This is a genomic window from Sorangium sp. So ce131 (genome assembly GCF_051519095.1).
Lineage (GTDB): Bacteria > Myxococcota_A > Polyangia > Polyangiales > Polyangiaceae > Sorangium.
Genome location: NZ_CP150455.1, coordinates 11,953,874 through 12,069,216 on the forward strand (window position 1 = coordinate 11,953,874; position 115,343 = coordinate 12,069,216).

General features: G+C 71.4%; 75 protein-coding genes and 1 pseudogene (2 of these 76 running past the window's edge). 43 read left to right on the top strand and 33 right to left on the bottom strand.

The genetic code is table 11. The features are described from left to right. The 3 genes from WMF43_RS43415 to WMF43_RS43425 all read left to right on the top strand — a co-directional run. Positions 1-588 carry the 3' portion of a DUF5682 family protein gene (locus WMF43_RS43415; RefSeq protein ID WP_437674087.1) on the top strand. It extends 1,884 nt beyond the left edge of the window, so the window shows 588 of its 2,472 coding nt (coding positions 1,885-2,472); the start codon falls outside the window, past its left edge; the stop codon is at positions 586-588. 723 nt (positions 589-1,311) lie between these two features. Next, positions 1,312-2,844 carry a hypothetical protein gene (locus WMF43_RS43420; protein ID WP_437674089.1) on the top strand — a complete coding sequence of 511 codons (1,533 nt, stop codon included), beginning with the start codon at positions 1,312-1,314 and terminating at the stop codon, positions 2,842-2,844. Positions 2,845-3,244: 400 nt separating this feature from the next. Further along, positions 3,245-4,486 (top strand): VWA domain-containing protein, encoded by a 1,242-nt coding sequence (locus WMF43_RS43425; RefSeq protein WP_437674090.1) that lies wholly within the window; start codon positions 3,245-3,247, stop codon positions 4,484-4,486. Positions 4,487-5,376: 890 nt separating this feature from the next. Here the strand turns inward: WMF43_RS43425 and WMF43_RS43430 are convergent. The 5 genes from WMF43_RS43430 to WMF43_RS43450 form a co-directional block, all read right to left on the bottom strand. Next, positions 5,377-7,566, bottom strand: coding sequence for an ATP-binding protein (locus tag WMF43_RS43430; protein WP_437674092.1), 2,190 nt, complete (start codon positions 7,564-7,566; stop codon positions 5,377-5,379). A 16-nt stretch (positions 7,567-7,582) separates the two neighbouring features. Continuing rightward, the gene (locus tag WMF43_RS43435) at positions 7,583-11,923 is read right to left on the bottom strand and encodes a HAMP domain-containing protein (RefSeq protein ID WP_437674094.1); all 4,341 of its coding nucleotides are present in this window, start codon (positions 11,921-11,923) and stop codon (positions 7,583-7,585) included. A 124-nt stretch (positions 11,924-12,047) separates the two neighbouring features. Then, a complete protein-coding gene (locus WMF43_RS43440) occupies positions 12,048-12,488 on the bottom strand; it encodes a response regulator (RefSeq protein ID WP_437674096.1) in 441 nt (146 codons plus the stop codon). Positions 12,489-12,490: 2 nt separating this feature from the next. Then, positions 12,491-14,023, bottom strand: a complete 1,533-nt coding sequence (locus tag WMF43_RS43445) for an ATP-binding protein (RefSeq protein ID WP_437674098.1) — start codon at positions 14,021-14,023, stop codon at positions 12,491-12,493. A 282-nt stretch (positions 14,024-14,305) separates the two neighbouring features. Then, the gene (locus WMF43_RS43450; RefSeq protein ID WP_437674100.1) at positions 14,306-14,761 is read right to left on the bottom strand and encodes a winged helix-turn-helix transcriptional regulator; all 456 of its coding nucleotides are present in this window, start codon (positions 14,759-14,761) and stop codon (positions 14,306-14,308) included. Positions 14,762-14,898: 137 nt separating this feature from the next. Here WMF43_RS43450 and WMF43_RS43455 point away from each other — a divergent pair, with 137 nt between their 5' ends. Continuing rightward, positions 14,899-16,017, top strand: coding sequence for an alkene reductase (locus WMF43_RS43455; protein WP_437674102.1), 1,119 nt, complete (start codon positions 14,899-14,901; stop codon positions 16,015-16,017). A 241-nt stretch (positions 16,018-16,258) separates the two neighbouring features. Next, complete coding sequence (locus tag WMF43_RS43460; RefSeq protein ID WP_437674104.1) at positions 16,259-19,327, top strand: HEAT repeat domain-containing protein; 3,069 nt, start codon at positions 16,259-16,261, stop codon at positions 19,325-19,327. Between the two features lie 37 nt (positions 19,328-19,364). Here the strand turns inward: WMF43_RS43460 and WMF43_RS43465 are convergent, their stop codons facing one another. Then, positions 19,365-19,934 (bottom strand): hypothetical protein, encoded by a 570-nt coding sequence (locus WMF43_RS43465; protein ID WP_437674106.1) that lies wholly within the window; start codon positions 19,932-19,934, stop codon positions 19,365-19,367. Between the two features lie 1,209 nt (positions 19,935-21,143). Here WMF43_RS43465 and WMF43_RS43470 point away from each other — a divergent pair. Continuing rightward, a complete protein-coding gene (locus WMF43_RS43470) occupies positions 21,144-21,671 on the top strand; it encodes a hypothetical protein (protein ID WP_437674108.1) in 528 nt (175 codons plus the stop codon). Between the two features lie 23 nt (positions 21,672-21,694). Here the strand turns inward: WMF43_RS43470 and WMF43_RS43475 are convergent, their stop codons facing one another. The 10 genes from WMF43_RS43475 to WMF43_RS43520 form a co-directional block, all read right to left on the bottom strand. Next, positions 21,695-22,102 carry a hypothetical protein gene (locus WMF43_RS43475; RefSeq protein WP_437674109.1) on the bottom strand — a complete coding sequence of 136 codons (408 nt, stop codon included), beginning with the start codon at positions 22,100-22,102 and terminating at the stop codon, positions 21,695-21,697. 140 nt (positions 22,103-22,242) lie between these two features. After that, positions 22,243-22,665: a response regulator gene (locus WMF43_RS43480; RefSeq protein ID WP_104985739.1), complete on the bottom strand. Its 423-nt coding sequence runs from the start codon at positions 22,663-22,665 to the stop codon at positions 22,243-22,245. Positions 22,666-22,965: 300 nt separating this feature from the next. After that, positions 22,966-25,851 (bottom strand): PAS domain S-box protein, encoded by a 2,886-nt coding sequence (locus WMF43_RS43485; protein WP_437674111.1) that lies wholly within the window; start codon positions 25,849-25,851, stop codon positions 22,966-22,968. A 95-nt stretch (positions 25,852-25,946) separates the two neighbouring features. Further along, positions 25,947-26,618 (bottom strand): hypothetical protein, encoded by a 672-nt coding sequence (locus WMF43_RS43490; protein WP_437674113.1) that lies wholly within the window; start codon positions 26,616-26,618, stop codon positions 25,947-25,949. Then, positions 26,569-27,252, bottom strand: coding sequence for a ParA family partition ATPase (gene parA / locus WMF43_RS43495; protein WP_437674115.1), 684 nt, complete (start codon positions 27,250-27,252; stop codon positions 26,569-26,571). Before parA ends, WMF43_RS43490 begins: the two co-directional genes overlap by 50 nt. A gap of 292 nt (positions 27,253-27,544) precedes the next feature. Beyond that, positions 27,545-29,746 (bottom strand): hypothetical protein, encoded by a 2,202-nt coding sequence (locus WMF43_RS43500; protein WP_437674117.1) that lies wholly within the window; start codon positions 29,744-29,746, stop codon positions 27,545-27,547. 679 nt (positions 29,747-30,425) lie between these two features. Then, positions 30,426-30,959 carry a hypothetical protein gene (locus WMF43_RS43505; protein ID WP_437674119.1) on the bottom strand — a complete coding sequence of 178 codons (534 nt, stop codon included), beginning with the start codon at positions 30,957-30,959 and terminating at the stop codon, positions 30,426-30,428. A gap of 17 nt (positions 30,960-30,976) precedes the next feature. Then, positions 30,977-31,564, bottom strand: a complete 588-nt coding sequence (locus WMF43_RS43510; RefSeq protein ID WP_437674120.1) for an SMI1/KNR4 family protein — start codon at positions 31,562-31,564, stop codon at positions 30,977-30,979. Positions 31,565-31,574: 10 nt separating this feature from the next. Beyond that, a complete protein-coding gene (locus WMF43_RS43515) occupies positions 31,575-35,207 on the bottom strand; it encodes an RHS repeat domain-containing protein (RefSeq protein WP_437674122.1) in 3,633 nt (1,210 codons plus the stop codon). Continuing rightward, a complete protein-coding gene (locus WMF43_RS43520) occupies positions 35,180-38,131 on the bottom strand; it encodes an FG-GAP-like repeat-containing protein (RefSeq protein ID WP_437674124.1) in 2,952 nt (983 codons plus the stop codon). The genes WMF43_RS43515 and WMF43_RS43520 overlap by 28 nt, the downstream gene beginning before the upstream one ends. On the opposite strand from WMF43_RS43520, the gene WMF43_RS43525 reads away from it, so the two are divergent. The 5 genes from WMF43_RS43525 to WMF43_RS43545 all read left to right on the top strand — a co-directional run bounded on the left by WMF43_RS43525 (position 38,103) and on the right by WMF43_RS43545 (position 46,637). Then, positions 38,103-38,393, top strand: coding sequence for a hypothetical protein (locus tag WMF43_RS43525; RefSeq protein ID WP_437674126.1), 291 nt, complete (start codon positions 38,103-38,105; stop codon positions 38,391-38,393). The two genes, WMF43_RS43520 and WMF43_RS43525, sit on opposite strands and share 29 nt — an antisense overlap. Positions 38,394-38,927: 534 nt before the next feature. Beyond that, complete coding sequence (locus WMF43_RS43530; RefSeq protein ID WP_437674128.1) at positions 38,928-43,010, top strand: hypothetical protein; 4,083 nt, start codon at positions 38,928-38,930, stop codon at positions 43,008-43,010. Positions 43,011-43,060: 50 nt separating this feature from the next. Next, the gene (locus tag WMF43_RS43535) at positions 43,061-44,194 is read left to right on the top strand and encodes a UDP-N-acetylmuramate dehydrogenase (RefSeq protein ID WP_437674130.1); all 1,134 of its coding nucleotides are present in this window, start codon (positions 43,061-43,063) and stop codon (positions 44,192-44,194) included. Between the two features lie 126 nt (positions 44,195-44,320). After that, on the top strand, positions 44,321-45,409 hold the full coding sequence (gene pheA, locus WMF43_RS43540) for a prephenate dehydratase (RefSeq protein WP_437674132.1): 1,089 nt from the start codon (positions 44,321-44,323) through the stop codon (positions 45,407-45,409). A gap of 409 nt (positions 45,410-45,818) precedes the next feature. Next, positions 45,819-46,637 (top strand): formylglycine-generating enzyme family protein, encoded by an 819-nt coding sequence (locus WMF43_RS43545; RefSeq protein ID WP_437674134.1) that lies wholly within the window; start codon positions 45,819-45,821, stop codon positions 46,635-46,637. A 61-nt stretch (positions 46,638-46,698) separates the two neighbouring features. Here the strand turns inward: WMF43_RS43545 and WMF43_RS43550 are convergent, their stop codons facing one another. Next, on the bottom strand, positions 46,699-47,958 hold the full coding sequence (locus WMF43_RS43550) for a cellulose binding domain-containing protein (protein ID WP_437674136.1): 1,260 nt from the start codon (positions 47,956-47,958) through the stop codon (positions 46,699-46,701). Between the two features lie 819 nt (positions 47,959-48,777). On the opposite strand from WMF43_RS43550, the gene WMF43_RS43555 reads away from it, so the two are divergent. Then, positions 48,778-49,662 (top strand): LysR family transcriptional regulator, encoded by an 885-nt coding sequence (locus WMF43_RS43555; RefSeq protein WP_437674138.1) that lies wholly within the window; start codon positions 48,778-48,780, stop codon positions 49,660-49,662. Between the two features lie 4 nt (positions 49,663-49,666). Here WMF43_RS43555 and WMF43_RS43560 read toward each other — a convergent pair whose 3' ends face one another. After that, on the bottom strand, positions 49,667-50,674 hold the full coding sequence (locus tag WMF43_RS43560) for a ketopantoate reductase family protein (protein ID WP_437674140.1): 1,008 nt from the start codon (positions 50,672-50,674) through the stop codon (positions 49,667-49,669). Here WMF43_RS43560 and WMF43_RS43565 point away from each other — a divergent pair. The 4 genes from WMF43_RS43565 to WMF43_RS43580 all read left to right on the top strand — a co-directional run bounded on the left by WMF43_RS43565 (position 50,658) and on the right by WMF43_RS43580 (position 55,643). Then, positions 50,658-51,350, top strand: coding sequence for a tannase/feruloyl esterase family alpha/beta hydrolase (locus WMF43_RS43565; RefSeq protein ID WP_437674142.1), 693 nt, complete (start codon positions 50,658-50,660; stop codon positions 51,348-51,350). The two genes, WMF43_RS43560 and WMF43_RS43565, sit on opposite strands and share 17 nt — an antisense overlap. 30 nt (positions 51,351-51,380) lie before the next feature. After that, positions 51,381-51,773 (top strand): hypothetical protein, encoded by a 393-nt coding sequence (locus WMF43_RS43570; RefSeq protein WP_437674143.1) that lies wholly within the window; start codon positions 51,381-51,383, stop codon positions 51,771-51,773. Positions 51,774-51,793: 20 nt separating this feature from the next. Then, positions 51,794-54,574, top strand: coding sequence for a hypothetical protein (locus tag WMF43_RS43575; RefSeq protein WP_437674145.1), 2,781 nt, complete (start codon positions 51,794-51,796; stop codon positions 54,572-54,574). Between the two features lie 214 nt (positions 54,575-54,788). Beyond that, entirely contained in the window at positions 54,789-55,643 is an 855-nt protein-coding gene (locus WMF43_RS43580; RefSeq protein WP_437684275.1) for a hypothetical protein, read from the top strand. A 477-nt stretch (positions 55,644-56,120) separates the two neighbouring features. Here the strand turns inward: WMF43_RS43580 and WMF43_RS43585 are convergent. The 5 genes and pseudogenes from WMF43_RS43585 to WMF43_RS43605 all read right to left on the bottom strand — a co-directional run. Next, a pseudogene (locus WMF43_RS43585) lies at positions 56,121-56,720 on the bottom strand (RNA polymerase sigma factor); the annotation flags it as partial. 419 nt (positions 56,721-57,139) lie between these two features. Beyond that, positions 57,140-57,775: a hypothetical protein gene (locus WMF43_RS43590; RefSeq protein WP_437674147.1), complete on the bottom strand. Its 636-nt coding sequence runs from the start codon at positions 57,773-57,775 to the stop codon at positions 57,140-57,142. Positions 57,776-58,280: 505 nt separating this feature from the next. Next, positions 58,281-59,852, bottom strand: coding sequence for a right-handed parallel beta-helix repeat-containing protein (locus tag WMF43_RS43595; protein WP_437674148.1), 1,572 nt, complete (start codon positions 59,850-59,852; stop codon positions 58,281-58,283). A 290-nt stretch (positions 59,853-60,142) separates the two neighbouring features. Beyond that, entirely contained in the window at positions 60,143-60,928 is a 786-nt protein-coding gene (locus WMF43_RS43600) for a peptidylprolyl isomerase (protein WP_437674150.1), read from the bottom strand. Between the two features lie 110 nt (positions 60,929-61,038). Continuing rightward, positions 61,039-61,530 carry a UPF0262 family protein gene (locus WMF43_RS43605; protein ID WP_437674151.1) on the bottom strand — a complete coding sequence of 164 codons (492 nt, stop codon included), beginning with the start codon at positions 61,528-61,530 and terminating at the stop codon, positions 61,039-61,041. Between the two features lie 267 nt (positions 61,531-61,797). On the opposite strand from WMF43_RS43605, the gene WMF43_RS43610 reads away from it, so the two are divergent. After that, positions 61,798-62,562: a hypothetical protein gene (locus WMF43_RS43610; RefSeq protein WP_437674153.1), complete on the top strand. Its 765-nt coding sequence runs from the start codon at positions 61,798-61,800 to the stop codon at positions 62,560-62,562. After that, on the top strand, positions 62,478-63,797 hold the full coding sequence (locus tag WMF43_RS43615; protein WP_437684207.1) for a serine hydrolase domain-containing protein: 1,320 nt from the start codon (positions 62,478-62,480) through the stop codon (positions 63,795-63,797). Before WMF43_RS43610 ends, WMF43_RS43615 begins: the two co-directional genes overlap by 85 nt. A gap of 129 nt (positions 63,798-63,926) precedes the next feature. On the opposite strand, the gene WMF43_RS43620 is transcribed toward WMF43_RS43615, so the two are convergent. Continuing rightward, complete coding sequence (locus WMF43_RS43620) at positions 63,927-65,042, bottom strand: STAS domain-containing protein (protein WP_437674155.1); 1,116 nt, start codon at positions 65,040-65,042, stop codon at positions 63,927-63,929. A 378-nt stretch (positions 65,043-65,420) separates the two neighbouring features. Beyond that, a complete protein-coding gene (locus WMF43_RS43625) occupies positions 65,421-66,935 on the bottom strand; it encodes a cellulose binding domain-containing protein (RefSeq protein WP_437674157.1) in 1,515 nt (504 codons plus the stop codon). A 528-nt stretch (positions 66,936-67,463) separates the two neighbouring features. Here WMF43_RS43625 and WMF43_RS43630 point away from each other — a divergent pair. From WMF43_RS43630 to WMF43_RS43665, 8 genes are all read left to right on the top strand, one after another. Then, complete coding sequence (locus WMF43_RS43630; protein WP_437674159.1) at positions 67,464-68,144, top strand: class I SAM-dependent methyltransferase; 681 nt, start codon at positions 67,464-67,466, stop codon at positions 68,142-68,144. 53 nt (positions 68,145-68,197) lie between these two features. Then, the gene (locus WMF43_RS43635) at positions 68,198-70,444 is read left to right on the top strand and encodes a glycosyltransferase (RefSeq protein ID WP_437674161.1); all 2,247 of its coding nucleotides are present in this window, start codon (positions 68,198-68,200) and stop codon (positions 70,442-70,444) included. A 13-nt stretch (positions 70,445-70,457) separates the two neighbouring features. Beyond that, complete coding sequence (locus tag WMF43_RS43640) at positions 70,458-71,864, top strand: DUF362 domain-containing protein (RefSeq protein ID WP_437674163.1); 1,407 nt, start codon at positions 70,458-70,460, stop codon at positions 71,862-71,864. 204 nt (positions 71,865-72,068) lie between these two features. Beyond that, positions 72,069-72,557, top strand: a complete 489-nt coding sequence (locus tag WMF43_RS43645) for a hypothetical protein (protein ID WP_437674165.1) — start codon at positions 72,069-72,071, stop codon at positions 72,555-72,557. Between the two features lie 217 nt (positions 72,558-72,774). After that, the gene (locus WMF43_RS43650) at positions 72,775-75,057 is read left to right on the top strand and encodes a hypothetical protein (protein ID WP_437674167.1); all 2,283 of its coding nucleotides are present in this window, start codon (positions 72,775-72,777) and stop codon (positions 75,055-75,057) included. Between the two features lie 154 nt (positions 75,058-75,211). Next, positions 75,212-77,437, top strand: a complete 2,226-nt coding sequence (locus tag WMF43_RS43655; RefSeq protein WP_437674169.1) for a hypothetical protein — start codon at positions 75,212-75,214, stop codon at positions 77,435-77,437. 34 nt (positions 77,438-77,471) lie between these two features. After that, positions 77,472-78,782 (top strand): hypothetical protein, encoded by a 1,311-nt coding sequence (locus WMF43_RS43660; protein ID WP_437674170.1) that lies wholly within the window; start codon positions 77,472-77,474, stop codon positions 78,780-78,782. 132 nt (positions 78,783-78,914) lie between these two features. Then, positions 78,915-80,228 (top strand): hypothetical protein, encoded by a 1,314-nt coding sequence (locus WMF43_RS43665; protein WP_437674172.1) that lies wholly within the window; start codon positions 78,915-78,917, stop codon positions 80,226-80,228. A 114-nt stretch (positions 80,229-80,342) separates the two neighbouring features. Here the strand turns inward: WMF43_RS43665 and WMF43_RS43670 are convergent, their stop codons facing one another. Continuing rightward, a complete protein-coding gene (locus WMF43_RS43670; RefSeq protein ID WP_437674174.1) occupies positions 80,343-81,182 on the bottom strand; it encodes a hypothetical protein in 840 nt (279 codons plus the stop codon). A gap of 414 nt (positions 81,183-81,596) precedes the next feature. Here WMF43_RS43670 and WMF43_RS43675 point away from each other — a divergent pair, with 414 nt between their 5' ends. The 3 genes from WMF43_RS43675 to WMF43_RS43685 are packed head-to-tail and all read left to right on the top strand — an operon-like array spanning position 81,597 to position 86,208. Continuing rightward, positions 81,597-82,436, top strand: coding sequence for a hypothetical protein (locus WMF43_RS43675; protein WP_437674176.1), 840 nt, complete (start codon positions 81,597-81,599; stop codon positions 82,434-82,436). Continuing rightward, complete coding sequence (locus WMF43_RS43680) at positions 82,433-83,233, top strand: hypothetical protein (protein WP_437674178.1); 801 nt, start codon at positions 82,433-82,435, stop codon at positions 83,231-83,233. The genes WMF43_RS43675 and WMF43_RS43680 overlap by 4 nt, the downstream gene beginning before the upstream one ends. An 11-nt stretch (positions 83,234-83,244) precedes the next feature. Next, the gene (locus tag WMF43_RS43685) at positions 83,245-86,208 is read left to right on the top strand and encodes a KGGVGR-motif variant AAA ATPase (RefSeq protein WP_437674180.1); all 2,964 of its coding nucleotides are present in this window, start codon (positions 83,245-83,247) and stop codon (positions 86,206-86,208) included. A 156-nt stretch (positions 86,209-86,364) separates the two neighbouring features. On the opposite strand, the gene WMF43_RS43690 is transcribed toward WMF43_RS43685, so the two are convergent. Together WMF43_RS43690 and WMF43_RS43695 are read right to left on the bottom strand one after the other, a co-directional pair. Further along, on the bottom strand, positions 86,365-87,768 hold the full coding sequence (locus WMF43_RS43690; protein ID WP_437674181.1) for a sigma-54-dependent transcriptional regulator: 1,404 nt from the start codon (positions 87,766-87,768) through the stop codon (positions 86,365-86,367). 159 nt (positions 87,769-87,927) lie between these two features. Continuing rightward, complete coding sequence (locus WMF43_RS43695) at positions 87,928-89,517, bottom strand: ATP-binding protein (protein ID WP_437674183.1); 1,590 nt, start codon at positions 89,515-89,517, stop codon at positions 87,928-87,930. A gap of 243 nt (positions 89,518-89,760) precedes the next feature. Here WMF43_RS43695 and WMF43_RS43700 point away from each other — a divergent pair, with 243 nt between their 5' ends. Continuing rightward, positions 89,761-90,171, top strand: coding sequence for a hypothetical protein (locus WMF43_RS43700; protein WP_437674185.1), 411 nt, complete (start codon positions 89,761-89,763; stop codon positions 90,169-90,171). Positions 90,172-90,176: 5 nt separating this feature from the next. Beyond that, entirely contained in the window at positions 90,177-90,593 is a 417-nt protein-coding gene (locus WMF43_RS43705) for a thiol-disulfide oxidoreductase DCC family protein (protein WP_437674187.1), read from the top strand. An 88-nt stretch (positions 90,594-90,681) separates the two neighbouring features. On the opposite strand, the gene WMF43_RS43710 is transcribed toward WMF43_RS43705, so the two are convergent. Beyond that, entirely contained in the window at positions 90,682-91,500 is an 819-nt protein-coding gene (locus tag WMF43_RS43710; protein WP_437674188.1) for a hypothetical protein, read from the bottom strand. Positions 91,501-92,006: 506 nt separating this feature from the next. Between WMF43_RS43710 and WMF43_RS43715 the strand changes: the two genes are divergently transcribed. From WMF43_RS43715 to WMF43_RS43725, 3 genes are all read left to right on the top strand, one after another. Next, on the top strand, positions 92,007-93,452 hold the full coding sequence (locus WMF43_RS43715) for a sigma 54-interacting transcriptional regulator (RefSeq protein WP_437674190.1): 1,446 nt from the start codon (positions 92,007-92,009) through the stop codon (positions 93,450-93,452). A gap of 202 nt (positions 93,453-93,654) precedes the next feature. Further along, positions 93,655-96,009, top strand: a complete 2,355-nt coding sequence (locus tag WMF43_RS43720; protein ID WP_437674192.1) for a protein kinase domain-containing protein — start codon at positions 93,655-93,657, stop codon at positions 96,007-96,009. Positions 96,010-96,180: 171 nt separating this feature from the next. Further along, a complete protein-coding gene (locus WMF43_RS43725; protein WP_437674194.1) occupies positions 96,181-96,741 on the top strand; it encodes a hypothetical protein in 561 nt (186 codons plus the stop codon). Positions 96,742-97,064: 323 nt separating this feature from the next. Here WMF43_RS43725 and WMF43_RS43730 read toward each other — a convergent pair whose 3' ends face one another. Together WMF43_RS43730 and metG are read right to left on the bottom strand one after the other, a co-directional pair. Further along, entirely contained in the window at positions 97,065-99,494 is a 2,430-nt protein-coding gene (locus WMF43_RS43730) for an AAA family ATPase (RefSeq protein WP_437674196.1), read from the bottom strand. An 813-nt stretch (positions 99,495-100,307) separates the two neighbouring features. Next, positions 100,308-102,416: a methionine--tRNA ligase gene (gene metG, locus WMF43_RS43735; RefSeq protein ID WP_437674198.1), complete on the bottom strand. Its 2,109-nt coding sequence runs from the start codon at positions 102,414-102,416 to the stop codon at positions 100,308-100,310. 213 nt (positions 102,417-102,629) lie between these two features. On the opposite strand from metG, the gene WMF43_RS43740 reads away from it, so the two are divergent. The 3 genes from WMF43_RS43740 to WMF43_RS43750 all read left to right on the top strand — a co-directional run bounded on the left by WMF43_RS43740 (position 102,630) and on the right by WMF43_RS43750 (position 105,738). After that, positions 102,630-103,325 carry a Dps family protein gene (locus WMF43_RS43740; protein ID WP_437674200.1) on the top strand — a complete coding sequence of 232 codons (696 nt, stop codon included), beginning with the start codon at positions 102,630-102,632 and terminating at the stop codon, positions 103,323-103,325. Positions 103,326-103,417: 92 nt separating this feature from the next. Continuing rightward, entirely contained in the window at positions 103,418-104,704 is a 1,287-nt protein-coding gene (locus WMF43_RS43745; RefSeq protein ID WP_437674202.1) for a phytoene desaturase family protein, read from the top strand. A 20-nt stretch (positions 104,705-104,724) separates the two neighbouring features. Beyond that, the gene (locus WMF43_RS43750) at positions 104,725-105,738 is read left to right on the top strand and encodes a sigma-70 family RNA polymerase sigma factor (RefSeq protein ID WP_437674204.1); all 1,014 of its coding nucleotides are present in this window, start codon (positions 104,725-104,727) and stop codon (positions 105,736-105,738) included. Positions 105,739-106,104: 366 nt separating this feature from the next. Here WMF43_RS43750 and WMF43_RS43755 read toward each other — a convergent pair whose 3' ends face one another. After that, positions 106,105-106,428, bottom strand: coding sequence for a polyhydroxyalkanoic acid system family protein (locus tag WMF43_RS43755; RefSeq protein ID WP_437674206.1), 324 nt, complete (start codon positions 106,426-106,428; stop codon positions 106,105-106,107). A 286-nt stretch (positions 106,429-106,714) separates the two neighbouring features. On the opposite strand from WMF43_RS43755, the gene WMF43_RS43760 reads away from it, so the two are divergent. The 3 genes from WMF43_RS43760 (at position 106,715) to WMF43_RS43770 (ending at position 111,126) form a co-directional block, all read left to right on the top strand. Next, the gene (locus WMF43_RS43760) at positions 106,715-107,773 is read left to right on the top strand and encodes a hypothetical protein (protein WP_437674208.1); all 1,059 of its coding nucleotides are present in this window, start codon (positions 106,715-106,717) and stop codon (positions 107,771-107,773) included. Between the two features lie 181 nt (positions 107,774-107,954). After that, the gene (gene rseP / locus WMF43_RS43765; protein WP_437674209.1) at positions 107,955-109,625 is read left to right on the top strand and encodes an RIP metalloprotease RseP; all 1,671 of its coding nucleotides are present in this window, start codon (positions 107,955-107,957) and stop codon (positions 109,623-109,625) included. Further along, positions 109,618-111,126 carry an RsmB/NOP family class I SAM-dependent RNA methyltransferase gene (locus tag WMF43_RS43770; protein ID WP_437674211.1) on the top strand — a complete coding sequence of 503 codons (1,509 nt, stop codon included), beginning with the start codon at positions 109,618-109,620 and terminating at the stop codon, positions 111,124-111,126. Before rseP ends, WMF43_RS43770 begins: the two co-directional genes overlap by 8 nt. Before the next feature lie 104 nt (positions 111,127-111,230). Here WMF43_RS43770 and WMF43_RS43775 read toward each other — a convergent pair whose 3' ends face one another. Beyond that, complete coding sequence (locus WMF43_RS43775) at positions 111,231-112,805, bottom strand: AAA family ATPase (RefSeq protein ID WP_437674213.1); 1,575 nt, start codon at positions 112,803-112,805, stop codon at positions 111,231-111,233. A 366-nt stretch (positions 112,806-113,171) separates the two neighbouring features. Here WMF43_RS43775 and WMF43_RS43780 point away from each other — a divergent pair, with 366 nt between their 5' ends. The 3 genes from WMF43_RS43780 to WMF43_RS43790 all read left to right on the top strand — a co-directional run. After that, a complete protein-coding gene (locus WMF43_RS43780; RefSeq protein WP_437674214.1) occupies positions 113,172-114,575 on the top strand; it encodes a hypothetical protein in 1,404 nt (467 codons plus the stop codon). A gap of 89 nt (positions 114,576-114,664) precedes the next feature. Further along, positions 114,665-114,970 (top strand): hypothetical protein, encoded by a 306-nt coding sequence (locus WMF43_RS43785; protein WP_437674216.1) that lies wholly within the window; start codon positions 114,665-114,667, stop codon positions 114,968-114,970. Next, positions 114,967-115,343 carry the beginning of a hypothetical protein gene (locus WMF43_RS43790; RefSeq protein WP_437674218.1) on the top strand. It continues 892 nt past the right edge of the window, so 377 of the gene's 1,269 nt are visible here — the first part of the coding sequence; the start codon lies at positions 114,967-114,969; its stop codon lies beyond the right edge, outside the window. The genes WMF43_RS43785 and WMF43_RS43790 overlap by 4 nt, the downstream gene beginning before the upstream one ends.

Here is a 115,343-nt window from a genome sequence, read left to right on the forward strand (position 1 = left end):
CACGCAGGGTGCACGGGCAGCGACGAGGCGGTGGCGGGCGCCAAGGAGGCGCTGCGCACGCTGCACGACGTGGCGCTGTCGCAGCCGATCGTCGACCGGCAGGCATGGTACGACGCGGCGCGGGGGCTCGTGGACAGCGGGGCGGTGAACCCCACGGCGTCCGGCATGGCGTGCGGGCTGCTTTACCTGGCGCAGGAGATCGACGACGCCGAGGTCGCCAGGATCGTCGGCCTGCGGCTCGGGAGCGCGGTCCCGCCCGAGGCGGCGGCGTCGTTCCTGGCCGGCTTCTTCGAGGTGAACGCGCTCGTGCTCGTGAAGAGCCGCCCCGTGGTCGAGGCGCTCGACGCCTTCCTCGGGGGCATCGCGCCCGAGCGCTTCAAGGACACGCTGCCGATCCTCCGGCGGGCGTTCGCGGGGCTCGGGCCGACCGAGCGGCGGTACCTGCTCGAGAACGTGCTCGCGGCGCGCAAGCTCGGGGAGAAGGCCCGAGCGGCGCAGGCGGTGCTGCTGGAGAAGGACCGGGAGAAGCTGAAGGAGATGAGCGAGGACCTCTCGCAGGCGATGGACGACCTGGACGAGCTCTTGTGAGGGCGCTCGGGGACTGCCGATCTCGCCGCGTGTCCACCCCTCGTCGGGTGATTGAGGATCGCCCGCGTCGCCGCGTCCCAGCCGGGGTCGAGTCGCCCCGTGTCAACAACAGAAGCGCCATGGGTACGTTAAAAAGTATGAAGCTGCATCGTTAAGAATCCTTAAGTTGCAGCTCCGGATTCACGCCGTGTCCGAGCCATTGAGCCCGGCGTCTCGTGAATACCGTGATCCCGGGCGGTCTATCCATAAATGGATTTGACGCTGGGGGAAGACCTGATATCCATGCCGGGCACACCCCAAGTCGACACGCTTCGCTCCTGCGCTGCGGCGGTGTGACCGCCGCGCCTGACGCCAGCGGCTCTGTGCGACCTGGTGGCATGGGAGAGGCGATGTACTGATAACGCGACCGCCGGCCGACCCGGCCCCGACGTCCAGGCGACGAGCGACGTGCCTGTGATGGAGGGCGAAGGTCGGCCGGCCTCGCATCTCGACGCAGAGAGCTCGATCACCTCACACGTCTTCAAGGCGCCAGGCGCGCAGCCCAGGCGATCGGCGACGTGCGCCCGACGGCCGGGGCTCCCCCGGCCCGCTCGGCGCGTGCAGCGCCGGCGAGCGCGGCGGCCTCTCCGCGTACGGCGCACGGTACCGAGCAGAGAACAACGATAGCAGGGAGAGATCTACATGCCGTTTTCTTGGTCCAGGCTCTTGGGCCTATTCCCAGCTTTGGCGACCGCATTCATCACCTCGTGCGCCGAGCCCGAGCCGGGCAGCGACGCCGAGGACGTCGAGGCCGTGTCGAGCGGGCTCACCGCGCAGGATCGGCTCAACCTGTGCGCCCAGGATCCGCGCGTGATCGCCGGGCTCGTCTCCGCGCAGGTCTGCGCGGGCGCGGACATCTTCTTCCGCGAGACGTTCGAAGGCAACGGCCGCTCCTGCGGCACCTGCCACCCCGTCGCGAACAACTTCACGCTCGACGTCCCCTTCATCGACGCGCTCGCCGCGAGCAACCCGCTCGATCCGCTGTTCGTCGCCGACCTGGATCCCGCGCTCGCCGAGCTCGAGACGCCGGACCTGAGGGCGCTCGGGCTCATCCGCGAGAACGTGGACGGGTTCGAGGATCTCCCCAACAAGTTCGTGCTGCGCGGGGTCCCGCACACGTTGTCCATGTCGCTGACCATCGCGCCCGACCTGGCGGATGGCTCCACGAACCCGCCGGTGCATCGCACGGGCTGGTCGGGCGACGGCGCCCCCGGCAACGGCTCGCTCCGCGAGTTCCTCACCGGGGCGGTCACCCAGCACTACCCGACCGATCTCGGCCGCCAGCCGGGGGTGGCGTTCCGGCTCCCGACCGCGCAGGAGCTCGACCTCACCGAGGCCTTCCAGCTGAGCCTCGGCAGGACGAACGAGCTCAATCTCCAGCAGGTCAACCTCTCCGATCCGGAGGCGAACGACGGGCGGCTCGCGTTCATGGATCCAGCGCGGGGCCGTTGCAACGTCTGCCACTTCAACGGGGGCGCGAACCACCAGTCGACGGGGCACAACCGCAACTTCGACACGGGGACCCGGAAAGCCCCGGCGACCGGCAGCATCGGGGCGTTCGACGGAGGGTTCGGCGGGCAGAACCTGGCCACGCCCAACATCGACGTCGTGGACGCCGGGTTCCTCAACGGGTTCGGCGACGGCAAGTTCAACACGCCGCCCGTCATCGAGGCGGTGGACAACCCGCCTTTCTTCCACACCAACGCGTTCGGCCCCACGATCGAGGGGGCGGTCGCCTTCTACATCGGGCCGCAGTTCAGCGCGTCGCCGGCCGCGGCGGAGCTCACCGCGCAGTTCGGCACCCCGATCTCGTTCACGGGCGACGACATCAACAAGATGGGGCGGTTCCTCCGCGTGCTCAGCGCCGCCTTCAACCTCGACATCGCGAAGCAGCGCCTGCAGGCGGCGCAGACGCTGGTCAACCAGTTCCACAACACGAGGGCAGATATCCAGCTCGGGCTGATGGATCTGGCCAGGGTCGAGATCGACGACGCGCTGGAGGTCCTCGCCGTGGGTGCGGGCGCCACCCCGCTGCACTCCGTCGCGCAGACCCGCCTCCAGGAGGCGAAGAGCGAGATCGCGGCGGGCCTCGCGGCGACCACCTGGTCGCAGCGGCAGAGCCGGATCTCGACGGCCATCTCGCGGGTCCAGAACGCGCGAGACCAGTTCGGGTCCAACATAACTTTCCAGCTCGGTCAGGGTAACCTGATGTATTGACGCGGGTCGCCCAGCCCGCGGGTCACCCAACCTGGGTTGGTTCGCCCCAACCTGGGTCGGGCGGTCATCCAACCTGGGTTGCCCCAACCTGGGTCGCGGTACCCGGATCGCGGTTGCCCCAACCTGGGTCGCGGTACCCGGATCGCGGTTGCCCCAACCTGGGTCGCATTACCCGGATCGCGATTGCCCCAACTGGATCGCGTCGCCCGGATCGCGGTTGCCCCAACCCGGGTCGGCTCCCCAACCCGGGTCGGCTTCTCCCAACCCGGGTCGGCTCCCCCGCTCCCCCACCCCAACCCGGGTTGGCTCCCCCGCTCCCCCCAACCCCAACCCGGGTCGGCTCCCCCACCCGGCTCGCGGTTGCCAACCCGGGTTGGGTCGCCGATGATCACCCCCCGCCGTGAGCGCCCGCAAATCCCCTCCCCCGCCCTCGCCCCCCGCCCCGCCGGCCGCCTCCGGCGACCTCTCCGACGCCGACCGCGACGTCCTCCTGCGCTGGCGCCTCGCGCTCGGCCCCGAGGCCGAGCGCGTCGACCCGCGCCTCCAGCTCGGCGGCCTCGGCGGCGCCGCGCCCGCGCTCCACGTCGACCCGCGGCGGCTCGGCGACCTCGACCGGGCGCTCTCGTTCCTCTACGACGAGCGCGCCGGCAACCTGGGCGGCTCGCGCCCGTACGTCCCCGAGTGGCTCGCGGCCGTCCGCGAGTTCTTCAGCCATGACGTCGTCGCGCTCGTCCAGAAGGACGCCATCGAGCGGAAAGGCCTGACGCAGCTCCTCTTCGAGCCCGAGACGTTGCCCTTCCTCGAGAAGAACATCGAGCTCGTCGCCACCCTCATGAGCGCCAAAGGCCTCATCCCGGACGCCGCCCGGGAGGCCGCCCGGCAGATCGTGCGCGAGGTCGTCGAGGAGGTCCGGCGCGCGCTCGAGTCCGAGGTCCGCACCGCCGTCCTCGGCGCGCTCCGGCGCAACACGCAGAGCCCGCTGCGCGTCCTCAGGAACCTCGACTGGAAGCGCACCATCCGCAGGAACCTGAGAGGCTGGGACGCGGAGCGGCGCCGCCTCGTCCCGGACAAACTCTATTTCTGGGCCAACCAGACGCGGCGGCACGAGTGGGACGTGGCCATCCTCGTCGACCAGTCCGGGTCCATGGGTGAGAGCGTGGTCTACAGCTCCATCATGGCCGCCATCTTCGCCTCGCTCGACGTCCTCCGCACGAGGCTCCTCTTCTTCGACACCGAGGTCGTCGACGTGACTCCGATGCTCGTCGACCCGGTCGACGTGCTGTTCACCGCGCAGCTCGGCGGCGGCACGGACATCAACCGCGCCGTCGCCTACGCCCAGGCGAACTTCATCGAGCGCCCCGAGAAGACGCTGCTCATCCTGATCACCGACCTGTTCGAGGGCGGCAACGCCGAGGAGCTCGTCGCCAGGATGCGCCAGCTCGCCGACAGCAAGGTGCGCTCGGTCTGCCTGCTCGCGCTCTCGGACAGCGGCAAACCCTCGTACGACCACGAGATGGCCCAGCGGCTCACCGCCCTCGGGACCCCGTGCTTCGGCTGCACACCGAAGCTCCTCGTCAAGGTGGTGGAGCGGATCATGCGAGGACAGGACCTCGGCCCGCTGATCGAGGCCGAGGCGAAGTAAGCGAAACAAACGAAGAAGCGCCTGGCCCGCGCGCCCGAAGCGCGCCGTCCAGGCGCTCTCTCCAGCCGCGCGTCGCCCTCGACGCCGGCCGCGCGCTCCTCAGGCGCGCCGGCTGGCAGCGCGCTTCCGCGTCGTTGCGCCCCGGGCAGCGCCCGCCGAGCCCCGCCGGCGCGTCCCGGCCGGGCGAGGCGCGTCCGCACGGCGCGCGCGGTAGGCCTCTTCCAGCGAGGGCGACTTGACCAGGACGGGACCAGTGCTGCTCACGGAGCTGATCGAGGGGCCAACTAGGCTGATTGAAAGTTTCACTTGAACTACCGATTGTGGTGGCGGATCGATCACGTCGTGCAGCGGAGGACTCACCTATAAACTGTTTTGATCTTCCACGCATCGCTGCATGTGAAGGTCAGGAGCCCTGAAGCGCCCGTCCGGACGTGATAGTGTCCACCCGGGAGATCCCCTCGCGCCGCCCGCGAAGGCGGGCCTGACCGAGAAACACACAGGCACCACGGAGGCACGAAGGCACGGCTCTGGTTTGCTCGTGCCTTCGTGTCTCCGTGGTGGGTGGCGAGGGATGCCCCCGGAGGTCGCTCCGGGCGCTCTGCTACGGACAGGTTGCACGAGGTAGGCCAACCGATGAGCCCAGGCGGCCATCGCCGTTTTCCCGGGGTGTTTGCCGCGCACCTTTCACGGTTGAAACGCCCGGTTGCAACCGTGGCGCAACGCTGCGGCCTTCCGCGCTTCGCGCTGTGCACGCTGTCGCCACCCCGGCGCGCCGCCCGCGACGGCCTCGCCCGTGAAATCCCCGCCCGCCACGGCCTCGCCCGCGAAATTCCCGCCCGCGAAGGCCCCGCTCGCGAGGCCCCGCCCGCGGCGGCGCCCTCACCGGCAGCTCAGCCCGCGGGGCCGGTCACGGAGGGCTCCGGGCGTTCGCCTACGGGCCCGGACGGGTCGGCGTCCCGGGACGGGAGCGGCAGCGCCACCTGGAACCTCGACCCCACGCCCGGCGCGCTCTCGACCTGGATCGACCCGCCGTGGGCCTTGAGGATCTGATCCACGATGTACAGGCCCACACCCAGCCCCCCGTACGAGCTGGTCGGCGCCGCCCGCTCGAAGCGCCCGAAGATCCGGCCGATGAACTCCTTCTCGATCCCGATGCCCTGATCCATCACCTGGAGCACCGCCGACTCCCCGTCGACCGCGACCCGCAGCTGGATCGGCTTGCCGCGCCCGTACTTGATGGCGTTCACGAGCAGGTTGGTGACCACCTGATCGAGCCGCAGGCGGTCCCACCGGCCGACCGCCGTCGCCGGAAGATCGAGCTCGAGCGCGCAACCCGCCCGCTCCACCTCGGACGCGAGGCGGACCGCCACCTCGCGCGCCACGTCGCACAGGTCCACGTCCTCGAGGCTGAGCTCGAGCTGCCCGTTGTTGATGCGCGTCACGTCGAGCAGCGTGTCGATGAGCCGCGTGAGCCGCTCGATCTGCCCCTCTGCCTGCGACAGCTTCGCGAGCACCTGCGCGGCCGGCAGCTCGCCGCCCGATCGGGCGATCGTGCGAGAGAGCCCCTGGATCTGCAAGACCAGCGCGCTCAGCGGCGTCCTGAGCTCGTGCGACGCGACAGAGACGAAATCCTCGCGGATCTGGACGGCCTCCCGCATCATCCGCAGGAGGCGCGCGTTCTCGAGGCAGAGCGCCGCGCGCTGCGCGAGGTCCACGGCGACCGCGAAATCCGGCGGATCGAAGCGCTCGCCCGGCTCCACCCAGACCAGGCTGAGCGCGCCGAGCACGTCCCCGCGCGTGACGAGCGGCACGCAGAGGTAGCTGCTCGCGCCGAGCTCCTGGACGGCCGCCCCGTCGCCGACGTCGAGCGCCTGCGCGACGTCCCGGGGCGCGCACTCGACCCGCAGATCGGGGCGCCCGCTCGCCAGCACGGCGCCGATGCCGCCCGCCTCCGCGACGAGATCCCGCGGGATGCGCTGCTCCATGGACCGCGCCGCCTCGCGGGAACGGTGCGCGACCGCGGTCCTGCGCAGCGCGCCCTCCTTGCGCAGATCGAGGACACACCAGGTGCAGATGCGGTCCGCGGCGAGGCGCGTCAGGGCGGCGGCGACGCTGTCCTCGTCGAGCGACGCCGAGAACGAGCTCGACGCCTCGGCGAGCAGCTCCGACCGGCGCACCGCCGCCTCGGCCTCGGCGCGGGCGGCGCGCTCCCGGGTCAGGAGGTGAATCCGCTCCTGCTCATGGCGCTTGGTGTCGTCGATGTCGGTGAAGCTGCCGAGCCAGCCGACCACGCGCTTCCACACGTCCCGCTCCGGGACCGCCTGGCAGAGGTGCCACCGGTAGACCCCGTGCACGGACCGGAGGCGACACTCGCCCTGAAAGGGATCGCCCGACTCGAGGCTGAGCCGCCACTTGCCCACGAACTGGGTCAGATCGTTCGGGTGCACCGCGGCCTGCCAGCCCCAGCCGCGCAGCGCCTCGAACGCGAGGCCCGTGTACTGGAGCCACCGCGAGCTCACGTAATCGACGCTGCCGTCGAGCTTCGCCGTGAAGACGCACTGCGGGATCGCGTCGGCGAGGTTCTGGTACCGCGCCTGCGCGGCGCGCCGGAGCTCCTCGACCTCGGCGTCGCGCCGGCGCTGCTCGGCCTTGCGGAGCAGCTCCGCCTGCTCCTTGATCTGCTCGCCGCGCCGGTGGAGCTCGGCGAAGACGGCGACCTTCGCCTGGACGACCTCCGGCTCCAGCGGCTTCAGCAGGTAGTCGACCCCGCCCACGGCGTACGCCCTGTAGATGGCCGAGACATCGTCCGCCGCCGCGGTCAGGAAGATGATCGGCGTGTGGCGCGACCGCTCCCGCTGCTTCACCAGCGAGGCGACCTCGAACCCGTCGATGTCGGGCAGCCGCACGTCGAGCAGGATCACCGCGAAGTCCTCGGACAGGATCCTGAGGAGCGCGTCTTTCCCGCTCGCCGCGGTCACGAGCCGGTAGCTCTCCTCGCCGAGGATCGCCGTGAGCGCCACCAGGTTCTCTGGCTGGTCGTCGACGAGGAGGATGCTCGTGGCCACGGGAGCGGAAGACACCGTCGGGCTCCGTCGCTCAGTCAGGCTGCAGCCAGTGCAGCATCACCGACATGAGGCGCGCGTCGTCCACCGGCTTGGCGACGAAGTCGCTCAGGCCGGCGTCCAGGCACTTCTGCCGATCTTCCGGCATCGCCTTGGCCGTCACCGCGATGATCGGCAGATCGCTGAAGCGCGGATCGGTCCGGATCTCGCGCGTCGCCTCGTACCCGTCGAGCTCCGGCATCATGATGTCCATCAGCACGATATCGACCGAATCGGTGTCGCGCAGGATCTCGATGCCGTGCCGCGCGTTCTCGGCCAGGAGCACCTGCGCCCCCCGCCGCTCGAGCAGGCTCGTGATGGCGAAGACGTTGCGCGCGTCGTCGTCGATGACGAGCACGGTCCGCCCCGCCAGCGCGACCGACGAGCCGCTCCCGTTCGCGAGCTGCGGCGCGATCGGCTCGGGCAGCTCGGGGCGCGGCGCCGCCTTCGGCGTCTTGAGCTCCGGCCGCTCCGCGGGCAGGTACAGCGTGAACTTGCTGCCGAGCCCCGGCGTGCTGTTCAGCGAGATCTCGCCGCCGAGCAGGCTGGCCAGCTCCCGGCTGATCGTCAGGCCGAGGCCCGTGCCGCCGTAGGTGCGGCTGGTCGAGGCGTCGGCCTGCTGGAACGCGTCGAAGATGAGCGTCTGCTTCTCCGGCGGGATGCCGATGCCGGTGTCCGTGACGGCGAACGCGAGGACGGTCTTCGCCTTGATCAGCGTGTCCCGCTTGAACACGAGCCCCCGGCTCGCCACCTCGATCTCGAGCGAGATCCGGCCGGACGACGTGAACTTGAACGCGTTCGACAGGAGGTTCTTCAGGATCTGCTGGAGCCGCTGCAGATCCGTCATGATCGTCGACGGGACGCCGGTCGCGACCCGGACCCAGAACTCGAGCTCCTTCTGCTCCGCGATCTGCCGGAAGCTCCGCTCGACGTACTCCGCCAGATCGGACAGCGACACCCGCTGGGTCTTCACGTCGATCTTGCCGGCCTCGATCTTGGAGAGGTCCAGGATCTCGTTGATCAGCTGGAGCAGGTCCTGCCCCGCCGCGGCGATCGTCTTCGCGTACTCGACCTGCTTCGGCGTGAGCGTGTGCTCCTCGTTGTCCGCGAGGATCCTGGCGAGGATGAGCAGGCTGTTCAGCGGCGTGCGCAGCTCGTGCGACATGTTCGCGAGGAACTCGGACTTGTACTTCGAGGTGCGCGACAGCTCCCGGGCTTTCTCCTCCAGCGACGCGCTGGCGCGGGCGATCTCCCGGTTCTTGATCTCGAGCTCGGACGCCTTCTCCTCCAGCTCCTGCGAGCGCGAGCCGAGCTCGGTGTTGGACCTCTGGAGCTCCTGGAGCAGCTCCTCCGTCCTCATGCTGGCGCCGATCATGTTGAACACGACGCCGATCGACTGGGTGAGCTGCTCGAGGAACGTGAGGTGGATGGGCGTGAAGTTCTGGAAGCTCGCCAGCTCGATCACCGCCTTGAGGCCGCCCTCGAAGAGCACCGGCAAGACGCAGATGTTGCGCGGCGGCGCCTCGCCGAGGCCCGAGCTCACCCGGATGTAGTCATCGGGCAGGTCGGTGACCACGATGCTCTTCTTCTCGAGGCCGCACTGCCCGACGAGCCCCTCGCCCAGCGCGAACCGGTTCGAGATGCCCTTTCGCTTCTGGAACGCGTAGCTCGACGTGAGCTTGAGCGTCGGGTGCTTGTCCTCCGACTCCAGCACATAGAAGGCCCCGTGCTGCGCCGACACGAGCGGCGTCACCTCGGACATGATGAGCCGCGAGAGCGCCTCGATGGTCCGCTGCCCGGCCATCATCCCCGAGAAGCGCGCCAGGTTCGTCTTCAGCCAGTCCTGCTCCTGGTTCGCCCGCGTCGTGTCGCGCAGGTTGGAGATCATCTGGTTGATGTTGTCCTTCAGCTGGAGGACCTCGCCCTGCGCCTCGACGGAGATGGCCCGCGTCAGGTCGCCCTTGGTCACGGCGGTCGCGACCTCCGCGATGGCGCGCACCTGCGTCGTCAGGTTGCCGGCGAGCTGGTTCACGTTGTCGGTCAGGTCCCTCCACGTGCCCGCGGCGCCGGGCACCTTGGCCTGGCCGCCCAGCTTGCCCTCGATGCCTACCTCGCGCGCCACCGTCGTGACCTGCTCGGCGAACACCCGGAGCGTGTAGGTCATGTCGTTGATCGTGTCCGCGAGCGACGCGATCTCGCCCTTGGCCTCCAGGGCCAGCTTCTGGCGCAGATCGCCGTTCGCGACCGCCGTCACGACCTTGGCGATGCCGCGCACCTGCGAGGTGAGGTTCGACGCCATCACGTTGACGTTCTCGGTCAGGTCCTTCCACGTGCCCGACACCCCGGGCACCTGCGCCTGGCCGCCGAGCTTGCCCTCGGTGCCTACCTCGCGCGCGACGCGCGTCACCTCCGCGGCGAAGGCGCGCAGCTGATCGACCATCTTGTTGATGGTGTCCTTCAGCTCGAGGATCTCCCCCTTCGCCTCGACCGTGATCTTCTGGGACAGGTCGCCGCTCGCGACCGCCTTCGTCACGAGGGCGATGTTCCGGACCTGGTTGGTCAGGTTGCCGGCGAGCTGGTTCACGTTGTCGGTCAGGTCCTTCCACGTGCCGGCGACCCCGGGCACCTGCGCCTGGCCGCCGAGCTTGCCGTCCGTGCCGACCTCGCGCGCGACGCGCGTCACCTCCGCGGCGAAGGCGCGCAGCTGATCGACCATCTTGTTGATGGTGTCCTTCAGCTCGAGGATCTCCCCCTTGGCCTCGACCGCGATCTTCTGGGACAGGTCGCCGCTCGCGACCGCCTTCGTGACGAGGGCGATGTTCCGGACCTGGTTCGTCAGGTTGCCGGCGAGGACATTCACATTGTCCGTGAGGTCCTTCCACGTGCCGCTGACGCCCCGCACCTCGGCCTGAGCGCCGAGCTTGCCTTCCGTGCCTACCTCGCGCGCGACGCGCGTCACCTCGGACGCGAACGCCCGCAGCTGCTCCACCATCTTGTTGATGGTGTCCTTCAGCTCGAGGATCTCGCCCCGGGCCTCGGCGGTGATCTTCTGCGACAGGTCCCCCTTCGCGACCGCCGTCGTGACCAGGGCGATGTTCCGGACCTGGTTGGTCAGGTTGCCGGCGAGCTGGTTCACGTTGTCGGTCAGGTCCTTCCACGTGCCGGCGACCCCGGGCACCTGCGCCTGGCCGCCGAGCTTGCCGTCCGTGCCGACCTCGCGCGCGACGCGCGTCACCTCCGCGGCGAACGTCCGCAGCTGCTCCACCATCTTGTTGATGGTGTTCTTCAGCTCGAGGATCTCCCCCTTCGCCTCGACCGTGATCTGCTTCGACAGGTCGCCGTTCGCGACCGCCGTCGTCACCACCGCGATGTTGCGGACCTGGTTCGTCAGGTTCCCGGCGAGGACGTTCACGTTGTCCGTGAGGTCCTTCCACGTGCCGCTGACGCCCCGCACCTCGGCCTGAGCGCCGAGCTTGCCCTCCGTGCCTACCTCGCGCGCGACGCGCGTCACCTCGGACGCGAACGCGCGCAGCTGCTCCACCATCTTGTTGATGGTGTTCTTCAGCTCGAGGATCTCCCCCTTCGCCTCGACCGTGATCTGCTTCGACAGGTCGCCGTTCGCGACCGCCGTCGTCACCACCGCGATGTTGCGGACCTGGTTGGTCAGGTTCCCGGCGAGGACGTTCACGTTGTCCGTGAGGTCCTTCCACGTGCCGCTGACGCCCCGCACCTCGGCCTGAGCGCCGAGCTTGCCCTCCGTGCCTACCTCGCGCGCGACGCGCGTCACCTCGGACGCGAACGCGCGCAGCTGCTCCACCATCTTGTTGATGGTGTTCTTCAGCTCGAGGATCTCCCCCTTCGCCTCGACCGTGATCTGCTTCGACAGGTCGCCGTTCGCGACCGCCGTCGTCACCACCGCGATGTTGCGGACCTGGTTCGTCAGGTTCCCGGCGAGGACGTTCACGTTGTCCGTGAGGTCCTTCCACGTGCCGCTGACGCCCTGCACCTCGGCCTGCGCGCCGAGCTTGCCCTCGGTGCCGACCTCGCGCGCCACGCGCGTGATCTCCGAGCCGACGGTCTGCAGCTGCTGGACGACGTCGTTCACCTCCTCGGCGATCTGACCGATCGTCCCGGGGACCTCGCCGATGCCGACGCGGGCGGAGAAGTTGCCGGCCTTCACCGCCTTCAGCACCTCCAGGATCGCCTGGAGCTGCATCTCCCGCACGTTCAGGTCGAGCCCGTCGGCGCCGCGCTTGCGGGGCGGCGCCTTCTTGGCCTTGCTCGCGCCGTTCCCGTTCTTGTCCTTCAGTGCCGCCGCGATGTTGTTCGGTTGCATCGATACCTTCCTGACGTGACGACGACGATAGCGCGCCCCGGAGACATTAGGGCGCGGTTCGGGAGACGTGGCCTCGAAGGCCCGCGGAGAGCGCGGCGCCGCGAGGCGCCGGTGAGCCGCCGTCTCAGGCCTTGCCGCGGCGCAACACCTCTTCGACTTGCCGCTGGAGGCGGGCGTGCTCCATGTCGCGCGCGCGGCGCTCCAGCGCTCGCCGCATACGGGAGCTCAGCTCGTCGGAACGAAATGGCTTGGATAAGTAATCGGAAGCACCGACCCGCAGGGCGCGCATCCCGGTCTCGACGGAGCCGAAGGCGGTGATGGCGATGACGGCGATGGACGGATCGTGCTGCTTTGCTCGCGCGATAAGCTCGATGCCGTCCATGCCCGGCATGCGGATGTCGGTGATCAGCAGCTCGAAATTCCCCGACGGGAGCAGCCGGAGGGCCGACATGGCGTCGGCGACATGCGTCGCGTGGTAACCGTGATCTGCCGCGATGTCAACGACGAACCGGCCGAGGTCGTCGTCGTCTTCGACAATCAGCACCTTCGGTGAGCTCGAACTCATCGTTACTGTCCTTCCTCCATCATCACCGGCTCCGTGCTCGCCGGCCTCGTGCTCGCCGGCGACCCCGAGGTGTCGGTGGGCAGGGTGATCCGGAAGCGCGCCCCGCCCGACGCCGAGGCGACGACCTCGACCGAGCCGCCCGCTTCCTGGACGATCCCCTGCACGATCGCGAGCCCGAGGCCGCTGCCGCCGCGCGTCGATTTCGTCGTGAAGAACGGCTCGAAGATCCGGCCCATGTCCTCGGCGCGCACCCCGGGCCCCGCGTCCTCGACGTCGAAGCACACCGCGCGAGCGCCCCCCGGGCCGTCGTGCTCGGGGAGGACACGCACAACGAGCTCGCCGCCGTCCTCCTGGGCCTCGATGGCGTTCAGGCAAAGATTGAACACCACCTGAAACAGACGATCGGAGTCGAGGGCGACGCGCGCCCATTCCGCGGTGTCGCCGGAGCACACCACGCTCGTCTCGATACCGCGCTTCCTGCACTCGGGGCCGACGAAGGCGATCACGTCCTCGACCACGCGCAGCAGATCGCTCTCGTTCGCCTGCGCCCGCGTCGGCCTGGCGAGGGAAACGAGGCGCGAGACGACGCGGGTGATCCGCTCCGACTGCCGGGCGATGGTCTCGAGCTCGGCGCGCAGGTGCTCCGGGCACCCGGGCGAGTCGGCCGCGCGGCGCGCGCGGCCCTGGATCACGTTCAGCGGCGAGCCGATCTCGTGGCCGAGCGAGGTCGCCACCTGCCCGGCGGCGGCGAGCGCCTGGGCCTGCTGCAGCCGGCGCTCCACGTCGAGGCGCGCCATCTCCTCCCGCTCGGCGCGCGCCCGCGCCTCCCGGAGCGACTGGGTCATCGTGTTGAACGCGATGGCCAGCCGGGAGAGCTCCTCCGCGCCCTTCTCGGGCACGGCGGCGTCGAGATCGCCGCTGGCCACGCGCTCGGCCCCGGCGAGCAGCGAGCGCGCCGGGAGCCCGACCGTGAAGCGCCCCACGAGCCAGGCCACGACCGCGCTGACCAGGAGCAGCACGACGCCGGTGACCGCGAGGCCTCGATTCAGGGACCTCTCCAGCAGCTCGATGTAGTGGCGGTCGCGCACCAGGACGGCGACCAGCTCTGGATTGGCGCTGCTCGGGTGGATGACGACGCTCCGGAACATCACCGACTGCCCACCCAGGCTGGACACCTCCTCGACGTCGGTCCCCTCGCGAAACGCCCGCGCGGCGACCTCGCCGAGGCGCGCGGCATCCGCCGCGACCGCCTCCGTGATGAAGACGGGCTCGCCCGCCCTGGTGAAGGCGGCGACACCCAGGATCCGGTCGGCGCGCGCGAAGTGCTCTGCCCGGCGCCGGACGAGCGCCATGTCGTTGCGCTGGAGCGCGCTCTCGACGAACGCCTGGAGCAGGGTGGCGTAGTTGCGGAGCTCCTCCGTGGCCTCCTGCCGCAGGATCTGCCGGCGGTGCGCCGACGAGAACGCGGCATACAGCGCAATGGCGATCGCGATCGGGAGGACGAGCGAGAGCCAGAACTGGTGAGCGAGCCTCATCCCGGAGGGTCGGCGCTGGTGTTCCATGGCCCTACGACGATCCACCGCGACATTCAGAAGAATACCGTCGCGTCAGCGCCCCGCGTCACCGGCAGATCCGAGCGCACGAAGCCCTCGGATTTCATCATCGTTGCCCCCCATCGGCAAGGAATTAAACGACCTCGGCAACAAGCATCCAGCACATCCAGCGATGCCATGACGCCAGGCGACAAAGCGAGCTCGGGTAATCCCCGATCGTGATCAGGAATGATCGTACGCTGTCGTGGCGACCGTCACGTTCGCCTACGTGGTCCGCGCCGGCGCGCGCTTCGCCGCGGGCTTCGGCGCCGTCGTCGCGCGCGCCGTCCTCTCCTTCCGATCCTGCTGCTCCTTCGGGGCCCGCCGCGCGGAGGTCCCCTTCGCGCCGCCGCGCGGCGACCTCGCGGCGGTCAGCAGCTCCCCCCATCGCGAGATCGCCGTCGCGACGTCGTGGAATCCTCGCCCGACGTCGGTCAGCTCGTACTCCACGCGCACCGGGGGCCCCGGCAAGACGCGCCGCACCAAGAGGCCGAGCGCCTCGAGCTCCTTCAGCCGGCTGGAGAGCATCCGGTCGCTGATGGCGTCGAGCCGCTCGCCGATCTCGCCGAAGCGCAGCGCGCCGCCCTCGAGCGTCGCGATGATGAGCCCGTTCCACGGCCGCGCGAGCACGTCCATGGCCGCCTGGAACTTCTCGCAGAGGTGCTCGCTGGAGTGCTTCATTCGTCGTCCCTCGGCGTCAGCATGACCAATTCACTACCAAAAAGGAAGCGCCTTGACAGAGGGAAGCGTGGACGCAAGATGCTTCCGAAACGAACGCTACTTCTGTTTTGAAAGCAACTTCACAAGGAGAATCGACCGTGAGCACCTCGTCCGACCTGCTCTTCAGCCCGTTCGCCCTCGGATCTCTCGCGCTGCCGAACCGCGTCGTGATGGCGCCGCTGACGCGCTGCCGCGCCGGCGAGGGCAACGTGCCGACCGAGCTGAACGCGCTGTATTACGAGCAGCGCGCCTCCGCCGGGTTCATCGTCAGCGAGGCGACGCAGGTGAGCCCGGAGGGCGTGGGGTACCTGCGCACGCCGGGGATCCACACGGACGAGCAGGTCGAGGGCTGGCGGCTCGTGACCGGCGCCATCCACCGGGCGGGCGGGCGGATCTTCCTGCAGCTCTGGCATGTCGGGCGGGCGTCGCACGTGTCGTTCCAGCCGGGCCGGCAGGCGCCGATCGCGCCGTCGGCGCTCGCCATCCGCAACGCCCACGCGCACACGCCCGAGGGGACGCAGCCGTACAGCACGCCGCGCGCCCTCGAGGCGCGCGAGATCCCGGGGATCGTGGGGCAGTTCGCCGAGGGGGCGCGCCGGGCGAAGGCGGCCGGGTTCGACGGCGTCGAGATCCACGGCGCGAACGGCTACCTCATCGATCAGTTCCTCCGCGACGGGGCGAACCGCCGGACGGACGCGTACGGCGGCTCGGTCCAGAACCGGTCGCGGTTCCTGCTCGAGGTCGTCGAGGCCGTGACCGGGGTCTTCGGCGCGGATCGCGTCGGGCTGCGGGTGTCGCCGACGAGCCCTTACAACGACATGAGCGACTCGAACCCGGTGGAGCTCTTCGGCCACGTGGCCGCCGAGGTCTCCGCGCGCAAGCTCGTGTACCTGCACGTCGTGGAGCCGCTCGCGGCCGGGGCGCAGGGCGCCGCGGCGCGGGTGACGCCGGCCCTGCGCGAGCGGTTCCGCGGCGCGCTCATCGCGAACGGCGGCTACACGCTCGAGGCCGCGGAGCAGGCGCTGCGGGCGGGCGCCGCGGACCTCGTCTCCTTCGGCGCGCCGTTCCTCGCCAACCCGGATCTGCCCGAGCGCCTCGCGCGGCGGGCGCCGCTCAACCCGCCGGACGTCGCGACGTTCTACTCCGAGGGGCCGCGCGGCTACACCGATTACCCGCGGCTCGGCGAGGCGCAGCGCGCCGCGCAGCTGTCGGCGTGAGATCGCCGTCCCCCTGAGCCGGGCGAGCCGGGAGCCGGATCGACGACGCGGCGACGCGACGGCGCCCGGCCGACGGCGGCGCCGGGCGGACAACGGCGGGGCAACGGCGGGGCAACGGCGGGGCAACGGCGGGGCGACGGGGTCCAGCAAAGCCGGGGTTTGGGCCCTCGCCCCGGGCTGCATGGTAGGCTCCTCGGCCGATGTCGACGGTCGTGGCCGGCAAGGATCAGGGCACCTCGGCGTGGGGTCCGGCGCGGTCGCCTGCGGGGGCGACGTGAGCGCGGCGGCGCCGGGCGAGGTGAAGCGCATCGGGGCCGGCGAGCTCCGGGCGTTCATCCAGGACGCCGGGGAGCTCAAGAAGGGCGCGCTGCTCTACGACGGCGGCAGTCTCCTCAACCTGGCGCGTTACGAGAACAAGCTGTTCTGCGAGGCGAAGGGCTCCGGGGCCGCGCCCTACAAGGTGACGCTCGTCTACAGCGACGCGCCGGCGCCCGGGTTCAAGGGGCGGTGCACCTGCCCGGCGCGGACCTTCAACACCGCGTTCTGCAAGCACGCGGCGGCGCTGCTCGTCGCCTGGGCGCGCGCGCCCGAGGCGTTCGTGGTGAGCGACGCGGCGCCGGCGGGCGCGCCGGGCGGCGAGGCCGCGCGCAGGAGCGTGAAGAAGGGGAGCGCGAGCCCGGCGGCCCTGATGAAGGCCGGCGTCGAGCAGGTCGGCACGCTCGTGCGCGAGCTCGCCGTGGCCGGCGTCGCCGCGGTCGGGGTCGACCGCGTGGAGCAGATGGAGAAGCTCGCCGAGGGGCTCCGGGAGAACCGCCTCCGGCGGCTCTCGGCCCGGACGCTCGACCTCGCCGCGCTGCTGCGCGGGCCGTCGGTTGGCGCTGCCGCAGCCGCGGGCGCTGCCGCGGCCGCGGGCGCGCGCCGCGGCGCGCTCCCGGCGGTCGCCTACGCGAACCTGCTGGCCGATCTCCTGCTCACCGCCCGCAAGCTCGAGAAGCACCTCGCGGGCGAGCCGCTCGACGACCGCCACGTCGAGGAGCTCGTCGGCAAGACGTGGAAGGCGTCCGACCGGAAGCCGGCCGAGGGCCTCACGCTGATCGAGTACGCCTTCTCCACGCGCACGACGAGCGACGACTTCGTCATCCGGGAGAGCCGCTTCGTCGACCTCGAGTCCGGCCGGCACTTCAGCGAGAAGCAGATCCTCCCCGCCTTCCTGGCGAAGCGGACCGAGCCGAAGCGGAGCTTCGCCGGCGAGGTGCTCGCCGGGGCGCGCGGCACGACCTACCCCGGCTACCCGCCGCTCCGCGTCGATTTCAGCGACCTCGGCGACAAGCGCCCGCTCGACGCCGCCGCGCTCGAGGCCGTGCTCGCGCGGGCGTTGCCCGACGTCGGCGCGGCGCTCGCGGCGCTCCAGGAGCACCGGAAGGACGTCTTCGCGCCCGACCTCCTGCCCGTGGCGGTGCGCATCGACACGCTCTTCGCGCGCGGCGCGCGGCTCTCGGCGGTCGACGACAAGGACCAGGCCGTCCACCTGCCCGACGACGCGGCGCTCGAGGAGCGGCTCGCCGGCGCGCTCCGCGAGGCGCGGCTGCGCGCCCTGCTCGGCGACGTCGGCATCGACGCCGCGCTGCCCACGTTGTGGCCGCTCGCCGCGATCGTCGAGGGCCCGCTCGGCCTCGAGCTGCGCCCCGTCATCGATCAGGGCGCCGCGGCGCGGGGCGCTCCGCTGGACGGCTCCGCGTGGAACGTCGCCGCGCGCGAGGCCGGCGCCTCGCCCGCGGCCATCGCGCTCGGCGAGGTGCGCGAGGAGCTCGCCGAGGCGCTCGCCACCGGCCTCACCGGCCTCGGCCCGCGCGCCACGGCCCCGCTCGCCGCGCGCCTGCGCGACCTCCGGCTCGAGAAGCAGGCCGCGCTGCTGGAGAGCCTGCCCGGGCGGCCCGAGCCGGCGGATCGGCTCGACGATTTCATCAAGCTCTACCAGGTGCTCGAGATGGCGCTCGTCCGGCTCGCCGGCGCGACGCAGATCGACCGCGCCGCGACCGAGCGCGCGCCGGCCTACGAGAGCGTCCTCGTGGCGCGGCCCGACGAGGCGCTCCCGCCCGAGGAGGTGACGCGGCGCCGCGCGGCGGGCGCGATGAGCCGCTACGTCGCCGCGGTCCACTACGCCCGCCATTACGAGGCGCTGCCCGCGAGCGAGCTCGTCGCCGACCTCTTCCCGATCTGGGCGGACGGCGCCGCGGCGCCGGTCCTGTCGCGGGTGTTCGCGCCGCTCGGCGCCGAGGCGGTCAGCGCCGCGGAGCGGGCGCTCACGGCGAAGGCGGGCCGGATGGCGAAGCTGACGGCGGTGCGGGTGCTGCAGGCCGTCGCCCAGCACCCCGGCGGCGCGGCCCGCGCCGAGGCGGCGGCGATGCTCGGCCGGGTCGCGGAGCACTCGAAGGACGCGGGCCTCCGGGCGCTGGCCCGGGACGCGCTCGAGGCCGCGGAGGCGGCCGGGTCGGGCGCGGCCGCGCCGGGCGGCGTGGCCGTGCCGGGCGGCGTGGCCGTGCCGGGCGGCGTGGCCGCGCCGGGCGGCGTCGACCCGCGCGCGCGCCGCGCCGCCCGGATGGAGCGCGTGCACGAGCTCGCGAAGGCGCTCGGCGCGGCGCCGACCAAGGAGGAGCGGCTCGAGGCGCTCAAGGCCCTGGCCGAGCTCGGCGACCTCGCCGCGCTCCCGGCGCTCCGCCGCGCCTACTACGCCGACGCCGCCCGCGGGGTGCGCGAGGAGGCCGCCCACGCGCTCGCCCAGCTCGGGGACGTCGAGATGGTCGAGCCGTTCGTGCGGACGCTGGCGGCGCGCGGCGAGGACGATCGCGAGGCGAAGATCGCCGCGTACGCGCTCGGCTACCTCGGCGACGTCCGCGGCCTGGGCGAGCTGCTCGCCGCGTACGCCGAGGGCTACAAGCCCGGCATCGTGGCGGACGCGATCCGCGCGTTCGGCCCGGTGGCGCTCGCGCCGCTCGTCGATCTCATCGAGGCCCGTCCCGAGCTCGCGAAGCGGGCGGCCGCGATCGACGCGCTGAAGAAGATGGAGGACACCGCGGTCGCCGCCTGCCTGCTCGAGCGGCTCGAGGCGCGGCGCGGCGACGCCGATTTCCCGGAGAAGTTCCCGGAGAAGGCGCAGCTCTACCTGAAGCTCGCGGACGTACACCCGCACAGCAAGCGCGAGGTCGCCGCCGCGATCGTCGCGGCGCTCCAGGGCGCGGAGGGCAAGGACGCGCAGGCGGCGCTCAAGGCGGCGCAGCGGGCGCTCGGCGTGGTCAAGCGCGGCAAGTAGCGGGGCCTGCCGGGCCGAGCGGCGGGCGCTCGCCCGGTCACCCGTCGGTGTCGATCTGCGCGGGGATCTCGGCGGACAGCTCCTCGTCCGTGTCGGTGTGGGTCGCGACGACGCGGAGCACGCCGCGCGCGTTCGGGATGCTCCCCGACCCGTCCGCGGTCCCGGAGTCCACGATGTTGATGAAGACGGGCGTGAGCGTCTCGGTCCATCCGGAGGCGCACGTGTTCACGGCGATCGTGTTCACCCCCTCGAGCACGGGCGCGCCCGGCGGCGCCTCGTCGGCGGCCGCCCGCTCGAACGCCACGCGGTAGCTCCACACGCCGGCGGTCGCGGCGTGGTGCCGGATCCCCACGGTCACGTGCTGGCCGCCCTGGAGCCCGTACTCCAGCGGGAGCGCGGTGTCCGCGGCGAGCGGCGTCGCGCCGCCCTCCGGATCGCTGAAGAACAGGGTGGCCTCGCCGTCCGCGGGCGGCGCGCCGTCGGCGCACGCGAAGGAAGGGGAAGGCGGGGGGCCGCCGGGATTATCGAGGACGCAGAAGCCGCCGGTCGAGAGCAGGCCGAGCAGCGCCGTGAGCGCGACGCCGGTCCGGAGGTTGGGGAGACGCATGCGTCCCTCTATTCAGCAGATCCGCGAGGGACGCAATCCGGAGGCGCTCGAGCTTCAGCCCGTAGAGACAAGATCGAGCGTGTTCCGACAGGCTCGCTCGAATCGTGGAACCGTTGCGTTCCTCTGAAGGGCTGCGCCGGTTCCCCGGCCGACGGGCGTCGTACCCACACAGCCCCCATCCGGTCGAGGTTCGAGGCGCTGCTCCCACGCCTGCTGCAATGGGTGGGAGGGCGTCACCGACTGCCCCGCGTCGGGTTCGCCCGCCGCGTTCTTGTCCGGCGTGCGAAGGCTGCAATTCTGGCCTTGGAGCACCAGAGTGTCGAGCCTCGTCGGGCCGCCCCGGCTGCGCGGGCGGACATGGTCGAAGTGAAACGTCGCGCCGTGTCCGGTAGGCGCGAGCCGGCAGTACTGGCAGCGGTCCTTGTTGCGCCCGAACACCTCGCTCCGCAACGAGCGGGGGATTGACGAGCGGCCCAAGGGTTGGTCGACCCTTGCGTGGCCATCGCGAGGATCTGCGCCATCTGAACCAGCGTCTCGATCTCGGTATGCTCGGTCTCGGAGGGCGTGCCGCGGTGTTGCGCTCCAGGAGCTGAAAGCCGATTGACCGACGAAGCCGCGCCCGAATAGAGTACGGCCTGGGGTCGCCATGAGAGGTTTCGCCGCGCTCGCCGTCCTCGTCCCGGCTGTCGTTGCCCTCGCCCTCAGGGCGCTGGGGCGCCGCGAGCAGCATGGCGTCCAAGACTCGAATGCGGCGCAGGGCGCAGGCGTTCGCCGCCGCGTGCCCGTGTCCATGTGGAAGCGCCGAACGGCGCCCCTCTCCGTCCTCGCTGCTCTTGTGCTGGCCTTGGTCGGGTGCGACGCCGAGCGAGAATGGTTCTCCTATCGAACCCGGAATAATCCCAGATGTCTCCACCATGAGGAGTGCTTCTCTATGGGCTGCACGCCCCCCGATGGAGTCCTATGTCTCTGGAACAAAAAAATCCAGTATGGAGTCTGCGTATGTCAGCGGCACGGGTTGAAGCCGTCGGATCTCGCGGATGCAGGTATAGTGGATGCAGGTCCACCCTGATCGGGGCCATCGTCGCGCTCTCTCTCCTCCCCGCGTGCAACCTGGGGGCAGAGTGCCCCGAGGGCCAGACGAGGTGGAAGTGTACCATCCAAGCGACCGCGTGTCATATGGTCTATGTCAACTACGTATGCGGAGGCGACATGCAAGCTGCGATCGTCGCGGCGAACAATGACGCGATATTCACGCTGAAGTTGCAAGATCATAACGTCGTGGGTACGACGTGCGAGGACACGGGCACGACGAGGGCTCCGCTTTCCTTCGAGCCGCCGAAATACAGGCCCCAGGGCATCCCGTCCTGCGATCTGACCGCGGCGGACGACGGTTGTATCGCATGCGCCAAGGCCTTCTGCTGCGAGCAGTATCAAGACTGTTCCGAGGACGCCAACTGCTCCTGCCTCGTCGGCTGCCTCTACCAGGGCAACCCGGTCGAGACCTGCACGAGCGCAGAGCACTGCGGCGCGCCTTCGTTCACCGCCGTCGCGACGGCGGACTGTCTCGGCCTGGCGTGTGGCGGTTGCTCGGTCGCCGAGTCCATGGGCGACTCCCTCTGTCCCGAGGCGCCGTCCGTCCCTTCCTGCGCGGGCTCTGCCCTGGGCGGCGAGACGTGCTCCACGCACGACGAATGCGTCTCGTGCTTCTGCGACCCGGTCACCCGGACCTGCGATTGATCGCGTCCCGCCGGGACGGCGGATTAGGAGGCGATGGGCGAGGCGGCGACGGAGAGGGCGGTCGTCGACAGCCGGGAGCACGCCGACGCGCTCCGCTCGCTCCACGCCTGGTACCGCGAGTGGGCCGAGGCGGCCCCGCCGTCGTCAAGCGGCGCGACATCCTGGTCCGGCTGGGCCTCGGCAGGCCCCCTTCCCTGGTGCTCGTCCGTTCGCTGCCGTCGCGCCATCGCCGCACGATCGCTGTCGGCCGGCGAGGCGTAGTGCCTGAGCTCGTGCGCCGTCCGGATCGCGCACAGCGCCGCGTCGATCGCCGCAGCGTCCGCACGCTCGCGCTCCATCGCGAGCGGGTGGAGCAGCACGACCCGGGGACGTGCGGCCAGGGCCAGGGCGCCGCGCGCCGCGCACCATGCCGTGAAGCTCCTCCACCGCACGGGTACAAACGTCACAGAGCGGCGGTCACCCGCACAGGAGACGGGCCCAAATCGGCGTTTTCGGCGCGCAAGCGCACTCCTGTGCGCTGAGCACCGAAAACGTCGAGGTGGGCCCGTATCCGAAGCGGGTGACCGTCGCTCTAAGGCAGCTCGACCAGACGCCAGTACTTGTTGAGCGCCGCCATGAGCTCAACGAAGCTCAGGAACGTGACCGGCTTGAGGAGATATCCGGCGACGTTCAGATTGAAAGCTCCCACCTTGTCGCGATCATCGTTCGATGTGGTCAATACCACGACCGACGTGGCCACGAGATCCGGATCGGCCCGCAGCTCGCGCAGGAACTCGATCCCGTTCATCTTTGGCATGTTCAGGTCGAGCAGGATGAGCCGGCGCTCCACCGGAATGACGCCGCTGCGCAGGAGCTCGAGCGCCTCTACCCCGTTCCCCGCCACCCAGAGAGGGTTCGAGATGTTGTTCCGCTTGAACGCCCTGCGGACGTTCATCACGTCGACCTCGTCGTCCTCGACGAGGAGGATGTTCAGGAGCTTCTCTTCTACGCTCATCGTTCCCTACTCTCCATTGGCGAAGAGGACGTGAACGTCAAGCTTCGCGCTGTGTCCGCTGCCGTCCCTGCCGCTGCAGGAGCGCGACCGCCGCGGAGGTCTTGCGGTCGCGCGTGCGCCAGGGCACGCACCGGCGCGCCCACACGGCGCACAGGGTCTCCCGGGGTGTCCCATTGTTCGAGCTTGGACCACCGGTCCGCGCGGTTCAACACCAATTCCAGCGACGAGGGCGGGCGCCGGGCGCCGAGGCTGTCCGCCTTCCGCCCACTCTGGCGCCGGGGCACTGCCGAGACCGGCGCGTCAGCGCTCGCTCGGGTCGCGCTTCGGCCAGGTGAAATGGAACGTCGCGCCCTCGCCGGGGGCCGATCGGACCCAGGCGCGGCCCCCGCGGCTCTCGACGATCTTCTTCACCACCGACAGGCCGATTCCCGTCCCCTCCACCTTATCGCGCGCCTGCAGCGTCAGGAAGAGATTCCAGATGCGATCGTGGTACTCCGGGGCGATCCCCGGGCCGTTGTCCTCGACGAAGAACTCGTGCAGCGCGCCCGCGTCGCGGTGGCCCACGCGCACGCGGGCGTCGCCGCGCTGCGCGTGCTTCAGCGCGTTGCTGATGAGGTTCAGGAACACCTGCTGGAGCGGGACCCGCTCGGTCCGCAGCACCGGCATGCCCGGCTCGACGTCGACCGTCGCGTCGGGCCCCGGCGCGATCAGCTCGAGCACGTCCGCGAGCACCTGGCCGACGTCGACCGGCGCCACCTCGTGGCGCACCCGCCCCGCGCGGCTGTAATCGAGGATCCCGTCGATCAGCGCCTCCATCCGGCGCACGCGGCCGCGCAAGAGGTTCATCTGCTCGCGCGACTCGCCCGCGAGCGCCTCGCCGAGGTCCTCCTCGATCCACTGCGACAGGTTCGCGATGCCGCGCAGCGGCGCCTTCAGGTCGTGGCTCGCCACGTACGCGAACTGATCGAGCTCCTTGTTGCTGCGCTCGAGCGCGGCGATCAGCCGCTCGCGCTCCGCCTCGGCGCGCTTCTGCTCGGTGATGTCGCGGAGCTCGATCACCGTGGCCACCGGGACGCCGCCGTCGAGGATGGGGCTCGCGGTGAACGCGACCTCGTAGAACGAGCCGTCCTTCCGGACGAAGACGTCCTCTCCCCGCGTCTGGCTCTTCTCCGGCAGCGCCCGGTCGATGGGGCACTCCTCGATGGGATAGGGGCTGCCGTCCGGCCGCGTGTGGTGCACGATCTCGTGCAGGGGCCGATCCGTCGCCTTCACCTCGTCGAAGGTGAAGCCGGTGATCGCCTGGGCCGCCGGGTTCATGAACGTGCAGCGCTGGCGCGCGTCCATCATGAGCAGGCCGAGCGTCGCGTTCTCGGTGATGGTGCGCATGAGCTCGTTCTGCACCCGGAGCGCCTCCTCGGCGCGCCGGATATCGCTCACGTCGACGTTGCAGCCGACCCACTCGCGGATCGTGCCGTCGTCGTCGACCAGGGGGACGCCGCGCGCGACGGTGTGGGCCCACGAGCCGTCGCGCCGGCGCAGCCGGTACTCCACGTGGTAGCGGCCCCGCGACGCGACCGCGCCCCGCCACGCCGCCTCGGCGCGGGGGACGTCGTCCGGGTGGACCGCGTCGAGCCACCCGTAGCCCTTCCACTCGTCGTAGCTCTGCCCGGTGAAGTCGCGCCACAAGGGCGAGTCTTCCACCACCTGGCCCTCGGCCGTCGTCTGCCAGACCACCACCGCGGTCGCCTCCACCATCGAGCGGAAGCGCTTCTCGGCGGCGAGGGCCTGCTCCCGCAGCCGCGCGTTCTCGATCGCCACGCTGGCGAGGTGCGCGAGCTGCACGAGGATCGCCTCGTCGTCGGCCGTGAACTCGCCCTCGTACCGGTCCGAGAGCTGGAGCAGCCCGAGGTTCCTGCCGTCGCGGCCGCTGAGCGGCACGGCGAGCCAGCCGCGCATCGGCGGGTGGCGGTCCCGCTCCTCGCCGAAGCCGCGCCACGCCGGGTGCGCCTCGAGCTCGGCCTGGGTCATGCGGAACGGCCGGTTCAACGCGCAGACCTGCGTGTAGATGCCGCGCCCGTCCGGGCTCCCCTCGTAGGTGCGGTAGGCGGCGTACTTGTCCGAGAGGCTCACCGCGTTGATCGCCTGCGCCCAGTTCTGGTCGTCGGTCATGCTGATGACGGCCTGGTGCGCCCCGATGAGCGCGCGCGCCCGCTCGGTGATCTCCGCGAGCGTCCGCTCGACCGACGGCGCCGAGTTCACGGCGAGCGACGCCTCGGCGAGGCCCTTGAGCAGCTCGCTGCGGCGCTGCTCCTCGCGCAGGGCGCGCACCCGGTCCGTCGCGTCGACGCCGACCACGACGCCGGCCACGATCTTCCCCGACACGTCGCGGATGGGCGCGGCGCTGTACTCGATCACGGCGCGCGTGCCGTCGCCGCGCAGCATCTCCACCGGCTCGGACTGGACGAGCTCGCCGCGGGCCACGGCGCGCGCGAGCGGCCACTCGTGCGGGGCGTAGGGGCGGCCGTCCGGGTGGAAGCCCTGGTACGCCGTGTACTCCTCGATGCTCGACGACGCGACGAAGGACTGCCGCAGCTGCTCGACCACCTGGGTGTTGCCCATCACGATCCGCCCCGAGGGCGCCTCCGCGATGAACACCGCGTGGGGCATCTGCCGGATGATCTGCTCCAGCTTGCGGCGCTCGTGCTCGAGCTCGTCCGCCAGCTGCTCGCTCCTGCGCCGCGCCAGCACCTGATCGGTCACCTCGACCGCGAAGAGCACGACGCTCTCGGGCCCGCCGGCCGCGGCCGGCATGGGCTGCAGCGTCACGTTGAAGTACCCCTCGGCGAGCCCGCCCTCGCCGCGATCAAGCAGGATCAGGAGCTCGCGCGCGGCGGCGGGCCGGCCCGACGCGTGGACCTGCTCGAGCAGCTGAAACACCTGCGATCCCGCGAGCTCCTGGGCGCAGTCGAGCAGGCGTTTGCCCACGACGGGCCGCTCGCCGAGCAGGCGGTGGGCGAGCCGGTTTGTGAAATCGATGACGAAATCGCGCCCGCGGAACATCGCGATCGCGGTGGGCGCTTCCAGGAAGACCGCGTGGAGGGCGCGGCCGGCCTCCGATGCGATCTGCGCTTCCTGATCGCTACGCCCCTGGGGGGTCGTCCCGCCGTGAGGAAAGTGCTGGGTCATCGCTGGTCCTGGCGCTCAGCGGCCGCTGCGGCGCTGACGTCCCGAGCACCATGGCGCAGCGAAACCCGACTTGGCAACCGGGCTCCGCGCGCCCGTCAGCTCGCCAGGGGCCGCTGTCGCCACAGCGCCATGAGCGCCCGGCCGACCTGGAATGCCCGGCGGATCCGCCCCTTCGGGCCCGCGTCTGCCGCGCGGAACGGCTCCGCGCGGAACGGCTCCGCGCGGTAGCTCGGGCCTGCGGGGCCCCCGTCGCGCGCGGCGCTCTCGACGCCCGCGGCCGGGGCCGCCGACACCGACGCCGGGCCGAGGCGTCGGTCGAGGTGGACCTGCACCGCCTCGCCGACCAGGTTGCTCATGTCCCGGTCGTGCTCGATGCAGTGGAGCAGCAAGCGGTCGGCGAGCGGGTCCGGCAGGTAGATCGTGACCGCGCGCCGCGAGCGGCCGTCGGCGCCGACGATCGGCGGCAGGACGGCCGGCGGCTCCGAGGTGGTGGCGAGCGGCTGCGGCGGGACCGCCGCGCTCGCCGCCGCGGCCGGCGCCGCCTCGGGCTGCGCCGACTCGGCCTGCGCGGCCTCGGGCTGCGCCGCCGGCGCCTGCCCGAGCGCCGCTCCGGCCGGCTTCTCGTCGTGCGCCCGGACCTCGGCGACGGCCTTCGGCTTCACGCCGCCGGCCGCCGGCTTCTCGTCGTTGCCGCCCGCGACGAACGCGTCGACCTTCTCAGGCGACGGCGGCTTTCTCAGCGAGACCGCGACTTGCTTTTTGCCCATGGTGGATGTCCTCCAGCTCCTCGAAAAGGTGGGTGATCTCTCTGGCCGCGGCGTCCCGCGGCGCGTAGCCCGTCACCCCTTGCCCGCAGGCGAGGGACTCCTGATAGGCAATGCGGTAACCGAGCTCGGTGGAGAGCACCGGCAGCCCCGACGTCTCGAGCACCGCGCGCGCCGATTTCCCGAGCGCCGTGCGGCCTTGTTTGCGCGTGATGAGGATGCAGCCCTTGAGCGAGCCCCGCAGCGCGGAGGCCTCCCGGAACACCTCCATCGCGGCGGTCAGCGCCCAGGCGTCCGCGGCCGTGGGGCCGCAGGGATAGACCGCGACGTCGGCGACCATCAGCGCCGACCGCGCGATCTCGCCGTGTCGTGGGGGGCAGTCGATGACCGTGAGATCGTAGGCTGCGGCGAGCTCGGGCAGCTGCCCCGGCTTGTGCATCGAGGCGCCCATGGCCAGGACGGTCGGGGTCTCGTACCCCGCCTCGGAGGCCACGTCACCCCACGTACGGACGGTCCCCTGGGGATCGGCGTCCACGAGCAGCACCCGCCGGCCCTTCGCCAGCGCGGCCACGGCGAGGTTCACCGCCGTGGTGCTCTTGCCGATCCCACCCTTCTGTCCGGTGAGCGCGATGATCATGATAGGCCCCCTACCAGAGCGCGCGCGGCGCGGTCCAGTTTGTTGCAGGCGTGCAGCCGGGGCACAATCGCTGAGCTTGCCTGGCGGCGCCGGCGGCCAGCGCACTACGGTCCGGCGGCCGGCGCGTAGGGTCGGCCGCGGCGCGATGGACCGCGCGCGCGGCCGAGCGACGATCACGTTGTTGGAGGCGCAGGGGACAACCGCTGTTGGAGGCGATAGCGGCTGTTGGAGACAAGCGCCGTCGTGAAGACGACAGCCGTCGTCGGGGGCGGGTGCGGCGGAGGGCGACGGCTCAGTTCGACCGGGTCGGCGCGTACCTGTAGAAGTTCTGCGCCCACTCGATGGTCCAGATCGTGGGCTCCACGTACACGTTCTTGTCCGTGCCCAGGATCATCTCTCTCTTGATCTTCGACACCGCCGCCAGGTAGACGCGGCGGTCGTCCTCCATGCGCGGCCGCATCACGGTCGACGGCGGGTACAGCTCCTTGACCTGCGCCACGACCTCCGGATCGTCGATCCAGCTGTCGACCCCGTGCTCCCCCTTCGGGAGCGGGCCCTCGTTGTCCAGCCAGTCGCGCAGGTCGTTGCTCCCGCGGTTCATGCCGTCCGCGTGGCAGCCGATGCACGCGCTGCCGGTGTTCAGGCGGCGGTCCGTGCTGGCGAAGCCGATCCGGCTCGTGATCACGGCGTCCGCGTCGTTCCGGGTGATGCGCGGATCGCGGACGATGTTGACGAAGGCGTCGACGCGGCGCTGGTTGAAGCCGCCCCACAGCGAGTAGCCCTGCAGGCCGTTCGGCAGATCCCAGATGACCTCCTCCGCCGACTGCTGCAGCCCCTCGGTCCCGGTGTAGTAGCGGCAGTTCAGGAACTGCGAGCCGCCGTAGTTCGGCTGCCCGTCGCACCCCGCCGGCTCCGAGTTGAACGGCTGCGCCAGGGTCGCGACGAAGCTCAGGGAGGCCGCGGTCACGCCGCCGCCGGTCCCGGCGATGAACTTCGGGATCGGGTGCGCCCAGAAGGGGAACCGGATCTGGCCCTGCTCGTACGCCTGCTCGATCGTCTGCACGTTGCCTTCGAGCTGCCCGGTGAAGACGTCCCACGTCTTCCAGTAGAACCCGCCGCTCTTCGTCCGCGCCCGCCAGTACATGCGGGAGTCGATCGTGATGGCCTGCTTCGTGACCATGTACTCGTACGACTTCATCCCCTCGTCCTTGATGACGCCGAGCTCGTCCTCGAGGTCCTGGGCGTACCAGGGGATCGCCATGATGGCGTTGTACACGTCGGGGCGGGTCACCGTGTAGACGAGCTGGCTCGCCTCGATGTAGCCGTCCGCGTCCTTGAAGCCGTCGGTGTACGGCGGCAGCACCTCGCTGTCCGTGGCGCCCTCCACGTTGCCGGCCCGGATGCGGCCCCAGACGAGCTTCGCGAAGCTCGGGTCCTCCTCGACCTCGGCCTTGTACCGGTACTTCTCCCGCGTGGTGACGTCGGAGCCGACCCGCTCGCCCAGGTAGTTGACGCTGGTCCTCCCGAAGAAGACGTCGTCGTCCGACCCGCCGAAGTGGAGCTTCGTGACGCCCTTGTTGTAGCCCCAGTAGTTGCGGGTATCGAAGCGGTAGACGATGCCCTTGTTCTCGCTGACGTCGACCGGGTTGACGATCACGGGAGCCCAGCGCGCGGTCGAGTTCAGGGCCTTGGAGAGCCCCACGCGGGCCACGTTGAGCTCCTCCGCGGTGGCGCCCTTGTTGTGGATCTCGTGCAGCGAGGTGTACTTGATGAACTCCGCGTCGGCCGCGGCGACGGTGGCCTTGTCCGCCTGGATCCACCGCTTGACCTGATCCACGGTGATGGTCTCGCCGGCCGGGATGGGGCGCGGGGTCTCCGGGAGGGTCGGCGCGACGGCGGCGGCCCACGCCTCGACGGCGGCGAGCATCTGCGCGTTCGCGTCCTTGCAGTCCCGCCCGAAGCAGTTGTGGCGGTCGATGCCCATGCGCACCACGAGCTTGGAGTCCACCGGCTTCCTGAAGTTCACGCGCGTGAGCGCGTACTCGTGCGCCAGCTCGGGGTTGAGGTCGGCGTGGATGGGCGCCTGGGCGTCGGTCGACGTGCTGTGGCAGCCCGAGCAGTTGTCGAGCAGGAGCGGATAGACCGTCTCCTGGAAGGCCTTCAGGGAGACCGCCCGGTCGAAGCTGCCGGGCGGGAGACAGACGGCCTCGACGTTGAAGCCACCCTTGCCGTCCGGGAGCTCGTTGAAGCCGCGCTCACACGCCGCCGCCGGGGTGCCGGGTTCGCCGCCGCCGGTGGGGTTCGTGCCGGGGCCGCCGCCGGTGGGGTTCGTGCCGTTGCCGTTGCCGTTGCCGTTGCCGCTGCCGTTGCCGTTGCCGTTGCCGCTGCCGGGGTTCGTGCCGTCGTCGCCCCAGGGGAGCGAGCCGCCTCCGAGGTCGCCGACACACCCCGTGGCAAAACAGCCGACGGACGCGGCCGCCAGAGTGAGGGCCACCGAACAAGCTATGTTTCGCATCGAACGCACCTCTCCGCGAGTGAGATCGCTATTCCGGGTTGCTGGATCACGCCGTCGCCCCCGGACGCCCTCCCTGGCTGGCGGCCGCGTCGAGGACGATCGTTCGTCAGGATGCTCGCAGGGGCGTGCTGATCGTGGACCGCTGCGCTCGGCGCGCCCCGGCTCGGGGTACGTCGTTCAGCACGCGCTCTGGACGGACAAGCTCTTCAGGAAGGAGACTGCCGGGAAACGCTCCGGTGTGGGGCGACGGTACGGAGCGCCGGCATCGAGTAAGTATCCCCGGGTCGGGACTGTTTGATCATCAATTCATGCGCTCGAGCGAATGGCGTTACGCTTTCTGAAACCCAGGGTTCACGGGGATTTCCATGCACCCTGTTCCATTGCGGTGCAGATGGCAGGAGCTCGGCGCAGACGGTCTTCGGTTCCAGGTGGAGTGCAGAAAAGCAGCGGCGCGGCGAGCGGGGCAGCGTCGCCGGAGTGCGTCGTGCGAGCTGCCGTGTCCGGCGGGATCTCCGCGCGCAGCGCTCCGGCCGGGTCCGGCGGCGACGCAGGATTGAGGAATACGTTGGAGCTCCAATTTCCGGTTCGTGGGGGGTCGGCGCTCCGACGTCGAGCTGCCGCGGGCGCCCGGGGCGGCGATGCCGGTCGCCACCTCGCGTCAACGACGGCGCGGCGGGCGACCCGGAAGCCGGCGGAGAGCTCCTTCATCGTCGTTGCGGGGAGTTCCTTCATCTTCATGAGGAGGGACGAGCTGCTCGAGTCCCTGCCCTCCGGGCTCGCGCGGGCCGCGCGCGGGCTGCGCTGCCGCCCCGGAGATCGCGTTTGCCCCCAGGATCCCCGGCCCGTAAGGAACGGCGGTCGGGCGCCGTTGCGCGGCTGCGCCTGCGCGCGGGCGCCAGGAGACGGAGACGCCGAGCGTGACCATCCGGCCTCGCAGCCCCAGGACCGCCGGCCGTTGCTCCGTGGACCCGCCGCTCTGGCCGCTCTGGGTGAGGACGCTCTTCAGCCGCTGCGTGTCCGCGTAGTAACTCCGCTCGGAGACGATGCCGTTGCCGAACGCCTCCTCGCGGAAGCGGCCCGCGTAGTCCACGTCGGTCAGGCGCCAGTAGGCCAAGCGGGTCGCGCTGTCTGGCTCCCCGAACGGCCGGTAGTCTCGCTGCAGAACACTGACGTCAGCGACACCTTCATCCATGCGATAAGCTGCTCAGACTAGATGCGCTTGTACGGAACACCGATGGCGCTAGCCGGCGCTCTTGCCACGATCAACTGTTTTGTGAATGGATTGGTTATCATTCGCTCTTGAAACACGAACATCTTGCCGAATAGACTCTGTCCGTTAAGCCAGTCAACTAGCCAGGCATGCAAACTCCAGGGTGTTTCGGTAAGGCCGCTCGCGTCCAGCGTAAGCACGCTCCCTGTCTCCTCGTCGATGCAAGACCAGATCGAATCCCCCCAGTCGCACAAGGCGACGACGTTGTCTGGTAGGCCGGCCTTCTCCGGACCGCTCCACAAGACATGCCGAAGCTCGACGATGGACTGGCCATCATCATCCAAACGTCCGCCTGGAAGACCAATGAGGCCATCGCCAGGACCGAAGCCACCATTGCCGACGTCTGTTAGCAAACGCTTGTGCAGGGGATGTAGCGGGAAGCCAAGAACAGACTCAGTCTGGGCTACGACGTGTGGCGAGGCTGGCGCAGCTAACTCAGGACAAGCCCGATCTGCATAGTCCGTTCGCAGCATCGGATTCTTAGCTCGCTGTTGTAAGGCATGAATTAGCTCGTCTTGGTTCATCATGGTGCTGACCTCAGAACTGGTACGTGTACTTCCCGACTGTGGCTCCCAGGCCACGGAGGAAATCAGCGCATCCTCCCGGACCACTGCAGATGATGGTAGATGTGGCTCCCCTTGTCGGGGTTAATCCCAGCTCTCCCGCACCAGCGATCACCGTCTTCTCTGCGTGAAAGCCCGGCATCGGCGGCGCGGGAACCAGCCCTAGCCTACGTGCCTCTGCAATCTGGGCAGCAGACAGATCACTGGCTCCTCCTGCAACGAGTGTCCGTCCTTCTGCGGTCTCTAGAACCGTAACCGTCCTGTTGAAATTCATTGGTGCCCGTTCGACGGCCGCGATTTGCTGCGCCAGCGCGCGCGTCGCCGCTGGTCCCCTCGCGGCCCCCGCCGCGATCGCCGACTCCTCCACCGCCGCGAGGCCCCTCCCCGCGCCGAAGACGGTGGCAGCCGCGAGGAACAGCGTCTTCGTTCCCGCCGCGCCCGCCGCCCGGTAATCCTCCCGGCCGATCGCGAGCGCCGTATCCGCGCCGCCCCGCCCGATGTGGTAGAGCGGGTTCACGGCGTTCACGGCGCCGAAGAGCCCGTCCTCCTCGAAGCCGCTCCACATCGCGTCGGCGAACTCGTAGCCGCTGTAGATCCCGAGCGTCAGCGCGTTGAGCACGAGCAGCCGCCCGATGCCCACCCCGACGTCGCGCGTGCCCTCCGCGACGCCCAGCATGCCCTGGCCAACGAGGGTGGCCACGCCGCCCGCGCCCGCGTGCTCCGGCGCGGTGGTCATCGGCTGCGGCATGTGCCCGGACGAGGTGCCGGTCGTGCCCACGTCGACGGGCGCCGCTGTCGCGCCGACCTCCGCGGCCTCGCGCGAGCCTTCTATCGATGAGCTTTCGGCCCGGTGATAAAATGGATGGCTGCATTCGATCCCCCAGCATCCGGACCCCTGAATCCTCTGCACCTCGGGATCCTTGTGGTATTCGGGATCGATTGGCGGCCTCTCATACTCCGCCTGGAACCCGCTCGGGTCGACGTAGCTGAGCGGGCTGTTGCGCACGTAGCTGTACGGATTCCAGCTCTGACCCGACAGCGGCGCTTGCACGAGCGGATCGGTCGTCAAGAACCGCCCGATCCTGGGATCGTAGACTCGGCCCTTCATGTTGACGAGCCCGAGCTCGTCATCGCCCTCGTGCCCCGTGAACCCCCGCGTCGTCGTGCTTTCGAACGACGCCGGCGGCGGCCGTCCCCACACCGGGTCTCTCCGCTGCCCGAACGGGTCGTAGCTCCGTCGCTCGACCACGGCGCCGTCTTCATCGGTGAGCACGTCGACCGAGCCGAGGTGGTCGATGTGCACGTACCGCGTGCCCGGCGCCTCTCCGCCGCGGGTCACGATCGCCACCACCCGCTCCGGCGAGTGGACGTGGTACCGGTGCTCGACCCTCCCCGTCGCCGCGTCGGTGACGCGCTCGTACAGGTCGCCGAAGTAAATCGTCTCCTCGTCCGGCGTGGTCTTGCGGATCCGCTGCTGGTCGCCGTCGTAGGCGAACGTCACGGTGCTGACGCCCTCCGTGATCCTCTCCGGCAGATCGAAGGGCGTGTAGCGCACGGTCGCGCCGCCCGGACGCGCGATCTGGTTGCCTACAGCGTCGTAGCTGAAGCTGCTCGTGGCCGTGCCTGCGCCCGTGACGGCGTGCGGGTGCGGCGGGTCGTCGTAGAGCAGCTCGCCGACGTCCGACTTGAAGGTGAGGTTGCCGTCCGGCGCGTAGTCGTAGCTGAGCTCGCACGGCGCCGACGCGCTCTCGGTGGCGCTGAAGTACGCGCACGTCAGCCGCTCGAGCGCGTCGTATCGGAAGCGCTCGTGCCGGTGCTGCGGCTGGCGCGCGTCGGTGCGCCGGGTGAGGTGCAGCCGGTCGTCGTAGCCGTAGTCCAGGTCCTGCACCGCTTCCGCGCCGCTCTGGCCGCGCTGGGTGAGCACGCTCTTGAGCCGCTGCTTGTCCGCGTAGTAGCTCCGCTCGGTGACGACGCCGTTGCCGAACGCCTCCTCGCGGAAGCGGCCCGCGTCGTCGACGTCGGTCAGGCGCCAGTAGGCCGAGCGGGTCGCGCTGTCGCGTACGGCGACCACGTGCCCGTGCGCATCGTGGTCGTGCGCCACAACGAACGGTGCCGCGCCGGCCGGCGCGGGGTATGCAATGGTCTCGACACGGCCGAAATCGTCGTAGTCGAGCCTGCCCTTCAGCGCCGCGCGCTCCCCGTCGATGCGGAGCGTCGCCGTCTCGAGCTTGCCCACCTCGGTGTATGTGTACGTCTTCTGCCCGTCATGGCTCGCGAGCATCTCGAGCTTGCCGATGCCGTGCGCCGCCGTGTCCCAGGCCCACGTGGTCGTCCTTCGTTCGGCGCCGTGCTCGTCGAGGCGCGACCGGGTGCGCCCGAGCGCGTCGTATTCGAACGTCGTCACCCGACCGAGCGCGTCAGCGCTTGTGATGACCTCCCCGAATCCATCGTTGGTGACGACCGCGGTGCCCCGATCCGGATCGTCGCGCCGCCGGACGCGGCCGAACGCGTCGTGCACCGTGGTCGTGACCGCGCCGCCCGGATCGGTGACCGTGGTGAGCACCCCGAATGGACCGTAGTCATACCGCGTGACGCCCCTCGCCGCGTCGGTGACAGCCACCGTTCGTCCCAGCGGGTCCTTCTCGACCACGGTCACATGATCCAGCTCATCGGTCACCCGGACCCGCAGCGCCTCGTACTCGGTCTCCACCACCGCCTTCCACGGCGTCGTGTGCCGCACCTCCCGGCCGACCGCGTCGTGCTCGTAGGCATCATAGAGCATGTCGCGCTCCGGCGTCCCTTCCCGCACCGGCACCGAGCGCCGCGCGATGTGCTCGCCGCGCGCGTCGTAGGCGATCTCCTGCATCAGCCGCGGCGGCGCCTCCCGGGCGCCCTCCGCGGAAGGCCCGTGCCACCACCACCGGATCGGCCTTCCCCGGCTGTCCACCTCGACCTCGTCGTCGGCGCCCCCGGCGGTCGTGGTCCGCTGGGTCAAGCGCCACGCATCTCCCGCCGGCCCGCCGTCCTTGGTGCGCGACAGCGCCACCGTCGTCTGCGTGCCGTCCGGCCGCATCTCCAGCCCGAGCCGGCCGAATCCGTCGTGCCTCCACTCGGTCACCAGCCCGTTCGGATCCTCGCGCCTGACGAGCACCCCGAGATCCGGATCGTACTCCACGCGCGTGGTGTGGCCGGCAGGGTTCACGTGCTTCTCCGGGAACATCCCCTCGGCGTCGTACTCCGTGCTCCACGACCGGTGGTGCCCGAACGCGTCTTCCGCCGTCACGCCCGTGATGTTCCCGAACGCGTCCCGCGCGTACACGATGTCGAGCTTCGTGTCCGCGATGCCCTCGTCGCTGTCGATCGACTCCGTCTCGACCTCTCCGTGGTCCGTCGTCGTCCGCACCAGCGTGCGGCACTGCGAGCGCCCCGCCGCGGCGCTGCACTCCCTCTCGGTCTGGAGCTGCCCGAGCACCCACCGCCCGGTGTCGTTCTTGTACGTCCGCGTGACCTCCAGCGTCAGGTCGACCCCGCGGGAGGAGACCTCCTCGCCGCGCACGTTGCCGAACGCATCGAAGTCCGTCACCGTCGCGACCGAGTCGCGCAACATCGTCGCGCCGTGCTCGCCGCCGCCGCGCTCGACCTGCTCGACGTACGCTCGGGCGTGGGCGCCTCACCGCTCTCCGGCGGATAGGCCCCTTGCGCCCTCCGCAGCCGGCGCTCGGTCGCGAGCGTGAAAAACGTCGCCCCCTCGCTCGTCGGCACCAGCTCCCGCTTCACATCGAGGAACGACATCTCGATCTGGTCCGGCCTGGGCTGGCCCGGCAGCCCCGGGGCCCAGCGCCATTCTTGCTTCACCTGCCCCGCGAACGGAAAGACCTGGAGCTCTTCATCGAACGTCACGTTGTCGTAGCGCTCGGCCGCCGCCACCCCGGTCTCCATCTCGACGACCACACGCTCTCCGAACCCGAGAAACCCTCGCCCGAGCCGGTGGTAGCGCCCGTCGCGGTACCGCACCTCGAACCGCCGCGGCCGGTCGGCGCCGTTGTTGACGGCGTAACCGCTCACGACCCGCCTCGGCCCCACCGCGCAGCGGCGCGGATAGTCGCACCCGTTCGCCGCGTCGCCCCGCGCCACGTAGAGCAAACTCTCCCGCTCCGGATCTCCCGCATCCAGGTCGTCCGTGACCGACACATCCGTGAGGTGCCCGTAAGAAATACTCACGTTCGGCACGAACCCCGCCTCACCCGGCTCGTGCGTGTTCATCCCGTCCGAGACCGCGACGAGCAGATCCTGATCGGCCGCGAGGTTCTGAAATACCTTGAATACGCTGCCGTCCACCAGCACCACGTCCTGCGCGCCGTCGCCGTTCAGGTCGCCGACGCGCGGCCCGTACGGATCCGCGAGCGGAGGCGCGTAGCTGCCGGCCATCGCCTGGAGCGGCAGCTTCGGGTCGACCAGCGCGAACGTCGGCCCCTCGCGCGCGCCCGTCGCCTCCAAGATGGCCCAGGAGGGCAGGTCGAGCGATGAGCCCGGCAGGATGCCCGGCAGCACCGGCATGAGCAGATCTTGTCTGCCGTCGCCGTTGTAGTCGAGGGGCGTCGCGCGCCCGAAGTACGTGTCCAGATCGAAGAGGACCGGGCCGAGGCTGTCGACCCGCTCCGCGTCGAAGGTCCCTCCCGTATTCAAAATAGTGCGCAGCCGGTGGTGGCTGAAGCCCGATTGCACCGCGTCCGGCAGGCCGTCCCCGTTCACGTCGAGGAACACCGTGCGACCGGAGCCGACCTGAGGGAGCCTCGTGTTGAACACCTCCCACGTCCCGTCGTGCCGCCGGGTGACCGCGGCATAGGTCGAGTCGGGGAGGATCGTGTTGTCGCTGAACGTCAGCACCGTCGCCGCGACGAGATCGACTTTGGTGTCGGCGTTGACGTCCAGGGTCTGGATCTCCATCTCGCAGGGGAACCCGTTGAGCGGTTCGAGCGACTCTCCTCTCCGGTCGAAGCCCGCGGGCTCCCCGTCGCGCGCCGGCCTCCAGAGATGCGCTGTCCACGTCGCCTCCAGCGGATTCAGCGTCAGCTCGCGGGCGTGATCGTCGCATTGGATCATGTCGGGCGCGCCGTCGCCGTCCACGTCGGCGAGGTGCATCGCGCCCTCGGGGAGACTGAGCCCCGGCGGCATGGGGCGGAGCCCGAGCGGGAACGGACGGCGAATGCCGGTGTCGTGGACCTCGAACGTCCGGTCCGGCCGGGCCATCAGCACGCGCCAGGTGGTGCTCGTGTCGTGGACGTCATGGAGCAAGACGTCCATCCGGCCATCCTGGTCATAGTCGATGGCCGTGCCGAGCTCCGGCCTGATCAGCGTCGGATCGGCGGACCCGACCGGATCGGCGACCACCGGCCAGTCCTCGAAGAGCGCCAACGTCGCGGGCGCGAGCTCGGCCTCCGCGCCGGTCGGCCCGCGGCTCTGCGCCACGATCCAGCTCGTCACGGGGTTCCCGGGCGTGCTGAGGCCGGCGATGGTGTCCGGCACCACGAGGTCGTCGCGCCCGTCGCCGTCGATGTCGAACAGCATCGGGCTCGCCTTCGTCGAGGTCGGCTCCGGGACGCCGGTCGCGATCTCCTTGAACCCCGTCTCGCCGCGGCTGTACTGGAAGCGCGTGGGCGGCTTGCAGACGCCGTCGCCCGCGCACTCCTCGACCTCGGTGAGCAGCGCCCGCCTCGTCGTCGGGCTCTTCTCGTACGTGAACCCATAACGCCGCACGAGCGCATCGCCCGCGCCGAGCATCTGGATTTCCTCGAGGCGCAGCGACCGCTGGAGCGCCATGCCGCCCGCGTACTGCGTGCGAACCTCCTCCGGCTCCTTCGTCGCGTACACGAACCGCACCGCCCGCGACGGCCCGAGCGCCGGCTCTCCCTCGAAGCTCGTGTACCGGATCTCGTCAACCGCGACCTCCGCCGTGAAGCCCTCCTCGGCCTCCGCGACGCAGTAATCGTAGGTCATGGCGTTCCCGCGGCCGTCGCGTGCCCTGGTCGCGAGCCACGCCCGCGGGACGCCGCCGAGCGCGAGCGGCCGGCTCGACTCGCTGCTCCCGTACTCGACGATGAGCCCGGACGGCAATCTCGCCTCGAAGAAGAGCGCCGCCGCGGGCGCGTCCCCTTCCGCGGCGTAATGTCCGACCACCCTGACCATCGTGTCGGGGAATGTCCTGTACTCGACGGTCCCCGGCGCTCGCCCCACCGCGACGAGGCGCCTGTCGTCGACGCAGAGCGCGTCGTCGCCGTCGAACCTCACCGCGCGGATCTCGCCGCCATCTTGCGCGCGGTTCTTCGGGCACGGGGTGACGCTGGACAGTCCGGCGATGGAGAATCCCAGCCCGAGCACCCCCTCGCCGGCGGCACCGTCGTACCGGAGCGCGAGCCGCGGCTCCACGCCCGCGCGCCCGCGCACGGCGCTCAACGGCATGACGACCGCAGCCTCTCCCGAGCTCGCGACCGAGAGGGTCGCCATGGTGACGCCCGCGGCGACGGTCTTCACCGCCGGCGTCCTGCCGGCGTTCGCCGGGTCGCGCGGCTCGCGCGTCCGGCAAGCGATGATGCCGTCAGAACGGACCGGCGGGATCTCGGACGCGCACGTACATCCGGCTTGCGCGAGCACGCAGCTTAAGAACATGAAGAGCGGAATCAACGCCCGCACGACGCTTCGCGCAACCGGCTTCATCGCGTCCTCCCTCGCGCACAGCAGCGCATGGCTCGGCAATACACGCCAAGCGCAGGCCGGCCGCGAGGAAGCACGGTGAATGCCGCTCTTCGGGCATGGTGAGCCTCCGGGAGCAGGACGACGAGGCTGGCGCAGGAGGATCTGCGGGACGGGCCCGGATCGAGGCGAAGCGGCGTAAGTCCGCGCCGTGTCCTTGATTTTTCGGAGTCGTATCCGCCCTCGTCACGGTCGCCTGCGCCGCCGCCTGCGTCGCATTCGCCCTCGTCACGGTCGCCTGCGCCGCCGTCAGCGTCGCATCCGCCCTCGTCACGGTCGCCTGCGTCGCCGCCTGCGTCGTATCCGCCCTCGTCAGGGTCGCCTGCGCCGCCAGCGGAGTCGCCCGCGCCGCCCTCAGCGTCGCGCGCATCGTTGCCCCGGCCGGGTCATCCGGCGGCAGGCTCGTCTGCAGACCAGGCTCGGCACCTCAGGCTGAAAGGCAGCCGCCCTCCGGGGTCGGCTGCCCCACGCCGCCCCCCGAAGATCACGTTTGCACCCGCAATCCCCGGCCCGTAAGGAACGGCGGTCAGGCGCCGCCGCGCGGGCGCGCGGGAGCCAGGAGACGGAGACGCCGATCGTGACCACCCAGCCTCGCAGCCCCAGGACCACCGGCCGTCGCTCCGTCAGCCCTCACGCCCCTCGCCGCGCCGCCCTGGCGCTCGCCGCGGCGCTCGCCGGCCCCGCGGGCGCCGCGTGTGTCCCGCCCTCGCCCGCGGCGGCCCCGACCGAGGCCGCCGCCTCGCCGCTCGTCGCCTCGTTCGCCGCGGCGCTGGACGCCGAGATCGCGAGCTCGGCCTCGGCCGCGCCCTACCTCGACGCCCTCGAGCGCGCCGTCGCCGAGCCGCGCGCCGAGGGCGCGCTCGCGGCCGTGATCGCCTCGACCGACGCGCTCGTCCTCGGCGCCGGCGGCGACGCGCCCGCGATCGCCTTCCGCGCGCGCGACGCGCTCCCCGAGGTCACCCGCAGGCTCCAGCGCGCCTGGGCGTTCGCGGACGTCGACGGCCGCGGCGCGCCGGCCATGCCGTTCGCGCGCGGCGTCATCGCGGGCGCGCTCCACCGCATCGCCCTCCACGTCGGCGACGAGGCCGCGGCGGCCACGTGGGGGGCGCGCCGCGGCTGCGCGGGCGAGGCCGCCGTCGTCGGCCCGCTCGAGTGGACGGCCCTCCGCGGCCTCGCCGGGCCGTCGCCCGTGAGCTCCGCGCCGGGCGCGCCGCTCGCCCGCTCCTACCCCGGCGTCGCGCCGTTCGCGAAGAGCACCTCGCCCGTCGCGGTGCGCGCGGACGCGTGCGCGATCGACGTCGACGCGGTGAGCGCCCTCCAGGGGACGCGCGCCGTGGTGGTCGACCTCCACAACCCGGTCGCCCAGCGGGTGAGCCTCGCGCTCGTCTCGCCGTCCGCGGCCGTGCTCGAGGTCGGCGGCGTGCCCGCGATCCGGCGCGGCTACGAGGCCGGCGGCGCGCCCGTCCTCCGGCTCGCGACCGTCGAGGCAGAGGCAGGCGCGCTGCGCGTCGTCGTCCGCGTCGCGCAGAAGGGCGACGGCGGCGCCATCGAGCTCAGCGCCTACGGCGAGAACGGCCTGCCGCTCCGCGCCCGCGCGCCCCGCCCGGGCGACGCCGCGGCCGCGGCCGCGGCGCGGCCGGCCCCGGTCGAGCTCACCTTCGCGGCCGCGGGCGCCCGCCGCGAGCCGGACCTCGCGCTCGCGGCCGCCGCGCTGCTCGCGGCCGGCGACGCGCGCGCGGCCGAGCGGCTCCTCGACCCGACCGGCCAGGGCCCCGGCGCCGCCGCGGCCAGCGCGCCGACCGGCCAGGGCCCCGGCGCCGCCGCGGCCGGCGCGCGAGACGGGCGCGGCGGGCGCGACGGGAACAACACCCCGCCCTCGCCGCGGCTCGATCTGCTCTACGCGCGGGCCATCCGCCGCGTCGACGATCTGCCCGACACCAAGATCATCGAGCGCGCCCGCGCCGCGACGGAGCGCGTGCTCGCGGCGCGGCCGGCGTCGTGGGAGGCGCGGCGCCACCGGGCGGAGCTCGCCGAGCGCCGCGCCGGCGCGGGCGAGGGGCTCATGGACGCCCTCCGGGAGCTCGGCCTAGAGGTCGCGCCCCCGGGGCGCGCCGGCCTGAGCGCGCCCGCGGTGCCGGACGCCGACCGGATGGTCCTCGCGGCGCTCGCGGTGACGGCGCACCGCGCCCGCGTCACCGACGTCGCCGAGGCCGCGTACACGAAGCTCGCCGCGGCGGCGCCGGGCTCGGCGCTGCTCGCCGACGTGGACGACGCCCTCCACGGCCGCGCCGGCCCCGACGCCGTGAAGGCCGCCTGCGGCGGCGGGCTCGATCGCTCGAGCGCCGCCTGCCTGCTCGCCCTCCAGGGCACGGGCGACCACGCCGCGGCGCTCGCCGAGATCGGCCGGCTCCGCCGGCTCCGCCGCGCGCCGGGCGCCCTGCGCGGCGTGGAGCTCGCCGAGCGCGTCGCGCAGGGCGATCTGCGCGGCGCGCTCGCGGTCTACGACGCGATGGCGCCCGGCGAGCGGGTGATGCTCGAGGCGCTCGGCCTCGCCGCGGGCCGCGGCAACACCCGCGCGGCCCGGGGTCGGCTGGCCCGCGACCGCGCGGTCGCGCGCGACACCCCGGCCGGCATCGCGCCGATCTCCCGCGCGCTCGAGCTCACGCCGGACCCGGCGCCGGCGCTCGAGGCGGCGGGGCGCAAGCTCGTGCTGGAGGACCAGGCGAAGGCGTTCCTCCCCGGCGCCGCCATCGCGGTGCTCCGCCACGTCGAGCGGTTCTCGATCCTGCCCGACGGGCTCGTGTACTACGTGACCTACGACCTGCGCCGCGTCTCCGGCACGACGGACGTGGCGCAGGGGGCGGTCGCCTACGGCCCGCTCATCGAGGGGCGCGGCATGCCGCGGCTCCTGCGCCGCCGCATCCACAAGCGCGACGGCCGCATCCTCGCGCCCGACGCGGCGTCGAACGCGGCGCAGGAGCACAGCGACCTCTCGCAGCTCGAGCAGGGCGACTACGTCGAGCAGGTCACCGAGGGCTACGTGCTGCCGGGCGACAGCGGGCAGCTCGTGCTCGACACGTGGGACCTCCTGCCCGAGCGCACGAGCGTCCGCGAGGCCGAGATCGAGGTGCGCCGCCCGACGTCGCTCCCGCTCGCGATCTGGTCGCACCCGCTGCTCGGCGCCGCGGAGCAGCGCGCCGAGGGCGCGTCCACGGTGAGCGTCTGGCGGCTCAAGGACCAGCCGCCGCGGCGCATGGAGGACGGCGTGCCCCGGGTGGAGATGGGCGTGGGCGTCAGCCTGGGCACGCAGACGTGGGCCCACGTGGCGGCGGCGATCGACGAGAACATCCGCGCGCTGGAGGACCGCGACCCGTACATGACGCGCTGGGCGAAGGCGGCGGCGGGCGGCGAGGCGGCGCCGGGGCCGGCGCTGCTCGAGCGGGTGGTCGGGGCCGCGGGCAAGGCGGTGAAGATCGCCGGCGGCGCCGAGCTCTCGGATCTGGCGGCGCTGCTCGGCGGCGGGCCGCAGCGCACGACGGCGCGCACGATGATCGAGCTCGGCCAGGGCAGCCGCTCGTGGGTGATCTACCGCGCGCTGCGCGAGCTCGGCGTCCGGGCCGACCTCGCCATCGCCGAGACCGAGCCGTTCAGCTCGTCGGCGGATTTCCCGCCGCACGCGGGGCGCTTCCGCCACCCGCTCGTGATCGCGCGGCTCCCCGGGGGCGACGTGTGGATCGACGCCGACGTCGAGGGCCCGCCGCTGCCGCCCGGGCGCATCAGCCCCGAGCTCCGCGGCCGCGCGGCGATGCTGCCGAGCGGCGAGCTGGTCACGGTGGCGGGCGCGAGCGGCGAGACGGGCGACGAGGTCGACCTCCGGCTCGTGGTGGACGCGGAGGGCAACGCCTCGGGAACATTGACGATTTTGCTACACGGCCGGGCGGCGCAGTCGCTGTCGGAGGCGTTCGAGACGGTGGTCGGGACGGCGCGGCGCGAGATGCTCCGCGGCGTGGTGCTCGGGTGGCTCCCGTGGGCCGACGTGGAGGACGTGGTCGTCTCGTCGACGGAGGGCTCGTGGGAGGTCGCGCTGCGCGCGGCCGTGACCATCCACGGCTTCGCGCGGCCGGAGGGCAAGGACGCGGCGGCGTGGACGCTGCCGGGGCTGGAGCCGGTGCACCTCGTCTTCCCGCGGTCGTTCACGGGCACGCTCGGCGCGACGTACGCGTCGCGGGGCGCGCGGAAGAGCGCGCTCGCGATCGAGACGGCGCTGCAGTACCACGTGCGCCGCAGGATCGAGCTGCCGGCAGGCTCCACGGTCGCGCGCGCGCCCGAGGGCGTACGCGTGGAGCACGCGGGGCTCGAGGCGTCGCGCAAGGGGAGCTACGGCGCGGTGATCGAGGAAGACTTCGCGCTGAGCCTGCCGACGGGGACGGTGGCGGCCGGCGAGTACAAGGCGTTCGTGGAGCGGGTCCAGGCGGTCGACAGCGGCTTCATGGCGGGCATCCGGGTGGCCCGGCCGGCCGGGGCGGCGGCCAAGCCGGGGCCGGCCGGGGCGGCAGCCAAGCCGGGGCCGGCCGGGGCGGCAGCCAAGCCGGGGGCGACGGGGGCCGCGGCCAAGCCGGGGCCCGGCGGCGGGGCGGAGAAGACGGAGAAGAAGCCCTGAGCCTCGAGATCCACGAGTCGGTCCCGCTGGCCCCGCTCACCACGCTCGGCGTGGGCGGGCCGGCGCGCTTCTTCGCCGAGGCCGCGGACGAGTCCGCCGTAGTCGAGGCGTTCCGCTTCGCCGAGGCGCGGGGCGTGCCGCTGTTCGTGCTGGGCGGCGGATCGAACCTGCTCGTCGCGGACCGCGGCGTCGACGCGCTGGTGCTGCGCGTGCGCGTGCGCGGGATCGAGGCCGACCTCGCGGGAGCGCAGCCGGGGGCTCAAGGCCGCGAGGCCGCGCAGGGTGACGGCGGCGCGCATCGCCGCGTGCTCGTGCGCGCGGGCGCGGGCGAGCGGTGGGACGACCTCGTCGCGCGCGCGGTGGACGAGGGGTGGGCGGGCGTCGAGTGCCTGTCGGGCATCCCCGGCGACGTCGGCGCGACGCCGATCCAGAACGTCGGCGCGTACGGCCAGGAGGTCGCGGAGACGATCGCCGAGGTCCGGGCGATCGACCGCGCGACGGGGGCCACGGCGATCATCGCCGGCGCGGACTGCGGCTTCGGGTACCGCGACAGCCGGTTCAAGCGCGCGTGGCGCGGCCGGTTCGTGATCACGGGCGTGACGTTCGCGCTCTGCCCGGGCGGGGCGGCGACGGTGCGTTACCCCGAGCTCGCGCGGGCGCTCGGGGCGCGCGCGGGCGGGGCTGCGCCGCCGCTCGGCGAGGTGCGCAGCACGGTGATCGCGCTCCGGCGCGGCAAGTCGATGGTGCTCGATCCGGACGACGAGAACGGCCGGAGCGCGGGCTCGTTCTTCATGAACCCGACGCTCGGGGCCGGCGCCGCGGCGGCAGCCGTCGCGCGCATCGCGGCGGCGGGCGTGCTCGCGCCCGGCGAGGTGATCCCGCAGTACCCAGCCGAGGGCGGGCGGGTGAAGCTCTCCGCGGCCTGGCTGATCGAGCGCGCCGGCTTCGCCAAGGGGACGCGCCACGGCGCCGCGGGCATCTCCACGCGCCACACGCTCGCCCTCGTGAACCGCGGCGGCGCCACCGCGGCCGAGCTGATCGAGCTCGCGCGGCGCGTGCGGCGCGGCGTGCTGGAGCGGTTCGGGGTGGCGCTCTCGCCGGAGCCGGACCTCATCGGCTTCGAGCCCGGCGAGACAGGCGATCTCGCCGGCGACGGACACGCGGCGAACAGCGACGGACCGTGACGCGCACGTCCGTCGCGCCGCGACGCGCGCGTCCGTCGCGCGCGATCAGGCCGCGGCGGCGAGCCTTGCGGAGCGCCGCCCCCTGCGCTTTGATGGCCGCCGGCCCTTTTCGAGGTGGAAATTTCCATGGCGACCCTGGACGAGCTTCGCGTGCGCATCGACGGCATCGACGATCGGATCCTCGAGCTGCTCGCGGAGCGGGCCGAGGTGGCCGTCGAGGTCGCGCACGCGAAGCGCGCGGCGAACGCGACGCAGTTTCACGATCCGGAGCGGGAGCGGCGCGTGCTCACGCGGCTCCAGGCCAAGGGCGCGGGCCGGTTCCCGCGCGACGCGATCCGCGTGATCTTCCGGGAGGTGATGAGCGCCTGCCTGTCGCTCGAGGAGCCCATGAAGGTGGCGTTCCCCGGGACGGAGGGCGCCTTCGCCGAGGTCGCGGCGCGGCACCTGTTCGGGCTGGCGGCGCGTTACCGGGAGACGGGCACGATCGAGGGCGTCTTCGACGCGGTGCGCGCGGGGGAGGCGGCCTGCGGCGTCGTGCCCGTCGAGAGCTCGACCGAGGGGTCGGTGACGCTCACGGCCGACGCCTTGATCGAGAGCGACCTCCAGATCCGGCAGGAGCTGGTGCTGGACGTCGCGTACTGCCTGTTCAGCAAGGCGTCCGGGCTGAGCGGCGTCAGCCGGGTGCACGGCCACCCGCAAGCGCTCACGCACTGCCGCCTCTGGCTCGCGAAGCACCTGCCGGGCGCGCAGATCGTGCAGACGGTCTCGGCCGCCGCCGCCGCGCGCGAGGCGCTCGCCGACGCCACCGCGGCGGCCGTGGGCAACCGCGGCGCGGGCGAGCTCTACGGGCTGCCGCTCCTGCGCGAGCGGATCCACGACCGCCCCGAGAACGCGACCCGGTTCATCGTCATCGCGGCGGGCGACGCGCCGCCCACGGGCGCGGACAAGACGTCGGTGGTCTTCTCGGTGCAGGAGGAGCCCGGCGCGCTGCGAAAGGTGCTCGCGATCTTCGATGAGGCGGGGATCAACCTGACGAGGATCGAGTCGCGGCCGAGCCGGCAGAAGCACTGGGACTACGTGTTCCTGGTCGACCTGGAGGGGCACCGGAGCGAGGCGCGCGTGGCGGAGGCGATAGAGCGGCTGCGGGCGCAGTGCGAGATGGTGAAGGTGCTGGGGAGCTACCCGCGGTCGACGGCGGCGACTACGACGCGCTGAGGCCGGGAGGGCGGCTCGCCGGCTGACGTCCGCGCCGGGGCTGCGTGACCACGCGATAGCTCTTCGAGGCAGGGCTCGAAGAAGGAGCGCCGAGCGGCGCTCGGCGCGGGCATCCGCTTCGACGGAGAAGAGAATGAAACGTCGTTGGATCGCATGGATGATGTGCGGTGCGATGGCCGCCTGCGGCGGCACGGTCGAAAGGGACGTGGAAGACGCTCCTGACGATCGAAGCGACCCCGACGCGGGTTGCCTCCCAGCGTGTTCCGGACTCACCTGCGGTCCCGATGGGTGCGGCGGCACCTGTGGCGCATGTACGACTGGGCAGACGTGCACCGCACGCGGTCGGTGCGAGCCGCTCGCCTCACGGCAGCGGAGCTGTCGCGACACCCCCGACGAGCGCGGCTGCGGCATGGTCGAGGTGCCGGGCGGCACGTTCACCCTGGGCGACGACCCGCTGGCCACCGGGGCCACACCGGCTCAGCCCACGATCACGGTGGGGCCGTTCGTGCTCGACGCCTACGAGGTCACCGTGGCCCGGTTCCGGCGGTTCTGGGAAGCTGGCCATCCCGCGCCGCCCGGGGCCATCGCGTATCCGGGCGGGGCGAGCATCCCCTGGACCGGGGAAGTTCGGGATCCGGTGCTGCATGGTGAGGGGCCGTGGGGTTCGCGTCCGATCGATGGGCCGAGTCCTCACCCGTTCTATGCCATGGTGGATACAGACTGGTGGACCGCGCAGGCATTCTGTGTGTGGGACGGCGGTCGCTTGCCGACCGAGGCCGAGTGGGAGTTCGTGGCAAAGGCGATGAGCGATGGGCGGCCGGTCCCGCGTGTGTACCCGTGGGGCGACGAACCGCCCCAGGGAGCTGTGGACACGCCCTGCGATCGCGCGTCCTGGAACGAATGCCATCCCGCCATGGATCGGTTCCAGTTCGGCGGCGGGCTGGTCGGAACCTTCGCGCCCACCGGCGGGTTCTACGACCTCGCGGGGAATGTGGAGGAGTGGGTCGCGGACGGATGGGCGCAGTACACGAATGCGAGCTGCTGGGGGGGCGTGCCGCGCGCCGACCCGTTATGCGTCAGCAGCCCGGACGGCGGCGATGAGCGGGTGACACGCGGTGGGCACGCGATGTCCGCGTCGGCCGCTGCCCTGCGGGCCGCGGCGCGCGGCGCCAACGTGTCGAACCAGGCGCTTTCGTGGACCGGGTTCCGCTGCGCCGCGACGCAGTAGCTTTCGCCCGGGCGTTCGCGTCGTCGATGGACGGGCAGCGGCGTCGCTGCCCGTCCGGGGCTCACGGGATCGCGCAATAGTCCGGGAAGCTCGACGGGATGCCCGCCGCGTAGGGCTCCGGGCGGACCTTGTACGGGTGATCCTTCAGGAACTGCCAGCTCGACGCGGCGATCCCCGACGGGATGTTGTGCCCGCCGCCGCTGTTGCAATCGATCGCGAAGCCGCCCTTCGCCTTGATGTCGCGCTCGAGGTCCGCGCTGGTCTTGGCGAGGTCGATCACGACGACATCGGAGCCCGCGGCGCCGTGGACCGCCATGACGGCAGGCGGGTTGCTCGCATCCTGGAGGCCCGGCCAGCCGTAGCTCGTCTTGCCGCCCGAGTACGACACGACGCTCGCCACGTAGCTCGATCGCGCGTACGCCATCCACGCGCTCTGCACGCCGCCCGCGCTGAAGCCGAGCGCGTGGATGCGGCTCGTATCGATGTTCCGCTGCTGGATGGCGCACGCGATCGCCTCGTCCGCCGTGTTGAAGTCGCCCATGTACCACACGTCGTTGAGCGTGGTGCGCGTGCCGTCCTTGCCGCCCTGGCCGTCGTAGGCGTTCGGCGCGAACACGACGCCGCCGCGGCTCGTGATCTCGTTGATGGCCGCCTGCCCGAGGCCGGCCAGCGCCTCTTGCGGGCTGGAGCTCGTGGCGTGCCAGTAGATGACCACTGGCGCCGGCGTGGCGGACCGCGCGCCGGCCCACACGCGCACCTCGCGGCCGAGGAACGACATCGTGCCGGTGGCGATCGTCGGGCAGGCCTCCCGCGCCGTGGGCAGCGCGCTCGGCGCCGTTCCCGACGGGGTGCCCGTCCCGCCGCCGCTGCCGCCCGCGCCGCCGCTGCCGCCGCTGCCGCCCGTGCCGCTGCTGCCGCCCGTGCCGGTCGACACGCCCTCTCCGGTCACGGACGTGATCCTCGGGCGCACCCTGCCGCTCCCGCAGAAGCTGAACTCGGCCGAGTCCGAAGGCGCGATCTGCGCGCTGCCCTCGATCGACGTGGCCGTCAGCTGCGTGCCGCTCGTCGTAATCTGAGCGCCCCGGGGCCTGCTCACCGTCGCTGTCCCGACATCGGCGACAACGGTCCACCGCGCGATCGCGCTCGCCCCCGAGTTCGACACCGTGACCTTGGCGCAGTAACCGCTGCCCCAGTCCACGGAGTAGCCGAGCTCGGCGGTCAGATCGCCGTCGAGCGCCATCACCGCGTCGTCGCTCAGCTCGGCGCCGCCGGCCGCTCCGGCGACGCACCCGCCGAGCAGCGCGCTCACCCCGAGGATCACGCATCCCGACAACCGAAGACACCCGGCGTGACGAGCCTCGCTCCGATGCGCGCGCGCTCTTCCGTCGCGCCGCTCGCTCCCCGCTCGGCGCGGCTCACCGCTCGTGATCCTGGCCAGCGAGCCTCGCTGCGTCGAGAGCTCCGGCGAATGTACACGGTTCATGAGGTTCTCCTCCAGCTCGGCAAGGCCGAGTTCGCGCGGCCGCTCCGGTCCCTGAACGGTCCGCCGGCGAGCGCCGCACGGGCATCTTCAGGGTCAGCTCAGGCTCAGCCGCGGACGGTGCGTAAGACGAGTACGTCCGAAGGACGCGATGAACATATCGTATCATCATCGGATCACCGGCGACACAAAACTGCCAATCAGGAACCACAAATATCCGCAGCGTCGCCCCAAGTTTCCGCGAGCCGCGCAAATGCTTCGTACGGTGTGAGACCCGCACTCCGATCTACAGCGGAAATCGCCTGAGCTGCGCTCTGTTCACGGCGCAAAATTTCATCAAACTACCTGGACACGATCGTGTGGCAACGTACGATTCCGGGAGGACGGCGCGCTGAGCCGCCTCGAAGGCTGGCTGTGGCCTCATCACCGATCGCAAGCACCTCAACGAAGTCTGGAAGTCGCAACTCGGCTGCATCGCGCCCTACCTCCTGGCTCCAGTGGACCACGCTGCCGAAAGACGCGTCAGCGCTCGCGAGGATCGACCCGCCTCTCGTCGCGCAATACCAGCTCGGGGTCCGCCGCCGTACAACGGGCTCACGGCCATGGCCGGCGCGAGCGGCTTGACTTTCGGACGGCGTTTGGGCGTCCTAGCCCCACGCCATGCCGACGGACGGACCCTCGTGGGACGACCTGCGCATTCTCCTCACCGTTCACCGCGAGAAGAGCTTTCTCGCTGCGGGCAAGAAGCTCGGGGTGGCCACGTCGACCATCGCCCGGCGCATCGAGGCGCTCGAGCGAGCGCTGGGGCGGCCGCTCGTGCATCGCGGCAACACGGGCGTACAGGTCGACGCCGAGGCGCTCGGGCTGGTGGGGCTGGGAGAAGACCTCGAGCTGGGCCTCGAGGCGCTGCAGCGCGACGCCCGTGACGCGACGGTGGCCGGCACCGTGCGGGTGTCGGTGAGCGAGGGCCTCGTGCGAGCGATGACGCGAGTTCTGGCCCGACTCCGTGTGAAGCACCCGGCCCTGCTGCTCGAGCTTTCGTCGGAGTCGCGCCTGGCCGACCTCGCGCGCCGAGAGGCCGACGTGGGCATTCGCCTCGCCCGCACCGGGTCGGCCACGCTGGTCGAAAGGCCGATGGGGCGCGCCCGCGTCGCCCTGTTCGCCTCGCGCAGCTACGTCGAGCGGCGCCTGCCTGGAGCTCGGCTCGGCCGCGACGCGGCGAGCCGTCACGACTGGGTGGGCTTCGACCGCGGCCTGGAGCGCCTGCCGCAGCAGCAGTGGCTGCTGGCGTACGGCGCGGCTCGCTTCGTCTTTCGCTCGAGCTCGATCACGGCCATCGAAGAGGCGTTGCTCGCTGGTCTCGGCATCGGGCTGCTCGGCGAGGCTCAAGGGCTCGGGCTCGACGGGCTGGTGCGCCTCGAGACCGACGAGCAACCTCCTTCGATCGAGGTCTTTCTGGCCTTTCACCGCGACGCCAAGAAGACGCCGCGGGTGCGCGTGGTGGTGCGCGAGATCGAGGACGAGCTTCGCCGTCAACTCGGCTGAAGCCTCACGGCCGAATCGCCTCGAGCGGCGCCGCGAGCGCCGGGGCAGCCGCGCGCATCATGTCGATCAACATCCGCGGCTCGGCCGCGCCGAGCGCGCCGAGATCGCGCAGCATCTTGGTTCGGCTCAGCGCCCAGAGCAGCGCCGTGAGGACGAAGCGCGGCAGCCGGGCCAGCGCGCCGAGGACCGGCGGGCGGACGCGGCTCCCCACCGCGCGCACGATGTCCAGGCCAGCCTCGAAGGCCACGGCGTGCGCCGCCGCTTCGCGCCACGAGACCCCGTCGCCGCGCGCGCGCACGCTCGTCCCGATGGCCATCAGCGGCACCACCATGGCGGCGTGCGCGCGCAGCCAGCTCTGCATGTCGGCCTCGACGACGGTCGGTATGCCTGCGCCGCTGAACACCTCGGCCCACGCCGCGTCAGAGCAGGTGGTGCCGCGGCGGATCTGCGGGTGCACCCGGCCGTCGACGAGCAGCGCGAACACCCCGCCGGGAAAGCCGAAGGCGAAGCGCTCGGCGCCCACGGCCTCGCGCAGCGGGGCGATCGGCTCGAAGGTGTTGAACATGAACATCACCTTGCGGGCGGCGCTGGCGCGGAGCGCGGGCATCACCGCGGCGACCTGCGGCGCGAGCACCGTCACCAGCACGAGATCCCACGCCGTCGACGCGTCGAGGGCGTCGTGCACCTTCACCTCGGCGCGCTCGCCCGAGCCAAGCACGATGGCGCCCTCGCGCTGCAGCCACGAAAGGCGCTGGCCGCGCGCGACGACGGTGACGTCGTGGCCCGCACGGGCGAGCGCATACGCAAAGGAGCTCCCGATGGCGCCGGGACCGACGATGGCGATTCGCATGCGCTGACATTGAGGCCGGGTGAGCTGCCGCGCAACGCGCACCGGCGCCAAGTCGCTTTGCGAACATGCAAAGCCACGTCGAACGACGGCATGGTCGACGGAGATCGTCGCACGCCGGAGCGGGATCGGCCTGCTCGTTTTTAACATGGCGCTTGGCCTCACCGCGATGCTGGAGGCGTTGTCGGCTCCAGGGGCGTTCCCGAGCGCGGCGAAGCGCAAGCTCGTGTGGGACGCGGTGCTGGATGAATGCGATGCGCTCGATGGTCTGGCCGACGGCGTGATCGGCGATGTCGTAAGCTGCAGCAGGCAGCTCGACGTGACGGCGCTGCGTTGCGCGGGCGGCGCGGACGCCGGCGACGCGTGCCTATCTGACGCGCAGATTCAAGCCTTCGAGGCCATCGATGCACCCGTACGGCTGGCGTCGCCGCTCGCGAGCGGCGACGCCGAGCTCGCTGGGTACAACGTGTACTCGGCTGCGCAGGGCGTCGGAACCGATTCGCCGCTGGAGCCTCACGTGCAGTCCGTTGACTTTGGCTCGCAGGCACCGAGCTTTCCTGTCGATAGCGCCGGGCGCCTGCTTCTATCAAGGGTGACAGCGGTCCCGCCGTCCGGGGAGCCGCTCATCGTTGGAGTCGAGGGAGGGTGGGCGCGGAATGGCAGCACGAGCGCAGGCCGCGCTGCGATAACGCAGTGCGCCGGCACGCCGTGCGGCGGTACGCTCTACATCGCCTCGAGCCCGCTCAGGGCTCACGACGCAGCTCGACGGCGGTCACCGGCGCGCCCATCGGGGAGCCGAGGAGCCGCGGCGCGCGCCGAGGAGCCGTCGTTGACCCTGTGAGAGGCGCATGATAAGCGTGAAAATGCGCGCATGCTGGTTATCCGCAAGGAGCAGGTGGCCGTCTTCCGCGCCGAATCCCAGCGGCGCTTCGCCGCGCGGATGCGGGCCTACATCGCCGAGGAGCACCCCGACCGATACCGGACCCTCGGCGACGACGGGACTGCGGTGCTCGTCGAGAAGGGCATCGAGAAGGCCGCTCGCCACGGCATCGACGCCGAGGGCCCGACGGCGGTGCTCATCGAGCTGATGCTCGAGTTCGGCGAGCGGCTCGAGCGATCCCCGGATCGCGCCTGGGCCGAGAAGATCCTCGCCAGCCCGGAGCTGCCGGGCGAGGTGAAGGTGGCCGCCGTGCGCGACCGCTTCGCCGCGCGCGCGGGGGGAAGGCCGCTGGTGATGGCCTCCACATCCCCGAAGCGCTCGTAACCAGGAGAGGGGGAACCGGCATGCCTCTTTGTGTCGTCTGCGGTAACAAGCTCGGCTGCACGCGGGCCGACCAGCACCTCGGCCAGAGCGGGGTGGAGCAGCCGTGCGCGCTCAAGAAGGGCGCGCTCTGGGTCCATGTCATGGACGACGCCGGCGAGGCGGTGAAGGGCGTGGTGGTCGACGTCTCCGGCAGCCAGAAGACGACCGAGGACAACGGGTTTGCCCGGTTCGACCCGATGGAGGCCCAGAAGTACACGGCGAAGCTCCCGGACAAGCTCCCTGACGCCTACGACGCCCCGGAGGCGACGAGCAGCGACGTGTGGCTGTCGCAAGGCGAGGTCGCGTATCTCGGCTTCTCGCTGCCGCGCAAGCCCAAGCTCAAGGTCAAGGTGGTCAAGAAGGGCGAGGCCACGAAGCTGTTCGGCGACGCCACGGTCACGATCACCGGCGTGAACAAGCGCGCCACGGCGAACGCGAAGACCGCGGGGGACACCGGCCTCGCCGACCTCAAGACGCAGGCCGCGGACGAGTACACGATCGAGGTGGCCCTCAAGTCCGACGACGAGAAGGACTTCTTCGTGCCGGCCATCCCCAACGTGAAGCTGGAAGCCGGCGAGGATCGCGTGCTGACGGTCGAGGTCGAGCCCGTCAACGTGGTCACCCCCAAGATCGAGGTCGAGTACAAGGTCGTCCTCCTCGATCGCAAGCTCGCGGCGCACAAGGTCGGCAGCGAGGACCCCATCTACGCCGATCTGACCCGGATCGAGGTCTCGTTCTCCGAGACCAACGCCGAGCACCCGCACGAGACGGGCGCCAAGGTCGAGCTCGATCCCCCGGACGGGGCGGAGGTGTACCTCGACGCGAAGTGCACCACGAAGCTCACGGCCGATCTGACGAAGGACGATCTCCCGAAGGGCAAGGCGAAGGAGCTCTATCTCCGGGGCGCCAAGGCCGGTGCCCTCAAGGTCACGTTCACGCTCAAGGACCCGGAGCCGGCCGACAAGCAGAAGATCCGGCTCGACAAGAACCCGGCCGAGTCGCCGATGGCCGTGATCGCGCTGGAGCTCGAGGCCTACTCGGCCAAGAAGGCGCACTCCAAGGTGTTCGCGGACGACGACGCCCCGACCCACACCAAGCTGACGGACGAGGGGAAGGTCAAGAAGGGCCGTATCCTGGTCGTGCAGGACGGGGGCAAACACGGCCGCGCCAAGGTGGTGGTGAAGAAGCCCGATGACGCGCTCTGGACGACCGGCGCCGCGGACTACGAGGTGATCCTCGCGCAAAAGGCCACCTCCGGATCACTCAAGCTCTACGACGCCGAGACGGGCGGCACCCTGAAGCAAGACCTCTCGTCGGGGCCGCTGAAGCTGAAGAAGGCGGATCTCACGGGCGACGCGACGTACTGGGTCGAGGGCGCCGCGGCCAGCGACGATTTGCGGCAGACGTGGCTGCACCTCGGGCTCGACCGGCCCGTCGGCGGCCTCGCCAAGGCCGAGAAGACCCTGGGCGACGTGGCGCGGTTCACCGTGGTCGAGCTCGCCTGGGTCAAGCCCGACACCGCCGACTACAAGCAGTACGTCAACCTGGCCGCGGACGTCAGCCACCCGGAGCACGGGCGCGAGCTGAAGGCCAAGGCCAAGCTCAGCAAGGCGCTCAAGGACGTCGAGCTGATGTTCTCGCTCGTCCCCGACGCCGGCAACGAGGCGGACATCCCGGACAAGAGCAAGCACGACAAGCCCAAGGACACCGACGCGGCGGTCAAGACCGACGACAAGGGCGAGGTCGAGTCGAGCGCGCTCAAGCTCTCGATCCGCGGCGGCCACAAGTTCAAGGTCGCGGTCTATCCGCTCGAGGCGCCGCCGCCGAAGAAGCTCGTCCCGGACAAGAGCGTCTCCAAGGACATCGAGATCTGGCGAGAGCTCTTCTACACGGTCGTGTGCATGAAGCGCTACGACGGGACCGACTACTCGGACCGCCTCGACGAGGCCGGGGTGGCCTCGACATTCGGGGCGGCGTTCATCAAGATGACGCGCAAGGGCGGCGTCGTCATCAAGCCGTTCACGTCGGTGGTGAAGGACTCGCAGATCGGCACCTGGCACGGCAACAACTTCGGCGGGAACCTCCCCCTGACCCTCAACATCGGGCTCATCGAGGCACAGACGGGCGACGCGACGCAGGACGTGGATCGGTCATGGGACGCCAACGCCGACTGGAACGGCGTCGCCAAGACGTCCACCGAGACGCTGAGCGGGTTCACCTTCGATCTCAGCGATCCGGCCGAGTGGCTCGACTCGGCATATTACCAGAACACCGATCTGGGAGGGTGGACCCAGCTCGCCGCGGACAAGGTCAAGCTCGTCCTCGATGGGCTGGATCACAAGCTGAAGGTCGACCTGTCGACGATCGTCACCGGCGGCGTCACCGTCGACAAGATCAAGCTCAAGGCCACGCTCAAGGCGCTCGACGAGTGGTCCGGCGACAAGACCAACCACGGGATCTTGATCGGGATGCGGTGGCGAGAGCAGTCCTACCCCGGCCAGGTGGACGACTCGGCGCGGCAAACCACGCTGCACGAGACGGGGCACTTCCTCGGGTTGGCCCCCACGACGCGCGGGAACAACGCGCAGGACGCGAACAACCGGTGGTATTTCCAGACCGGGAACCACTGCAGCTACAACACCGACGGGTGCGTCATGTACGACGCCTTCAAGTTCGTCTTCGACTTCTGTGATCATTGCACGGGATCGCTGCTGTCCCGCGATTTCACGAGCCCGCCGGTCGACGCGGCGGCCGCCTACTGAGACGATGGCGGCCGGTCAGGCAGGGGGCCCCGGAGCTCGCGGGCTCCCCGGAAAACGACGGAGGATCGGGTACGCCGCGCTGGTGCTCGCGGGCGCCGCGGCGATGACGTGTGATGGAACAGCGAAGACGAAGCCCCGCTCGGCGCCCGTGGAGGCGCAGCAGCAGCCCAAGACCGAGCTCCCCGGAGAGCCCCTGCAGAGACGCGAGGAGACGATGGCCGAACCGATCGACGCCCCGAGCCCCATCTGGTTCAAGAAGCTGCCCCAGACGCCAGCGCTGAGCGAGACCGGCGACGAGCTCGGGTTCGCGCTCGTGCCGGGTCGAGGCCGGCTGGGGCCGACCGTGGTCCTCGCCGGCGCGTACCGCGTGACGCCGCCGCTCCTCGACTATTACGGGGGGCAGCTCCCCCGGCCCATCCGTGTCGTCGCGGTGGACACCGCGAGGGGAGCGATCTTCAGCACGCAGCTGCTCCAGGAGAAGTCCCCTCCGGTCGTCGTCATGGTCCCCGAGGGAGCGCCGCCCTCCGGGGGAGGGAGGGCGCAGGGCGGCTCGTTCAACGTGGATCTGGCGGCGCAGCTCGGCCTGCCCCCCCACGCCGCGACCTATCATGTGTTCCTGTGGCTGGATCACGTGCTGAGCCCGGTGGACGTGCTCCAGCTGGCGGAGGACCCGCAGCGCGTCGCGACCTCGGTGTCCGGGCGGCGGCCCGCCGATCTCGTGCGGTTCGGAGCTGCCCCTGCGATCGCGCCGGATCCGCAGGCGGTGATCCTGCGCGCCGATCCGACGGCGCCTTCGCGAGGGGTCGAGGGCGCCTGGGTGCCCGACCCGGCGCGGCTCAAGGACCACGAGAGGCCGTATTTCCTGACGGTCCTCGCGTTCGGCCACCGTGACCGCTCGTTCGGCTGGGCCTCGGTGAACGTCAACACGCTCCCTCAAGGCGCCGACGCGGCGCACTTCCACGTGGACGCGGCGGCGCTCGCCGGCGCTTCCCAGCAGGCTCAGAAGGTGTTCGCCGTGGCGTTCGCCGAGGGGAAGCGCATTCAGGTGCTCACGCTGCCGGCACGGTAGTCCCGCCCGCCAGAAGGCCGGCCAGGGATGGCCGGACTCCTGCGCCGCTTCGCGGCGGCTTCGCGCGGGCAGGCCCAGTCTCACGCAGCACCGGCACCCAGCCCGCGGCGGCGAGCGCTGCTCGTCGAGGGCGCTCGCCGCCGCAGCACCTCGGGCGGCTAGTGGACCGGGAGAGGCACGGCGCAGCAGGCGAATTTCCCCTTGGTCATCTCCCCGTCGGCGCAACGCGGGTCGTTGACCTGGGGGACAAAGTCGCGGGTCGTTCCGCTCGTAATCGAACGCCGCGAGCTCGGCGCCGCTGCTCACGCACGTCTGGTGCGCCCGATCCTTGAGCACGGAGCTGTCGATGCAGACGGAGCCGTCGCCCAGCTCCCCGCCCCAGCACGACCCCGCCTCAGGCCAGGGCGGCGCCTCGTCGATCGAGGACGTCGCGCCCTGCTCCGCGGCCCCGGGGGCATCGCCGCTCTCCTGATCCTTGCCGTCGAGGTAGAACATCGAGAACGCGACCTGCTCTTTCGGGGGCAGCTTGCCGACCGCCTCGAGCGCGCGGCGCAGGTCGTCGCGCGCGATGGTCACCTCGTCGAGCGGGCGGGGCTCGGCCTTGGCCTGCCCGAGCACCCAGCGGATCACGGGGAGCGCGAGGAAGCGATCCCGCCGCAGGCGGTTCAAGCAGCGGTTCGAGGTCGCCCGGTACAGCCACCCTTCGAGGCCGTCGCGCTCGGTCAACGTCGCGAGCGCCTTCATCAGATCGAGGAACACGTCCTGGGTCACGTCCTCGGCCCAGGCCACGTTGCCGCGGCCATAACGGAGGGCGAGGCGGAACACGAAGCGATGGTGGCGGCGGTAGAGCGCCTCGATGTCCAGCGCCGCCGCGCCGGCAGCGCTGGGCGCGATCGCCGGTGGGCAGGGCGACGGCGGCGCGGCGACGTCGTCGTCGTCGGGCAGCGACTCGCCCCGACCGCCATCGCCGCCAGGCGGGAGCAGCTCCTCCGCCCGGGCCTGGGCGACGAGATGAGGCCGCGCGGCGAGGTTCACCCCGACCTCCGGCCGAGGGTCCCGTCCGCCGCGAGGCACCACGACGAAAGCACGCGATCCGCCATCTCGCTGCTATCACAATCGAGCCCGGCGTCGGTTTCCTGCCTTGCCTCTGCCTCCAGCCTCCCGGCCGGCTTCAAGCTCGCTGTACAATTCCAGAGAAACTGGTCGGATGGCCGGCCGTGGCGGCCGGGGAGCCTCGTTCCTGGTCGCTCCTCGGAGCGGAGCGAGCCGCGCGAGCGACGCTCGCCGGCCGGGCTGGCGCTCGGAGGGCAGTCGCCCGCGGTGACTGCGCGCGGCGTGCCGGGGCGGCAAGACCGGCCTGTCGATTCGCCCCGTGGACCAGGAGATGGCGCGCGACCTCGGGCGGTGCTGCGCCCGCCCGGCCTTCGCCATCCCGTGCGGGCGAGGTGCTCGCTCCGCGCCTCGGCGATCCGCAGCGGGATCTCCGCCGCGCGGAGCTAGCCCTGGGTCCGCGTGGCGGGCTCGCACCAGCACCCGTTGTTCCCCGTGACGCAGCGGTCACCCACCTTGCAGCAGCAGGTGTAGCTGCCCTCGCTGCAAGCCGCGCCCGGACACACCGAGATGACACCGATTCTCCAGAGGGCCTGCTGAGATTCACCCAGCGTGTCGTCCTCGGCGGTGGCAGCGCTCCTCTCGCCCAGGAGCTTCTCCATCATGCTCGGCTCGATCAGGGCGAGCATCACCGCTTGCTCCGACACAACCGCCTCAGGGGCGACCAGCTGCCCCGAGTTCGTGTAGGACGTCAGGCCATCGAACCGCGTGAGCGACATGTGGCCGTCGTCGGTCCAGGTGAGGTTCAGCCAGCGGTCCGCCCCGTCGCGGACCTCGAGCGAGCCGCCGTCGTTCATCGTGGCGCTCTCGACGTGGTACGTCTCGCCGCGCGCCACGGCGCGCCAGCTGTTCTCCTGCAAACCGCGGTGCTCCTCGTGGAATTCGACGACGAAGGGCTCCCCGGTCAGGGTGGTCGCAGAGAGCGTGATGGGCGCCGCAGCGCCTTCCACGACCTCTTCTTGAGGGCCGCAGGCGACCAGGGAGACAGCCATCGAAACGAGAACGCAGTGGGTGATCTTCATGGTTCGTCTCTCTTCGAAAAGGGTGGATGATCAGGCGGAGCTGGGCTTCCCTGCTCCGCCGGCGAGCTGCGATGGTCGAGCGCCACGTGCGCTGAGGTCGGCGGTGACCTCGAGCGCCTTCGCGCGCTGTCGGGTCGCATTGCAGGCGCTGTGCCCCGGGATCCATCGAGGAGGATCCCGCGTCGCGTGCGCAGCATTCCGACCCCGGGCGGCCGCCAGGGAGCTCCCGCGCTCCGACCCGGGTCTGCGCACGTTGCGCAAATCCGAGGAGGTTGCGCAGATTCTAGCGCAACGGGCGCGGAGGCCTCGCGGTCCGAGGGCGAGGAGCGTCCGAGCTCGCTCGGCTTCGTGCAGATCGACGGGTCGAGCGCGCTGTCCCCCGCGCTCACCGACGTGTTCCTCCCGCACCGGAAGGGGGAGCGCGCGCCGCTCGCAGCGGTGGGCGGTGGACCGGCTCTACCCCGTCACGCACACCGCCGAGCGCAACGCTGCCAGCGGGCTCTGGCTACGGCCCGAACGCGCCGATGGTGAGCTTCGGGCCGTCGCTGCGCGCGTTGGCCTGCTGGTGCAGCACATACTGGTGCTCCACCGCCGGAAGACCGTCGAGCGCGGCGCCGGCGCCGACGAGCGGCGCGCTCGCGGCCGGGATGAAGTCGTTGTCTTGCACCGACGCGAACGGCAGGTCGACGCCGAAGATCGAGCCGTCGAATCCGTCCACCTTCCCGAGCACCTTGACGCCCGGGACCGGATCGAACGCCGTCCACCCCTGCGTGACCCAGTTCCCGGCGAGGGTGAGGATCCCGGCGGCCACGTTGCCACGGTCCCCGAGGAAGGTGACCGCGCGGATGTCGGTCGGCCCCTGGCTGCTGGCGAACACGTTGTTCCGGGCATTGATCCGCTCGTCGTTGGTCGACGCCTCGAACACCGCGGAGCGCTCGTAGTCCCGGTACCCCTCGTTCTTGACGAAGACGGTGTTGGAGAAGAAGTGGAGCGTGCCCTTCCGGTAGTACTCGGTCTGACCGCTGTCCCCGCCATAGTGGATCATGGAGGGGCCATAGCCGGTGCGGAGCAGCATGTTGCCGTAGACGAAGGTCTCGTGGAACGACGAGGTCTCGATGTTGTCGGTCGCCTCCTGCGCGTCCACGAGGTCGATCAGGTGGGCGCCGTCCTCGATCCAGTTGTAGCGGATCACGACGCCGGCCGAGCGCTCCTTGATGTTGTTGCCGTTGCCGCCGCGCGTGGGGCCGAAGCGGTTGAACTGGTAAACGACGTTGGACGCCTCGTTGTAGACGTTGTGCTCGTTATCGTCCGTCAGGCCGCCGTTGTCGTGGATGTAGTTCGACTCGATGAGCACGTCCTCGACCAGGATCTCCCCGCCGCCCGTGCCGATGAAGAGGCCGTTTTCGTTCTCGTGCACCTCGCAGCCGCGGATCGTCACGTGGTGGCCGCGCTCCACGAAGATGCCGGCCGCGTTGCTCGCGTAGGACGCCGCCGACCCTGCCTTGTCGGTGAAGCGGAAGGGGGTCGACGCGTTCTTGATCTCGAGCCCTTCGATCGTGATGTGGCTGGGCTGGAGCTCGTACGAGTCGTCGTGCTTGTGGCCGACGATGACGAGCCCCCTGACCTGGTGGCCGTCAAAGGGAAAGTCGAGCTCGGGTCGGGTGGTGGCGCCCTCGCCGTCGATCACCGGCAGCTCGCCGCCCGGCCCCGGGACGCCGCAGACCCGGATCGGCTGCTCTGCGGTCCCCTGCCCTCCGAGCATCATTTTCTCGTGGTACCCTTCGGCGCGCCAGAAGATGCGCACGGTATCGCCGGCGACGAGCGACTCGAGCGGCACATCGCCGATCGTCGCGAACTCCTTGCCGGGGCCGACCTGGTAGTCCTTGCCGCTCCCGACGTGGGTGCATGCGATCTGGACCGGGGGAATGGCGGCGGGCGGCGGGGGTGCCGCGGGGCTGTCCGTCGTCGTGCCGTCGAGCGTCGCTCCGTCGGGCGTCGTTCCGTCGGGCGTCGTTCCCTCGAGTGCCGTTCCGCCGAGCTCGCCGGTGCAGCCGGCGGCGAGGAGAAGACCCGTCATGCAAGCTCGAACTCTCACCACTCGTTCCTCCTCACCCCTGGAAAGCCACACTGCAATTTTCCAGGAAAGGGTGCGCGCCCGCGCACGGTTGTGGCAAGATGACACGATGACGGCGGTTGTCATGCAGCCAATTGCTGCTGAGCTCGCGAGTTTGTGTGTAATTGCTGCTGAGTTCGCGAGAGCTTCCTGTCGCTGCTCGACTGGTGCAGGCGGCGGGCGACGGAGCGCCTACCCGCATGGGCCGCGCCGTGGGCGCACAAGCTCGGCGTGACGTTTCGCGCGCGCGCCTTTCACGGCGCGCAGCGGGTGATCGTCACCTTGTTCAGGCCCAGCGCCACGACCGGCTTGTCGTTCGCATCGGTCTCGACATGCGTCAGCTCGGTGACCACCTCGACTGGCGCGCACTGGCCGAAGATCGTGTATGCGCCGTCCAGCCAGTCCGTCACCACCTCCGTGACGTAGAACTGGCTCCCGTTGGTGTCCGCCCCGGCATTGGCATAAGCGAGCGTCCCCGCGCGATGCTTCCGCGCGGAGATCTCGTCGGCGAACTCGTACCCTGGCCAGCCCTCGCCGGTGGCGAGCGGATCGCCGCCCTGCGCCATGAACTCCGGAATCACGCGATGGAAGGTCAGCCCGTCGTAGAAGCGCCGCTTCACCCAGCTGCCGGTCGCCGGGTCCAGCCAGGGCCGGCGCCCGCGCGCGAGCCCGACGAAGTTGGCGACCGCGTTCGGGGCCTCGTCCGGGAAGAGCTCGCAGGTGAGCGCGCCCTTGTCGGTCTCGATGATCGCGCGCAGCGGCCCCGGGCCCTCCGGGAGATCGGCCAGGGCCTCGTCCAGCGTGAACATCCCGGCCTCTGGATCGGTATCGCCGGCGAGCACCTCCTCGGGCGCGTCCACGTCGGGGCCGCACTCCATGCCTCCACCGCCGCCCGCGTTCCCGCCCGTCGTCGAGGCGCTCGAGCTCGTCCCGCCCCCGCCCTCCCCGCCCGTGCCGCCGGTCGAGCTCGTCCCGCCACCGCCGCCCCCGCCGCCGCCGTCATCGCCGCAGCCGGCGGCGAGAGGGATGGCGAGGAGCATCGAGACGCAAAGTATGTTCACGGATGAATGAGGAGAAAAGGAGCGGATCTGCATCGGAGCGACACTTGCACGAACTCCGCGGGAACGCACGCCCGACTTGCCGACGCCCGCTACCGCACGTGCCTTGAATCCTGCGGATGCGCCGGAAGCGAGACGAGCCGCGTCGTGTCGACGGTGAGCGAGACGACGAGCGTGAAGAAGCGGCGGCGCGTCTCGAAGCTCGGGCTCAGGTCGGGGAGGAGGGCGCCGATCCGCCTTGCGCCGACGTCGTGGACGACGCGCTTGGCCGTATCGAGGGCCTCGATCTGGGCGGAGTGGAGGTCGCCCCCGGAGAGCTTCTTGATGAGGCCGATGTACTCGCCCACGAGCGGTGCGATGTCCGCTCGCGGGAGGGCGAGGGCGTCAGCCGAGCGGGAGCTTCCGGTGAAGACGAAGTGGAGGTGCCTGTCATCGCAGCCCGCGATGAGGGTGCAGGGATCGCGCGAGGGCCAGGGCGGCTCGCCGGAGACGATATCGGTCGTGATGGTGCGCCACTCGTGCCTCCGGAGCGGCGACGCGCTCGACCAGAGGCGCTCTTCGATTCGGATCGCATGGACCGGCATACAGGCTGAGCTCATCGTAGCGCCCCCGCCTCGCGGTCGTAAGGCCCACGGCTGGCCACGGTAGGAGGATCGGCGGAGCAAGACCCGTCAAGAATACGGAACCTACGCATATTCCGCGTTCGACCGGGTACGCGGTTTCCGTCGGGATCGCCCGAACGCTCTGGAAGCAGGGGCGCTACGCGCTGCCGGAGCCTTGCCGCTCGCCAGCGCCAGCGGGCTTTGCCGAGATCGAAGGAGCTGCGCGAGGCCGGCCACAGCGTCCTCGGCATGGCACACAGCGATGCGGGCGCCGACAAGTTGAAGGCGCAGGGCGTGGAGGTTTATCGCGGCGACATCAGGGACCCGAAATGCCTCGTCGAGGGCGTCCGCGCGACCGATGCGACCATCCATCTGGCGTTTCACATAGATTTCTCGGACTTCCCGAGGATTTACCAGATCGATCGCGACGCGATCAGCGCGATGCTCGATGCGATGGCGGGCACGAACAAGGCGTTCGTCGGCACGAACGGCACGCTGGTGGTTTCGAGGCCCGGCAGGGTCGCGCTCGAGACGGACGAGTCGCCGGCGAGCTCGCCGCTCGCGGTCCGGTTGCAGGCCGAACGTCTCGTGGTCGACGCTGCGAAGCGTGGAGTGCGTGGCAGTGTCATCCGGCTGGCTCCGACGGTGCACGGCGCTGGCGACAAGGGCTTCATCGCCATGCTGATCAACGTCGCGCGCGAGAAGAAAACCGCTGGTTACCTGACTCGACCCCGCGGCGCTCCAGGCCCGGTGGTGAAGGCGTTCAACAAATCCTCCACCATGGCGCCCACTGCGGCTACGGTGTCGGGATGTCGTCTCAGCGTACGCTGCTGCCGCGTTCGACCCCGGCCGCATCGAGCGTATCGTCCCGTTCGATCGCCGCGATGCTGGACCGCCTCGAGGACCGTTCCGTCGAGTGCCACTCCGTCATGGTCGTGCACTGCGGGCACGTCGTCGCCGAAGGGTGGTGGGCGCCGTACTCGGCCGCGCGCCCGCACCTTCTCTACTCGCTGACCAAGTCGTTCACGTCGATCGCCGTGGGGCTCGCGATGGCCGACGGGCTGCTCGCCCTCTGCGACCGGGTGGTGGACGTCCTGCCCGACCACGTCCCCTCCGATGTCTCCGAGCAGGGGCGCCGCATCACCGTTCACCACCTGCTGTCCATGACGGCCGGACACGACACGGACAGCCTCGCCGAGGCCTGGGGGCTGGAACCCCACGACCTCGTGAAGGGCTTCTTGCGCGTGCCGTTCGACGCGCCCGAGGGAACGCGGCACACCTACGATAACTGCACCACGTACATCCTGGCCCGGATGGTGGAGCGGGTCACCGGCGTCGGGCTCCCGGAGCTGCTCGACGAGCGCCTCTTCAAGCCGATGGGAATCGAGGACGCCGAGTGGGACCGCGTCGCGAGCGGCGCCGCCTTCGGGTTCCACGGTCTGCACCTGCGGACCGAAGCCGTCGCCGCCTTCGGCGAGCTGCTGCTGCGCGGCGGTCTCTGGAACGGGCAGCAGCTCGTCCCACGCGCGTGGGTGGAGCTCGCGACCAGCCGGCAGATCGACGGCCGGCACCAGGCGGAGGGAGACGACGGCCCCGACTTTCTCTGCGGCTACGGCTACCAGTTCTGGATGTCGCGCCACGGCTATCACGGCAAGGGCGCATTCGGCCAGCACTGCGTGGTCGTCCCGTCGCACGACCTGGTCGTCGCCGTGACCGGCGCCCAGCAGGAGGTCCAGCACGCTCAGGACGTGCTCGACGCCGTATGGGAGTGCCTGCTCCCCGGCGTCGGCCATCCGGACGGCTCGCACGATGACGAGCTCCTCGCCGACCGGCTGGGAGGGCTGTCCCTCGCGCAGGTACGGGGTTCGGCCGGCCCGCAGCGTTCCGTCACGGCGAGGCTCGACGCCTCCGCCGCGAGCTCGGCGCTTCCCGACGGAACCACGGTGGTCGTCGATCCGACCGACGCCGGGTGGCTCCTGCGGCTCGGGTCGCTCCTCGACCTCGAGGTGGGCCACGGTGCCTGGCGGGAGAGCTCGCCGCTCGGCCGGCCCGTCGTCGCGTCTGGCGCCTGGCAGGGCAGGACGTTCGTCGCCGAGCTCCACGTCATCACCAGCCCGCACCGGGTCCGGGTGGCGGTCGACGCCGACGCGGGGACCGCGACGGCCACCTGGGTCACGTTGCCCCTGACCACCGCCGACCTGGAGCTGCACCTGCGCTCGCCGCTGATGACACGGCCCGACGTCGCCTAGGACGGAGCCGGCTGCGGCCGCTGTCGAAGCGGATCAAAAGCCGGTCACGAGGGGGGCGCTGCGGCGGCCGCGCTGATCGGGCGACGCCCCGGAGGTGTTACCTTCCGCGCCCTGACCGGTGGACCGTTTTCAGCGCCGCGCAGGCCGCTGCCGCGCCCGCGCCCGCGCCGCCGCGAGCGCGTCCTTGAGGGAACGCATCATCGGTACACTCGCGAGCTCTGCGCCGGTCTGGACGAGCTCGGTCGCTATCGCCGCCCTCACCCCCGTCACCACCGCCCGCGCGCCGAGCAGCCGCACGGCGCTGACGAGCCGCAGGAGCTGCGAGAGCCCGGAGCTTCCTGCCGCCGTCGCGCCCGTCACGTCGAAGATCACCACCTGCGCGCCTCGCTCCACCACGCCGGCGAGCAGCCTCCCCTCGAGCTCGGCGCACCGCGCCTCGGTCAAGGCCGCGACGATCGGCACGGCCAGGACCCCCTCGGCCACGTCGAGCAGCGGCGCCGAGAGCTCCAGGATCTCGTGCTGCTGCGCCTCGATCAGCGCCTCGCGCTCCCGCCGCTCCGTCACGTCCACCTGATGCACCACGACCGCGTGCTTGCCGGTCGCCGGATCACTCGTCCGTCGCGCCTCCACGGCGTGCCAGCGCGTCCCTTGGCTCGTCCGCGCCGCGAGCTCCTCGTCGAGGACCCCGTTCGTCTCCGCCACCCGCAGGATGCGCGCCGCCGCGCCCGGGTCCTCGAACCAGTCCGCGAACGCGCTCGACTCGCCGAACGCGCGCAGCGCCGCCGGGTTCATCACGAGCACGGCGCCGGCCGGGTCGAGGAGCACGACCATCGCCGAGACGTGCCGCAGGGCCTCGTGGCTCCGGAGCACCCTCGGGTCCTGCGGCTCGGTCCGCACGTGGCCCTCGATGAGCAGGGCCAGGCGGCCGTCGTCGAGCTCGACGGCGGACATGACGCAGCGGAGATGCAGCGGCTCTCCTCGGGGATAGAAGGTGAAGCCGTGCTCGACGTACGCGCTTCGGTCCTGGCTGACCGCGCGGAGGACGCCCTCGTTGCGGGTGCGGGTCGCCGGGGACATGTCCGAGTAGTCGCGCGAGAGGAACTCCTCGAGGCTCGGCGAGCGCCAGATCTCGAGCGCGGCGCGGTTTCCCCAGGCCATGCGTCCTCGCTCGAGGTCGAAGACCCAGACGGGCAGACAGAGCCGCTCCACGCCGCTCAGGCGATCTGCGAGGGACGTCGAAGGCATATGCCGCAGGCGTATACCTCCGATCGGGTCGGGATGTGGAGCCGCTTCGGGGCGGTGTGCCAGGCCGCGCCGCGGGGAGGGCGCGGCCAAAGCGTTGACGGTGCGTCACGTCATGTCAGGAACCAACCCACGGGTCCGTTCAGCCGCCGCTCAGGCCGCCGCCCGTGCGCCGCGACCGCCGGACCACGGCGAGCTGGTCCTGGCAGGTGGTGTCGGCCTCTGGGCCGGTGTCGCTGGCGACATTGAACGTGGCGAAGATACTGTACTGGTGAGGAGGACGCCGGCGTTCGAGATCGTGGGCCCAGACCCCGTGATGTCAGGGCCGCTGATGCCCTGCGGTCGACGCCGAGGCAGCGGCCCCCGCCGCCCAGCCGAGGCTCACGGGATCGTGCAATACGTCGGGAAGCTCGACGGGATGCCCGCCGCGTAGGGCTCCGGGCGGAGCTTGTACGGGTGGTCCTTCAGGAACTGCCAGCTCGACGCGGCGATGCCTGACGGGATGCGGTGCCCGCCGCCGCTGTTGCAGTCGATCGCGAAGCCGCCCTTCGCCTCGATGTCGCTCTCGAGGGCCGCGCTGGTCTGCGCGAAGTCGATCCCGACGACGTCGGAGCCCGCCGCGCCGTGGACCGCCATGACCGCGGGCGGGTTGCTGGTGTCCTGGAGACCCGGCCAGCCGAAGCTCGTCTTGCCGCCAGAGTACGACACGACGCTCGCGACGTAGCTCGAGCGCGCGTAGGCCATCCACGAGGTCTGCAGGCCGCCCGCGCTGAACCCGAGCGCGTGAATGCGGCTCGTGTCGATGTTGCGCTGCTGGATGGCGCACGCGAGCGCCTCGTCGGTCGTGTTGAAGTCGCCCACGTACCAGACGTTGTTGCCCGTGGTGCGGGTGCCGTCCTGCCCGCCGCGGCCGTCGTAGGCGTTCGGCGCGAACACGACGCCGCCGCGGCTCGTGATCTCGTTGATGGCCGTCTGCCCGAGGCCGGTCAGCGCCTCCTGCGGGCTGGAGCCGGTGGCATGCCAGTAGATGACCACCGGCGCCGGCGTGGCAGACCGCGCGCCGGCCCACACGCGCACCTCGCGGCCGAGGAACGACAGAGTCCCCGTGGCGATCGTCGGGCAAGCCTCCCGCGCGGTGGGCAGCGCGCTCGGCGCGGTCCCCGACGGGCTGCCGGTCCCACCGCCGCTGCCGCCGCTGCCGCCCGTTCCGCCCGTGCCGCCGCTGCCGCCCGTGCCGCCGCTGCCGCCGGCACCACCGCTGCCGCCGGCGCCACCGCTGCCGCCGCTGCCGCCGGCACCACCGCTGCCGCCGCTGCCGCCGCTGCCGCCCGTGCCGGTCGATACGCCCTCTCCGGTCACGGACGTGATCCTCGGGCGCGCGGTGCCGCTCCCGCAGAAGCTGAACTCGACCGAGCCCCCAGGCGCGAGCTGCGCGCTGCCGTCGAGCGGCGTCGCCGTCAGCTGCGTGCCGCTCGTCGCGATCTGAGCACCCCGGGGCCTGCTCACCCTCGCTCTCCCGATGTCGGCGACGACGGTCCACCTCGCGACCGGGCTCGCCCCCGCGTTCGACACCGTGACCGTGGCGCAGTAGAAGCTGCCCCAGTCCACGGAGTACCCGAGCTCGGCCGTCAGATCGCCGTCGAGCGCCATCACGGAGTCGTCGCTCAGCTCGTCGCCGCCGGCCTCCCCGGCGACGCACCCGCCGAGCAGCGCGCTCCCCCCGAGGAGCGCGCAAGCCGACCAACGAAGATACCCCGCACGACGAGCCTCGCTCCGATGCGCGCGCGCCGCTCCGTCGAGTAGCTCGCTCCTCGCCGCGCGGCGCGGCTCACCGCTCGTGGGCCTGGCCAGCGAGCCTCGCTGCATCGAGAGCTCCGACGAATGTGCACGGTTCATGAGGTTCTCCTCCATTCGGCAACGCCGAGATCGCGCGGCTGCGCCTGTCACCGAGCCGTCCGCCGGCCAGCGCCGAACGGACATCTTCAAGGCCAACTCAGGATCAGCCGCGGATGTTGCGTAAGATAAGCATACCCGAAGGCTGCGACGAACATATCATATCAAACATCGAATCATCGGCGACACAAAAGTGCCAATCGAGAATCACAATTATCCGCAGCATCGACCGAAGTTTCCGCGACCCGTGCAAATGCTTCGTACGGTGTGAGACCTGCACTCCGATCCGCGGCGATCCGCGGCGCGGCCGCCGCGCTCCGCTGTCTGCTCCAGGTGTAAAATTAACGGGAGCTCAGGCGCCTGTTCGGGGCTGTCAACGTGGTCACGCGCGACGCGCCTGCCTGCCTGGCTGGCGCCGTGCGCCGCGCCCCCCCGCCCGCGGCCGCGCTACCGGGGGCCGCGCGCTCCCGCTCAGCTCGGCCGCGCGCCCCCTCGGGTGAGGCTCGGGCGCCCCCGTGCTATGGGGCCGCCATGCCGAACGCCGCCGGCGACCTCGACGTGGAGGCGCTCAACGACCGCCTCGCCCGGGAGCACCCGATCGACGACTACTACGACCGCGCCCCGCTGCCGATCCGGCTGATCGAGCGCAGGCGGCTCGCCATCATCCGCGAGATGCTCGGCGACTGCGCGGGCCTCGATCTCGCCGAGATCGGCTCGGGCGGCGGGCACGTGCTGCGGATGTTCCCCCGGGCGCACATCACCGCCATCGACGTCTCCGACGTCTTCCTCGCCACCGCCCGCAAGAACCTCGCGGGCTACGACGCCCGCTTCCTCAAGGGCGAGGTCGACAAGCTCGACCTGCCCGCCGCGAGCTTCGACCGGATCATCTGCACCGAGGTCCTCGAGCACACCGTCGACCCCGAGGCCGTGCTCGCCGCCCTCGCGCGCCTGCTCCGGCCCGCCGGGGTCGCGGCGATCACCGTGCCGAACGACCCGCTCATCAACCGGCTGAAGGGCCTCGTCCGCCGCACGCCCGTCGGACACCTCCTGCGCGACCGGATCCAGTGGGGCGGCGACGTCTACCACCTGCACCAGTGGACCCCAGAGCAGTTCGGCCGCCTGCTCTCCTGCCACTTCCGCGTGACCGAGCGCCGCGCGGCCCCGCACGACGCGCTGCCGATCCGCGCGTGTTTCCGCTGCGTCCCCCTGTGAACCTCCTGCCGCGCGGCGCGCGGCGCATCCCAGGCAAACCAGGCGACACCACCATGTCCGACACCGAACGTGAGCTTGCCCCGGAGACGCCGATCGAGCTCTCCGTCATCGTGCCCTGCCTCAACGAGGAGCTGAACATCCCCGAGCTCACCGAGCGCGTGCTCGGCGTGTTCCGCGAGGGCAACCTCGCGGGGGAGCTCCTCCTCGTCGACGACGGCTCCACCGACGGCACCGCGACCACGATCCGCGCCCTCATGGCCGCGCACCCAGGGCTCGTGGTCGGCTGCTTCCACCCGCAGAACCGCGGGATCACCGCGGCGTGGCGCACCGGCGCGGGCGCCGCGCGCGGCAAGCTCGTCGCCATCATCGACGCCGACCTCCAGTACCAGCCCGAGGACCTCCTGCGCCTCCGGCGCGAGCTCTACGAGCACAGCGTCGATGTCGTCCAGGGCTGGAGGAGCGCCGTCGGGCGGCGCCGCGACCGCCGGTACCACCTGAGCCGCGGGCTCAACTACCTCCTCAACAAGACCTTCGGGATGTCGCTCCACGACAACAAGAGCGGCTTCGTGATGTGCGCCCGCGAGGTGTTCCTCGACCTGCTCACGTACAAGGGCAGCTACTTCTACTGGCAGTCGTTCATCATGGTCGCCGCCCACGCCAAGGGCTACTCGTACAAGGAGGTCGAGACGATCTTCGAGCAGCGAAGGCAGGGCGTCTCCTTCCTCGATAAAGCCGAGGTGGGCGCGGTGGCCAAGGCGTTCTACGACCTCGGCAAGGCCGTGTGGGAGTACCGCGTGGACCACATCCCGACGGACACGGCCGCCCAGTACCTCCGCCGCCACCCGGTCGTCGATCGCTCGCCGGCGCGCGATCCGCTCGTCACGGCGCGGTGGCGCGCGTACCTCGCGGCGTTCAACCACACCCACTGGATGATCACGCGCGACGTCGAGCACTATTACGAGACGCTCCGGAAGACCCAGTGGCTCACGCCGGCAGAGACCCGCGAGCTCCAGGACGAGAAGCTCCGGCGGCTGCTCCGGCACTGCTACCGCAACGTCCCGTACTACCGCGCGCGCATGCAGGAGCTCAAGCTCCGGCCCGAGGACATCCGCGGCCAGGAGGACCTCCACAAGCTGCCGTTCCTCACCAAGGCGGATATCCGGCGCCACCTCTACTTCGACATCATGTCGGAGAACCACGACAAATCGCAGGTCCTGCGGATCACGACGAGCGGCTCCACGGGCGAGCCCTTCGTGTGTTACGCCGACCGGGCGCAGCTCGAGTTCCGCTGGGCGGCCACGCTGCGAGCGCAGGAGTGGACGGGCTACCGGTTCGGCGACCCGAGCGTGCGGCTCTGGCACCAGACGATCGGCATGACCAAATCGCAGGTGGCCCGCGAGCGCGCGGACGCCATCCTGTCGAACCGGACGTTCATCCCCGTCTTCAAGCTGTCCGACGACAACCTGGGCAAGATGATCGCGACGATCGCCGAGGTGCAGCCCGTGCTCATGGACGGGTACGCCGAGGCGCTCGACTTCCTCGCCCATTACGTCAAGAGCACCGGCAACGTCGCGGCCCGGCCGCGCGCGATCATGTCGAGCGCGCAGACGCTGCCGCTGCCGAGCCGCCGGCTCATCGAGGAGGCGTTCGGCTGCAAGGTCTTCGACAAGTACGGCAGCCGCGAGTTCTCGGGCATCGCGTACGAGTGCGAGGCGCACGAGGGCCATCACGTCGTCGCCGAGGGGTACATCGTCGAGATCCTCCGCGACGGGCGCCCGGCGGCGCCCGGGGAGATCGGGGAGGTCGTGATCACCGATCTCAACAACTTCTGCATGCCCTTCGTCCGTTACCGCATCGGCGATCTCGCGGAGGCGATGGATCCGGCCGCGCCGTGCCCGTGCGGCCGCGGCGCGCCGCGGATCGGGCGCATCGAGGGGCGGGTCCAGTCGATCATCCGCGGGACGGACGGGCGTTACCTGCCGAGCTCGTTCTTCGCGCATTACCTCAAGGAGTTCGATTACGCGATCAAGCGGTTCCAGGTGGTGCAGGAGGAGCGCGACGCGATCACGTTCCGCGTCGTCAAGGGCGGGCGGTTCTCTGCGCAGGTGCTGGAGGAGGTGCTCGCGACGTTCCGCCAGTACCTCGGCGAGCGGATGCGCATCGACGTCGAGTTCGCGGACGACATCGAGCTCGTCCGCACGGGCAAACACCTCGCGAGCGTCTCGCGCCTGAACGTCGACTTCCAGCGCGCCGCGCCGGCGGTGATCGTGCCGCCCGGCGAGAACGGCGCGGGCGGGTGACGAGGCGCTCCCGATGGCAGCGACGATGAGCCGCGTCGTCACGGTATCGAGGCCGGGCCTCGGGTATGTCGACGCGGCGCCCTACGGCCCGCCGAACCCGGTGTACGAGGCGGTCGAGGCGCTCTTCCGCCGGCTCGGCCTCGACGCGGCCCGCGCCGGGACGCCGGCGTGGAACCCGCTCGGCGACCTGATCGCGCCGGGCGATCGCGTCATCATCAAGCCGAACCTCGTCTCGTCGAAGAACCTCCACCAGAAGATCACCGGAGAGCGGCTCGCCGCCTCGAGCACCCACGGCTCGCTCCTCCGCCCCGTGCTCGACTACGCGCTCCGCGCCGCCGGCCCGCGCGGGAGGGTGCGTGTGGTCGACTCGCCGGTCGAGGGCTGCGAGATCGAGAAGGTCGCCGGTCCGCTCGGCATCTTCGACGTGATCGACCACCTGAAGGCGCAGGGGCACGACGTCGACTTCATCGACCTGCGTTATTTCCGGGTCGCGCCGGTCTTCGCGCTCGACGACGTGCGCCGCTTCGGCCGCTCCTGGAACCTCGGCTTGCTGCTGCGGCGCCCCCTGCCCGGCGATCCCGGCGGCTACCGGGTCGTCGACCTCGGGCGCGACAGCTTCTTCGCCCGCGCGGGCGCGCCGCGCCCCTCCGCGCTCCGGTTCCATCGCAGCCATTACGCGACGCCGGTGCCGCACCACGCCGGAGAGCGGCACGAGTACAGCATCCCCCAGACGGTGCTCGACGCGGATGTCGTCATCAATCTACCCAAGCTGAAGACGCACAAGAAGACGGGCGTCACCCTCGCGCTGAAGAGCGTGATCGGGTTGACCAACGAGAAGTACTGGCTCCCGCACTTCACCGAGGGCGATCCGTCGGTGGGCGGCGACGAGTTCGACAGGCCGCAGGCGCTCGCCGACGTGGTGGAGGACAAGCTGAGCCGGCTCCCTCTCCCGGGCGATCACTCGCTCGTCGCGCGCGCGCCGCGGCTCGCGGCGCCGCCCAAGGTCATCGACGGGAGCTGGGAGGGCAACGACACGCTCTGGCGGACGATCCTGGACCTCAACCGCATCCTCTTCTTCGCGAGCCGGGAAGGCGCGCTGCGCGGGGAGCCGCAGCGGCGATACCTCACGATCGTGGACGGCATCGTCGCCGGCGAGGGCGAGGGGCCGCTCGGGGCGACGCCGGTGCGCGCAGGGCTGTTGATCGGCGGGCTCGATCCGAGCGTGGTGGACGCGATCGCGTCGCAGGAAATGGGCTTCGATCCGGCGCGCATACCGCAGGTCCGGGAGGCCCTCGGCGGGGTGCTGCTGCCTGGCAGCCGGCTCGACGAGGTCGAGCACGTTATCGACGGTCCCGCGCCGTCGTACCGCTTCAAGCCGCCCCGGAGCTGGCCGTCGCTCCTTCCCGACGCAGCGGCCTGACGCGGAGCCGGCCGCGGGAGCGGCCCTGTCTGCCGTAATCGCATGAAATGACGTCGGCTGCGCTTGAACGTGGTCCGTGACGCGACCTGGGTTCTAACACTCATCTAACGAGCGGCCCGGAGAGCCGGTGTTACATCAGCCCCGTGACGCGCTTCGTGAGGAGCGCAGGACGGGCGAGCGGAGCCCGGGTTTTCGAGGTGGGCCATGAGAATTGCTAAGGTCGGCCTGGCCGTCGCGCTGGCCGGAGCTGCGCTCGGAGCGGGCGTGATGGGTACAAACGCAGGGCTCGGCGCGAGGATCGCGCGCCTCGGCGCGCCGGACGGGCCGGACGCGCCGCCGGCGCCCGCGGCCGCGACGCCGGCGGCAGACGAGCGCGCGGACAGCGCCGCGCGGCGGGCCGCGACGCCGACGCTGGGCTTCAAGGGCATGATCGCGTCGCTGGAAGGCGCGGTCGCGCGGGAGCTCGACGCCTTCTGCGAGCGCGCGGGCGTCGCGCCGGAGAAGAAGCAGGCCATCGCGGTGGTGCTGACCGAGCACCGCAAGCACGGCCTGTCGTTCGTGGGGCACCCGCGCGGCGACTTCCTGATGGATCGGCTGAACCAGTTCACGCGATCACGCGTGCTCGGGATGCTGGATCCGGAGCAGGCGCGGCAGTTCGACCGCTCGGAGCTCCCGGGCGCGCTCGGCGAGTAGGCGCGGACCAAAGCCGAGCGCGAGCTCCGTCAGCGACGAGCGCGAGCTCCGTCAGCGACGAGCGCGAGCTCCGTCAGCGGCGAGCGCGAGCTCCGTCAGCGGCGAGGGCGCGCCGGTCGGACTCTCTAGCTCCTCGAAGCGCCGGCCTCACAGGCCGGCGCCTGTGGACACGTGTCTCTTTCACACAACGGAATGAGCTTACAGGAAGAGGTTGATCATGAAACGTCATAGCATTCTTGCGGCAGGTTGGCTCTTGGCGCTGGTAGGCGCCGGCTGCGACGTCGACTGGGGTCCGCCCTGGGGGGATGAGGAGCCGACGGACAGGGTGTGGTGCTCCGTCAAGAAGACGCAATGTCAGGATTGGATCCCGAACCAGGACGGCATCCCGGTGGCTTGCCTCTCCGTCGAGCGGGACGCGAACGGCTTCACCGTGCTCCACCCGCAGTCTCCTGAGGGGAAAGGGCAGTCCGTGTGCTTCGATCCGGCCGAGATGACGCCGGAGCAAGCGTGCGAGCGGGAGTGCAACTGGCTGAACCCGGTGATGAACCCCGTCGTCACGAACTCGCAGGGTTTCCCGGTCGACCAGCCGCGCTGCGAGGCGGTGGTCCTGGACGATCCGGCCAACCCGAACGACGGCGTGCAGCCGGGGGAGTGCACCGCGTCGAGCGGCCAGCCGCTCGAGTTCGACCCCGCGATCCCGGGGGCGCCGTCGAGCCCGGACTTCTACGGCGATCTGGCGGGCTCGGGCTCGCTGGAGATCGCAGGGTCGACCCAGCTCGTGCAGGTCGAGGGAGGCTCGATCTCGCTGAAGACGCCCGATCCGACGTGCGCGAGCAGCCCGCCTGGCCAGTGCCGCGTGCGCGTGAACGCGCTCGAGGTGCGTTACGAGAACTTCTCGTTCGAAGGGCACAGCATCGAGGATCTCAAGGTGTTCCTCGCCGGTCCTGTCGACAGCCTCGCCCTCCCGATCGGCGGGACGACGCAGGTGGCCTTCGAGATGCTGAGCGGCACGGTGCTGAACGCCACCGGCAGGGTCGACGGCGAGCGGGCCACCCTCAGCGTCCAGACCACGTCGGCGGTCACGGGCACCTATGACTGGGAGTCGGGGGCCATCACGCTCAGCATGTCGTTCGGCGGCACCGTCGCGGGCCAGTCCGTCAGCGGGACGGCGCTGGCGACCACGAGCGTGGTCGGCAACCGGCCTCCGATCGCGGTCGCCGGGGAGGATCAGACCGTGACGGCGGTGGACTCCTGCGAGGCGACCGTGGCGCTCGACGGCAGCGCGACCACGGACGCCGACGGGAACCTGAGCGCGATCACCTGGTCGACCGACTCCGCGACGCTCGGTTCCGGTCCGAGCATCGTGGCGTCGCTCCCGATCGGGGAGCACCGCGTGAAGCTCAGCGCGTTCGACGCGGCGGGGGCCTACACGTACGACAGCCTGGTCGTGACCGTGGTGGACGAGACGCTGCCGGAGTTCGTGAGCCCGGCCGCGGAGGTGGACGTCAGGAGCTGCGAGCCGGGCGCGAGCGCGGTGACGCTCGAGGCGCCGCAGGCGGTCAACCCGTGCAACGGCGGCGCGCCGGCGGTGACCGGGCGCGTGGTGTCGGTCAACGGCGCGCCGGCCTCCATCCCGGTGGTCGACGGCCGCGCCTCGCTCCCCGCGGGCACCAGCGTCGTCGAGTGGACCGCCACCAACGACAACGGCGCTGTCACCTTCGCTCAGCAGGTCCACGTCGCCTCCGAGCCGACGTTGTTCGCCACCCGCTCGCTCACCCTCGGCGACCGCGTCGAGGTCGCGGCCGACGGCGGCGTGCGCGGCTCCGCCATGAGCGTGGGCAATCTCCCCACCACCCTGCGCAACGACGTCCGGCTCGGCGACGTGTTCAGCCTGCCCGCCATCACCGTGATGGACCGCGCCTCGCTCGCCAGCCTGCACCACGGCGGGCCCTTCCAGCTCGGAAACCAGGTCTCCATCGGCGCCATCGTCGCCGACGCCGACTTCGCGCGCCCGCAGCTCCCCGCGCTGCCGGCCATCGGCTCCGGGCCCGGCGTCCTCCTGGAGCCTAACCAGACTCAAGCCATCGCCCAGGGCAGCTACGGCAACGTCGTCGTCAAGTCGCGCGCCAAGCTCACCCTCGCCCCCGGCGTCACCACCATGGAGCGGCTCGAGCTCTCTCCGCAGGCTCAGATCATCGTCCCCGACGACGGCAGCGCCCAGCTCTTCGTCCGAGACCAGCTCGTCTTCCAGGGCTCCGTCACCCGCGTCGCCGGCGCAGCGGGCGCCACCGTCCCGGCGCCGCTCTACCTCGGCTTCGCCGGCGCCGAGGCCAGGCTCTCCGCCGACTTCTGGGGCGTTGTCGTCGCCCCCAATGGCCGGCTGCTCATCGAGACCGCGAGCTCTCCCTCCTCTCCCTCCGCCCGCGGACGCTTCTACGCTCAGTCCCTCGACGTCCAGGCCGGCGTCCGCCTCACCCACGACGACGTCTTCTGCCAGTGACGCGCAGCGGTGAGCCGCGGGCGCTCCAGGCGCCTGCGGCTCACCGCGCGCTCTCCCTCCGCGGGGCGGCCGCCGCGCGAGCGGTCGCGGTCAGCCCCGACGAAAGACCATTAGAGAGGAACTCATGTCAAATCGATGGAAGATAATCGCAGCCATGGTGTGCGGCGCGGCCGGCGCGGCGTGTGATGGGGCGCCCGAGCCCGTCCGCTCCGTCAAGCCGGACAAGGTCTACTGCTCCGCCGAGGTCACCCTTTGCGCCGACGTGGCCATCAACGACCAGGGCGACCTGGAGTGCCGGAGGATCGCGACGAACCCAGACGGCTCGGTGCAGTGGATCCCGATGGCCGGCCGGAACGACCTCTGGACGTGTTTCGATCAAGCGTCGATCACGCCCGAGGCCGCGTGCAGCCTCCAGCTCTGCCAGGGCCTGGATCCGGTCTACAATCCCGCCCCCGCGCCGGGCGAGCCGAGCTGCCGGGCCGTACCCAAGGCGAGCGAGCTGCATGGCGACGCCGTGCATCCGGGAGAATGCGACCACGCGTTCGATCAGAGCAGCCAGCCGCTCGAGGCGCTCCCCGGCCCCCCGTTCAGCCCGGATTTCGACGTCAGCCTCGTCGCGGTCGGATCCGTGGTCGTCGGCGGCGAGTCGAGGAGCGTGAGCGTCGAGCGGGGGCACGCGTCGCTGAAGGTCCCTGACCCGACCTGCGCGAACAGCCCGACCCACGGGTGCCGTATCCGGATCAACGACCTGGAGGTCGAGTATGAAGATTTCGAGTACGAGGACCGCTCGATCGCGGGCTTGACCGTGTTCACGGCGCAGCCCGTCGACTCCTTCGCGGCGTCCATCGACGGCGAGCGCCTGTTCCTGTTCTCCATCCCTGAAGGCACGGAGTACCACGCGACGGGGCTCATCGACGGCGTCCGGCACACGGTCGTGGTCCACTCGGAGAGGGCCGTCACGGGGACGTTCGACACGGAGACGGGAGAGGTGACGTTCAGCCTCCAGTTCGGCGGTCAAATCTTCGGCGGGAGCGTCGAGGGCTCGGTGTTCGGCGCCTCGGACGTGGTCTACAACCGGGCCCCCATCGCCCGCGCCGGCGCGGACCAGCTCATCGCCGCGACGGACGCCTCGTGCGAGGCGGCGGTGATCCTGGACGGGTCGGCGACGACCGACACGGACGGCGATCTGAGCCGGCTGCTCTGGTCGAAGGACAAGGCGACGATCGCGACGGGCAGCTCGGCGCAGGTGAGCCTGCCTATCGGACAACACTCCATCGTGCTCGAGGCGTTCGACGCGGCGGGGGCCTACGCGTACGACAACCTGGTCGTGACCGTGGTGGACGAGACGCTGCCGGAGTTCGTGAGCCCGGCCGCGGAGGTGGACATCAGGAGCTGCGAGCCGGGCGCGAGCGCGGTGACGCTCGAGGCGCCGCAGGCGGTCAACCCGTGCAACGGCGGCGCGCCGGCGGTGACCGGGCGCGTGGTGTCGGTCAACGGCGCGCCGGCCTCCATCCCGGTGGTCGACGGCCGCGCCTCGCTCCCCGCGGGCACCAGCGTCGTCGAGTGGACCGCCACCAACGACAACGGCGCTGTCACCTTCGCTCAGCAGGTCCACGTCGCCTCCGAGCCGACGTTGTTCGCCACCCGCTCGCTCACCCTCGGTGACCGCGTCGAGGTCGCGGCCGACGGCGGCGTGCGCGGCTCCGCCATGAGCGTGGGCAATCTCCCCACCACCCTGCGCAACGACGTCCGGCTCGGCGACGTGTTCAGCCTGCCCGCCATCACCGTGATGGACCGCGCCTCGCTCGCCAGCCTGCACCACGGCGGGCCCTTCCAGCTCGGAAACCAGGTCACCGTCGGCGCCATCGTCGCCGACGCCGACTTCCCGCGCCCGCAGCTCCCCGCGCTGCCGGCCGTCGGCACAGGGCCCGGCGTCCTCCTGGAGCCTAACCAGACTCAAGCCATCGCCCAGGGCAGCTACGGCAACGTCGTCGTCAAGTCGCGCGCCAAGCTCACCCTCGCCCCCGGCGTCACCACCATGGAGCGGCTCGAGCTCTCTCCGCAGGCTCAGATCATCGTCCCCGACGACGGAAGCGCTCAGCTCTTCGTCCGAGACCAGCTCGTCTTCCAGGGCTCCGTCACCCGCGTCGCCGGCGCAGCGGGCGCCACCGTCCCGGCGCCGCTCTACCTCGGCTTCGCCGGCGCCGAGGCCAGGCTCTCCGCCGACTTCTGGGGCGTCGTCGTCGCCCCCAATGGCCGGCTGCTCATCGAGACCGCGAGCTCTCCCTCCTCTCCCTCCGCCCGCGGACGCTTCTACGCTCAGTCCCTCGACGTCCAGGCCGGCGTCCGCCTCACCCACGACGACGTCTTCTGCCAGTGATCCTCGATCCCCCGCAAGCTAAGCTCGGTCCACCATGAATCGACGCAGGATCCTCGGCCTCGCGCTCGCGGCGAGCGCGTTGCCCGGCTGTGGTGATCACGAGGTCGACTGGGTAGGGGGCGTGACGTCGAGCTCCGCCCACTTTCGCTACCATGCGCGCGAGGACGACGAGCGCGCATGCAGCGACGTCCACTCGGCGCTCGAGCGGCACTTGCAGGTGATGACGGCGGAGCTCGGCATCGACTGGCCCGACGAGGCCGTCATCGACTACTACAAGTTCAGGGACGCGCGCGATTACGAGGAGAGCTCCGGGTGCCCGGAGCACCTCGAGTCGTGTTACTCGGGCGCAGGGATCCGGTCGCCCCACGCGATGAACACGCACGAGCTGATACACGCCTACACGGCTCCGCACTGGGGCGGAAGCGCGCCGCTGCTCCGAGAGGGGATCGCGGTGGCGCTCTCGTGCCGGCCGTGGGGCCGCGTCGGCCAGGGCGTCGCCTGGCAGGACGCCTTCGCCGGGGTCCGGGACGCCGACCTCTCCAGCTACCGGCTCGCCGGCGCGCTGGTGACTCACTTGCTCAGCGAGCGCGGCGGGATGTCCCGGTTCGAGCAGCTCTACCGGGGCGTCTCGGCGTCGAGCTCGGCCTCTCACATCGAGTCCGTGTTCCAGTCTGTCTACGGCGCGAGCCTCGAGTCCGTCTGGTCCGGCTTGTTCGCGCGCGTGCAGATCCCGGTGTGCCTCCCCGTCTGGGCCTGCGCGGCCGACGAGCTGGCGGAGGTCGACGAGGTCGGGCCGACCTGCGCGGGCTCTGGAGAGCGCGTCTTCCGCACGGACTCGCCGAGCGTGCTCTTGACGGAGGGCCCGGGGCTGCGCGCCGTCTCGTGTGATCGAGGCGGACGCGAGGTGTTCCTGGGCGGCGAGCAGCCCGAGCTCGGAGCGCTTCGAGGACAGCACTTCTGGCCTGCGCTGGGGGAGCGGTTCGCGCTCACGCGGATCGGCGAAGGGTACGACATCACCACGGGCGCGGAGCCCACACGCACGGAGCTCCGCGCGGCGGGGGCGTGGTCGAGCGCGACCTGCGCTGAACCCGAGGCCGTCCGGCTCCCCCCGGACGCGACGAGCACGTTCGTGATGCCGGAGGCCGGGCAGAAGGTGCACGTGCTCGCCGACGGCGAGCGGCAGCTCGGCGCGAGCGCCGACGGCGTGGCGGCGTTCTGCGAGGACTGTGAAGCCGGCTGCGTGGACGTGATCAGCTTCACGATGCTTCCGCGGCTCGAGAGCGCCGTGCTCGAGATGCGCGCGCCGCTCGGGCTCGGCGCCGTGCGCGTGCACCCCGTGCCATAACCTCGAACGAGGTGCTCCGCGCGAGGCGCGCGCCGGAGCTCGACCCAACCAAGACGACACCTCCTCCGGCGGACGAGACAGGCACGGCGGTCGCGCCGCGGGGGAGGTGCCGCGGGACAGGAGCTGTTCGTCATGAATCGAAGACTGCTCTCCGGCGTCGCGACGATGCTCGTCGCGCTGCCCGGCTGTGATTCGTTCGACGTCGCGTGGGACGGCGGGGTGACGTCGAGCTCCGCGCATTTCCGGTACCACGCGCGCGAGGGGGACGAGCGGGCCTGCAGCGATGTGCACGCCGCCCTCGAGCGGCACCTGGAGCAGATGACGTCGGAGCTCGAGATCGCGTGGCCCGAGGACGCCGTCATCGACTATTACAAGTTCCTCGACCAGGCCGATTTCGAGGAGCACGCGGGGTGCCCGGGCGGGAGCAGCGGCTGCTATCAAGGCGGTGAGCTCCGCACGAGCCGCGCGTTCGATCCTCACGAGCTGATCCACGCCTATGTGACCCCGCGCTGGGGTCAGAGCGCGGCGATGCTCGGCGAGGGCCTCGCCGTGGCGCTCTCGTGTCAACCGTGGAGCCCTCCCGATCGGTCGCGGAGCTGGCAAGAGGTGTTCGAGGGGGCGAAATCCGGCGGCCAGTTCGCTTACGTCCTCGCCGGCGCGCTGGTGACACACCTGCTCGACGAGCACGGCGGCGTACCCAAGTTTCGAGAGCTCTACCAGAGCGTCTCGCGCTCGATCCCGGAGCTTCATTTCCCGGCGAAGTTCGAGGCGGTCTACGGCGTCGAGCTGGAGACCGTCTGGTCGACCCTGCTCTCGCGGTCGCAGATCCCCGCCTGCCGCCCGGTCTGGGCCTGCGCCGGCGACGCGCTGGCGGCGACCGATGAGGTCGGCCCGACCTGCGCGGGCTCCGGCGAGCGCGTCTTCAGCACGGAGGCGCCGGTCAGGCTCGTCACCGAGGGGGCGCGGCTGCGCGCCGTGGCGTGTGACGGCAGCGGGCGCGAGGTGCTCCTCCGCGGCGGGGTCCCCGCGATCGGCGCTGTCCGGGGGGAGCACTGGCTGCCTGCGCTCGGCGAGCGGTTCGCGCTCACGCGGATCGGAGAGCTGCACGACATCGAGCTGAACATGCCGCCCACGCGCACCGAGCTGCACGCGGAGGCGACGTGGTCCAGCGCGGCGTGCGCCGAGCCCGAGGTCATCCGGCTCCGGTCGGACACGATAAGCACCTTCGTCATGCCGGAGGTCGGCCAGTTCCTGCGTGTCGCCGCGGATCGCGAGGGGGCGTTCGAGCTGGCCGCCGAGGGCGGCGTGGCGCTCTGCCAGGGCTGCGACGGCAGCTGCGCGGACGTGCTCGGCTCCGCGCCGCTGCCCGCGGACAGCGCGCTCGAGAGGCGTTTTCCCAACAAGCTCGGCGCGCTGTCGATCTCGCCCGTGCTCTCGATGGATTGAATTGGCTGAGTCGAATCGAGTCCGCGAACAATTTAGAAGGGACGCTCGACGCCGTGGACGTGGAGCCTCGTGTTGCTCGACCGTGACTTTGCGCGCCCGCCGCGAGCGCTTAGCTCAGCGAACGATGGCCGCGCAGCACCCCTCGATGCAGGCGAATCCGGCAGCGCACGCCGCAGCGCCGTCGCCGCAGGCCGCCGCGCACGTCCCGACGGACGACCCGCCGCCGGTCCCGCTCGGGTCGCCGCCGCCGTCGTCGCCGCCGCCGTCGTCACCGCCGCCGTCGTCGCCGCCGCTGCCGCTGTCGCCGCCGTCGTGCGCGCCGCAGCCGCCCTCGCCGCCGTCCGGATCCCCGGAGCCGCCCGCGCCGTCGTCCGGGTCCCCCGAGGAGCCGCCGCCCGTGCCGCCCGGATCCCCGGAGCTGCTGCCGGGGCCGTCGTCGCAGTGGCCGGGGCCGATGCCGCCTTCGTTGAAGTCCGCGAGTTTGTCCCCCAGCGAGACCGCCTCCTCCGCCTCGCTGCCCCGCTTGACGCCGTACGGGAGCCGGCCGTCAGCGTCCTTGTTGCGGACCATCCACGCTTCGGCCTCCGCGAGCGCCCCGTCGAGGGCCGCGTCGCTCGCGCCGCTCCCCACGTTGAGCAGCGCCGCGATCAGCTGGTGGCCGAGGATCAGGCTGGTGTCGCCCCGCGGCGCCGTCCGGAAGATCTCGAGCAGCTCCTCCTGCGAGTACTCGACCCCGCCGATGACGAGCGACCACGTCGGCCAGCTCTCCTCGTGGTTCTTCCAGTAGCCCTGCGTGAGCGTGCAGCCGTCGCCCTCGGGCGAGTCCGACGGCGGGACGACGACCACGTTGCCATGCCCTTCCCCATACCGATCCGCGTCGGTGTTCCCACAGGCGACGAGCGCACACCCGACGAGCGACAGGCACCCTGCAAGCATGATCCGGCCAAGCGACATGACTCCTCCTGAAAGTGGCTCATGGCGCGGCGCCCGCCGCTCGCGACGGGCGAGCCGTCGGCGACCATCATGGCGAGCCGCGCGTTCGGTCCTTTCAGTGCCGGCCTGCGCCCGGCGCGGCTCATGTTTTTTTGGAGGCTGGCGCCCCCTCGCAGCATTCTTCGTAGGCTGAATTTTTCGCATGGCATCGCATCACACCCGCGCCGGACTCGCCACCGTGCCAGACAGAGTTCCTCCTCAGAGGATCTCTCCCCTGCCCCCGGCCATCACCAGCGCACGCCGCATCTCGTGAGGGAGCTCGCGCAGGTTGCCGGGCCAGTTGCTGGCCCTCGTGGCGGCTGCCGGTTCCTGCGCCGCACTACAGCGACCCGGCGGGAGCTTGCCCGACGCAGGCGCGGGTGAGAGTATCGGCGGGTGCACCTGGACGATCTGCCGACAGCATACGCGTCCCGTGTACGCGCTGCGCAAAGTCCGGCTGAATGGATCGCCTTCTGCGCCGACCATCGTGCAGCGGCGTGGATCGCGTGGAACGTGCGGGAAGACGCCTGGTACGGCGCGGCGGAGCTCGCGGCCGTCCAGAGCGCGCTCGACACGGCCCCTGCAGGCCTCGCTGGGCCTGCGCTCCTGCTGCACGTCATCAGCTCTCTGCAGCGCCTGCGTCCGCTTACGGCAGCCGAGCAGGCGCATCTGCCGACCCAGGGGATCAACCATGTTGCTGCGGGCTGGTTCAGCCGGACCCGTCGCTACGATCTCGCTCCAGGCTCGGCGTGGGCCGAGGGGAGCGTCCCAGGGGAGCTGGCGGATACGCTGACGGCCGGCGATCACTTCCAGGTCATTCCCAGGGCCCGCTTCGCTTGGCTCACCTTCGGCGCGACGGGGAACTCCATCCCCACGAGCTCCGACGAGACGCTGCGGCGACTGGGGCTCCCCTGGAAACCCGCCGGTGGGCTCGTCCTCCGGGTTGAGGTTCCCATAGGAGCCCTCCGTGCGGCCGGCGCCCTCTTCGCGCTGCCGACACTCTTCGACGGCTTGCGCCCCGGGGCTCAGGAGCCGGACTGGCGCGCCCGGCCGGAGAGCGAACACCGGCCTGGCGAACCGTGGGGATACGCCCGTGACATGCAGGACGACGGCCCCGGCTTGCCCGAGGTCATCGCCGAGATTACACCCGCCGGAACGATGAACGCCGAGTGCATGGCGGTCCCGAGCTTCGACTGGAGCACGCGTCCCTTCCTGCGCAGGAGCGCGCCTCGATGAACCACACGCCGCCCGACGCCTGGATCGACGCCGTTCAGTCTGCCGCGACCGGCCCGGAGCTGCTCTCGCTCCTCTGCCGGAGGCTCGCGCAACCTGATGCGGAAGGACCGCCGCTCGACGACCGTCGCGGCGAGGGGGCGGAAGAGGTCTTCGAGGTGATCGCGCGCGCAGACGCGGGCTTTCGGCTGCGGCTCGAGGAGGCGATCGCATCGTACTTCAAGAGCGAGGAGGCCTCTCCGATCAGCGAGGCCGCTCGACCCGTGATCCGCGGCATGCTCGAGATCGTTCCGCGGCTGGCGCTGACAGGCGCTTTCACGCCGCTGCGTGCCTGGCTCGCACGGCATGAAGCCCCGCTCGCAGCCGATCCGACGGCGGTGCTTGGCCGCGCGGCCCTCGCCGCGCTGGCCGTATCTCAGCCCACAGGGATCGCCGACGTGCGCGACTTCTGGATGTGCTGGTGGCGCGAGGGGCCGACGGCCTGGCAGCCAAGAGCGTTCATCGGGCTGCGCCTCCAGGACCCGAAGGCCGCCGCGGAGGAGCTCCCGCTCCTCATGCAGCGGGCGAGATCTCTCGGGCAGGATCCCGGCCCGCTCCTCCAGGGGATGTGGCTCCAGCCGAGCGCACAACCCGTGCTCGCAGCCTGGCTCAATGATCCGGGCAATCCATGGGCGGAGGAGGCGCGGCAAGCGCTGCGACGCCGTCTCCCGGACGTGGATCTCCCGAAGCTGAGCGGGCCGCCTCGCCGCCGGCCGCTGCGCTCGCTGGCGGCGCCCGGACCGCATCGCTGGGCAGCCTGAACAAAGACGTGATGCGTAAGCGTGATCGCGGGCAAGTCATCACCTTCTACTCCTTCAAGGGAGGTGTCGGCCGTTCGATGGCGCTGGCCAACGTGGCGGCGCTCTTCGCGCAGCGGGGCAAGAAGGTCCTGGCGCTCGACTTCGACTTCGAGGCGCCCGGGCTGCATCGCTATTTCCTGACCTCCGAGGAGAGCTCTTTCAGTCGGTACGCGCCCTCCGGGCTCCAGGATGGAGTCATCGAGCTCTTCCACGCGCTTCAGGAGCGGCTCCAGCGCGAGTACCCGAACGGCGAGGGCTTCCAGGAGCCGGCTGCACAGGAGCGGGTGCGGGCGATCATCGCCGAGCTTCTAGGCTCTCCGGGATACCTCTACCGGGTCCGCCTCAGGAATCCGAACGTCAAGCGGGCGCAGCTGGCCGAGATGCACTTCATGGCCGCGGCGCGGTTCGACGAGGCTTACCCCGAGCGGGTGCGCCGGTTTGACTGGCAGGCGTTCTACGACGCCTACGCCGAGGTATTCCCGATGCTGGCCGTGGAGCTCGGGCGTCGGTACGACTACGTGCTGATCGACTCGCGCACAGGGGTGACGGACATCGGCAGCATCTGCACGATGATGCTCCCGGACAAGCTGGTCCTCGTGTTCTCGCCCAACGAGCAGTCGCTGCGCGGCGTGCTGGAGGCGGGCTGGCAGTCCGTGCAGGAGCGGAGGGTGTCGGCGGACGCTCGGCCGTTGCCGCTATTCCCCTTGTTATCCCGGGTGGAGAACAGCGAGGAGTCGCTGAAGCGGCACTGGGTCGCGCGCGCGAGAGGCGCGTTCGAGCGGATGTTCCGAGAGGCGTACAAGCTGGACGTCTGCGATCTCGAGCTGTACTTCAACATGGTGCGGATCCCCCACCAGAGCTTCTATGCGTACGGCGAGAAGATCGCGGTCGAGGAGCAGGCCACGAACGAGACGGGCTCGCTTGCGCAAGCGTTCGAGCAGTTCGCCGAGTGCCTCGATTGCGAGAGCCCGGAGGACGCGCAAGACAACCTGGGCGGCATGGGAGACGCGGAGAGGGTTGCAGTCGAGCAGGAGCTCCTCCGGAAGCTGAAGAACGAGAGAGACCTGCAGGAGATGATTCTGCAGAATCCGGACGATCCGTCGCTCCAGCTCATCTACGCCAACTTCCTGGCCGAGCGAAATCGGCTCTCAGAGGCCGTTGCCAGCTACGAGGGCATCGTGCTCCGCTTCGGCGACGTACGCGATCCAGACACACAGAACGTCATCGCGGCTGCGATTGTAAGCAAGGGCATCGCGCTGGGGGATCTGAAGCGCGATGAGCAAGAGCTCGCAGCGTACGATGAAGCGGTTGCTCGCTTCGGCGACGCTTCCGCGTTTGAACAGCGCGAACAAGTAGGGATCGCGCTGCTCAACAAAGGCATTCAACTTGGCAAGCTGAATCGGATCGAAGAAGAGCTGGCCGCATACGACGAAGTGCTCCGTAGGTTCAGCGATGCGCCGGAGCTGTCGCTGAGGGACACGGTATCTCGCGCGCTGCTCAACAAAGGCATTCAACTCAGCGCCTCCAGCCGACTCGAAGAAGCGATGCTTGCATATGACGAGCTGCTCCGCCGGTTCAGCGGCGCGTCGGAGCTGTTGCTGCGCGAGCAGGTCGCGAAGGCGCTGGTCAACAAGGGCGGCATCCTGAACATCTCCGACCGAGCTGAAGAGGCGCTGGCAGCCTACGATGAGGTGCTCCGGCGCTTCAGCGACGCGCCGGAGCTGTCTCTACGCGAGCAGGCCGCGACAGCGTTGGTCGCGAAGGGCTATCTGCTCCGCGCCGTCGACCGGACCGAGGAGGCGCTCGCGACCCTTGACGAGGTGCTCCGCCGGTTCAGGAACTCGCCGGAGATACCTCTGCGAGAGCAGGTCGCGACAGCGTTGGTCGAGAAAGGCGATCTGCTCGGCGCCGCCGGACGGACCGAGGAGGCGCTCGCGACCTTCGACGAGGTGCTCCGCCGGTTCAGGGATGCGCCGGAGCTATCGCTGCGAGAGCAGGTCGCGCGGGCGCTGGTCATGAAGGGGGCTCAGCTCAGCGACGTCGAGAGAGGCGAGGAGGCGCTGGCGATTTATGATGAGGTACGCCGCCGGTTCGGCGACACACCGGAGCCGTCCATTCGCTCGCAAGTAGCGCGAGCGAGTTTCATGAGAGGCGCACAGCTCGCGGACCTGGGCCGAGGTGAAGAGGCGCTGGCGGCATATGACGAGGTGGTGCGTCGCTTCGGCGATGCGCCCGAAGCGACGTTGCTCGAGCCGGTAGCGCGCGCTCTGCTCTACAAGGGCGTCCGGCTCGGCGCGTCGGAGCGAGGCGAAGAGGCGCTGGCGGCATACGACGAGGTGGTGCGCCGCTTCGGCGACGCGCCCGGAGCGACGTTGCGCGAGCAGGTAGCTCGAGCGCTGCTCAACAAGGGCGCCCAGCTTCATGCCTTGAATCGGACCGATGAGGGGCTGACCGCCAGCCTCGAGATCGTACATCGATTCAACGATGCCAAGGAGACGAGCCTAAGAAACCTCGTTGCACACGCATTCAGCAATATCGGCCTTGCTCAGCTAAGACAGGCCAAGCAACACTGGAACGATGCTGAAATCGCCCGCCCGCTCCTTGAAAAGGCAGGCGCGAGCTTTTCTGCTGTGATAAATCGCAGGCCTGACGCCCCGTTCACCCTCCGAAACGCTGGCTACGTCGCGTTCCTCCTTGGCGATGAGGAGCGCGCTCGAACCCTGCTGGCGCGAGCAATCCAGCTCGGGGCCGAGAGGCGGCGCCTGGCAGAGCTCAAGAGCGCCGACGTTCACCCGTTGCCTCAGGACGAAGCGTTTCGCGACCTGATTCATGCCCTGCCGGGACCTGCCGGCGACTCCACGGCGCCAGCCCATCCGTCGCTGGAGTCCCCGGAGAGCCCGGCGTCCCCGGAGTCAGACGCCGACGAGCCGTGCTGAACTGACCCTTGTCCTACGAGGTGGTCATCCTGGCCGCGTTCCCCGTCAGGGCCCCTCGCGCCGCGCGCTGCCCTGTCGCCGCCGGCAGACAGGGAGCTGCGCGCCGGCCGGATGCCGACCGGCAGCGGGGCTCCGCTCGGATCATCCCGTCCGCGCTCACTTCAGCCCGTAACGATCCATCTTGTTGAGCAGCCCCTGGCGCGACAGCCCGAGCCGCGCCGCGGCCTGGCTCCGGTTGCCCTGCGTCGCCCGGAGCGCGGCGGCGATCTCCCGCCGCTCCAGCGCCGCGATCTTCTCCTCCAGCGTCGCCCCCTCGGCCGCCTCCTCGCTCGCGGCGCCCACGCCCGCGCCCGCTGCGGCCGGCGCGCCGCCGCGCCGCGCCGGGGAGAGGTCCTCCTCGAGGATCTCCCCCCTGCCCCCGGCCATCACCAGCGCGCGCTGCATCTCGTGCCGGAGCTCGCGCAGGTTGCCGGGCCAGTCGCACGCCTCGAGCCGGCGCATCGCGGACGGCGAGATCGTCGTCACGGGCGAGCGCGGCACGAGCGCCCGCGAGACGTTCAGGAAGTGCTGCGCGAGCAGCGGCAGATCCCCCACCCGGTCCGCGAGCCGCGGCAGCGCGATCTCGATGCCCCGCACGCGCCAGTAAAGGTCGTCCCGGAAGGTCCTGTCCGCGATCATCACCTCGAGCGGCCGGTGCGTCGCCGACACGATGCGCACGTCCACGGTCAGCGGGCGCGCCGCGCCGACCGGGAGGATCTCGCCCGTCTCGAGCACCCGCAGGAGCTTCACCTGCAGCGAAGGGGGCATGTCGCCGAGCTCGTCGAGGAAGAGCGTGCCCCCGTCGGCCTCGACGAACAGGCCCGGAGCGTCCTTGATCGCGCTCGTGAACGCGCCTTTCTTGTGGCCGAACAGCGTCGACTCGAGGAGCGCCTCCGCGAGCGCGCCGCAGTTGACGGCGATGAAGGGCTTGTCCTTCCGGCGGCTCCGCGCGTGCAGGTAGCGGGCGAAGACCTCCTTGCCGGTCCCCGACTCCCCCGTGATGAGCACCGGCACGTCCGTCGGCGCCGCGCGCTCGCACAGGGTCTTCGCCTCCAGGAACGCCGGCGACTGCCCGAGCAGCGCCGAGGCGTCGCCCTCGCGCGACGTCAGCGTCCGCTCGAGCTCCGCCACCCGATCTTCGAGCTCGAGCCGCGCCGCCGCGCGCGCGACCACCGCGAGCAGCACGTCCGGGTCGACGGGCTTCGCCAGGAAGTCGTAGGCGCCGCGCTGGACGAGGCGCAGGGCGAGCGGGGTCTCGCCCGCGCCCGAGACGACGATCACCTTGGCCGCGGGCCGCTCGGCGAGGATCTTCTCCGCGAGCGCGGCGCCCTCCTCGGGTCGCCCCGACGGCGGCAGCATCAGGTCGAGCACGACGAGGCGCGCGCTCGACCGGCGGAGCTCCGCGAGCGCCTTGGGCGCGGCGCCCGCCTCGGCGACGGCGTACCCCTCCTGCGCGAGGAGCTCGCGGTAGGCGTCGCGGAACCCCGGGTCGTCGTCGATGAGCAGGACAGCCTCGGTCACGGTTGACCCTACCGCGCGGACCAGGCCCGGATCCAGGCCTGTCCGGTGCGCCTGCGCGTCCTGCGTCCCCTGCATCCCCCCGCGCTCCTCCCCCGCTCCGGCCACCGTCTCACCCCGCTCTCGCCCCCCCCGGCCCCGGCCGCCACCGCGCCCTCCCTCTCACCCCGCCCGCGCCGCCCGCTCCGGCCACCGCGCCACGAAGCGCGCGCCGCCGCCCGGGGCGCGCTCGTGGCGCAGCGAGCCGCCGTGCCGCTCCAGCCAGCGCGCCGCGACGGCCAGACCGAGGCCGGTGCCCGGGTGCTTCGCGTCGCGCCCGCGGCCCGTCACGAACGGCTCGAACAGCCGCGCCTCGATCTCCTCCGGCACACCCGGGCCGTTGTCCTCCACGCACACGGTGACGAAGCCCTCGCCGCGCGCGACGCCCGCGCGGATCCGCCCCTCGGCGCTGCCGTCGAGCGCGATGGCCGCGTTCTGGAGGAGCGCGGTCGCGACGTCGAGGAACGCGCCGCGGTCGGCCTCGACGAAGATGGGGCCGGAGGGGGCGGCGGCGATCTCGATCGGCGGCGCGCCCTCGCCGACGATCTGCCGGACCTGGGTCGCCGCGAGCCGGAGCGCGGCGAGCGCGTCGACCTCGCTCAGCTCGAGCGGCCTCGGGCGGCTGTAGCGGAGCAGGTCGTCGAGGAAGCGCCTCGCCCGGTCGACCTGGGCGCGCAGCGAGGCCACGGTCTCGGGCTTCGCGCCCTGCCGCTCGAGGAGCTTCGTCTGCGCGGCGATGACGCCGAGCGGGTTGCGGATCTCGTGCGCGACGGCGCTGGCGAGCCGCCCGAGCTCGGCGAGGCGCTCGGCCTGATCGGCGCGCACCTCGACGCGCTCGATCTCCTCGGCGAGGTCGCGGACGCCGATGGGCCGGTCGAAGAGCCGGCGCCCGAGGTGCTCGACGACGAACATGCGCAGCGGATCGGACGGGAGCGCGGCGAGGAAGACCACGAAGACGAGCCAGGGGAGCGAGGCGCCGGCGCCGGGCGCGAGCGCGGGCAGGACCTTGAAGAAGACGACGAGCCCGAGCGACGAGAGGAGCGCCGTGAGGCCGGCGTAGGCGAGCCCCTGGGCGAAGACGCGGCGGGAGCGGCCCAGCTCGCCGATGAGCACGGCGTAGGCCACGAGCAGGATGGCGAGGAGCAAGACGGGCGCGCCGAGGAGCACGTCGCCGAGACCAAGCACACGGAGCACCACGACGAAGCCGCCCCCGAGCGTCGCGAGCACGCTGCCGAAGAAGAGCGCCGCGATGCGCCGCTGCTGGAGCCCGCGGGCGGCGAGCATCGAGCGCGCGAGGTGGACGCCGACCCCGATGGAGGCGACGGCCATCACGACGGCGAGCGGGAAGAACAGCGGGCCCGGCGAGCGGGCGCCGGGGCCGTAGAGCAGGCGCGGGGAGGAGACGCCGAGCAGCGCGACGGCGGCGCTCACGGCGTAAGCGAGGGCGACGGGGCGGCGGGAGGCGCCGGCGACGTCGGCATAGGCGTGGGCGAGGCCCGCGGCGACGATGATCCCGCTCGGGAGGACGTGCTCGGCGAGGGCGAGGGTGCCGTCGGTCTCGAGCAGGATGAGGCCTGTCACCCAGAACGCGAGGAAGAAGCAGAGGGCGACGAGGCCGCGGCCCACGTTGCGCCCGAGGCGCAGGGCGGTGACGGCGACGGTCACGGCCACGGCCCAGAGCGGATAGTAGGCGAGGGCGACGAGGGGTCTCACAGGCTCGGGGGGTGGAGGGTGTCACGTCACGATAACGCCGGGAGCGGAGGGGGGGCGAGCGGGAGGTGTCCACGGCGTGGGCAGGGGATCGTCCACGAGGTGGGCGCGCGGGGCGGCGAGGGGTGGGCGCGGGACGGCGCTCGGAGGCGGGAGAGGGCGGCGGCGCGCGTCGGAGGCGCCGGCGCGCGCGGATCCGGGGCGTGGCACGAGGGCTGCTGAGAGGGGGTGTCGAGGAGACGAACCATGGAAAGCACCTTCGAGGGCTATATCATCGCGGTGTACGGGGCTTATGCGGTCATCAGCGTCGGGCTGACGATCTGGATCGCGCGGACGCTGTTCAAGAATGGAGCGGTGTTCCTGGAGGACGTGTTCGGAGACAACCCGAGGATGGCCGAGGCGGTGAACCGGCTGCTCGTGGTGGGGTTCTACCTGGTGAACCTGGGGTACGCGTCGCTCATCCTGAAGGCGGACCGCTCGGCTACCGTGGCGGAAGGGATCGAGGTGCTGTCGTCGAAGCTGGGGCTCTTGCTGCTCTCGCTCGCGTGCATGCACTTCGGGAACCTGTATGTGTTTCACCGGATCCGCCGGCGCGCGAAGCTCGCGGTGCTGCCGCCGCCGGTGGCGCCGCAGATGAGGCTCGAGGCGCGGGCATAAAAGCCATGATGAAGCGGATTACCGTACTTTATGATGCGGACTGCGCGCTGTGCGTTCGGTGCCGCCACTGGATGGAGCACCAGGCCGCCCTCGTCGAGATCGAGTTCATGGCCGCGGGGTCGGACGAGGCAGCGACACGGTTCGGGGAAGTGCCCTGGCTCGGGGAGGACCTCGTGGTGGTCAGCGACCGCGGCGAGGTCTGGGCCGGACCCGCGGCCTTCATCATCGCGCTCTGGGCCCTCGAGGGCTACCGCGAATGGTCGTACTGGCTGAGCGGCGACACGCTCTCGAAGGTGGCAGAGCGGTTCTTCCACATGCTCTCGGGCAACAGGAAGTGGATCGCTGGATGGTTCGGACACCCTTCCTGCGCGAGCGGCTCCTGCAAGCTGCCGGGCGCGGCGGCGGTAGGGCCTTATCGCTGAAGGGAGCGCGGCGGCGACAGGGGCCGCGAACATCGGGCCCAGGACGCGCCGCCGCGCGTCCGGGCACATCATCCGCGCAATGGGCCCATCACGCTCCGAGCACCTCGTCGAGCGTGCCGGCCGTGAGCAGGCGCCTCGCCCACGTTTGGAGCGTCTCCGCGCTCGCCGACTCGATCCGCGCGAGCGCCGACGCGGGCAGCTCCCCGAAGCGCACGCGCAGCAGATCGAGCAGCACCTCGCGCTGGCCCTCGCGCGCCGCGCGCTGCTTCATCGCCTCGATCTCCGGATTGCCCTTCTGCTCGAGCGCCCGGGCGATCTCGGCCTCCCCCGCCGCCATGTCGAGCAGCGCCCGCACCTTCAACGGCCGCACGAAACACGGATCGTCCAGCGCCCCGTCGAGATCGAGCGGCTCGAACTCACCCTTCGCCGCCGACCACTCCGCCACCCCGCCGCGCTTGACGAAGACGGCAAAGAAACGCCGGACGCCCCGCGCGAGCAGGTCCTCGGCCTTCTCGCGCACGTCCCGCATCGACTGCTCGTTGACGATCTCGAACGAGAGCTCCTCCAGGTAACGCCGACCCGTCTCCGGATCCGTCCCCTCACGACGGATCGACAGGTCGGTCGCGAAGTTCGAGCCGCTCGATACCCGCGTCAGCAGATCGACCGAGGGGCGGTACCCCGCGCGCACGTGCGGGCCGATCACCGCGTTGACCAGCGAGTGCACATCCCCGTGCGGCTCGAGCGCCGGCTGGGCGACCACCCGGCGGCCACGGATCAGCTCGTCCCGGGTCAGCTCCGGCACCACGACGTGCTCGTCCACCGGCGGCCGCTCCGCGGGCGGGAAGCGCAGCGCGGCGCCGCCCTGGGCAGCCGGCGCCATGAGGATCGGCGAGGGCCTGTTCTTCACGGCCATACTCGCGAAGGTAGCAGAGGCTCGGCACGAGCGCTGGACCGCTCGCCCCAGACGCTCACCGCGCGGGCGCCGCGACCGGGCGGGAGCGGGCTCCGGGCGGAGCGGACCGGGGCTCCGCGTCGTGAGCCGCTGAACGGGGTCGAGGCAAGGGGGACCGACCCGTCTCGATGCCCGCTCCGCGGGCGGCCCGCGGGCGGTCCCATGACCCGGCACACACACGGCCGGCCGGTGCGCCGCTGCCCTGGATCGGTGGCGGAAAACCTCCTCGGGGCCCGGCGGCGCCCGGGTGGCGCGGCCTCGAATCCGTGCACGTCAGTCGACCCGCGGACGCAGCGGTCCCTTGCAGACGAGGCGCCGCAACCCAGAGGACGAACGCCCGTGGAGCGCCCGCCAATTCCATCTTCGATGTAATTTTCGCACGCACCGTCGCGGGACGGACAGCTTCCGGTGAGGCCGATGGCGTCCCCGACGACCTCCTCAATGCGCTATTTGTCGCGTGCATGGCCGAGGATGTCCCCCGCAGCAACAGGCCACGCGACGTCAGGACCGAGGCGACGACCGAGGAGAAGGCGCCCGCGATCCTGCGCGGCCTGACGCAGGTGTTCCGCCTGCGCCTGGTTTACTCCCGCGAGGGCGTCCTGCGCCCGCCAGCCGTCTTCACGCCGTCTCGAGGCGCCACGCAGATGGGGCGCGACGTGAGGAGCGGCATCCCCCTGCCCCGCGACGGCCGCGCGTCTCGGCTCCACGCGACGCTCCACGCCGACGCGCTCGGCCGGCTGCGGGTCGTCGATGAGAAGAGCCGCAACGGGACCCACGTGAACGGGCGGCGCGTCGAGGAGGCATTGCTGCAGGACGGCGACGTCCTCTCGATCGGCGATTCGTATTTCGTGGTCCGCGCCGAGGCGGAGCGCCAGGCCGACGCGCCGGTGCCGTCGCTCCTCGGCGACGCCCCGTCGATCCACGCGCTGCGCGCGGCCATCCACCGCGTCGGCCCCACCGCGGTCACCGTGCTGCTCCTCGCCGAGAGCGGCTGCGGCAAGGAGGTGGTCGCGCGCGCCGTGCACGACGCGAGCAGGCGGCGAGGGCCGTTCGTGGCCGTGAACTGCAGCGCCATCCCCGAAGGCCTCGCGGAGAGCCAGCTCTTCGGCCACCTCGCCAACGCGTTCAGCGGGGCCGTGGCGCGCCCGGGGCTGTTCCGCGCCGCCGAGGGGGGCACGCTCTTCCTCGACGAGGTCGGCGACCTGCCGCAAGCGGTGCAGCCCAAGCTGCTCCGCGTGCTCCAGGACCGCATGGTGCTCCCGCTCGGGGCGACCGCGCCGGTCGCCTGCGACGTGCGCATCGTCGCCGCGACGAACCGCGACCTGAAGGTCGACGTCGCAGCGCACCGGTTCCGGGGCGATCTCTTCGCGAGGCTCTCGGAGTTCCCGCTCGGGATCCCCCCGCTCCGCGAGCGGCGCGAGGACATCCTGCCCCTGCTCGAGCACGCGCTGGGCGCGCCGCGCCCGCGGATCAGCGCCGCGCTGGCGGAGGCACTGCTCCTGCATCCGTGGCCGTTCAATGTCCGCGAGCTCTTCGCCCTCGCCGCCCAGCTCCGCATCCGCGGCGGAGACGCCGAGGTGCTGGACCTCGATCTCGTGGCCGACCGGCTGGAGCCCGCGCCCGGCCACGCCGCCGCGGCGCCGCAGGACGAGGCGGCCGCAGCGCCGCGGGCGACCGCCGGCGGGCGGCCCGCTCCGGCGGACCGCAGGCCGCCCGCCGAGGAGGAGGAAGACCGCAGCGACGCCGACGAGAGGGAGCCTCCGCCCGGCCGGGAACAACTCGAGGAGCTGCTCCGCGCGCACCGCGGCGTGGTGGCGGACATCGCGCGGACGATGCGCCGGTCGCGCAAGCAGATCTATCGATGGATCTCCCATCACGGCCTCGACGTGCAGCGATTCCGCGGGTGACGTCGCGCTCACCGAGCGCGCGTCGCCCTCAGCCCTCCACCAGCCGACCCCGAAGGGTATTACAGCATGGGCGGCATGCCTTGGCGTGCCCTGGTGGCGGCGCGCACGCCGGCCCTTGGATCCATCTTTTTTCCCGCGCAATTCGCCGTTATAGGGATCATCCGATCGGCGCGATGCCACCGAGTTTGACCCGAGGCGCAGCGTGGATTCACTCATCGGATCGTGCATCGGACAGTACCGCATCGACGAGGAGATCGGGCGCGGGGGGATGGGGGTCGTCTATCGGGCGGTCCATCAGGGCATTGGGCAGCTCGCCGCGGTCAAGGTGCTCTCCAGCCACTTCGCCGGCGACGCGAGCCAACTTCGTCGCTTCGAGAACGAGGCGAGGGCGCTGAGCCGGGTGGCTCACCCGGGGCTCGTGAAGATCTTCGACTTCGGCCAGACGCCTCGGGGCGAGCCGTACATCCTCATGGAGTACCTCCGCGGCGAGCTGCTGCGCGGCCGCGTGGCGCGCTGCAAGAGGCTCGCTCTCCCGGAGACGCTCCACATCGCCCGCCAGGCTGCGTCCGCGCTGGCGGCCGTCCACCGGAGCGGGATCGTCCACCGCGACGTGAAGCCCTCCAACATGATGCTCGTCGCGGACGACGAGGCGCCGGGCGGAGAGCGGCTGAAGCTGCTCGATTTCGGCATCGCCCGGCTCGCCGGCGAGGGCGCCGATCTCACGGCGCCGGGCGCGGTGCTCGGCACCGCGCTGTACATGTCGCCCGAGCAATGCGCCGGTGATCCGCTGGTGGACGGCCGCTCGGACGTCTACGCCCTCGGCGTGGTCCTGTACGAGCTGCTCGCCGGGAGGCCGCCGTTCGTCGGCCCGTCCGCCGAGGTGCTGCGCCTGCACCTGTTCCAGGACGCGCGCCCGCTGCAAGAGGTCGCCCCGGAGCTCCCTCGCGACATCGCGCTCTTGATCGGGCGCATGCTCGCGAAAGCTCCGTCGCTGCGCCCGGAGATGGCTCAGGTCGCCGAGGCCATGCGCCGCGACGGCGGCCAGGCCGCGACGACGCCGGCCGCCGCGCCGGGGCCGGCGGCGCCGGTGCCGGCCCCGCCCGAAGGCGCCCCTGGGCTCCTGGACGAGGCAGCCCTCCGGGGCGCGACCACCCGCCCGAGGGCGCCTCTTCGGGGCAAGGCGACGCCCGCCAGGGACACCGAGCTCACCCGCCCGGAGGCGCCTCCTCGGGGCAACGCGACGCCCGCCAGGGACACCGAGCTCACCCGCCCGGAGGCGCCTCCTCGGGGCAACACGACGGCCGCCAGGGACACCGAGCTCACCCGCCCGGGGACGCTCCCGACCCCTGCCGCAGGGCTCCGTGCGCCGGAGCGCGAGGCGGGCCGTTCCGGTCCCGATGAACCACACACGAGCGCCGCGCCGTACGCGCCGTGGAGGCGGCTGCGCGCCCTCGTGGCGGGCCCGCGCGTCCTGCCGGGAGCGACCGCGGAGAGCCCCGCGCGACGGAGGCGGACAGGGCTCCTCCTCGGCGCGCTCACGCTCCCCGCCCTGTTCGCGACCGCCGCCTCCGGTCTGTTCCGTGGAAAGAGCGCCGCGTCCTCCGGCCCGGTCCCCGAGAGCAACGACGCGCCCTCTGGCCTGCCCCTCGCCGAAAGCGGCGACGGCGCGATCCAGCTGTCCGGCATGGTCCGGCTCGCGGGCGGCAAATTCAGGATGGGGAGCACGCCCGCCGAGATCGAGGCCGAGTGCCAGCGCCTCGGCGCCGCGTGCACACGGGCGCTGCTCGACCGCGAGCAGCCGGCGCGAGAGGTCACCGTATCTCCCTTCTACCTCGACGCCCACGAGACCACGAACGCCGATTTCGCCGCCTGGCTGGATTTGCTCGGTCCGACCCTCAAGGTGGAGAAGGACACGGAGCACGGCATCGTGCGCTACGTGGTCCATCCCGCGGCGGACGCCTCCGCGCCCGGCATCCTGCTGGTCGACGTCTTCCCCGAGTACTCGGATCTGGTCTACAAGCCCGGCAACCACTTTGCGCCACGGCAGGGCTCGGAGCGCAAGCCGGTCGTCCAGGTGACCTGGGACGCTGCCGCGCTCTACTGCAAGGCCCGAGGAAAGCGCCTCCCCACCGAGGCCGAGTGGGAGTTCGCCGCGCGAGGAGCGGCGTCGCGCAGGTTCCCCTGGGGCGAGGCCCCGCCCCGCTGCGACGGGGTCGCCTTCGACCGGTACGACAACGGTGCCTGCCAAGGCATCTCGAAGGGGGCTCAAGACGTCGGCACCGCGCCGCAGGACAGGACGCCGGAAGGCGTCTGGGACCTGGGCGGGAACGTGGAGGAATGGGTGCAGGACCAGTTCTTGCTTCCGTACTATCCCGCATGCGGCGATTGCATCGATCCGGTGGTGGAGGCGCCCGCAACGTCGCCCGTGGACGACGTGCGCGTCCGACGCGGCGGTTCGTGGTCGTTGCCCGAAACGACGTCACGTGGCGTGTCGCGGGGACGCTTGGGGCGCGGAAACGTGCTCACCGGCGTCGGGTTTCGCTGCGCCTCGCGCTGAAGCACCTGAACGTCGACGCGAGACCGGCGAGAGCACCGCTGTGAGCGCGACCGTCGCCGGCCGAGGTGCGGATGCAAGGAGGGCCTGGTCCCAGCGCCCTCGCTTGCGTCAGTGAGGTGGCGTCTGTTTGGTTGCTCGAACGTTCACATCAATCATCCAGGAGAATATTCCATGCCGACCGACAGCACTTTCCTGACGAGTATGCCTGTGGAACAGCCGACGCAAGCGCCGGCAGAGCCGGCCTCTACGAACGAGAGCGAGAGCTCCGAGGCCACGCCGAGCAGCGGGTTTCGCCGCCTGCACTGGGACATCTTGATCGCCATCGATCCTTCAGGTGGCGTGGTGGAGAGCCTTCCGAGCGAGGTGACGGAGATCTTCGTGGTGAACGCGGGCACGATGATCGCTGCGCAGGGAGATAGCGACCGGGACGCCTACGTCTACCTCGCCGTGGTCGCCGAGCTCAGTCGGATCGTCCATATCTACCCGGAGGACGGCGAGGGCGTTCGGGTCGCGGCCGGCGCGACCGCGCGCGTCCCGTCCGATGGCTGGTTCACCGTGCCGGAAGCCGGAAAGGTCCGCGTGGTCAGCGCGCTGCGCCCGCTCAGCCGCGAAGAGATCGCCGAGGCGCTCGACGGGCGCCAACCGCCGCCGAGAGTATCGACGGTCGACACCAGGAGGAACATCGCTCCGGATTACGACCCCTATGACGGCGGCGAGGGAGCCAACGCTTGATGAACGGTACTGAGGGCCTGGGTGTACCTTGAGGAGCCGGCCTCCGGCTCACGAGCCGCGCGCGCCGCAGCCGTGGCGCGCGCGGCACATCTGTAGATCACCGCTCATGTTGATCGAGCGAGAGATGAAGCGCCAAGGACGCCAAGATATTGTCTTCTTCTTGGCGTTCTTGGCGCTCTTGGCGCCTTGGCGTCCTTGGCGCTGCGAAATTCTGCTCGCTTCAGGCTGGTTCACCCCGTTTGTCGCTCTAGGGACGGAGCGGAGATCCGACGAGCCGGCCCGGGTGTGCGCTGGAGGGCAAAGTGTGGCCGCGGAGCGGCTCGTCAGGCCTTCTTGTCTCGGAAGTCGGCGAGGATCATGCTCCCCGTCCCCTCGACCCTCGCGGTCGGAATCTGCATCGAGAGGCAGTTTTCGCGCGTCCATTGCTGGACAGCGTCGGTCACGAAATAGCTCAGGTCATCGACGGTGACGAAGCCTTTGCACGGCGTGGAGCGGTCAGCCTTGCCGAGGAGGCCCTCGATCACGAACGAGGTGAACACGCCCCGCTTCGCTTCGGGGCGCTCCAGCGCGATCTGCTGGGACGTGCTGCCGGCGAGGACGGCGAGCCCCTCGGCGAGCTCGAAGACGTTGTGAACGAAGGCAGGATCGAGGGTCGGACCGCCGATGTTCCGGCCGAGGTTGACGCCCGCGTGACAGGCGTCAAGAAAGAGGATCTTGCGACGGGCGGGGGACTCGAGGAGGATCTTCTTCACGTCCTCGACCGGGAGCGACGACTCCGCGAGGGCCTCCTGGCCGGTGTCGCGAAAGAGGAGCACCGGCTTGCCGTCGATCAAGGTGCCGTGGCAGGAGAAGTGAACCAGGAGCATGTCATTGGGCTTGAGACCGCGAGCGAGGCGGATCAGCTCGTTCTTGACGCGGTTGCGCAGGGGCAGGAAGCGGTCGTCCTCGACGTCATCATGCATTGAGAGCACGGTGTTGAAGCCCAGCGTCTCCTTGAGGACGCCGCCGAGCGCCACGACATCGTCGACGCAGAAACGCAGGTCTCCGATGCTGCGATCGTCGTAGCGACGGACGCCCACGAGGAACGCATGACGCCCGGAGATCGGGCCGATGGCCTTCTCCTTCGCCTCGGCGATGCTGCGGAGCAGCTCCTCGCGGCTCAGCGCGCCGGCGGACGCCTGAGGCGCCGGCGTCGCCGCGGCATGGGAGGGCGCGGTCAGCGCCCCAGCGTCCCGGCCGGACGCGGCCGCCGGCGCTGCTGGAGGATAGGACTCGGCCGGGGCCACGGCGGCCGGGTGGGGTGCGTCCGGCGCCGCTTGACCATACGAATATGGCACAGCGGGCGCCGCGGCCTGAGGATACGAGGCAGCCGCCGCCGCCTGACCATACGGATACGGCGCGGCCGGCGCCGCGGCCTGAGGATACGAGGCAGCCGCCGCCGCTTGACCATACGGATATGGCACGGCCGGCGCCGCGACCTGAGGATACGAGGCAGCCGCCGCCGCAGCTGGATGACTCGCCGACGGGGCAGACGGATGCGGCGCAGCCGGCGCCGCAGCGGCGTGGTGCTGGCTGGGTGGAGATGCGGCAGCCTCGTTCGTTAGCTGCTCCATGATCAGGGTCCGGAGCTCGTCGTGGAAGGGCCGGAACGTGTCCTCGACGCCGGGGCTCGCGAAGCGCTGGAGGAAAGGGCGAGCGACACGCAGGAACGTGGTCGCGTCGAGGCGGTTGCCCCAGCCCGTATGCGCGGCGATGTACGAGAGCGGGAGCGGCGACGGCGCGGCGCAGAGCAGCGCGAGGCTGCGCTTGACCAGCGCCTCCGGCTCCGCGGGGAGGCGGTTCACATGACCCCACAGCTTGAGGAAGACGCCGCGCAGCGTGCGGGGGAGCGGCTCGACGAGGCGGCGTTCAGGGGGCAGCCGCCGCAGCCACTCGGCGAGCTCGACGGAGTAGAGCATGTTGCCCTGGGCCCGCTGCACGGCCCTGTCGGCGACGTGCGGCGGCAGGTTGAGCTCCCTGACGACGCCGTCCCAGTAGGCGCGGCACGCCGCGTGGTTCGAGGCGCTCCACCGCGGCGCGTCGAGGTCGACGTGCGCCGGCGCATACCGCATGAACCAGGTGAGGCTCGTGGTGGGGCGCGACGAGGCGAGCAAGGCGACGCGCGGCGGGAGCGGGGCGGGGAGCAGGCGGGCGAGATCGGAATAACCCCTCTCGTCCTCGGCTTCGTCGAGGTCATCGATGACGAGGAGGAGGCGCATGGCCTCGGGCTCCAGGACACGCCTCGAGACGCGCTCGAGGAGCTCGGCGAGGCGGCGGTCGGGGGCCGCCCGCTCGTCGCGCATGTCGATGAACCGATCCTCGATTTGCGTCGCGATGGAACGGGCGACGACCTCGGGCCGGTCGAGCGCGCTGGTCCTCAAGAAATGGGAGGCGACAGCCCAGCGCTCCTCCGTCCGCACGGTGCGCTCGACCTGCTCGGCCCAGCGGGCGATGTGGCGGCTCGCGCCGGCGAGCACGCCGCGCACGCGATCCACCTCGGAGGCCGCGGCGACGCGCTGAAGATAGCTGGCGAGGATCGCGCTCTTGCCGACGCCGGGGGTGCCCGTGACGAGGACCGACGTCGCTCCCCTCCGGAAGAGGTCGTCGATCTCGTGGAAGACCTCGTCACGGGCGACGAGGCGGGGGTGGTGCTGGCGCTCGCCGCCGGGATTGGCGTGAGGACCGGAGTTACGCTCGCCGTGCTGCATGATCATGACATGTCGCGAGTTTTGGTCGGGTGTCAAGGGTCTTCCAGAGAGCGTGTTTCGAGGATCGTTTCCAACATGGCGCATGAGCCTTCGCCTCTGCGCGGAGCGGCGGTGTAATCGCGCATCCTCTTCAGCGCATGCGCGCGCGGCGCCATCGCCTGGGCACCGCCGGCTCCGTTGCTCCGTTGCTCCGTTGGCCCGATGCACCCACCGCGCCGGCGCCGTATCCCGTGACTCGCGAGCTCGCCGCCGGGCGTGTCGTGGGACGGCGCGCGGGCGCGCGCGCGGGCCGCCCGCCGGCCGTCCCGTACGTCGTATGGCCGTGGTGCCCCTGCCGGCGATGCATGGCTGTGACCCAGCGGCGCGCTCGACCTGCGAGCCGCCGCGCGTGCGGCCCGCGCGTGCGGCCCGCGCGTGCGGCCCGCGCGTGCGGCCCGCGCGTACGGCCCGTGCATGCGGCCCGCGCGTGCGGCCCGCGCGCCGTCCCACGACACGCCCGGGTCGCGGTCGGATGCCGTGGCGGCTCAGCGACGCGACCCCTCGTTATTCCACCGCGAGGGTCCGATCCGGAACGCGGTCATTTGCCCGCGCGATCGCGCTGCCTCGCCGCTGGCGCGGCGGTTGCTGTCAGGCCAGGCACACGGTTCAGCGCGGCGGCCGAGAACAGGAGACATCGTGTCGACTGAGGGGCAGCGGCGCGGAGGATCCACACCGATCTGCTGTCCGCCTATTGCGCCGACAGCGGCGGCAACGACGCTGTGATCACCTGCCGCGCGCCATTGCGACGCCGCGCCGACCTCCTCGAGAAGACGCGGAGCGTCAATGCACCCGCATCCCCGGCTTCGCCCCCGAGTCCGGCGAAAGGAGGTGCACCGTCTCGTCCCCCGCCGCCAGCACCATCCCCTCGCTGACGCCGAACTTCATCTTCCGCGGCGCCAGGTTGGCGCACACGATGACGAGCCGCCCGACGAGATCCTCCGGCTTGTAATACGCCTTGATCCCGGCGAACACCGTCCGCCTCACGTCCCCGCCGAGCGACACGGTGAGCTTGAGCAGCTTCTTCGCCTCCGCCACATGCTCCGCCGCCACGATGCGCGCCACGCGCAGGTCGACCTTCGTGAAGTCGTCGATCGAGCACTCCGCCGCGAGCGGCTCCTTCGCGAGCGCCGCGCCGTCGTCCTCGACCGCCGCCGCCGCGCCCCCGCCCGCCGCCGCTCCCTGCGCTGCCGCCGCGCCAGCCGCTCCCCCGCCCGCCGCCCCGCCCGTCCCCGCCGCCTTCTCCACCGTCGTCTCCTCCACAGGCCTGCTCTCCGCGATCATCTTCTCCACCGCCGCCGGCTCCACGCGCTTCATGAGGTGCTCGTACGCAGCCACCTTCGTCCCCACGAGCGGCGTCTTCGCGAGCTCCCACCGGTCCATCGGGCACCCGAGCAGCCGCGCCACGTCGTCGGCCAGCTTCGGCAGCACCGGCGCCAGGTAGATCACGATCTGCCGGAACAGGTTCAGCGCCACGGTGCACACCGCCTGCACCTCCGCCTTCCGGTCCGGCTGCTTCGCCAGCGCCCACGGCTGCATCCGGTCGACATACTCGTTCGCCCGATCCGCCAGCGACACGATGATCCTCGTCGCCCGCGCGTAATCGAACCCCGCGTACGCCGCCCCGATCGCCTCCGCCTCGCCCGCCGCCGCCGCGAACAGCCCCCCGTCGTCCGGGTACGCCGCCGACAGCCCCGTCTGCGCCACGAACCGCGACGACCGGCTCGCCAGGTTCACGACCTTGTTCACGAGCTCGGCGTTCACCTTGTTCACGAGCTCTTCCAGGTTCAGATCGATGTCGTCGACCTTCGAGCTCAGCTTGCTCGCGTAGTAATACCTGAGGTACGCCGGATCCAGGTGCTTCAGGTACGTCGAGGCGAGCACGAACGTGCCTTTGCTCTTCGACATCTTCTCCCCGTTCACCGTCAGGAACCCGTGCACCTGCACCCGCGACGGCAGCGTGAAGCGCGCGCTCTTCAGCATCGCCGGCCAGAAGAGCGTGTGGAAATACACGATGTCCTTGCCGATCACGTGGACGATCTCGGTCTCCTCCGAGCGCCACCAGTCGTCGAACGCCTCCCCCTCCCGGTCGCACCACTCCTTGCTCGCGGCCATGTAGCCGATCGGCGCGTCGAACCAGACATACCAGTAGTTGCCGGGCGCGTCGGGGATCTCGAACCCGAAATACGGCGCGGGCCGCGACACGTCCCAGTCGCGGAGGGGCTCCGACAGGAAGTGGCCCGCCAGGTAGTTCGCGATCTCCTTCGGCATCCGCCCCTCGCCCTGCGTCCAGGTCGAGAGGAACGGCCGCTCCGGCTCGATGGCGACCATCAGGTGCTGCGCGCTCCGCACCTCGGGCCGCGCCCCCGTGAGGGCGCTCCTCGGCTCGACGAGATCGGTCGCGGCGTAGGTCGCGCCGCACTTGTCGCAGCTGTCGCCGTACTGATCGGGCGCGGCGCACTTCGGGCATGTGCCCTTGACGAAGCGGTCCGCCAGGAACATCCCCTCTTTCGGGTCGAAGAGCTGCGTGACGTCCTTCGTGGTCACCATCCCGCGCTCGCGCAGCGACGCCCAGATCTCCTGGCAGAGCGCGCGGTTCGCGGGGGAGTTCGTGCTCCCGTAATGGTCGAAGCGGATCTGGAACGCCGCGAAATCGCGCTGGTGCGCCGCGCTCATGTCGGCGATGACCTCGGCCTCGCTCCGCCCCTCCTGCCGGGCGCGGATCATGATCGCGGTGCCGTGGGTGTCGTCGGCGCAGAGGTAGATGCACCTCCGCCCGGTCATGCGCCAGTACCGCGCGAAGATGTCCGTCTGCGTGTACTCGACCAGGTGGCCGATGTGGATGTGACCGTTCGCGTAGGGGAGCGCGCTGGTGATGAGGAGCCGTTTCATGCTGGGCGGGACTTTGCACGAAATCCCGGCCCGACGCCAATCGCGGGACGCGCCGCGAGGCACCCCCGCCCGCCGCGGCGCGCCTCCCGCGGTCCGCGCGCGGGATCCCCTCGCGCGTGGGGCCTCGCGCGAGCGCGGCCCCGGGGCGAGAGACTTGGACGGAGCGCACCTCCGCCTTAGATACCGACTGCACCGATCGACGTGGAGGGGACCATGAGCGCGATGAGCCAGCGACGGCAACGTGGGAACAGCGGAGGAGTGCAGGCGCGCGAGGCGCAGCCCCTCCTCCGGCAGCGAAGCCGAGAAATCCAGCCTTTCGGGACGCTCGTCGACTATCCGCTCGCGCTGAGCGCGAAGGCGCGCGCGACGAGCGTCAAGGTGCTCAATCAGATCCTCGCGGACACGCTCGTCCTGCGCGACATGTACAAGAAGCACCACTGGCAGGTGGCCGGGCCGACCTTCTACCAGCTCCACCTCCTCTTCGATAAACACTTCAAGGAGCAAACCACGCTCATCGACGCGCTCGGCGAGCGGATCCAGACCCTGGGCGGCATCGCGCTGGCCATGGCGCACGACGTCGCGGAGAGCACCAAGATCGAGCGCCCGCCGCGAGGCCGCGAGCAGGTGCCCGTCCAGCTGTCGCGCCTCCTCGAGGCCCACGAGGTGATCGTCGCGGAGGTGCGCAAGGCGGTGACGATCACGACCGAGCGCGGCGACGACGGCACGGCCGATCTGCTCATGAGCGACGTCCTCCGCACCCACGAGATGCAGGTGTGGTTCCTGTCCGAGCACCTCGTCGACACCCCGCTCGTCCGCGCCGGTGAACGGCGGGGGCGCGCGCGGCCGCCGGCCGGCGCCCGCCGCCGCGCGTCGCGGATGACCCCCTCCCCGCGCCGGCCGGCGCGCTGACCCCCGCCCGGGCCGCCTCCGAAAAAATCGTCACGACCCAGGTAACCTTTCCGGCCCCTCGAGCGTGGTACCGCCAGGAAAGGGAATACGTGATGAACACTACAAAAGACGTGGTGGTGATCGGCGGCGGGCTCGCCGGGCTGGCGGCGGCGGCGTACCTGGGCCGGGCGGGCCGCTCCGTCGCCCTGGTCGAGAAGGCGCACGCGCCGGGCGGCCGCGCCGTCACGCAGGAGAGCCGCGGCTTCTCGCTGAACCTCGGCGCGCACGCGCTCTACCGCGGCGGCGCGGCGCACGAGGTGCTCCGCGACCTCGGCGTCCGGTTCACCGGCGCGCCGCCGCCCACGTCGGGCGCGTTCGCCCTCGACGGCGGCGTCCTGCACACCATGCCGTCCGGCGCCCTGTCGCTGCTCACCACGGGCCTCTTCGGCCTCGCCGCCAAGCTCGAGATGAGCCGGGTCCTCGGCGGCCTCGCCGCCGCGAACCCCGCGCCGCTCGCGTCGGTCCCGGTCTCGGCCTGGCTCCGCGACGCCTTCCGGGCGCCCGAGGTGCGCCGCTTCGTCGGCATGCTCGTCCGGCTGACGACCTACTGCGCCGACGAGCGCCAGAGCGCCGGCGCCGCGCTCGCCCAGGTGCAGCAGGCCCTCGGCCACGGCGTGCTCTACCTCGACGGCGGCTGGAAGACGCTCGTCGACGGCCTGCGCGACGCCGCGACGGCGGCCGGCGTCGAGATCATCACCGGGGAGCGCGCCAGGCAGGTCGTCCTCCAGGGCGGCGCCGTCTCCTCCGTGGAGCTCGCGAGCGGCGCCCGCCTCCGCGCCGGCGCCGTGCTCATCGCCGCGAGCCCGCGCGCCGCGGCCGCGCTCGCGCCCGAGGTCCCGGCCCTCGCCGCGTACGCCGAGCGCGCCATCCCGGTCCACGCCGCGTGCCTCGACGTCGCGCTGTCCAGGCTGCCGCGCCCGCGCTTCCGCGTCGCGCTCGGCGTCGACCGCCCCCTCTACCTGTCGCTCCACTCGGACGCGGCCCGGCTCGCCCCTCCGGGCGGCGCCGTGATCCACGCCGTCCAGTACGGCCCCGAGCTCGCCGGCCGCGACGCCGAGCGCGAGCTCGACGACCTGCTCGCCCGCGCGCAGCCGGGCTACCGCGACGTGCTCGTCGAGCGCCGCTTCCTGCCCTCGCTCGTCGTCTCCAACGCGGTGGTCACCGCGGAGGGCGGCGGCTACGCCGCGCGCCCGGGCGTCCACGTCCCGGGCCTCGACGGGCTCTTCGTCGCGGGCGACTGGGTCGGCCCCACGGGCATGCTCGCCGACGCGAGCCTCGGCAGCGCGCGCCACGCCGCCGCGGCCATCCTCGCCCGCCGCGCGCTCGACCACGCGGCGTGACAGGGTTACCTGGGCGCTCCATGAGCAGCACCACGGCCTCCCCTGCCCCGCCGCGCGCGGCGCCCGCCCCGCGCGCGGCGCCCGCCCCGCCGCCGGGCTTCGTCGCGGCGAGTTACCGCGAGCACGAGCGCTTCCTCTGGGCCCTCTCCTACCGGCTCACCGGCAGCGCCGCCGACGCGGACGACATCGTGCAGGAGACGTTCGTGCGCGCGCTGGAGCGCCCGCCCGCGCGCGCGGACGAGCCCGTGCGCCCGTGGCTCACGCGCGTCGCGCTGAACCTCGGCCGCGACGTCCTGCGGCGCCGCAAGCGCCGCCCCTACGACGGCCCGTGGCTCCCCTCGCCCATCGAGGCCGAGCCCGAGCCGCCGTCGTTCGAGATCCCCGGCAAGGACGGCACCGAGGGCCGCTACGATCTCCTGGAGAGCGCCTCCTTCGCGTTCCTCATCGCCCTCGAGGCGCTCACCCCGCAGCAGCGCGCCGTGCTCCTGCTCCGCGACGTCTTCGATTACTCCGTCCAGGAGACCGCCGCCGCCCTCGCCCTGTCCGAGGCGAGCGTGAAGACGACGCACCACCGCGCCCGCCGCGCCCTCGAGCCCTACGACCGCGACCGCGACCGCTGCCGCCCCACGCCCGAGCTCGTCGAGCGCTCGGGCGCGGCGCTCGTGCGCTTCTTCCAGACGCTGGCGACGCAGGACGTCGCCGCCGTCGAGGCCCTGCTCGGCGAGGGCGTCCGCATGGTCAACGACGCGAACGGCGAGTACAAGGCCGCGCGCCGCGTCGTCGTCGGCCAGGACCGCGTCGCGCGCTTCTACCTCAGCGTGAGCAAGAACTGGGGCGGCCTCGCGCTCCGCTCCGAGCTCCGCCTCCTGAACGGCCTCCCCGCGCTCGTCATCGAGCGCCACGGCCCCGCCGACAGGCTGGCTCCCCGGTACGTCGTCCACTGCGACGTCGACCCGAGCGGGCGCATCACCGCGATCCACACCGTGCTCGCCTCGCGCAAGCTGACGGCGGTGCGCCCGCTCGCGTCGCCCTGATCCCCCCGAACGAACGCGAAGGAGGGCGGAGGCTCAGGAGCACAGTCCTCTGCCGGCCGAGCGCTGGAGTGAGTGGTGGCGCGGGGCGCGCTTCGGCCGGCGAAGATGATACTGTGTTGCAGCAGCATAACCCCGCCGGGCGCTCATGTCCACGGCGGAACAGCCTGGCTGCCTGTTCAGGTCGGCCAGCCGACCTCGAAACGGCCGCCGCGGCGGCGCGGAGCTCCGGGGAAACAGCGCGGGCTCCGCGCGCCTCCGCCGGGGAGCGGCGCTCGGAGGTCCCGACATGTGCTCTGACGCAGGGGTGCCGCGCGCGCCGCCGGGGTGCGCGAACAGAGATCCTGACAGGATCTCTGACGCGCGGGACTAGCCCGCTTTCTGGCTCCGCTCCTTGTGCGCCTCTTCGATGAAGTGGCGAACCTCCTTGTCGATCGCGGCGATCGCCACGCCCTTGAAGGGGCGCAGGAGGAAGGGCACGTCGAGATCGACGTCCAAGGCGCCGGGGCGGAGCTCCATGGAGCCTTTCAGCTTGACCCCCTTCACCGAGAAGCCGAGCTCGGCGCGTTTGTCGTCGCGCCACAGGAGGAACGGCTCGTACTCCGCGTAGCGCTCCCGGTACTGCGCGATCGCTCGCTCGGCCGCCAGCTTTGCTTCCGTGTCGTTCAGATCGTGCTCAATCGTGTGCTTCATACGGAGACCTCGCAGGTGGTGTCAGGGCACATCGCGAGAATCGGTCAGGAAACGCCGCAAGGAGCCTCTGATTCCGGCCGCGGCGCCGGCCGACTTCCCTCGTGAGATAACACGGATGCGCCGCGCCCGCGGCCCCGCGCGGCCCTTGATCCAGATTTGCACCGTGTGACATTTCGCCCCGGGGCGATCCCGCGCGTTTCTGGCGCTCCCGGGGCCGCGCGCCGGCTCGCGCGGCGGCGGCGCGGCGAGCGCCTCGGGAGGCACCGGCGATGCAACACGCCTCTTCATGCGTACCTGCGGCGCTCGACCCGGCGTTCTCCTCACCTTCGCGACCGCGTCGGCCCTGCTGCTCGGCGCCGCCGGGTGCGCGATCCCCGTGCGGGCCTCCTCGGCGGATCCGGAGGTCGCCAGGAGCCAGACGCCGGCGGCGATCGACGCGGCGATCGAGAAGATGGATGAGGCGGAGACCAAGCGCCGCCTCGAACGGATGATGGCCAGCCCGGAGATGAGGGCGGCGCAGCGGCAGCTCATCGCTGGGCTCATCGACGGCACGCTCGCCTCGCTGAGCGAGGCGGATCGCGCGGCGCGGATCAACGCGCTCACGACGCAGTACATGCGCGGGGTCGTGCAGAGCGCGATGGACGGGGCCCTCGACGGCGCGCTGAGCGAGGACGGCAAGCGCGAGCTCTCGCGCTTCACCGGATCGCTCCTGGAGGTGAGCGTCCGGCAGCTCAAGGAGAGCCTCGACGAGGTCGACGTCGGGCCGTCCGTGTCGGCGGCGCTGCGGGAGCAGCTCGGCCCGGCGCTCCAGGTGGTGATCGCGGAGAACCTCGGCCCGGGCATGACGTCGGTGCTCGGCAGCGAGGATTTCCAGCGCGCGCTGGGCGCGACCGCGCGTGTCCTCGGCCGCGAGATGGTCGCCGGCGCGAACGAGGCGCTCGTGGAGATCCAGCAGCGGAGCGGCAGGTCCCAGGGCGAGTCGACGCTCTCGCGCCTCGGCGACCTCGCGGACGGGGGCGCGCAGCTCGTCGACATGCTCTCGTGGTTCCTCGGCGCGGTCGCCGTCGCGCTCGGGGCCTGGGTGGCGGTCCTGCTGGTGCAGCGGAAGCGGTACCGCGCCGAGACCGAGCAGCAGGCGCGGACGCGCCTCCTCATGGAGGCCCTGGAGGCGTCCGAGGGCAAGCCCTGGTCGGAGGAGCTGCTCTCGGCGCTCGAGGAGCGGTTCCGCGCCGAGCAGGAGGTGGACGGGGCCGTCCAGATCCGGCGGGCGCGGCAGAAGCTCTACCGGGCGAGCGCCCAGGCCGACGGCGTCGACCGGCCGCCGCCGCGGTCGTCGATCGGCTGACGGCCCCTCCGGCAGCTGACGGCCCCTCCGGCAGCCGACGGCCCCTCCGCCGGGCCCGTCCTGCGCCCGCGCCGCCCCGGCGCCCGGCCTCCCCGGCCCGAACGCGCCCTCTGCTGGGGCCGCTCGTGTGCTCCCGTGCCAGTGGTCGCCGCGCCCGGCCTCGCGTAAAGACACCCCCGCCGTGGACCTCCTGTATTTCGCGCTGCTCTGCTCGGTGCTCATCTTCGTGCACGAGCTCGGCCACTTCGTGTGCGCGAAGATCTTCGGCGTGAAGGTCCTCACCTTCTCGATCGGCTTCGGGCCCCGGGTGCTGCGGCTCCGGGGCCGGGAGACGGAGTACTGCGTCGCGCTCCTTCCCCTCGGCGGCTTCGTGAAGATGCTCGAGGAGAACCGGCAGGAGGCGGTGCTCCCCGAGGATCGCAAGCGCACCTTCGAGTCCCAGGCGCTCTGGAAGCGCGTGATCATCGTCATGGCCGGGCCGGCGATGAACGTGCTGTTCCCGGTGCTGCTCTACTTCGCGGTCTTCATCGGCGAGACCCGCTTCGTCCCGCCCACGGTCGGCGTCGTCCTGCCGGGGCACCCGGCCGAGGGCAGGCTCGAGCCGGGCGACCGCGTCCTCGAGGTGGACGGCGAGCGCGTCAGCACCTTCGCCGAGCTGCACCGCGCCGTGCAGAAGAGCCCGAACCAGGAGCTCCGGCTCAAGGTGTTCCGCAACAAGGAGCACGTCGAGGTCACGGTCGTCCCGGAGGAGAAGCTCGTCCAGAAGCCGCTCGAGATCGTCGACCGGGTGGGCGAGATCGGCATCAAGCCGAGCCGCCCCGCCGCCGTGGTCGGCGTCTCGCGGCCCGACTCCCCCGCCTACCGCGCCGGGCTCCGCACCTTCGACGTCGTGACCGAGGTCCGCGGCACGCCCGTGAAGACGTTCGCCGACCTCGAGCTCGCGCTCGAGGACAACCGCGGCGCGACGGTGCCCGTCACGTACCTGCGCCCGGTCCCGGTGCACGGCGCGCTCGGCGGGCTGGCGGAGCTCGCGGTCTACGAGTCGGGCGTCGCGGCGCTGACCCCGGAGTCGGGCCACGGCGACCTGCTCGCGCGGACCGGCATCGAGCCGGCGGATCTCTACGTCGCCGAGGTCCCCGAGGGCTCGGCCGAGTGGGGCGCCGAGCTCCGGCCGGGCGACCGCATCACCGAGGTCGACGGCGTCGAGGTCACCGCCTGGTCGACCTTCGTCGAGCGGCTGTTCGCCGCGCCCGACCGCCCGCACGTGATCACCTGGCAGCGCTCGGGCCAGCGCAAGAGCGGCACGATCGAGCTCCGCCGCGAGGACTGGATCGACGAGTACGGCCAGCATCGCCCCCGCTTCTACCTGCGCGCGTCGAACTGGTCGCCGATGGTGGCCGAGCCCTACGTCGACAGCCCGTCGGCGTTCCGGTTCGCGCTGGAGAGCGCGGTCGACGAGACGTACGACGTCATCCGGTTCATCGTGGTCGGCATCGTCCGCATCATGGAGGGCAAGGTCAGCATCTCCACGCTGGGCGGCCCGATCACGGTGTACGACGTGATCGGCGAGGAGGGCGCGAAGGGCGTCAGCTATTTCGTCTGGGCGATGGCGGTCATCTCGATCAACCTCGGGCTCATCAACCTGCTGCCCATCCCGGTGCTCGACGGCGGCCACCTCCTGTTCTTCACGTTCGAGGCGGTGCTTCGCCGCCCGCTGCCGCTCAGGGTGCGCGAGATCGCGAGCCTGCTCGGGCTCGTGGTGCTCATCGGCCTGATGGGCATCGCCTTCAAGAACGACGTCGAGCGCCGCTGGGACGTGATCCAGGGGCAGCTGAAGGAGCTCGTTGGCTGACCGGGCGAAAGGGGACGGGCGCGGCACGGACGGCGAGCGCGGCGCCGCGCCGGGGCCGAGGGAGAGCGCGCCGCGCGCGGTCGCGGCGCGCGTGCTCGCGCGGGTGTGGGGCTCGGACGCCTTCGCGTCCGCGGCCCTGGACGCCGAGCTGCGGCGCGCCCCGGGGCTGGATCCGCGGGACGCCGGCCTCGCGACCGAGCTCGTCTACGGCGTCCTGCGCGCGCAGGGGGCGCTCGAGGCGCGCATCGCCGAGTTCGCGTCGAAGAGCCGCTGGACCACGGATCCGCTGGTGCGGGCGCACGTGCTGATCGGCGCGTACTCGCTCTGTTTCCTCGATCGCGTCCCGCCGTTCGCGGCCGTCTCGGAGGCGGTGGCGGGCGCGCAGTCGGTCGCCGGGCCGCGCGTCGGGGCGTTCGCGAACGCGGTGCTGCGCCGGCTCGCGGCGGCCGTGGAGGGCGGCGCGCGCCCGCCGCTCGCGGCCGCGGTGGTCGCCTCGGCGCCGGGGTGGCTGCGGGGCGCGCTGCGCCGCTCGCTCGGCCGCGCGCCCGCCGAGGCGTTCCTGGCGGCCGGCCCGGTGCCGCCGCCGGCCGGGATCTGCCTCGCGCCCGGCGAGGATCGCGACGCCTGGCTCGAGGCGCTGCGGTCCGCCGCGCCCGCCGCGTCGTTCGAGGCGGGGCGCGTCTCGCCGCGGGCGATCCTGGCGCGCGGCGCGGGCGACCTCCGCCGGCTGCCCGGCGCCGGCGCGGCGTGGATCGGCCAGGAGGAGGGGGCGCAGGCGCTCGCCCTCGCGCTCGGCGCGTTGCCCGGCGAGCGTGTGCTCGACGCCTGCGCCGGCCGGGGCAATAAATCCTGGCTGCTGTCGCGCGCCGTGCTCCCCGGCGGCGCGGTGGACGCGGCGGATCTTTACCCGGCGAAGCTCTCGCAGCTCCGCGCGACGCTGAGCGCGCCGCCGGCGAGCTCGGAGAGCGCGAGCGCGCAGGCCGGCGACGCGGAGGCCGGGGTGCCGGCCGGCGGCGCAGACGCCGCCGCGCGCGGCGGGCTCGGGTCGGCGGCCGCGCTCGTGCGCGCGACGTACGCCGTCGACTGGACGGTGGGCGCGGGCGACGTGCCCGAGGGCTACGACCGCGTGCTCGTCGACGCGCCCTGCTCCGGGGTGGGCACGCTGCGGCGGCGCCCGGAGATCGCGCTCCGCCGCGAGGCCGACGACCTGCCGCGCCTCGCTGACCTCCAGGTCGCGATCGTGCGCCGCGCCGCGACGCGGGCCCGGGACGGCGGCCGGCTCGTGTTCGCGGTGTGCAGCGTGCTGCGCGAGGAGTGCGAGGCCGTGGTCGCGCGGCTCGCGGCCCCGGCGGACGACGACCTCGGCGTCCGGCTGGAGCCGGCGCCGTTCGACGCGGAGCTCGCGCGGGAGCTGTCGGGCGGCGGCGACGCGTTCCGCCTGCTGCCGCACGAGCACGGCACGGACGGGTATTTCGCGGCGATGTTCATCGTGCGGCGATGATCGCGGGCGCACGTCCGGCGACGCAGCTGCGCGGCCCTGCGACGCGGCTGCGCGGCCCTGCGACGCGGCTGCACGGCCGGCGATGCAGCTGCATGCGCCTTCCCTCAGGCGCGGAGGACCGTGACCCGGCGCCCGGACGGCGTGAGCGCCTCCTCGAACCGGGTGCCTGACTCGGGGTCGGCGGCGGGCCGGCGGTCGAAGATCACGGCGACGCCGGTGTCGAGGGACAGCCCGTCGAGGTAGGCGTCCAGCTGGGTGAGCGCCTTCGGCAGGGGGTCCTTCTCGCCGTCGCGCCAGACCTTGAGCTCGATCGCCTCCCGCTGCCACGCGCGTTTCCCGTCCTCCCCGGTGTAGGGCCAGCGCACGAGCAAGTCGATGCGGCCGCGGCCGACGCCGTACTCCCGGTCGACGTAGCCGCCGCCGTTCACCACGCGCTGCAGGTACGCCATGAGCACGAGCTGCGGCGCCACCTCGTGGTAGGGCATGCGGCCGGCGAGCAGCGCGCCGTGCTCCCGCCAGAACGCGGCGAACTCGCGCAGCAGCCGCGCGACGTCGAAGCGCCCGTCAGGCCGGACGAACGCGCGCGGGTCGACGGCGATCGCGTCCTCTGCGGGGTTCGCGAGGACGCGGACGATCACCTCGCGGTAGATCGGGTTGGCGATCCGGAGCGGCCTGTCCGGCGCGACGAGGCCGAGGTCGCGCACGTACTGCGCGTCGTCGTCGTAGGTGTCGCCGCCCGCGAAGCCTCCCTCGAGCAGCGGCGCGAGGACGCGGCGCACGCGCGGCTCCATCAGGCGCGCCACCAGGGAGTCGAGGTGGGTGGCGCGCGCGAGGATGAGGCGCTCCTTGGCTTCCTCGACGTGCGCCGCCGTGATCGCCTCGCCGGGAGGTACCTTGATCTTCTCGACGATCTCTCGCCCGAGCGCGTTGACGAGCCACGGCTGGCCGCCGGTGAGCTCCATGGCGCGGGCGATCGCTGGATCGGTAAATAGCTGACCGGTCTCGTCGGTGTGCTGCGCGTAGAGCGCGCGCACCTCATCCAGCGTGAAGTCGCTCAGACGAAGGGAGTTGACCTTGACGTTGAACGGGCTGCTGGTCCCGAGCCGCGACGGGTCGCCGCCGCTCTGCGCCCTGTAGTCCCGCACGTCCCGCAGGCCGCAGAGGACGACGGACGCGGGAAAGTGGACCGGCCGCTCGGGGAACCCCGACCGGAGCTGGCGCAGCACGCTGATCAGGCCCTGGCCGCGGAGCGCGTCGATCTCGTCGAAGAAGAGCGCGAGCGGGCGCGGGCACACCTCGGCCCACGCGCGGAGCGCCGCCAAGAGCAGCCCGGTGTCCGAGGCCGGCGGGAACGGCGGCGGACGGAGCTCGGCCGGCAGCGCCTGCTCGGCGCGCTGGCGGATGGCGTCGAGGACGGCGCGCTGGGCGGCCGCGTAGTCGTCGCCGGCCGTCTCGCCCGTCTCGCACGAGAAGTGGAGCGCCGCGTGGCGGCCGGACGTGGTGAGCTCCTCGGCGAGCGCGCGCAGGGTCGTCGTCTTGCCGGTCTGACGGGGCGCGTGCAGGACGAAATAGCTCGCTTGGTCCACGAGCGACGGCGCCTCCGGCAGGCGCTGAGCCGCGGGGATCATGTAGTGCAGGTCGGGACGGCAGGGCCCGGCCGTGTTGAAGCGGCGGCTCATGCGGCGAGCGTGGCGGTCGCCGCGCCGGAGGGCAAGAGGGTCCCCGGGGGGGGGTCCGCGTGGGGGCCTTCGTCCGTGCGCTCAGCCGCGCGTGCGCCGCGCCACGCGCGCTGCGGCCGAGATCGGCCGTCCCAAGGAGCCCGGCTGGTGGATCAAACCTCCACCAGGTGAACCGGTTAAGTTCAACGACACAGGCAATCCCTCCTTGAGGATGGTTCCAGTACTCATGTAACCGCCTGAAACAACGTCGGTTTCATCCAAGGAGCCGAGCGCTGCGGCGCGGCGGTCCGCCGCTTGCTCTGACGTGCTCGGCGACGAAGACAGCCAGCCTTCCCGGGCGGCTGCGCACTTGGAGGACATTCTCTTATGTTGAAGGCAAGTGTAACTTGGGCGCGCGGCGTGCTCCCCTGTCTGCTCGCCGTGGCGGCCACGGCCTGCGTCGCGGCGGGCGACGCCGGGGACGACGACGTGGACGTGGTGGAAGCCGCCGTGGTGGGCGATCAGTGCCCCGCGCCGAACGGCGGCATCACGTGGAACGACAGGCGCCGCTTCATGTACGGCGTGAACTACGCCTGGAACCAGTTCGGGGGCGACTTCGGCGGCATCGCCCGGTGGAACGTGCGGGGCGTGGCGGCGAACCAGGCCGATCACGCGGCGAAGCTCGCGGACATGCGCGCGCACGGCGCGAACGTCATCCGCTGGTGGGTGTTCCCCGAGTTCAGGGGGGAGGGCGTCCGCTTCGACGGCTCCGAGACCCCGCTCGGCCTCGGCGGCACCGCCGTGGCGGACCTGCAAAAGGCCCTCGAGCTCGCGGAGCGGCAGGACGTCTACCTGATGCTCTGCCTCTTTTCCTTCGACAATTTCCGGCCGAGCCACGACAGCTCGGGCATCCACATCCCGGGCCTCGCGCCGATCGTGAGGAGCACGAGCAAGCTCGACAGCCTCATCGCGAACGTCGTGCGGCCGCTGGCGCGGGCCGCCGAGGGGAGCCCCTACCGGCGCCGGCTGGTCGCGTGGGACGTGATCAACGAGCCGGAGTGGGCGATCAGCGGCCGGAACCCCTACGGCGACCCGAGCTACACCCCGATGAGCGAGCTCGACGCGGTGAGCCACGCCGAGATGGAGCGGTTCGTCGCGCGCACGACCGACGCGCTCAAGGCCGAGAGCTCCGCGCTGGTGACGGTCGGCGGCGCGGCGGCGAAGTGGGGCAAGGCCTGGTCGCGGGTCAACATCGATTTCTACCAGTTCCACATCTACGACTGGGTCAACGAGTGGTGGCCGTACTACCTCTCTCCCGAGGAGCTCGGCGTCGGCGACAAGCCCGTTGTCATGGGCGAGTTCCCGATCGCCAGCCTGAGCGGCGTCCCGTACCAGGATCTCCTCGAGAGCTTCTACGCGAACGGCTATGCCGGCGCGATGGGGTGGGATTACGGCACCGCGACGGGCGCGCAGCTCGACCAGATGCGCTCCTTCGCGTCGCGGCACGTGTGCGAGACGGACTACTCCGCGGGCTACGGCGAGCTGGGCGGCGGCAGCGGCGGGACGACCACGGGCGGCGGCTCCACCACGGGCGGCGGCTCCACCACGGGCGGAGGCACGACCACAGGCGGCGGGACCACCACAGGCGGCGGGACCACCACAGGCGGCGGAACCTGCACCGATACGCCGCCCGACAGCCGGTACACCTGCGCTCAGCAGGCGGGGTGGGGCAAGTGCAACGAGACCTGGATGCGCGGGTTCTGCAACAGGTCCTGCGGCCGCTGCGGCTAGCCTCTTCTCCGCAACCGCTGCTCCCGGGACCGGCCGCCGCGCTCGCCGCTGTACCGTGCCGCGCGCGTGTGAGAGGATCACGCTCGGCCATGAAGAGGATCAAGCTCAAGCTGCACAGCGACGAATACCACCTCAGCGCCGTCGGCTACCTGTTCGAGGATCCTGCGCCCGACGCGGATCCGGCCGGCGTGAAGCCGTTCTCGATCCGCAACACCGTCTTCCCCGAGTTCGACCTGGAGCCCGGCAACTACATATTCCGCTTCAGGGTTCGGAACGGCAGCGGCAAGTTCCAGATCTTCGCCTTCGACCCCAAGACGAACCAGAGCACCCGCGCGGACTACGACACGTCGAGCGGCGCCGAGGGCCTCACGTTCAAGTTCAAGGTGACGCCATGAGAATGTCCCTGCTGCTCTTGGCTCCCGCAGCGCTGCTCGCGCTGTCCGCGCCCGTGTTCGCCCAGCCCGCGGCGCCGCCGTCCGACCCTGCGCCGCCCGGCGCCCCGCCGCCCGCCGCGCCCGTGCCGCCCGCCGTCGCGGCGCCCGGCACCCCCGCCGCCGCCGCGCCGACCGACGCTGCGCCCGCCGCGCCGCCGCCGGACGCCGCCCCGGCGCCCGTGCGGCCCCCGAGCGCTCCCATCGCGCCGGTCGCGCCGATCGCGCCGGTCGCGGGCGCGCCGATCGAGCCGGCGGCGACGGAACGACAGCTCATCTACCTCGTGCCCGCCGAGGTCACGGGCCGCTCCGACGGCGGCGCGCTGGCGCGGGTCGG

What these genes read in the sequence shown, in the direction of transcription:
- WMF43_RS43435 (WP_437674094.1), bottom strand. Translation starts at nt 11,923, where the DNA reads ATGCAACCGAACAACATCGCGGCGGCACTGAAGGACAAGAACGGGAAC.
- WMF43_RS43440 (WP_437674096.1), bottom strand. Translation starts at nt 12,488, where the DNA reads ATGAGTTCGAGCTCACCGAAGGTGCTGATTGTCGAAGACGACGACGAC.
- WMF43_RS43445 (WP_437674098.1), bottom strand. Translation starts at nt 14,023, where the DNA reads ATGAGGCTCGCTCACCAGTTCTGGCTCTCGCTCGTCCTCCCGATCGCG.
- WMF43_RS43450 (WP_437674100.1), bottom strand. Translation starts at nt 14,761, where the DNA reads ATGAAGCACTCCAGCGAGCACCTCTGCGAGAAGTTCCAGGCGGCCATG.
- WMF43_RS43465 (WP_437674106.1), bottom strand. Translation starts at nt 19,934, where the DNA reads ATGCGTCTCCCCAACCTCCGGACCGGCGTCGCGCTCACGGCGCTGCTC.
- WMF43_RS43470 (WP_437674108.1), top strand. Translation starts at nt 21,144, where the DNA reads ATGCAAGCTGCGATCGTCGCGGCGAACAATGACGCGATATTCACGCTG.
- WMF43_RS43480 (WP_104985739.1), bottom strand. Translation starts at nt 22,665, where the DNA reads ATGAGCGTAGAAGAGAAGCTCCTGAACATCCTCCTCGTCGAGGACGAC.
- WMF43_RS43485 (WP_437674111.1), bottom strand. Translation starts at nt 25,851, where the DNA reads ATGACCCAGCACTTTCCTCACGGCGGGACGACCCCCCAGGGGCGTAGC.
- WMF43_RS43490 (WP_437674113.1), bottom strand. Translation starts at nt 26,618, where the DNA reads ATGGGCAAAAAGCAAGTCGCGGTCTCGCTGAGAAAGCCGCCGTCGCCT.
- parA (WP_437674115.1), bottom strand. Translation starts at nt 27,252, where the DNA reads ATGATCATCGCGCTCACCGGACAGAAGGGTGGGATCGGCAAGAGCACC.
- WMF43_RS43505 (WP_437674119.1), bottom strand. Translation starts at nt 30,959, where the DNA reads ATGGATGAAGGTGTCGCTGACGTCAGTGTTCTGCAGCGAGACTACCGG.
- WMF43_RS43510 (WP_437674120.1), bottom strand. Translation starts at nt 31,564, where the DNA reads ATGATGAACCAAGACGAGCTAATTCATGCCTTACAACAGCGAGCTAAG.
- WMF43_RS43515 (WP_437674122.1), bottom strand. Translation starts at nt 35,207, where the DNA reads ATGTTGCGCGACTCGGTCGCGACGGTGACGGACTTCGATGCGTTCGGC.
- WMF43_RS43525 (WP_437674126.1), top strand. Translation starts at nt 38,103, where the DNA reads ATGGTGACGCCCGCGGCGACGGTCTTCACCGCCGGCGTCCTGCCGGCG.
- pheA (WP_437674132.1), top strand. Translation starts at nt 44,321, where the DNA reads ATGGCGACCCTGGACGAGCTTCGCGTGCGCATCGACGGCATCGACGAT.
- WMF43_RS43545 (WP_437674134.1), top strand. Translation starts at nt 45,819, where the DNA reads ATGGTCGAGGTGCCGGGCGGCACGTTCACCCTGGGCGACGACCCGCTG.
- WMF43_RS43555 (WP_437674138.1), top strand. Translation starts at nt 48,778, where the DNA reads ATGCCGACGGACGGACCCTCGTGGGACGACCTGCGCATTCTCCTCACC.
- WMF43_RS43565 (WP_437674142.1), top strand. Translation starts at nt 50,658, where the DNA reads ATGGCGCTTGGCCTCACCGCGATGCTGGAGGCGTTGTCGGCTCCAGGG.
- WMF43_RS43570 (WP_437674143.1), top strand. Translation starts at nt 51,381, where the DNA reads ATGCTGGTTATCCGCAAGGAGCAGGTGGCCGTCTTCCGCGCCGAATCC.
- WMF43_RS43575 (WP_437674145.1), top strand. Translation starts at nt 51,794, where the DNA reads ATGCCTCTTTGTGTCGTCTGCGGTAACAAGCTCGGCTGCACGCGGGCC.
- WMF43_RS43580 (WP_437684275.1), top strand. Translation starts at nt 54,789, where the DNA reads ATGGCCGAACCGATCGACGCCCCGAGCCCCATCTGGTTCAAGAAGCTG.
- WMF43_RS43590 (WP_437674147.1), bottom strand. Translation starts at nt 57,775, where the DNA reads ATGAAGATCACCCACTGCGTTCTCGTTTCGATGGCTGTCTCCCTGGTC.
- WMF43_RS43595 (WP_437674148.1), bottom strand. Translation starts at nt 59,852, where the DNA reads ATGACGGGTCTTCTCCTCGCCGCCGGCTGCACCGGCGAGCTCGGCGGA.
- WMF43_RS43600 (WP_437674150.1), bottom strand. Translation starts at nt 60,928, where the DNA reads ATGCTCCTCGCCATCCCTCTCGCCGCCGGCTGCGGCGATGACGGCGGC.
- WMF43_RS43605 (WP_437674151.1), bottom strand. Translation starts at nt 61,530, where the DNA reads ATGCCGGTCCATGCGATCCGAATCGAAGAGCGCCTCTGGTCGAGCGCG.
- WMF43_RS43610 (WP_437674153.1), top strand. Translation starts at nt 61,798, where the DNA reads ATGGCACACAGCGATGCGGGCGCCGACAAGTTGAAGGCGCAGGGCGTG.
- WMF43_RS43615 (WP_437684207.1), top strand. Translation starts at nt 62,478, where the DNA reads ATGGTCGTGCACTGCGGGCACGTCGTCGCCGAAGGGTGGTGGGCGCCG.
- WMF43_RS43620 (WP_437674155.1), bottom strand. Translation starts at nt 65,042, where the DNA reads ATGCCTTCGACGTCCCTCGCAGATCGCCTGAGCGGCGTGGAGCGGCTC.
- WMF43_RS43625 (WP_437674157.1), bottom strand. Translation starts at nt 66,935, where the DNA reads ATGAACCGTGCACATTCGTCGGAGCTCTCGATGCAGCGAGGCTCGCTG.
- WMF43_RS43630 (WP_437674159.1), top strand. Translation starts at nt 67,464, where the DNA reads ATGCCGAACGCCGCCGGCGACCTCGACGTGGAGGCGCTCAACGACCGC.
- WMF43_RS43635 (WP_437674161.1), top strand. Translation starts at nt 68,198, where the DNA reads ATGTCCGACACCGAACGTGAGCTTGCCCCGGAGACGCCGATCGAGCTC.
- WMF43_RS43640 (WP_437674163.1), top strand. Translation starts at nt 70,458, where the DNA reads ATGGCAGCGACGATGAGCCGCGTCGTCACGGTATCGAGGCCGGGCCTC.
- WMF43_RS43645 (WP_437674165.1), top strand. Translation starts at nt 72,069, where the DNA reads ATGAGAATTGCTAAGGTCGGCCTGGCCGTCGCGCTGGCCGGAGCTGCG.
- WMF43_RS43650 (WP_437674167.1), top strand. Translation starts at nt 72,775, where the DNA reads ATGAAACGTCATAGCATTCTTGCGGCAGGTTGGCTCTTGGCGCTGGTA.
- WMF43_RS43655 (WP_437674169.1), top strand. Translation starts at nt 75,212, where the DNA reads ATGGTGTGCGGCGCGGCCGGCGCGGCGTGTGATGGGGCGCCCGAGCCC.
- WMF43_RS43660 (WP_437674170.1), top strand. Translation starts at nt 77,472, where the DNA reads ATGAATCGACGCAGGATCCTCGGCCTCGCGCTCGCGGCGAGCGCGTTG.
- WMF43_RS43665 (WP_437674172.1), top strand. Translation starts at nt 78,915, where the DNA reads ATGAATCGAAGACTGCTCTCCGGCGTCGCGACGATGCTCGTCGCGCTG.
- WMF43_RS43670 (WP_437674174.1), bottom strand. Translation starts at nt 81,182, where the DNA reads ATGTCGCTTGGCCGGATCATGCTTGCAGGGTGCCTGTCGCTCGTCGGG.
- WMF43_RS43680 (WP_437674178.1), top strand. Translation starts at nt 82,433, where the DNA reads ATGAACCACACGCCGCCCGACGCCTGGATCGACGCCGTTCAGTCTGCC.
- WMF43_RS43685 (WP_437674180.1), top strand. Translation starts at nt 83,245, where the DNA reads ATGCGTAAGCGTGATCGCGGGCAAGTCATCACCTTCTACTCCTTCAAG.
- WMF43_RS43700 (WP_437674185.1), top strand. Translation starts at nt 89,761, where the DNA reads ATGGAAAGCACCTTCGAGGGCTATATCATCGCGGTGTACGGGGCTTAT.
- WMF43_RS43705 (WP_437674187.1), top strand. Translation starts at nt 90,177, where the DNA reads ATGATGAAGCGGATTACCGTACTTTATGATGCGGACTGCGCGCTGTGC.
- WMF43_RS43715 (WP_437674190.1), top strand. Translation starts at nt 92,007, where the DNA reads ATGGCCGAGGATGTCCCCCGCAGCAACAGGCCACGCGACGTCAGGACC.
- WMF43_RS43725 (WP_437674194.1), top strand. Translation starts at nt 96,181, where the DNA reads ATGCCGACCGACAGCACTTTCCTGACGAGTATGCCTGTGGAACAGCCG.
- WMF43_RS43730 (WP_437674196.1), bottom strand. Translation starts at nt 99,494, where the DNA reads ATGATCATGCAGCACGGCGAGCGTAACTCCGGTCCTCACGCCAATCCC.
- metG (WP_437674198.1), bottom strand. Translation starts at nt 102,416, where the DNA reads ATGAAACGGCTCCTCATCACCAGCGCGCTCCCCTACGCGAACGGTCAC.
- WMF43_RS43740 (WP_437674200.1), top strand. Translation starts at nt 102,630, where the DNA reads ATGAGCGCGATGAGCCAGCGACGGCAACGTGGGAACAGCGGAGGAGTG.
- WMF43_RS43745 (WP_437674202.1), top strand. Translation starts at nt 103,418, where the DNA reads ATGAACACTACAAAAGACGTGGTGGTGATCGGCGGCGGGCTCGCCGGG.
- WMF43_RS43750 (WP_437674204.1), top strand. Translation starts at nt 104,725, where the DNA reads ATGAGCAGCACCACGGCCTCCCCTGCCCCGCCGCGCGCGGCGCCCGCC.
- WMF43_RS43755 (WP_437674206.1), bottom strand. Translation starts at nt 106,428, where the DNA reads ATGAAGCACACGATTGAGCACGATCTGAACGACACGGAAGCAAAGCTG.
- WMF43_RS43760 (WP_437674208.1), top strand. Translation starts at nt 106,715, where the DNA reads ATGCGTACCTGCGGCGCTCGACCCGGCGTTCTCCTCACCTTCGCGACC.
- WMF43_RS43775 (WP_437674213.1), bottom strand. Translation starts at nt 112,805, where the DNA reads ATGAGCCGCCGCTTCAACACGGCCGGGCCCTGCCGTCCCGACCTGCAC.
- WMF43_RS43780 (WP_437674214.1), top strand. Translation starts at nt 113,172, where the DNA reads ATGTTGAAGGCAAGTGTAACTTGGGCGCGCGGCGTGCTCCCCTGTCTG.
- WMF43_RS43785 (WP_437674216.1), top strand. Translation starts at nt 114,665, where the DNA reads ATGAAGAGGATCAAGCTCAAGCTGCACAGCGACGAATACCACCTCAGC.